Source organism: Nonomuraea sp. NPDC049152 (assembly GCF_040648355.1).
Taxonomy (GTDB): Bacteria; Actinomycetota; Actinomycetes; order Streptosporangiales; family Streptosporangiaceae; genus Nonomuraea.
In genome coordinates, this window is sequence record NZ_JBEZDO010000005.1 from 335008 (window position 1) to 427064 (window position 92057).

Consider the following 92057-nt stretch of genomic DNA (forward strand, 5'->3'; position numbering starts at 1 on the left):
CACCAGCCGCCGCTGACCTACCGCGAGGGTTCGGCGGTGGCCGTGGTGGTCGCGGCGGAGAACTATCCGGCCGACCCGGTGAAGGGCGACGTGATCACCGGCCTGGAGCCGACCGAGCACGCCTACGTCCTGCACGCCGGCACGGCGGCGAAGGAGGGGCGGACGGTCTCCGCGGGCGGCAGGGTGCTGGCCGTGGTGGGCACGGGGCCTGACCAGGAGAGCGCCAGGAACAACGCCTACGAGCTGGTCGGCAGGGTCCGGCTGCGCGGCTCCCACCACAGGACGGACATCGCCCGATGAAGCACCTCCATTCCGGCAAGGTTCGCGACCTCTACGAGACCGACGAGGGTCTGCTGCTGATGGTCGCCTCCGACCGGCTCTCGGCCTTCGACTACGTGCTCCAGCCCGACATCCCCGACAAGGGGGCGATCCTCACGCAGCTGTCGCTGTGGTGGTTCGAGCAGCTGAAGGACATCGTCCCCAACCACCTGGCGGGCTCCGCGCCCGACGCGCGCAGCATGGTGTGCAGGCCGCTGCGGATGGTGCCCGTGGAGTGCGTGGCGCGCGGGTACCTGGCGGGAGGGGGGCTGGCCGAGTACCGCCGCGACGGTGCGGTCTCCGGCGTACGGCTGCCGCAGGGCCTCGAGGACGGCTCGCGGCTCCCCGAGCCGGCCTTCACACCGTCCACGAAGGCCCCGCTCGGCGAGCACGACGAGCCGATCTCCTTCGACGAGGTGGTCGCGCAGGTGGGCGAGGAGACCGCCGGCGAGCTCCGCAGGATCACGCTCGCCGTCTACGCCAGGGGCGCGGAGATCGCCCGCGAGCGCGGCATCATCCTCGCCGACACCAAGATCGAGCTCGGTTGGGATTCCAACGGAGTTCTGACGCTGGGCGACGAGGTCCTCACTCCCGACTCCTCGCGCTTCTGGCCGCTCGACGAGTGGGAGCCAGGTCACGCGCAACCCTCTTTCGATAAGCAATATGTCCGCGATTGGCTGACATCGCCGGAATCGGGATGGGACAAATCCTCAGGAGAAGCACCGCCTCCTCTTCCTGACGAAGTGGTCGAACGGACCCGCCAGCGCTATGTCGAGGCGTACGAACGCCTCACAGGACACTCCTTTACCGGGTAGTCACGGGGCGAATCGGCCGGGTCAGCCGTCCGCAACGGCTACTGTGGGCGCGTCCGAATCACTTTTAGCGAGATCTTTTACCGAGGGAGAGCGGAAGCGAATGGTCCGTTACCGCGTGCGCGGTGGCAACGCACTGCGTGGAACCGCGTTCATCCAGGGCGCGAAGAACGCCGTGCTGCCCATGATCGGGGCCGCTCTGCTCGCGGCCAAGGGCCGTACGGTCCTGCGCAACGTCCCGATCATCGAGGACGTGCGGCGCGCGGTCGAACTGGCCCAGTCCATCGGCGCGCACGTGGAGCTCCACGAGTCCGAGCGCACGCTGGTCATCGACGCCTCCAGGCTGACCAGCCCGATACTGCCGGCCGAGATCGCCAGGCGCTTCCGCGGTTCGGTGCTGTTCACCCCCGCGCTGCTCCACCGCCTGGGCGAGGCCGTGGTCGAGGGCGTCGGCGGCTGCAATCTGGGCAGCCGCAACCTCGACTTCCACTACCTCGGCTACAAGCGCCTGGGCGCGATCGTCGACGAGAGCGAGACCGTCATCCACGTCAAGTCCTCAGGACTGACGGGCGCGACCCTCTACCTCGACACCCCCTCCCACACCGGCACCGAGAACCTCATCATGGCCGCCGCCCTGGCCAGCGGCACGACCGTGATCGAGAACGCCGCGCTCGAGCCCGAGGTGCTCGACGTCATCGACATGCTCACGAAGATGGGCGCGAAGATCAGCGGTGGCGGCACGGGGTTCATCACCGTCGAGGGCGTCACCGAGCTGCACGCGGTCGAGCACACCGTGATGCCCGACCGGCTCGACGCGGGCGTGTTCGCCATGGCCGCGGCCATCACCGGCGGCGAGCTGAACCTCGTCGGCACCGGCCTCGACCTGGGCGTGGTCCGCTACAAGCTGGAGCAGATGGGCGGGGAGTTCGCCACGCAGGGGGCGGTGCTCAACGTCCGCTGCCACAGCAGCCCGCTGAAGCCGATCAACGTCATCACCGACACCTACCCCGGCTTCGCCACCGACCTGCAGTCGCCGATGATGACCGTGGCGTGCTTCGCCGACGGCATCAGCTACATCCACGAGCGGATCTTCGACGGCAGGTTCGCGCTGGCCGGAGAGCTCAACAAGATGGGCGCCGACGTCAGGGTCAAGGACAACGCGGCCACCGTCCACGGTCACACCCCGCTCAAAGGCACCGAGGTGACGGCCCACGATCTCCGTTCGGGAATCGCACTCGTTCTGGCCGGGCTGGCGGCCGAAGGAGAGACCGTCATCGAGTCGGGCTATCTGATCGATCGCGGTCATGCCCATCTCGCCGAGCGAATGCGGGCGTTGGGCGCGGATATTATCCGCGAAGTTCCTTAGGGCTGAGCTGGTGAAACGCTTTCCAGGGTGACTTTCTGGAAAATTTGGGCGTGACATTATGGCCCTCGCGAGCGATCGTTCCAAAAGAGAGCACTGCAATGGACGGCAGGATGGGACGAACATTGGTCGAGCGGACCGAAGAGCCTCCCCGAGTATCACGCCCGGGCGCCATGACACCGGATCTCACGATCGGTGTGGTCGGACCTCACGATTTGGTCGAGCGTGTGATGCTGATGGGCCATGCCGCGGCGCCCCTGCCCTGTCGCCTCGTGGCCGCCGCATACCGCGACGAGCAGGAGGCGGCGGACAAGGTCACCAGGCTCGGGCCGGGAGTGGACGCGTGTCTTTTCGCCAGCCCGGTCCCCTATGACCTGGCAAGGCGGTCAGGGGTGCTGACGATGCCGGCGACGTATGTCCAGCTCGGCGGCGCCGCGCTGGTCGCGGCGCTGGCGAAGGCGGCCATAGACCCGCGGCTCGACCCGCAACGGGTGAGCATCGACGTGGTGTCACGTGCCGACGTCGAGGAGGCCTACACCGATCTGGGCATCCCGGCGACGGACGTGCACAGCCGCGACGAGCCGGGCGCGACAGGCACGATCGCGGCCTACCACGAGAGGCTGGCAAGGCAGGGCGCGACCACGGGGGCGCTGACGTGTCTCCCCGCGGTCGCGGACAGGCTGCACACCGCGGGCGTGCCCGTGATAAGGATCAGACCCACGTCGGCGGCCGTGCGAACGGCGCTGCATACCGCGGCGCTGCTCGGCGCCCACCACAGATTGGAGGAGTCACAACTCACAGTTGTCCTGGTCGAGGTGCCGACGCTGCGGGAGCCCGTGCGCAGGGCCGCACCCCGCTACTGGCGCGACGAGCTGCGCCTGTCGCTGCACCGGCTGCTGGTCCAGGAGGCCAACAGGATCAATGCCACCGTCTGGCCCATCGACGACCACAGCTACCTGGTCACCGCCACTCGCGGATCGATCGCGTCCGCGACCGACGGCTTCAGGGTGCTGCCGTTCGCCGCCAGGGTCCGCGACGAGCTCGGCCTGGCGGTCGAGGTGGGCGTGGGCATGGGCCGTACGACACATGACGCCGAATCCCATGCGCGTGCCGCGCTGGCCCGCTCGCAGGCGGGCAAGCAGGCGCAGGGGTTCGCGGTCGATCGCGAGGGGAGGGCGCTGATCCCGGCGCCGAGGATGCCTCCTCAGGGGTCGACGCCGCTCAAGCCGAAGGGCATCGAGGTGCTCGCCAGGCTGGCGGCGAAGCTGGAGGGCGGCGACACGGTTGTGGACGCCGAGGGGGCGGGAAAGATGCTCGGGGTCACCCCGCGCACCGCTCGGCGGTTGCTGCGCACGCTGGTTGACGAGGGACTCGCGTGGCCGCTTCCGCCGAACCGCACGCCTCAGCCTGGCCGCCCGCGCCAGCTGTATCGGTTGATCGTGGAGAAGCTCGGCCCACGCTGATCGACTCCACCAGTCCGGTCCGTCGCCCCACCTTCCCCCTTCCCAGGGGCGGCGGACCCCGCGCTTCTCTGAATGCTGTACGGCAAGCCCCGCCCCGCGCCATCCTCGGCGCGGGGCGGGCGTCTGTCCAGGGATACGCGTCACCGGGAGCGCGGGGCCGGGGTGTCCGACGGAAGGCCACCACGGCCCGCTCCGGCAGCGCGTCCACTATCGGGGGGCTGGCCGTACCAGATCACATGTCAGGTGGTTATTGTCAGTAGCTATGGGACAGAACACCACTGACAATCGGCTACTCGTCTGGGTGGCGCTGGGCATCGTCTACGTGGTGTGGGGGTCGACCTATCTCGGCATCGCGATCGCCGTGGAGACCATCCCTCCCATGCTGAGCGGGGCCATGCGGTTCGTCACCGCCGGCATCCTGCTGGGCGGGTTCCTGCTGGCCAAGAACGGGACCGCGGCGTTCAGGATGACCCGCAGGGAGTTCGTCGGCGCGGCCGTCGCGGGGTTGTTGCTGCTGACGCTGGGCAACGGCCTGCTGGCGGTCGCCGAGCAGCACATCTCCACCGGCTTGGCGGCGCTGCTGGTCGCCTCCGTGCCGCTGTGGCTGGTGATGTTCAGGTTCGTGGTCAGGGATCGGCCCAAGACGCTCACCCTGGCGGGCGTGCTGGTCGGGCTCGCCGGCGTGGCGGCGCTGTCGCTGACCGGCGGCCAGGGGGCGAACTCGACGACGGGCATCATCGTGGTGCTGATCGGCTCGCTGTCGTGGGCGGTGGGGTCCTTCCTGTCGAGCAGGATCTCGATGCCGTCGAACCCGTTCGCCGCCAGCACGATCGAGATGCTCGTCGGCGGCGTGGGGCTCGTGGTGCTCGGCGCCGGTCTCGGCGAGCGGTTCGACCTGGCGGCGGTCTCCGGACGGTCGTGGGCGGGGCTCGCGTACCTGATCCTGGTGGGGTCGCTGGTCGGGTTCACCTCGTTCGTCTGGCTGCTGGGGAACGCGCCGATCTCCCTGGTGTCGACCTACGCGTACGTCAACCCCGCGGTGGCGGTCGCCCTTGGCGCGCTCGTGCTGAGCGAGCCCGTGACCCTGCGGATCCTGGGCGGCGGGCTCGTCATCCTCATCGGGGTCGCGCTGGTGATCTCAACCGAGCGGAAGCGTCCGCAGAGCGTCGGCGAAAGCCTCGACAGTGGCGGCGATGTCCGCCTCGGTGTGGGCGGTGGACAGGAACCATAGCCCTCTCGGCACCATGTTGACGCCCCGCTCCAGCAGCGCGGCGTGCAGCAGCGCCATCCTCGCGCGGTCGGTACGGGCGAAGTCGCGGTAGTCCCGCACGGACTCCGCCTCGGTGAAGTACGTCTGGAAGACCGGCCCTGGGCCGTCCACGAGCATCGGGACGCCCGCCTTGGCCGCGGCCTCGCGCAGGCCCTCCATGAGCGCCCTGCCGCGGGCGTAGAGGGTGCCGTAGACCTCCTCCCTGCGCTCGTCCAGGACGCGCAGCGTGGCCTCGGCGGCGGCGATGCCGACGGGCTGGGAGTTGAACGTCCCCGCGTGCGCGACCTTGCCCGCGGAGATCGTGTCCATCACCTCGGCGCGGCCGGCGAGCGCGGAGACCTGCATCCCGCCCGCCATGGCCTTACCGAAGATCGACAGGTCGGGCGTGACGCCGAGGTGCTCCTGCGCGCCGCCGGGGGCCAGGCGGAACCCGGTGATGATCTCGTCGAAGATCAGCAGGCTGCCGTGGCTGTCGCACAGCTCGCGTACGGCCCGCAGGTAGCCGGGGTCGGGCTCGATGGCGCCCGTGTTGCACAGGACGGGTTCGGCGACGACGCCCGCGATCTCCCCCCGATGCCACTCCATGAGGCGGGCCAGGGCGTCCAGGTCGTTCCACGGGGCGATGACGAGGTCGGCGGCGGGCGGCTGGCCTGCCGTACCGGGGACGGCGAAGGGGGCGTCGGCGGGGCCCGCGGCGTCCACGGACGGGTGGACGCTGTAGAGGACGGGGTCGAGCCAGCCGTGGTAGTGGCCCTCGAACTTGAGGATCTTGGGGCGGCCCGTGTGGCCGCGCGCCAGCCGCCAGGCGGCGTGCGCCGCCTCCGAGCCGACGGTGTTGAAGCGGACCCGCTCGGCCGACGGCACCATCGCGCACAGCCGTTCGGCCACGCGCGCCTCCGCGGCGTGCTGGGCGGAGTAGACGATGCCGCGCGCCACCTGCGCGGTGACCGCCTCGACCACCTCGGGTGGGCAGTGGCCGAGGAGGGCGGGCCCCTGGCCGAGGACGTAGTCGAGGTAGACGTTGCCGTCCACGTCCCACAGACGCGCGCCCTGCGCCCTGTCGACGTAGAGGGGCACGCCTGCCGTAGACGAAGTTGAGGAGCCTGCGACGATACGGCGGGCGTCGCTGGAGACGCCGCCCGCGATGAAGCGCTTGGCGTGGGCGTAGAGGTCGCGGCTGACGTCCAGGGAGCGGGTCATGGCGACCATCAAAAGGCGGCCCTTCCCTCGGCGACAAGCAGGAGGGCAAGAAGTGGGTCGTGAGCGCAAATTTCGGTGCTTGTGAGCCTTCGGGAGCGCTGATGGGCTTGCTGCCATGTTCCTTGGACGCATCAGGCGGAGCGCCTCCGCCCCGGTCGAGCTGGTGGCCCTGCGCGGCGGCGCGCTGGTCAGCCTGGCCGACCTCGGCACCGACGACCCCGTGGCCCTGCTGAACTCCCACGGCCTCGAGCGCCTCACCGAGGAGGTGTCCAGGCGCAGACCCGTTCTGGACGAGGCCGAGGTGCTGTTCGAGCCGCCGGTGGCCACCTGCACGAAGATCTGCTGCCTGGCGTTGAACTATGTCGCGCACGCCGAGGAGAGCGGCATGGAGGTGCCGCCCGAGCCCGTGCTGTTCTTCAAGCCGCCGTCCGCGCTGACCGGGCACAACCGGCCGGTGGTCGCCCCTGCGCGGACCGGGCACCTGGAGCACGAGGTGGAGCTGGCCGTGGTGATCGGCAAGGTCACCAGGGACCTGCCCGCCGAGCGCTGGAGCGAGGCGGTGGCCGGGTACACGGTCCTCAACGACATGACCGCGCGTGACCTGCAGCTGGCCTACATCTCGCGGAACGTGCCGTGGGACCAGTCGAAGGGCTTCGACACGTTCGCGCCCGCCGGGCCTTACCTCGCCACGGTGGACGAGGTGCCGGACCCCCAGTCGCTGGAGCTCACGCTGGAGGTGGACGGCGAGGTCAGGCAGCGGGCCAACACCAAGCAAATGGTGTTCGGCATCCCCCGGCTGATCGCCGACCTGTCGGACGGCATGACGCTGATGCCCGGCGACCTCATCGCGACCGGCACCATCGCGGGGATCGCCCCGCTCAAGGACGGCGACACGATGCGGGCCACGGTGGCAGGCGTGGGCACGCTCGTGAATACGGTCAAATTTCGGTCCGCCTAAAGTGGAGGCATGAGCTATGCCGTCGCCGCGCTGGTGGACATCGATGACTTCGTCGCCTCCTCGCAGGTGCAGGGGCAGGTGTGGGCGCGCCGTCAGCTCCAGCGCGCCGACCGGGCCGTGCACGCCGCCACCGCGGGACGTCCGGGCGTGACCTGCCGTCCGCAGCCGCCCGAGGAGTGGCTGGTGCTGCTGACGGGCGCCGACCCCGACGCGCTGATGTCGGAGGCGGCGGCGCTGGCGGAGGAGGTGCGGGCGCGGATCGTCCGCGAGACGGCGTGGACGGCCACGGTCAGCCTCGGCGTCCCCAGCCTCGCCCACGGGGAGGCCGAGCGGGAGGCTCGAAGGGCCAACGACTACAAGCTCGTGCTCGGCGGGGACCGGGTGATCGCGGTCCGGATCGACCCTCCTGCGCGGGTCGAGCCTCCTGTGCGGATCGAGGAGGAGCTGATCAGGCGGGTGAGGGCGGGCGACCGCAATGGCGCGGCGGGTCTGCTGGCCGGATGGGTGGACAGGTGCGCGGCCGAGCGGGACGCCGACCCGAGGACGCTGCGCAACTGGCTCATCGGCCAGCTGCTGTTCGTCGTCGACACGGTCAACAGCTCACGCCTGGCCGACGGGTCGACCGACTGGGTGGAGGCGTGCGCCCGGCTGCCGATCGAGGACATCGTCACGGTCGGCGACATCCACGAGCGCTCCTACCTGCACATCTGGCTGCGGGACACGCTCGCCAGGCTGATGCCGCCGCCACCGCGCACCGACATCCTGGCGATGGCCGAGACGTACCTGGCCGAGCACTACGCCGACCCGGGGCTGCGGCTCGCGACCGTCGCCGAGGCGGTGTGCGCGAGCCCGTTCTACATCTCGCACCTGTTCGCCGAGGAGCGGCGCACGACGTTCCTGCGCCACCTGACGGGGCTGCGACTGCGGCACGCCAGGAGGCTGCTCACCACCTCGACACTGCCCATCGACGTGATCGCGGAGCGGTCCGGATATCCGAGCGCGAAGGCGCTGCGCGGCGCCTTCCGCAGGCACGTCGGCTGTTCACCCACCGAGTACCGGCGCGCCGGTATCCGCCACTGAGGAGGGCCCATGGATCTGGCGATCGACGGCGGGCAGACGGGCCTACGGCTCGGACTGTCGTCGTCGGGGCGGGTGCTGGAGGCGCGCGAGGTGGCGGGCCTGTCGTACGCCGAGGGCTCACCGACCGCCGCCATCATCGAACGGATCGGAACAGGGTGGGGTGACCTGGACACCATCTGCCTCGGCCTGACCACGCTCGTGGACTCCCCTTCGACGGTGGTCGACTCGCTGCTCGGGATGGCCAGGCGCGTGCTCCTCACGACCGACGTCGTCACCTCGCACGCGGGCGCGTTCGCGGGCGGCGACGGCGTCGTCCTGGCGGCGGGCACGGGCGCGATCGCCCTCGGGGTGCGCACCCCGAGCCCCACCGTGCAGGTGGACGGCTGGGGCTTCCTCTACGGCGACGCGGGCGGCGGTTTCTGGATCGGTTCCAGGGGCGTGGACGCCGCCTTCAGAGGCCACGACGGCCGCGCCGAGCCGGGCCCGCTCACCGACAGGGCCCGCGAGGTCTTCGGCGACCTGAACGGCCTGCCCCAGCGGCTCTACCTGTCCTCCGACGCGGTGGCGCGGATCGCCCGCTTCGCCGTCCACGTCTTCGAGCTCGCCGCCCACGACGCCACCGCCCGCTCCATCGTCACGTCCGCAGGGGCCGAGCTGGCCGCGACCGTCACCGCGGCCGCCAGGAACTTCCCCGACGGCACGGCGGTGCCCGTCGCCTGGACGGGCCGCCTGTTACGCGACCGGACGCTCAGGGACGCGTTCGAGGCCGAGCTCGCCTTGCGGCTCCCCCATGCGCACGTCACGCCCGCCGTGGGTGACAGCCTCACGGGCGCCGCGTTCCTGACCGCCGCCGACGACCTCGGCCCCTACCGCTCCCTCGTCACGGAGGCACACCGATGAGACCCGACCGACCTGTGAGCAACGCGGACCCCGTCATGACGCGCCCTCGCCCTGGACGTCCGGCGGAGCCGTCGTCGAGCGTGGAGGCGCGGCGATGAGGGGCGGGCTGGCCGTGGGCTACGGGGCGGCGGCGCTCGTCGTGCCCGAGGGGACGCCGATGGGCGGGTACGTCGACCGGCCAGGGCCGTCCACGGGGGTGCTCGACCCGCTCCAGGTCAGCGCCGTGACCTGGAGGGCGGGCGAGCGCAGGTTCGCGCTGGTCACCGCCGACGTCATCTGCGTCAACGAGGACCTCGCCCAGCGGGTCAGGCGGGAGGCGGCGGATGAGGTGTGGCTGGCCGCCAGCCACACCCACGCCGGTCCCGAGACGGGCTGCGTGCCGGGCGGAGGGCCCACGCCGGAACCGTGGCAGGACGCGATCGCCGCCGCGTGCCGCTCCGCCGTACAGGCGGCCATGGAGGGGGAGCGGCCGTGCGAGGGGGCCGCGCATCGTGGTGAGTTGCGGGGCGTCGGCGCGGACAGGAGCAGGCCTGACGCCGACGCGGTGGTGCCGCTCGACGTGGTCGCGGTGCGGGACGGCGGGCTGCTGGTCGGGGTCGTGGTGGTGCTGCCGGTGCATCCGACGGTGCTGCCCGCGGCCAACAGGATGGTCAGCGCGGACCTGGTGGGCGCGGTGCGCAGGCGGCTGAGGGTACGGCTCGGGGACGGGGTGTGGGTCGTGGTGGCCACGGGCGCGGCGGGCGACATGAGCACCCGCCACACCCGGCGCGGGCAGGACGCGGCCGAGTTGGACAGGCTGGGCGACGTCGTGGCGGCCCGCTGCGTCGAACTGCTGGCCGGGCCCGCGACCCCGGCCTGGCCGTCGTCGGCGGAGAGCGCGATCGCGTGGGCGCGACGGCGGTTGACGCTCGAACGGGCCACCGTGGCGGCGGACGTCGAGGCGCTGGAGGCGGACGTCGAGCGGGCGGCGGGAGACCCGGTGGCGTCCAGGCTGGCCATGAGCAGGCTGGAGGGCGTGCGGGCGCGGACCGCCGCGACAGGGCCGATCAGCGCCGAGGTGAGCGTGGTCAGGCTGGGCGACCTGGCGCTCGTCGGCCTGCCGGGCGAGCCGTTCCTCGCCGTCGCCGACGGCATCGTCGGCGCCTCGCGTGGGCGGGCGACGGTCGTGCTCGGGTACGTCAACGGGTATCCCGGCTACCTGCCGACCGCCGACGCCTACCTGCGGGCCGAGTACGAGGCCCTGGCGAGCCAGGTCGCGCCTGGGAGCGCCGAGCTGCTCGCAGGGACCGCTCGCGACCTGCTGGCCGAGCTCAGTTCTTGACCAGCCGGTACGGCTGCCGCGGCCGTCCCGCCTGGGTGCCCTTGGCGGGCGGCATCGGCCAGGCGAGACCCTCCTCCGCCAGGCTCTGCAGCACCCGCCGGGCGCTGCGCGGCGCGATGGCCAGCACGTCGGCCACGATCTCCGCGTCGACCACGAGCGCCTCCGGCCCGTCGCCGAGCCCTTCGACCAGCCGTTCGAGGAGCTTGGCCGCCTTGGTGGTGACGGCGGGCTCGCTCTCGGCCCTCCTGCGCTGGCGCAGCGGCAGCGACAGCACGACCCCGTCGCCGCCGACCAGGTAGGCGGCCGCGGCCCCCACCCCGCGCGCCTTGTCGACGGCGACCATCGCGTTGGCGTCGGCGTCGCGAGCCGTGGTGCCGAGCCCGATGCCGACCTCGACGGCCACGCCCGCGTCCGTGCGGATCCTGTCCATGAAGGGCGCGACGCGGAAGCCGTCGGTGGCCTGCGCGAGCGCGCCGACCGTGGCGGTGACGACGTAGCTGTTCTCGTCGCGCGGGACCACGGTCGCGCCCATGAGCCTGGCGTCGGCCAGCAGCGACTGGTGCAGTGACAGCTTGAGCTCCTGCTGCCAGTAGTTGCCTGGCCCTGAGTAGCTGGGCCTGGCGGAGGCTGCCAGCTCGACCACGACGATGGCGATCTGCGACTCCTCCAGCCTGCTGCCGGTGCCGAGCAGCGCGGCGGTGTTGAGGGCGAGGCGCAGCGTGTGGGAGGTCGGCAGCATGCGCAGCACCGGCACGCCCGCCGCCGTCAGCTTCGTGGCCACGCTCCTGATCGTGGTCAGCGCGGCGGTGGTGGCGCCCTGCCGGTAGAGCTGCTCGTGGAAGGCGGCGAAGCCGCGCGCCGACTCGGGCTGGTCGTACTCCGACAGGTGGACGCCCTCGGTGCCGACGCCGATCTCGCCGTAGGCCTCGTCGACGTCGGCGGCGGGCAGCGAGTCGATGCTGACCCGCGCGGGGTCGATGCCGTGGGTGATGACGCCGCGCAGCAGGCTGGCGTAGAGGCTGGCCCCGCTCATCGGCACGAACGTGGCGGGGACGGGCAGCGCGCCCGCCTGCCTGGCCAGGTCGTGCTGGAGCGGCCCGGTGAACAGCGCCACGTCGATGCTGTCGGCGATCCTGGAGAACTTCTCGTAGGTCTCGTGCTCGCCCGCGTGGGGGGCGCCGACGAGTCGCCAGTCGGCGGCGCCGGGCAGGTCGGCGCCGATCATCATGATCTGCTCGACCAGGTCGTGGGGACCCACGACTCCGATCGCCACCCTGGAGCGTGCCTCCGCACGCAACCGATCCATGATGATCACCCCAGTCCGGATCGCCACTGAAGCAGGCGGGTCATCGTTCCGCCGAGCACCGCCGCCCGATCCTCCTCAGCGAGGCCACTGAAGATTACCCGTCCCAGCGACATCCGCAGATCGATGAAGGGGAAGTCGGAGCCGTAGACGACGCGGTCAGGGCCCACCTCCCTCACCATTGTGGCGATGTCGGCGCCGGTGTTGAAGGAACCGCACACTTCCAGCACCACGCCGGGCCGCCGCCGCGCCACCTCGATCGCGGCGTCGAACCCGGTGGGCGTGGCGCCCGCGTGCCCGGCCAGGATCACCACGTCCGGGTAGCGCGCGGCCACCTCGTCCACCATCGGCAGGTCGTTGTACGGCGAGCCCTCGTAGGTGTGCGTCAGCACGGGACAGCCGGTCCGCTGCGCGAACTCCCACACGGGCGCGTAGCGCGTGCCGGTGAGCGGGTAGTCGTGCAGGTCGGGGTGGAGTTTGACACCGCCGAAGCGCGGGTCGTCGCCCCACTTGGCCAGCTCGCCGACTGGGTCCTGCCACGGGTTGACGGTCAAGTAGCCGGTGAACCTGTCGGCCGCCATCGCCACGATCTCCGCGGTCTGGGCGTTGCCCTCGGCGGCGTCGAGCTGGATGGCCAGGTGGCTGGAGATGACCGCGTGGGACACCCCGCACCTGTCCATGACCCGCGCCATCCCTTCGGGCCCCGCGTCGGGGATGAAGAACAGGCTGTACGGCCCGGCGTGCGCGTGCGCGTCAACGATCCGGAGCGCGCTCTGCGGCTCGCGCTTCCAGAGCGCGGAGGTGAGGAGGTTCACGCGACGCTCGCTTCGTCGTGGAGCAGGCCGCGCAGGTTGCCCGACCCGATGGCGGCGACGGCGTCGTCGTCGAGCTCCGACCACAGCAGCCTGGTCACGGCCTCCGCGGGGTCCCTGGCGGGCGCTCCTGTGCCGAAGACGACGCGGTGCGTGCCGTACCGCTCGACGAGCCATTCGAGGCCGCGGTGGGAGGAGAGGTTGGCCAGCCCCACGTGGACGTTGGCGGTGCGGGCGAGGACGCCCGCGGCCTGCCTGAGCACGCGGTAGCCGAGGCCGCCGACGACGACGGGCAGACCGGGGTGGGCGCCCGCGATCGCCTCGATCGAGGACCAGCCGAGCTGCGCGGCGTCGAGCAGCAGCGGGAGCGCGGCCTCCTCCAGCGCGTGGAGCATCGGGGCCGCGTCGCGGCCCGCCAGGTCGTAGCCGTGGTCGGCGGGGTAGGCGCGGACGGCGGCGACGCCCGCGCCGGTGGCGGCGGCGACGAACGCGCCGGGCGAGCCCGTCTCCCCGCAGGTGTCGGGGAGCAGCACCCAGCACGGCCGCAGCCTGGGCTCGCCCTCGACCAGGTCGAGCAGCCTGCGGTTGCCGGTGCCCGGGTCGTGCAGCCATGACAGCGTGTGGCTCACGACGGCCTCGGCGATGCCGAAGCGGTCCATCCTGGCCAGCGCCTCGGCGACCGTCCCCTCCCCGACGTCCCTGCGCGGGTGCCGGCCGAGCATCGCGTCAGCGTCGATCAGCATGGACCGTCCATCCGTCGGGGATCGTGGGGGGCTCGTCGAGGAACGGGAAGATCCCGACGGTGAACCGGCCGCGGCCGCGCAGGCCGAGGGAATGGATCCGCCCGTACTCGGCCGTCCTGGTGGCGGGGTCGGGGATCCGCGCGGGACCGTTCCCGAACAGGACCTCGTCGGGTTCCTCCAGGGGGACGACGAGGAGGCCTGGGGCCCGCTCGGTGCGGTAGCCCGCGCCGTGCCGTACCCACGGGGAAAGGCCGTGCACCTGCCAGATCGCCTCCGCCTCGATCCGGTCGGTGACCACCCAGTAGCCCTCGTCGCGGACGAAGACGATCGTGCGGTCGTGGCGAGCGCCGTAGCCGTGGTGGTGTCCCACGAAGACGTCCACGTCGTCACCCGTCTCCTCGCCCGCCGAGAACAGGTCGCAGGCGGCCCTGCGGTCCTCGGTGTACTCCTCGCCCGGAACGAGCACCGTGTTGTGCGCCCTGGTCGCCTGGTACCAGTCGTAGTAGCCGGGGTCGTCGTAGGACGGCGGCCCTCCCGCCTCCCACGCCAGCGGGACGCCCCATCCGGCGATCACGAAGTCGAGCGCGGCGTGGTGGCTGTGCGGCTCGAGCTCGTGGCCCACGTAGGGACCGTAGTTGATCACCGTGTGGAAGTGTTCCGCGCGGAACACGGCGTAGCCGCTGGCCTCCAGGTTGATCGAGCCCTTCGCGGGCACGATGCCCGACGGCCAGACGACGCCGCTGTCCTGCAGGTGCGGCACCCAACCTCCCGAGGTCATGAGCGCGGCGAGCCAGTCGTGCATGGCCAGGTAGCGCGGGTGCGTGGCCAGGTCGGGCTCGACGGCGGCGGCCCGCTTGAGCGCGTCGAGGCACATGCCGTGGTAGCCGGGCGAGCGCTCGTGGTGGCCGCCGTCGGCGCGCACGTCGCGTTCGAGGTGCTCGGCGATGCGCGCCGTGGCGATCTCGGCCCATCGCGCGGCCTCGGGCAGGTCGGCGAACACCCTGGCGGTGTGCAGCAGCTCGCAGACGGTGGCGAACTGCCAGTTGCCGTGCTTGAACTCGTCGTGCTCCTCGGCGGCCCACCTGGCCCCGCCGAGGACGGTCTTCATCATCTCCTTCCAGCACTCCTCGCCGACGGCCTCTCCGAGTACGGCCAGCGCCTGCGTGACGTACATCGTGCGGGCGCAGACGCCGAGGGAGTACCAGACCACGTCGAGGCCGGGCCAGTCGCCCTCGACCAGGTCGCGGCCGGCGTACCACTGGCGGAACAGGCGCTCCCACTCGGCGGCGTAGCGCGGGTCGCCGCTCTCGGCGTAGGCGGCGATCAGCGGGGTCATCCAGCGCAGGTAGTGGAAGCCGTACAGGCGGGAGCGGCCGTGCCCCTTGTCGAGGAAGTCGACCTCGGTCCCGCACAGCGCGTCGGCCCCGTCGGCGGGCAGGCCCGCGGGCACGGGCGCGCGCCAGCGCCATGCCCTGCTGTCGCTGTCCAGCGCGGCGAAGAGGTCCTCGTCGGGGATGTGCCGCATCCGCGTGGGATGCACGTGAGGCGCCTTCTCCACATACATCACAGCTTCACCGGCGCTCCCGTGCGGGCCGACTCGTGGGCGGCGGCGAGGACGGCGGTCACGTGCTGCGAGCTCTCCACGGTGATCAGCGGCTGCGCGCCGGTGCGCGCGCAGTCGACGAAGTGGTGGATGGCGTCGCGGTAGGCGCCTGCGGGGACGCCGTGGACGACGCGCTGCAGCATGTTGCGCGGGTAGCTGTAGGCCTGGTCCGTCGCGAGCTGGATGTTCTCCTTCTGCCTGTCGAGCTGGATGACGCCCGACTCGCCGACCACGGTGACGTAGCTGTCGACCATGGTCGGGAAGGTGTTCGGGTAGATCCACGCCGACTCGAAGGTGGCCACCGCTCCCCTGCCGAAGCGGGCCTGGATCTGCATGGCGTCGGGCGTCTCGATGCCCATGCCGCGCAGCTTGCCGTACCGCGCCGTGGCGAAGACCTCGTCCACGTGGTCGTCGTAGAGCCAGGTGACCAGGTCGATGTCGTGGCTGGACAGGAACCACGCGCAGGTGGTCCTGTCGGCCCAGCCGATCATCTCGGTGGGCACGTGGATGGTGTCGTCCTTGCGGGCGTAGCCGACGACGGGTTCGCCCACCAGCGGCATCCGCTCCTTGGCCTGGGCGTAGGCGGGCACCCACCGGTGGTTGAACAGGCACATCGCGGTCACGCCCGCCTGCCTGATCGCGGCGACCGCGCGGTCCGCGTCCTCGACGGTGGTCGTGAACGGCTTCTCGACCAGGATGTGGACGCCCGCCCGCGCCGCGGCCACCATGACGTCGGCGTGCAGGTGGTCGGGCGTGGTGATCGAGACGGCGTCGACCGTGCCCGAGGAGAGCAGGTCGGTGTAGTCGGCGAACACGGCCGCGTCCGGGGCGTCGTCGAGCCTCCTGCGGGACACCGCGGTGATCTCGACGTCGGGGTGGGCGGAGAGGACCTCGGCGTGGCCGCGGCCCATGATCCCCGCGCCGACGATCCCCATTCTGAGCTTAGGCAAGTGCGTCATTCCATCGCTTCTCTGCTGTGTCGAGCGCCTCCTTGGCGCTCTTGGTCCCCGTCAGGAACGCCCTGACCTCCTCGGAGAGGAGCTCGCCCAGCTCGGCGTCCTTGGCGGTGCCGATCGGGGTGTACTCCAGCTCGGGCAGGCCCTTCACGATCACGCTCCGGGCCACGGCCATCGGGTCCTCGCCCGCGCTTCCCGCGAAGAACGGGTCCTTGGTCGAGGAGACCGTCGACGGGTAGATCGGGACGATCTTGCAGAAGGCCAGCTGGTTGGTGCCGTTGGTGAAGAACTTGATGAACTCGGCGGCGGCCTTCTTGTGCTTGGAGGCGTTCGGGACGGCGAAGGCCTGCTGGGCAAGCAGCAGGAAGCCGCCCGTGCTCATCCTGACCGGCTCGGTGACGACCAGGTCCTGGTAGACCTCGGGCGCGTTCTTCTGGATGTTGAGCAGCTCGGCGGCGTTGGCCGTGGCCTTGAAGGCGATCTGGCCGTTATCCAGCGTCTGCGGCAGGTTGCGGATGTCCTTGGATACCGCGCCCGGCGCGATGCCGTGCGCGTCGTAGCTCTTCTTGAACTTCTCCAGGATCGCGACGGCCTCGGGGGTGTTGAACGTCGCCGTCTTCTTGTCGTCGGACAGCAGCTCGATCCCGTAGTAGCGCAGCGCGTTGTGGTCGGGGATCGCGTTCATGCCGTTGACCTTGGTCGCGCCGTAGACCTTGTCGGCCAACGCGAGGGCCTCGTCGTAGCTCTTCGGCGGCGCCGTCTCGTCGAAGTCCGCCTTGGCGACCACCGACTTGCGGTACATGGCGACGGGCGCGCCGCCGTTGTACCAGGGCACCGCGTAGAGCTTGCCGTCCACGCGCAGCGGTTCGACCAGGTTGGGCTGGAAGTCGGCCAGGTCGGCGGGCGTGAAGTGCTCGTCGAGCGGGGCGAGCGAAGGGGCGAACCTGCCGAGGTCGAGGGAGGAGATGTTGACCGCGTCGGGCACGTCGCCGCTGGCCACGGCGGCCAGCAGCTTGGTGGCGCTCTCCTGGCCCGGCACGTCGACCCACTTGACGGTGACCTTCGGGTGCTGCTTCTGGTATTCGCCGATCAGGCCGGTGATGTAGTCGCTGTAGTTCTTCTTCAGATTGATGGTCCAGAACTCGACCTCGCCCTCGAAGGGCTGGTCGTCGGCGACCGCGACGCCCTGGGACGAGGTTCCGGCCACGCAGCCTGAGACGAGCAGGGACAGCGCGAGCGCGCCTGCCGTCAAGACGCCTCTGGTCATCACGGCGCACCTCCCGGAGATTATGGCCGTCCTCAACGGCTACTTTCGGCAGAATGACACTGGGGAGAGAAGTCGTCAATCCCCCACTTCGTGGCCTTTGAGGAGGAAGGGATTGACGGCTTTCCGGAAGTCCGCTTACGCTGCACGAAATTCTGGCCGCCGTTATACGGACTTTAGGACTCACATGGCAGTCGGCAGGATCCCAGGGCAGCGGTGGTATACGCCGTACCTGTTCGCGCTGCCCGCCCTGGCGCTGTTCGGGGTGTTCTTCGTCTGGCCCGCCCTCACCGCCGTCCAGCTCTCCTTCATGGAGTACGACGTGGTGTCCCCGCCCGAGTTTGTGGGCCTGGACAACTTCGCCAGGCTGGTCGGCGACCCGAAGTTCTGGACCGCGACGCTCAACTCAGTGCTGTTCCTGGTCGGCCTGTTCCCCCTGCTGGTCGTGGCGCCGCTGCTGCTGGCCGTACTGGTGAACCAGAAGCTGCCGGGGATCAGGACGTTCAGGATGCTGTACTACCTGCCGGTGGTGACCTCGATGGTCGCCGTCGCGGTGGCCTGGGAGTACGTCTTCCACCAGCAGGGCGTCCTCAACTGGATCCTCACCGGGGCGGGGCTGCTCGACCAGCCGATCCAGTACCTGCTCGACCCGTTCTGGGCGCTGCCCGCCCTCATCCTGGTCGAGGGCTGGAAGAGCATGGGCTTCTACATGATGATCTACCTGGCGGGCCTGCAGACGATCGACGGCTCGCTCTACGAGGCGGCCAGGGTCGACGGCGCCAACGCGTGGGACCGGTTACGCCGCATCACGGTGCCGCTGATGGTGCCCTACATCGCGGTCGCGATCACCATGGAGATGCTCGACGCGATGCAGGCCTTCACCTCGGTCTACGTGATGACCAGGGGCGGCCCGCAGGACGCGACCCTGACCCTCGGCTACTACATCTGGTCGGCCGGCTTCGAGCACTACGACATGGGCTACGCCAGCGCGATCGGGCTCGTGCTCTGGGTCGTGATGATCGCGATGGCCATGCTCAACTACCGCATCACCAGGGGGCGAGCATGAGACGCGCAGGCATGTACGTGCTGCTCACGGCGATCGCGCTCGCCTTCGTCGGCCCGTTCCTCGTCCTGCTGTCCGCGGGACTGAAGCCTTCGGGCCAGGCGGTCTTCTCCTTTCCTCCCGACATCATTCCCAGGCCACCGGTGCTGGACTGGGTGAAGGAGGCGTGGACGGCGATCCCGTACCCGCGCTACCTGATCAACTCGGTCATCTACGTCGGCTTCATGGTGCCGCTCTACATCCTGATCTCGGCCCTGTGTGCCTACCCGCTGGCGCGGATGCGCTTCCGCGGCAGCAACCTCATCTTCCTGGCGATCCTGTCGACGATGTTCCTGCCCGGCGAGGTCATGCTGATCCCCAGGTTCCTCGTGGTCTCCCAGCTCGGGATGGCCGACACGTTCGCGGGCGTGATCCTGCCGGGACTGCTGTCGGCCTTCGGGATCTTCCTGGTCAGACAGACGTTCGCGGGCGTGCCACGCGAGATCGTCGACGCCGCCCGCACCGACGGCTGTCACGAGCTGCGCATCTTCTGGCACGTCATGCTCCCCGCCGCCAGGCCCACGCTGGCGATCCTCGGCATCTTCGGCTTCATCTCGGTCTGGAACAGCTTCATCTGGCCGCTGGTCGTGCTGAAGGACTCCGCGAAGTACCCCATCGCGCTCGGGATCGCCTACCTCGCCGGGATCACCGGCACCGACGTCCGCACGCTCGCCGCGGGAACGATCATCTCGATCATCCCGGTGGTGATCGTCTTCATGCTCATGCAACGCCACATCCTCGAAGGCATGCGCGGCGCGGTCAAGGGCTGACGCCGTACCCTCACCCCCCGGAGGTCCTCACATGCACCCTTCCCGCAGGCAGTTCACCCTCGGCGCCCTGGCGCTCGGCGCCCTCGGCGGCCTTCCCTGCACCGCACACGCCGCCGCGGCGGCCGGATACGACTACACCGCCAGGGAGACCTTCGACCTGTTCGACAAGGTCTTCCACGAGAGCGGCAACGGCGGCCAGCCCACCGACACCAACGAGCACGGCGGTCTGGCGTGGGGCCAGTCGTACGTCCTGGCCGGATTCATCAGGATGTACGAGGCCTACAAGGACACCCACTACCTCGACCGGCTCACCACCAACATCGACCTGGTGCTGGCCAACCGCGACTCGGTGCGCGGCGTCAAGGACTACCGAGGGCTCTCCCTGCCCGCGTGGCGGGCCATGGCGCCCTACACCGCGGGCCGCGTCACGCTCGAGGCCGCGGACGGCACGCCGCTGCTGGAGGTGCGGACGGCGCTGACCTACGCCGACAACGCGGTGGCGACCGTACGGGCGGGCACCGGCGAGGGCCGCTTCACCCTGGAGGTGAAGAACAACAAGACCAACCTGGTCGCCACCTTCCCCGACCTGTCGCTCGACCCGTCCGCCCCCGACTACGCGGTGCGAAGGATCTTCGACGCGTTCCCGACGCCGACGCTGGTGACGGCCCGCGAGCTCAGGCCCTCCCCCTCGGGCAACGCGACGCCCGTGCTCGGCCCGACCCCGTTCACCTCGCAGCCGGTGGTGTTCACCGTGCACACCGGGATGATCACCTATCCGATGGCGTCGTTCGCGAAGACCGTCTTCAGGAGCCCGCGGCTGCTGGCCGTACCGGCGTATCGGCGCAAGGCCGTGGAGTACCTCAAGGCCGCGAGGGAGGCGGCGGCCGTCCACGACGACGAGTGGCGCCAGACCGACGACGGCCACGGGTACTTCGTGTGGAACAAGGGCACGCCGCTCGGCAACGACGGCACCGAGCAGCCCACCAACCAGAGCCTCGCGCTCGGCCAGACCTACGCCGAACTGGCCGCCGCCACCGGCGACCCGTTCTACAGGGACCGCGCCACGCGGATGGCGCGCACGTTCGCCCGCGAGCTCAAGGTGGACGCCGACGACGCCTATGTCTGGACGTACTGGCCGACGTTCGGCAAGGTCTACAGCGGGTTCGCCAAGACCGACGACGTCTCCGAGTACACGCCGTCGAGCAACCCGGGGCAGGGGATCGAGGACCTCAGCCACGGCGCCATCGACGTGGAGTTCGCCGCGGCCGCCTTCCGCAACCACCTCTTCTACAAGGGCCAGGACATGGCCCGCTTCGCGCGCACCTACAGCAAGAACCTGGCGACCACGGGCGGCGACGGCCTCCCCACCGCCTTCCAGCGCGTGAACGGCACGGGCAGCACCACCAGCGCGGGGCAGTACCTGCAGGCGCCCCGCTGGATGGCGGTGGCACAGTGGGACGACGCGGTGTTCAGCCACTCCCGCTCGATCTACGACGCCCGCGCCGTCGAGCCGCAGCTCGGCTCCTACCTGGGCTGCGTCGCCTACCTCAACTGGCACGCGCGCAGGGGGGCATGATGTTACTGAAGCTGATCGCCGCCGCCTCCCTTCTGCTGACCGCCACCCCCGCCCCCGCTTCGGCCGCCGAGAGTGTGTGGCTCACCAAGTACAAGGCGCTGGAGGCGACGATCGGCCACCTCGTCTACACCGACCCGAACAGCGCGAACCTGGCGTGGGGCGAGAGCTACATCCTGCGCAGCTACCTCGACGTCTACGCCGCCACCCAGGACACCACCTGGCTCGACAAGATCGTCACGCACGCCGACACGATCATCGCGAACGCCGACGACATCGACAACGACGGCTTCAGCGGCTGGAGCACCAGCCAGTACTCACCACCCGAGCTGGCCAACCCGAGCTTCGAGACGGCCACGAGCGGCGACGCCACACTGCCCGCGAACTGGACCAGGTTCCAGGACACGGGCAGCCACGTCTACCGCACCACGGACGTGCCGGGCGGCGGCACGGGCACCCAGTCCGTGCGGGTCGTCTCCGACCAGACGAAGTGGAAGAAGCTCCGGCAGAAGATCGGCGCGAGCTACGCGGGCGGGACCAGGCACGTCCTGCGGGCGTGGGGCAAGCGGACCGGCTCGGTCGTCGGGCGGGTCGTGCTGCGCGACGGGTCCACGACGCTGTGCATGCTGGAGTACGCGTCGACCGCGTGGCAGCTCAAGCAGACGAGCTGCGACATCCCGGCGGGCCGGGCGCCCGAGGTGTGGCTGGAGCACGCGTCGTACACGGTGAGCGGGTCGGCGTACTTCGACGACGTACGGTTGAACGGGATCTTCCCCTACATCGTGCACGACGCCATGATCGGACTCCCGATGGCGGAGTTCATCCGGCTGGTGGCCCAGACCCCCGCCCTGTCCGGATACAGCGCGAAAACCGCGACCTATCGGGCGTTCCTCGAGAACGAGATCGTGCCCCGGTGGGAGCAGAGCGGCTACCTCGGCAACACCTGGAACGGCACGTCCTACCAGCAGCCGCCGAACGTCGACACGTTCAGCCACGTCAGGAGCTACGACGACCTGCCGTTCAACATGCCGCTCGGCTTCGCGAACCTGCTGACCGTGCTGCACGAGGTCAACGGCAACCCCACCTACCTGGACAGGGCCACCAGGGTCGCGCAGTGGGCGAAGGCGCATCTGACCAACTCGGCAGGGGCCTACGTCTGGAACTACGGGACGTACACCACCACCAAGGAGGACCTCTCGCACGGGAACGTGGACCTGTCGGCCTTCGTGGAGTTCTACCGTCGGGCGCAGGTGTTCACGGCGGCCGACATGACGGCGTTCAAGAACACGCTCAAGAGCAAGATGTGGAACGGGTCGACGAGCGCGCCGGCGTTCAGCCTGTACGTGGACGGGACGGGGGCGGCCAACGGGGTCGACTACTACCTGCACTCGTGGCTGGAGCTCTCGGAGTTCGACCGGCAGGTGTGGACGCTGGCGGCCACGAAGTACACGAACCACACGGCGACGAACGCCTCGCACCTGATCACGCTGTCGCGCCTGTTACGCCTGGAATGACCTGGCCAGAGGGCCGTCCATCCCCCGGGAGGACGGCCCTCTTTCCTTTTCCACAGGGTGTGTACGGCGGCGCTCCGTGAGTCGCGGAGAGAGCGAGACTCTAATGGGGCTTGTTATTAAACGAGACTGAGTGCCATTATGTTCTAGGTGTCAGCGACCGACACCCCGGCTCTCAAGGAGTGACCATGCCCACCACCCTCAACCCGCAGATCGTCGGCCAGGCCGAGAACGCCCACAAGCCGCTCCTGGACCGCGTCCTCAGCCGCACCGGCACCACCAAGCACCAGTGGGTGGCACTCAAGCTCACCGCGCTCAGCGGCGGCACCATCGACCGCGCCCAGCTCATCGGCCGGATCACCGGCGCGCTGAAGATCCCCGACGCGGCGGCGCTGGCAGCCCTCACCGAGCTGACCGCCGCGCACCTGCTCCAGGTCCAGCCCGGCGAGGCGCCCACCATCGAACTCACCCCCGCGGGGCAGGAGCGCCACCGCGAGATCGGCAGCGCGATCGACGAGATCATCGCCCGGGTCTACGGCGACATCCCGCCCGGCGACCTGGAGACCGCGGGCCGCGTGCTGACCCTCATCACCGCCCGGCTCAACGCCGAGAACTGACGACCCCCGCTCATCGGAAAGGGACCCACGATCATGCCTACCGTCGAGATCCTCGACTCCCACATCGCCTACGTCGAGACCGGCCGGCCCGACCGGCCCGTGGTGGTGTTCCTGCACGGCAGCCCCACCTCGTCCTACATCTGGCGCAACGTCACCCCGCACGTCGCCGACCGGGCCCGCGTCCTGGCCCCCGACCTGATCGGGATGGGCGAGTCCGGCAAGCCCGATATCGACTACCGTTTCGTCGACCACGCCCGCTACCTGGACGCCTGGTTCGAGGCGCTCGACCTGCGCGAGGTCGTCATCGTGGGCCACGACTGGGGCGGCGCGCTCGGCATGGACTGGGCCGCCCGCCACCCCGGGCGCGTCAAGGGCATCGCGCTGATGGAGACCTTCCTGCGGGCGCAGAGCTGGGACGAGTTCCCGCCCAACGTGGTGGAGCACATGCGGACGCTGCGCACCCCCGGCATCGGGGAGACCATGCTCCTGCGGGAGAACTTCGCGATCGAGGGCGCCCTGCCGCATCCGTTCAGCATCCAGAAGGGGCTCGCGGAGAAGGACCACGACGTCTACCGGGCGCCCTTCACCGACCCCGCCTCCCGGCGGCCACTCCTGCAGTGGCCCCGCCAGATCCCCATCGAAGGCGAGCCCGCCGACGTCGCGGACCGTGTCGACGCTTACGGCCAGTGGCTCGCCGACACCCCCGACGTGCCCAAGCTGCTGCTCACCGTCGAGGACGGGGTGGGCATCGGCTCACCCGAGATCGCGGCCTGGGCCAAGGAACACGCCGCGAGCCTCGAAGTCGAAAGCATCGGCCCGGCCGGCCACCAGGCGCCAGAGGACCAGCCGGACGCGATCGGCCAGGCGATCGCCCGCTGGCTCAAGCGCCACGACCTCACCTGAACCGATGACGTACAGGACCGGCCCGAGTCGACCCGCGCCAGGCGAAGGCCCGTGCGGTTACGGGAGGGACTTCAGGAAGCCGGCCGCCGCCTGGAGGAAGGCGTCGTTGGCCTCGGGGGTGCCGATCGACACGCGTGCCCCCTCACCGGCGAACGGCCGCACCGCCACGCCCTCGACCGCGCAGGCCGCCGCGAAGTCGAGCGTCCGCTCGCCCACCCGCAGCCACACGAAGTTCGCTTCCGACGGCGGCACCGTCCAGCCCTGCGCGATGAGCGCTTCGCGGACCCTCGTGCGCTCCTTGACCACCGAGTCCACCCGCTCCAGCAGTTCCTTCTCCGCCGGAGCCTCCAGCGAGGCGATGGCGGCCAGCTGCGCGAGGTGGTTGACCGCGAAGGGGATGATCGTCTTGCGGACCGCGGCGGCCACGGGCTCGTGCGCGATCAGGTAACCCACGCGCAACCCCGCCAGGCCGTACGCCTTGGAGAAGGTGCGCAGGACGCAGACGTTCGGCCGGTCCCTGTAGAGGGTGAGCCCGTCGGGCACGTCGGCGTCGCGGACGTACTCGCGGTAGGCCTCGTCCAGCACCACCAGCACGTCGGAGGGCACCTTGTCGAGGAACGCCTCGAGCTCCGCCCGCCTGATCGAGGTGCCCGTCGGGTTGTTCGGGTTGCAGACGAAGATCATGCCGGTGCGGTCGGTGACGGCCGCCGCCATCGCGTCGAGATCGTGGTCCTCGCCGTCCAGCGGCACCTTCACGGAGGTGACCCCCGCGAGGTCCGCCAGCAGCGGGTACGCCTCGAAGGAGCGCCACGCGTAGATCACCTCGACGCCCGGCTCGCCGAACGTCTCGAACAGCTCCTGGGCCACGGTGACCGAGCCGGCGCCCAGCGCCACGTGCTCGGGCGGCACCCCGTGCTTGGCGGCGATCGTCTCGGTGAGCCTGACCGCGCCGGGGTCGGGGTAGCGGTTGATCTGCCTCGCGCCCTCGGCGATCGCCTCGACGACCGAAGGCAGCGGGTCGTAGGGCGACTCGTTGGAGGAGAGCTTGAACGACCGCCCGTCGGCGCTCACCACGGCCTTGCCCGCCTTGTATGGGGGCATCGAGTCAAGAATCGCACGGTAACGAGGCATGGCCCCATGGTAGTCCGCGGCCGGAATGGCAGGATTCCGCCCGACGGTCCCGCCGCCTGCCCGACCGCTCACGCACCGGATGAGGCGTGTGCAGGGCGTACGTTGGGGCACAGAGAACGTCACGATGCGATGCTTGGAGGCGAGCCGTGCCCGATCGGGAGGATGACATGAGTGCTCTGCTGCCCACCGAGCAGACGGAGTCGCCGCCTGGGTGGATTTTTCCGCCTCCGGGTGGGTTCACGGCCGATGACCTGGACAGACTCCCGCAGATCCCGCCGCACAGCGAGCTGATCGATGGCACTCTTGTGCTCGTGGGCCCCCAGTTCAAGGTGAGCGTGCCGTACGAGATCGACATCGACCTCACCGAGATCGAGCGGCTCTGATCACTCCTTGAGCGACCTGAGCATCGGAGGGTGGAGGAGTTCGGCGGGCCCGCGGCGGTAGAGCTTGGCGGGGCGGCCTCCGTCGCGGGTGGTCGTCGAGCCCGTCTCCACCAGGAAGCCCTCTGCCTTGGTCACCTTGCGGTGGAAGTTGCGCGGGTCGAGGGGCCGCCCCCAGACGATCTCGTAGACGCGCCGCAGGTCCGCCACCGTGAACTCGGGCGGGCAGAACGCCGCGCCCAGTGAGGTGTACTCCAGCTTGGCCCTGGCCCGTTCGATGCCGTCGAGCATGATGCGCCGGTGGTCGAAGGCCATGACGTTCAGCTCGTAGACGGGCACCCACGCCATGTGCGCCTTCTCCGAGGCGGGCAGGTCGGGGGCGAGCCCCAGGTAGGCGACCGACAGGACCCGCTGGCGCGGGTCGCGGTCGGGGTAGCCGTAGGTCTGCAGCTGCTCCAGGTGGACGGGCGCGCCCGGCAGTCCCGCGCGTTCGGCGAGGATCCGGCGGGCGGCGTCGGGCAGGTCCTCGTCGAGCTGGATGAACCCGCCTGACAGCGACCACCTGCGCAGGAACGGCGGGTTGTCGCGGCGCCACACCAGAGCCGAGAGCGCCTGGCAACGGACAGTGAGCACGACAAGGTCCACGCTCACCGGGACGCTGGGGACCATGCCAGGCACGTTACACGCTGACGCGCACGTGCAGCGGCTCCGTGGCTTCCAGGCCCGAGGGCGAGACGACCCCGACCGAGACCCAGACGCCCAGCGGGACCTGCGACCAGTCGAAGGGCACCCAGGCGACCACGATGCGGTCGGCCATGGCCTCGTTGGGGGCGTCGGTGGCGCTGATCAGCAGTTCGGCCGAACCGCCGGGCCAGGTGAGGCGGATGGTGCCGCCGGGCTCCAGGTTGTAGCCGCGGACCTCGACGCCGTCCTCCTCGTTCGGCGACGTCCTGACCGCGTCGACCGCGATGGGCCGCAGGTGGTCGGCCATGACCTGGTCCTTGAGCGGGGTGTCGCCGCAGGTGAAGAAGTCGCTCCACATGTAGGAGACGACCTTCTGCACGTACCGGCCCGTCATGGCGACGGCGGCGTCCAGGCGCTTCTTGTCGGTGGCGCCACGGGTGCCCTGGGGCTGGCACGGCGTGACGGCCGACGGCTCGAACGACTCGACGTTCGCCCACAGCTCCACCTCGAAGCCGTCCTCGACCAGCTGCTCGCGGGCGGCGGCCATCTCGCGGTAGTAGTCGCGGGTGGAGCCGTAGTAGGCGGTGTCATAGGTGGTCTCGCCGACGACGGGCCGCAGGCGCGGGTCGACCTCGTTGTCGCGCTGGTCCGGCCAGAACAGGCCGACCTTGCCCGTGCCCCTGCTGTCCTGCGGGGCGATGATGCCGACACCTGACTTGGCCAGCGCCTTGAAGCCCTCGGCCACCTGCTTGGGCGTCTGGCCGAACGGCACCCGCTTGCGCGCGTCCATGTAGGGGCTGACCAGGATCGGCTTGCCCGGCAGCTCCTGCTCGATGATGGTGTGCTGCTCGGAGTAGACCTGCAGGGTCGGGTTGGTGGCCATGGTGGCGCCCAGTTGCAGCTCGAAGGGCTGGTAGAAGCCGCCGAGCGAGGCCCTGTCCCTGAAGCGGTCGCCGTAGTCCTGCAGGATCCTGCGCGTCAGCGTGACGAGCACGGGCAGGTGCTTCGAGCTGGCCTTGGTGGCGACGTTCGAGTCGCGCGGCGCCATGGGCAGCGAGGGGAAGACCTGCACGCCGAACTTGTCGCCGAGGTCGAGCAGCTGCTCGAGACTGTCGTCCTTCGCGGCGGCGATCAGGATCAGGTCGTAGGTCCGTCCGGTCTTGGTGAAATCGCAGGTGGCGTCGTCGGAGCCGTCGGGCGGGGCGATGAGCCGGTAGTAGACGCGCTTGCCCGCCTCGATGGCGCGTTCCATCTGCGGGCAGCGGAACAGGCCGGGGCCGAACGCCTCGTCGGTCCGGTACACGAAGGTGCGGCCGATCCTGTTGCCCGGGTTGGCCTGCTTGAGGTCGTCGTCCGCCTGGGTCCAGCAGCCCTCGCAGTCGGTGTAGCGGGGGTCGACCTCGCCGTCCCTGGTCAGGATCCGGCCGTCCTTGACCGTGCGGTACTGCAGGCCGTAGCCGATCCTGATGACGGTGTCGCCGCCGGCGGCGTGGATCTCCTCCATCTGGTGGCGCCACGTGCACGGGTTGCTCGACGGCGTGATCCAGTAGCCGGTGACCGCGTACGGCTTGACGTCCTGCAGGTCGAAGGTTCCGCACCTGTCGACGAGCTCCTTGGCGGTCGGCTGCGGCAGCGCCTTCTTCGAGGTGGAGGGAACGGCGGAGGCCCGGGTGTCGCTCGAGATCGGCTTCTTGTCGGGAAGGACGACGACCACCGCCGCGATGGCGGCAAGGATCGCCGCACCCAGGAGCACAATGAGCCAGCGCACGTTCAGGAACCTACCGCCCTCGTGATCTGCAGGAGATGAACCGCTACTTCTTGACGCCCGCCCAGGACTCGAGCTGGGAGACGAACCTGCGTGCCGAGGTCGGCCAGTGGTGGTTGGCGCGGGCGGCGGCGTAGCCGCGCGCGCCCATCGCGTGCCGTCCGCGCTGGTCGTCCCTCAGCGACAGGACGGCCTGGGCCACGGCTTTCGGGTCCTCCCACGGCACGACGATCCCGCTCTCGTACCGCTCGACCAGCTCCACCGCGCGCGGCGAAGGCGTCGTTATCACCGGGATGCCGTGGGCCATGTACTCCACGATCTTCGTGGGCATGGAGTGCCGGTAGTTGGGCTCGTCGTGCAGCAGCGACAGGCCGGCCAGCGCGCCGTCGAGCCGCTTGAGCGCCTCGTCGTTCGGCATGAAGTCGCGCCACTCCAGCACGCCATCGGCCACCGCCTGGTTGAGCGCGGGGCGCGACTGCGGGTCGGCGTAGCCGATCAGTTCCACCGCCACCCTGTACGGCTGCAGCAGCCTGCCGACCTCGATCGCCTCCTGGACGCCGCGCGCCCTGGACAGCCAGCCGAGGTAGACCACCCTGTCGTCGCCCGGCGGGGTGACCGCGTCCGGCACCCACGTCTCGTTGGGGACGATGAGGTGCGCGTGCTTGAACCTGCCCGCGTAGGCGGTCTCCGCCAGCAGCAGGTGCAGCCGGCGCTCGGCCGTGCTCTCCAGCAGACGGGCCAGGAAGCGCACGGGCGGGCGCAGGAACGACGGCAGCCACGGCTTGAGCGACAGCGTCGCGGGGGTGTCCTCGTGCACGTCCCAGACCACGGGCGGCCTGCGGCGGACGCCCCAGACGGAGAAGAGCAGCTCGGGGTCGTGGATGAGGACCAGGTCGACCTTGTCGCGCAGGCGTTTGAACACCCTGCGCGCGGCCCACACCGCCCGCAGGCGCTTGCGCTGGGCCGCTCTGGGCAGGTCGATGCCGTTGACCCACGGCCTAGCGACCACGCCGTGGGCGGAGAAGGACGCCGCGTACGTGACCTCATGACCGGCATCCACGAGGGCGCGGATCTGCCGGTGCAGGATCCGGGCGTCCTCGGGGTTATGCACCACCGTCATGACGAGCACGTGCACTGCGCGCAGCCCCCTGTCGCTACAGCCGCTCGACGCGTTCACCCTCGGCGAGCACGCCTCGGGTGTCCAGCACGAGCCTGGCCTTGTCCTCGACCATGTCGAGGTCGAAGGCGGCGTGCTGCTGCAGCAGCAGCGTCACGTCCGCGTTCACTACGGCCTCGGCCAGGTCCTCCTCACGCGGCACCTCTGTGCCGTCCACCGACCACTTCTTGACGTGCGGGTCCACGAACGTGAGCTCCGCGCCCAGCTCCAGGAGCGCCCGCGCGACGGGCAGGGCGGGGGTCTCGCGCTCGTCGGCGATGTCCGGCTTGTAGGTGACGCCGAGCAGCACCACCTTCGAGCCGTTCACGGCCTTCTTGTGCCGGTTGAGCAGTCGCTGTACGCGGTTGACCACGTACGACGGCATCCGCTCGTTGATCTCTTGCGCCAGCTCGACGAACCTGAACGGGTAGCCGAGCTTGCGAACGGTGTAGGACAGGTAGCCGGGGTCCACGGGGATGCAGTGCCCGCCGACACCGGGACCCGGAAGGAACTTCTGGAAGCCGAACGGCTTGGTCGCCGCGGCCTCGATCGCCTCCCACAGGTCGACGCCCAGCTCGTCGCAGAAGATCGCCATCTCGTTGACGAGGGCGATGTTGACGTGCCGGTAGGTGTTCTCGAGCAGCTTGGCCATCTCGGCCTCGCGGGTGCCGCTGACGGGCACGATCTGCTCGATGAACTGGCCGTAGAAGGCGGCGGCCCGGTCGCGGCAGGTGTCGGTGAAGCCGCCGACGACCTTGGGCGTGTTGCGCAGGCCGTACTTGGGGTTGCCCGGGTCGATGCGCTCGGGCGAGAAGGCGAGCTGGAAGTCGACGCCCGCCACGAGGCCCGAGGTCTCCAGAAGCGGCCTGGCCACCCCGTCGGTGGTGCCCGGGTACGTGGTGGACTCCAGGACGACGAGCGTGCCCCGCTGCAGGTTGCGCGCGACCGACGCGGTCGCACCCTCGACCGCCGACAGGTCGGGACGGTGGTCCTCGTCCAGCGGCGTGGGAACGCAGATGACGATCGTGTCGCTGGTGGCCAGCACCGAATCGTCGAGCGTGGCGCTGAAGCCGTTGGCAAGCATGTGCTCGAGGTCAGCGTCGGTCAGGTCGTCGATGTAGGACTGACCGGCGTTGAGCGCGTCGATCTTGCGGGAGTCGACGTCCACGCCGACGACCCGCAGACCTGCCGCGACGGCCTCCTTGGCCAGCGGCATGCCGACGTAACCCAGGCCGATTACCGCCAGGTCGAAATCCGTCACGACATCGCCTTAGAACACTTCATGGTCGCAAAGGTTATCTCAAGTCCACCTAGCTCACGCCTAATGCGACTGAACCCGTCAGAACAGACAGCGAACTTGTAGGTCATCGGTCTGCAAGAGATCGGTAAAGGTCACGATAGGTCTCGGCAACGCGGCTCCACGTACGCTTGGCCGCCACTTCCGCCTTTCCAGCCTCACCCATCTCAGCCCTCCTGGCGGGGTCCTGCCGCAGCTCGGACAGCGCCTTGGCGAGCGCTTCCGGGTCGCCGGGCGAGACGAGCAGGCCCGCTCCCTCGGAGCCGACGAGCTCGGACAGCGCGGGCAGATCGCTGAGCACGACGGGCTTGCCGAGCGCCATCGCCTCGACGGGTTTCAATGGCGTAACGAGTCGGCAGACGCGCAGATCCTCCCGCGGACAGCAGAAGATGTCGATCGCCGCCTGCGCCTGGAGCGCCTCCTCGGGACCGACCCTGCCCGGCAGGATCGCGGACCTGAGCCCGAGCTCCTCCACCAGCTCCAGCAGGTTGTCCCGCTCGGTGCCGTCGCCGACGATGAGGACCCTGATGTCGTCCCTGAGCAGCGCGCCGGCTCTCAGCAGGGTCGCGAAGCCCTCGTATGCCACGATGCTGGAGACCGAGCCGACGACGATCTCGTCCTCGCCGATGCCCATCGACCTGCGGAAGGCCGCGCCGTCGTAGTCGGCCGTCAGCAGCGAGTCGTCCACCGCGTTGGGCGCCAGGCGGATCTTCTCGCGCGGGACACCGCGCTCCACGATCTCCTGCGCCATCGTCTCGGCCAGCGTGACCACCGCGTCCGCCTCGCGCATCAGGAACGCCTCGCGGTCGCGCTGGAGCACGTGGCGCTGGCTGCCGATGCGGATCGGGTCGCGGGAGGCCCAGGTCTCCTCCAGGAAGCCGCGCACCTCGTAGACGAACGGCGTGCCGGTGCGCTCGCGCACGGCGTGCGCCATCGAACCGTTGCGGTGGTCGGTGGCCGCGTGCAGCACCTGCGGCTTCAGCTTGGCGACGAGTTCGGTGATGCGCTCGGCGCCCAGGATGATCCGCCCGCGCGTCTCGAACGGCATCTCCTGCCTGCCGTCCGGCAGCAGCCGGTGGTACGGGATGCCGTCCAGCTCCTCGAAGGGCGCGGCGTCCGCGTGGCCCTGCAGCATCGGCCAGCCCCAGCTGGTCACGACGTGCGGGTCGAGGCCCTTCTCCTTCTGCGCGGACACGATCCTGTGCGTGCGCACCGTGTAACCCGCCTGCGTGTACGGCAGGGCGTTGGTCACCACGTGGAGCACCCTGCCCGCCACGCGCTCGCCGACGGCCACCTTGGGACGCGGCGGGATCGGGTCAGAGCTGATCGCGGCCAGCTCGCCCCGGTAGTAGGCGGCTCTGCGGCTCACGAAGGGGTACTTGGCGTGCGGCTCCAGGACCTCGGCGGCCTCGGCGACCCGTCCGGCGTCCCAGTGCGCCTTCGCCTCGTTCCACGGCGCCTTGACCACGCGCATGCCGACCTTGCGGACGGCGCGCCGTACCTTGCGGGCGGCGGGCCAGGCGACCTTGCCCACGACGGGGCGCAGCTTCGGGGGAAGCGCGTCAGCGGCCGCCTGCGCGACCCGGACGGGGTCGGATTTCACCTTCGCGAGGACGACGCGGGAAACGATGACGGGGTGCTGGATGAACCCTTTGAGAAGTCCACCGACTCCGGCCCTGGCCGACTTGGCGGAAACCTTTGGTCTGGCGTCGGATACCACGCGGTGACCGTACCATAGGCAACGTTTTTCCCCTTCCGCTATGAAAGGCGAGGTAGATGAGGGAGAACCCCCTGGTCCTCCATGTCCTCGGCGCCCGTCCCAACTTCGTGAAGGCCGCCCCCGTGGTCCGCGGGCTCGACGAGTTGGGCGTGCGGCAGGGCATCATCCACACCGGTCAGCACTACGACGCGCTGATGTCCGACGTCTTCTTCGCCGACCTCGGACTCCCCTCTCCGGTGGCCAACCTCGGAGTCGGATCGGGGACGCACGCCAAGCAGACCGCGGCTCTCCTCGTCGGCCTCGAAGAGGTCTTCATGGCGCAGGAGCCCGACCTCGTGATCGTCTACGGGGACGTCAACTCCACGCTTGCCGCCATCCTCGTCTGCGCCAAGCTCGGCGTCCCCACCGCCCACGTCGAGGCGGGGCTGCGCTCCTTCGACCGCGCGATGCCGGAGGAGGTCAACAGGATCGTCACCGACTCGCTGTCGGACCTGCTGTTCGCCACCTCGCCCGAGGCGCTGTCCTACCTGGCCGCCGAGGGCGTGCCCGCCGCCAAGACGCACCTGGTCGGCAACCCGATGATCGACAGCCTCTTCGCCGCGCTCCCCTCGCTCGACCCGGCCCCCGTCGTCGAGCGGCTCGGCATACCTTCTCGTTATGCCGTGGCCACGCTGCACCGCCCGGCGAACGTCGACAGCCCCGAGGCGGCTCTCGAACTCGTCTCCGCCGTGCTCGACGTCGCCGCGCAGATCCCGCTCGTGGTGCCGATGCACCCGCGCGGGCGTGCCCAGCTGGCCGCGGTCGGGCTGGTCGACGGGCCGGACGTCAAGGTCGTCGACCCGCTCGGCTACGTCGACTTCCTCTCGCTCGTGCGGGGCGCGGCGCTGGTCGTGACCGACTCGGGCGGAGTGCAGGAGGAGACGACGATGCTCGGCGTGCCGTGCCTCACCGTCAGGCCCAACACCGAGCGGCCGATCACGGTCACCCACGGCACCAACAAGCTCGTCACGCCCGCGGGGCTGCCCGCCGCCGCGTCCAAGGCGCTGTCCGACGGAGCCACGACCCCCGCGGGCGAGCTGCCCGTGCTGTGGGACGGCGCCGCCGGGCCGAGAATCGCACGGGTCGTCGCATCGTGGCTGAAAGGGGAAAACCTTTCGCCTGCCTCACGAAACGGGCGGCTGTAGCCGTACCATGACAGACCTCCTTTGACACGTTAGGGCGAGCGGATGTCTTCAGAAGAGCCGACCTTCCAGCGACTCGGGCCGATCAACTGGCTCCCTGAGGAGCGCAAGCTCGTCGAGAGGTACGAGGCGGAGATCAGGGAGCTGCGGCGGCGGCTGGAGATCGCCGAGGCTCGCGCCGAGTACTCCACGTGGAAGCTCCAGGCCACCCAGGCGAAGCGCTCGTTCAAGCTGGGCGAGGCGCTGACGTCGAAGAGCCCTGGCAAGGTCGTGGCGGCGGTGCGCTCGCACGAGAAGGCGCCCGCCGCTCCGACGCCGGTCTCGGAGGTGACCGAGGCGGCGGGCAAGCGCCGTCCGCTGGTCGAGGTGCCCACGGTGAAGTGGCCGACGGGGCCCGTCAACAGGCCCGACCTGAAGGTCGCGGTCATCCTGGACGACTTCTCCAGGATGGCGTTCCGCTACGAGTGGGACCAGATCGAGTTCGGGCTGCGCGACTGGCCGGCGATCTTCGAGGACAAGCGGCCCGACCTGCTCTTCTGCGAGTCGGCCTGGCACGGCAACCAGGGCCGCTGGCGCTACCAGATGACCGGGACCAACGCCCCCAAGCAGGAGCTGAGGGACCTGATCGAATGGTGTCGCGCCGAGGGCGTCCCCACGGTCTTCTGGAACAAGGAGGACCCGCCCAACTTCGACTTCTTCATCGACACGGCCAGGCTGTTCGACTACGTGTTCACGTGCGACGGCGACATGGTCCCGAAATATCGTGAAGTTCTGGGACATGACCGGGTGGACGTCCTGCAGTTCGCCGCCCAGCCCCGCGTGCACAACCCCATCCAGCAGAAGCAGGGCCGCCTGCACGACGTGGTCTTCGCGGGCATGTACTTCCGCGACAAGCACCCCGAGCGACGCGAGCAGATGGAGACCGTGATCGACCCGATCAGGGAGCTCGGCCTGCACATCTTCGCCCGCAACGGCTCCGTCGACGACAAGTACGCGTGGCCGGAGAAGTACGAGCCGCACATCGTCGGCGAGCTGCCCTACGACCAGATGCTCGCGGCCTACCGCATGTACAAGGTCTTCCTCAACGTCAACTCGGTGCTCGACTCGCCCACCATGTGCGCGCGCCGCGTCTTCGAGCTGTCGGCGTGCGCCACCCCCGTCGTCTCCGGCTGGTCACGCGCCATCGAGGAGACCTTCGGCCCGCTCGTGCCCATCGCCCGCGAGCCCATCGAATCCTTCAATCAGGTGCTCCACCTGATCAACAGCCCCGAGCTGCGCGCCCGCATGGGCCACCTCGCCATGCGCGAGGTCTTCGACAAGCACCTGTTCTCCCACCGCGTCGACCAGATCCTCGGCTTCATGGGCCGCCCCACCCAGTCGCGCTCGCGCTCCATCTCCGTCGTCCTGCCCACCAACCGCGCCGCGCAGATCGAGCACGCCATCAGCTCGGTCGCCAAGCAACGCCACCGGCCGCTCCAGCTCGTCATGGTCCTGCACGGCCTCGACATCGACCCCGTCGTCGTCGCCGACAAGGCCCGCATGGCAGGCATCTCCGACGTCGTCGTCCTGCCCGCCTCGGCCGAGATGTCACTGGGCGCGTGCATGAACCTGGGCATCGCGGCCGCCGACGGCGAGCTCGTCGCCAAGATGGACGACGACAACCTGTACGGCGAGCACTACCTGTCCGACCTGGTGCGGGCGTTCGACTACTCCGAGGCCGAGCTGGTCGGCAAGGGCGCCCACTACACCTACTTCGAGGGCACCAACACGACCATGCTGCGGCTGCCCGGGCTCGAGCACCGGTACACGTGGCTGGTGCAGGGCGGCACGTTCCTCGGCACGGCGGACATGTTCCGCTCGTACGGCTTCGCGGACATCACCCGCGGCGAGGACACCCACCTGGTGCGACGCCTGAAGGAGGACAAGGTCAAGATCTACTCGGCCGACCGGTTCAACTTCGTGTACTGGCGGAGCGCGGACTCGGCCATGCACACCTGGCAGGCCGACGACATCAAGCTGAACAGGGTCGCGCAGTTCTCCTTCGTCGGACACCCTGAATCCCACGTCATGCTCTGACGGCACGGACGGTCGCAACGGCTTCCCTGGACGAGGTGGTGGAGGGACCGGGCCCTCCACCACGGTTGTCGGCTCAGCGTTCGTCCGGGGGCCTGAAGATCACTCTGTCGTCTACGTAGCAATCGCAGTTGCCGCAGCCTGGGACCACGTCGGTCCTCCCCTCACCTGTCTCCCTCGACCGTACGACAGGCGATCGGCTCCTTGGCTGACCGGGAAGGTCAGAGTAGCGTTCTCGCCCTCGCACGGGCTGGACGCGGAGCCGACCATCGATGACAGGGGACAGGGAGCCGGCCGGTCCTGCGCGCATGACGCTCTGCGGTACCGTCCGGCTCACCACGGGATCTGCTCCTCCGCCTCCTGGCGGATGGCCGTGGAGATGGGGGAGTAGCGCGCGTAGAACTCCTTGCCGCACTCGAGGTCGTCGAGCGCGTCCTTGACCTCCTTGGCGAAGTGCGGCCTGGCCTGTTCGGCGGTGAGCTCCGGGAAGCCATGGGAGTCGTCGCCCAGCTTGTCGAGTTCCGCGAACATGGCCTTCTCGCCCCGCTTGGCCAGGTCACTCGGCTTGAGCGAGGTGACCGCGTAGCCCTTCGCCTTGAGGCAGTCGCCGAACGTCACGGCTAGCCGCACCAGTTCGGAGTCGCCGTCGAGCCGCCGGGCGGTGAGCCGATCAGAGAGGTCGCGTTGTAGGTTCGCCACGTCCATGATGCTGCTCACGTCCTTGTTCAGCACCACCTTGAAGGCCTTCGTGCTACAGGCCTGCTTCGCGGTCTCGAACGCTCTGAACTGCGCCTCGTTCATCCTGACCTTCGCGTTGGGATCCTCCCCGAAGTCTTCAGGGACCAGCGCGCCGGAGGCGGAGTCATGGGGATAGATGTACCGCGCGAAAGCCTGGTAGCCGTACTTGGTCCTGAACTCCTTGGCCGCGGCGTAGTCACCGTGCGCCATCTTCTTCTGTGCCTCGGTCTCCTTGGGCTCGCTCATGATGAACGGGATGTACTTGAAGCCCTTCTGCTTCATGCAGTCGGCCTTCGCTCTCTCCAGCTTCCACTTCGTCTCCTTGGCGTCCTTCCCCGCGCCGGTGGCGCTGGAGGCGACGGGCTCGGGCGCCTGGGTGGCGCATCCGGTCAGTACGGCAAGCGCCAGGGCCGCCGCGACGAAAGCTCTCATGGGATCTCCAAACAGGACATGGCAGAGTCAGCGCAGGACGGGTCCGCGATGGTCGCGTGACACGAGGACTGCGGCGACGGAGGGAAGGGCGAGCACGGCCCAGTAGGCCAGATGCCGCACGGTCAGGTACGAGCTGTTCTCCGCGATCATGGCCGTGGCCGAGAGAAGGTAGACCAGCGCCGCCATGCCCCACCGCGGGTCGCGCGCCATGCGGGCCGCGCAGACTGCCAACACCAGCAGGCCCAGTTCGAGGGCCAGTCGGGGCAGGCTGATCGGGAAGTTCGAGTCGTTCATCAGGACGGGTCCCGTCCAGATGGCGGGCACGATCGCGAGCCACCACCACCCCCAGGAGCGGGCCTTCAGCGGCCGGCCGCGCGCGGCCAACGCGAGCGACCCGGCGAAGGCGAGCGCGTAGGAGGTGGCCACGGCAGCCGGGCCGGTTGTGGCGAACAGGCCGCTCGGCGACTGGGCGTCGGACGTGATCGGCATGAGGACGTGATCGAACAACTGCGCCCCCGCCGCGACCGCCGTGGCCTTCGCCCCGGTGAGGAGGAGGAGGGGCAGCGCCAGCCGTACCCTTCCCAGCAGGACGGCCAGCACGGTGAGCGCGGACAGGGCCGTCCACAGCGGGATCGCGGCGACGAATGGCAGCAGCGCGGCGAGGTTGGCGACGGCCAGCGCGGTTACGCCCAGGTGCAGGCCGTCGGGCCAGGCGAGGCCGGGCGCCGCGTGCTCGACGCGGGTGCGCAGCCCGCCCAGCAGCAGCCCCGCTGCCTCCCTGACGTCGGGAGACCGCTGCCCTGGTTCGGCGGTGTCGAGCAGGATGTCGACGAGTTCGTCGCCGTGCGCCCTGCGATAGCCCACCGGGTAGGCCAGTAACAGCCTGCGGTAGCGCCGCTCGAGCCGCGTCACGCGAGAGCCTCACGGTCGAGGACCAGGGCCGCCGCCTCGTTCATACGTCTGGCCTCGATCCGCACGATGGCCGCCCCTTCGTCGGTGATGCGGAAATAGCGGCGGACGCGACCGTTGACCGTCTCCTCGCGATCGACGGCGAGCACGCCGCGAGCGGTGAGGCGTTCGAGGATGGCGTAGAGGGTGCCGACCGTCGGGCGGACCCGACCTGTCGACAGCTCGCCGATCCGCTTGAGGATCGCGTGACCGTGAAGCGGACCGTCGAGCAGCACGGTGAGCACGAAGTACATCGGCTCGCTGACTTCTGATGATCGTCTCGGCACGGCGGCGAACATACTCTGTTGAACAGAGCATTGCAAGGTGAAGCGCGCCGAACCGCGGCGCCACGGCCGGTCAGCTCCGCCCGGAATCCGCGACTCGCGGGCGACACCTCGTCACCGGGCACGGCCTGATAACGGCAGGCCCGTCCCCATGCGGCTGCCCGTCATCGCGGGCGGGCCGGTCGCGCTGCGCCGCAGATCGAGTACGGCGTAGCGAATCCCGGGTTACAGCGCTGCCGCGCGGAGGCGGGCTCGGGCCTGTGTCATGACCGCCAGCCGCTCGTCGCGGTCGTGGTCGTTGGGCGGCACGTTGTCGCGTTCGGCCCGCTGGTGCAGGATGACCAGCTCGGTCGCGGCCCGCTGGTAGTCGGCCATCGCGCGGCGGGCCGACGGCGTCCGTGCCTGGTGAAGGGTCTGCCAGCGGGCGCGTCCCGAGGAGAGCATGGCGATGTCATCGGGCGTGACCAGGCCTGTGGCTCGGTATAGGAGCAGGTGGCGGCCGATCGTGGCGACCAGCAGCCGGTGTTCGAGGACGATGACGGCGGTCAGGACGAGGACGACCGCCGCGCACACGACGTAGGCCTGCTTCTGCCCGGCCGGCAGGTGGGAGGCGGAGAAGACCGTGTCGTTCCACAGGATGTGGAGGAGTACGGCGCCCGCGCAGGACGCGAGGGCGATCGGGAACCGTGTCCCACCTCGCGCGATGACCGCGTAGGCGATGCCGAGCCCGGCCAGCGAGGCGCAGAGGGGGTGGGCGATCCCCATCCCCAGTCCGTGATGGACGACCATGGTGAGCACGTCGCCGTGGCCTCCCCTGGCGAACGCGGTGAGGTAGAGGGTGACGTTCTCGACGGTCGCGAACCCCAGGCCCGCCATAGCGGCGTAGACGATGCCGACGGTCAGGGAGGTGATCGCGTGCCTGCGCCACCACAGCAGCCACAGGAGCGCGGCCCCCTTGGCCATCTCCTCGAACAGCGGCGTCGTCGCGGTGCCGCCGCCGGAGGCCTTCGTCAGGACGGCGGCGGCGAGCAGCGCGATTCCTCCGCCCCAGGCGAAGGCGAAGACGAGGTTCAGCCGCGGTTTCGGAGTCAGCTGATCGATCGCGAGCACGACGACGAGCAGGACGGGCAGGGGTGCCAGTCCGACGGCGATCGACAGGACGAGGTCGGCGACGCTCCCGCCGAGCCTCGGCATGAGGGAGGCCAGGTAGCCCAAGGCGCACAGCCCGGAGATCACGATGGCGACGATCAGGCCGCCGTCCTGCCTGGACGGCCGAAGGCGCAGGCCGAGCAGAGGCGCTCGCAGTCCGTGGATGCAGGTCATCGCGGTCTCCTCTCTGTGGCGCAGAACCTGAGACCGTTTCTACCTATTTGTGGTTGCACGTCCCTTTTAGATGGCTTGCTGGAGCTTCGATGGCTTGCCGGATCGAGAAACCAGAAAGCAGCACCGCCCAACGGAGAGGGCGGTGCTGCTTTCTCTTCAGGCCGGAAGAAGCCGGGGCGACAAACGCTTCCCCGTGCCACGGCTGATCCCGACGATCCGGTGCGCCGCATGGCCGTCTGCCGACGTCTTGCCGCGATCGAGCGAGCCGCTCAGAGGCGGGTGGCCGCCATGATCTTTTTGCGCACGGGTCGTCAGCCTAGGTGATCAACTTCCATGCCACTACCAAAACACCCAAATCCGCCGGTCAATCGCAACCAGCTGCAAGTCGGACGTGGCCGAAAGGCCGGTGATCGATGACGCGGTCAGGGTGACGGGGGTCGGGGCCGCCGCCTGGGCGGTCAGCCCCAGGCGCCCGCCACCTGCTTGGTGGAGGCGTTGAGCCTGTTCCAGAGGTTGACGGTGGCGATCCCGAGGATCAGCGCGGCGAGCTGCTGCTCGTCGTAGTGCTTGGCGGCCTCCTCGTAGATCTCATCGGACACCGGCTCGGGCCGGTCGCTCAGCCGCGTGGCGGCCTCGGCGAGGGCGAGGGCCGCGCGCTCGGCGTCGGTGAAGTAGGGGGCGTCCCTCCAGCCGGCCACGGACCAGAGGCGCTCGTCGCTCTCGCCGCCCTTCTTCAGCGCACGGGCGTGCATGTCGACGCAGACGCTGCAGCCGTTGATCTGGCTCGCGCGCAGGTTGACGAGCTCGATCAGCTGCTTCGGCACGCCCGCCTGCTCCACGGTGGCGCCGACGGCCAGCAGGGCCTTCATCGCGCCGGGGACCACCACGGCCGGGTTGCCCATACGTGCTTCCATGATCATTCTCCTGTGCGTCCGCTCGTTCTGTCGATGACGGTCCTGCCCAGCGGGGCTGCGCTTCGGCCGTCACTGATATGACGACCCCGGACGGAGGAGTGTGACAGCGAGAGGAGAAAACTTTCGGGCCCGGGAGGAAAGGGCGGACACCCGCGGTCGGACCTGGCCGCCCGGATCAAGCCCGACGTCCCCCACGCGGCGCGCATCTGGAACTACTGGATGGGCGGCAAGGACAACTCCGTAACCCCGCGGCACGGGAAGGCGTCAGGAGGTGCGTGAGTCGGTCCATTCCGCGCGCACGACGGTGGCGGTGTTCCACACGGTGCCGGGCGCCAGACCGGCCTGGTGGCCGCCAGCCTTCACCACGACGCTCTCGCGCCCGAGCGCCACCCCGGTCTGCTCATCGATGATCAACCGGTCCTGCAGCAGCCCCTTGTCGCCGTCCGCTCCGTTGGCGCTCGACTCGGTCTCCATGGCGATCGCCGTACCCGATCGTCCTCGCGCGTCGGTGACCTCGCCGACGGCGGTCACGGACGGCAGCGCGGCCAGCATCCGGAAGGCGGCCCCACGCACCTTGGCGCTGACCGGCATGTCGGTGATGAGCCCGGCCGTCACCTGGAACAGCCACGCGTCCTCGGCCATGGGCGCGTCGGACTCGGTGCCCTTGCCCTCGTAGTACTTCAGCAGCCAGGCCTTCAGCCCCGCCTCGTCGTCCGGCAGCGCGGCCAGGTCGGCGAGGGTGACGTTGCGGCCGAGCCAGAACACCTCCTTGCCCGTGTGGTGGCTGGTGTACGGCTTGTTGGCGGCGACGGGGACCAGTCTTCCCACGCCCTTGCCCGGCACGGCGACCTTGATCTCCGCGGGAGATCCCGCGGCCGCCCACTTGGCCCTGTCCTCGTCGGTGGCGGGCTTGGCGCCGAGGTACTGGGAGCGGGACCACTGCCCGCGCTTGCTGACCCACATCTCGTCGCGCTGCTCCGTCACCATCACGTAGCCGCCCGGCGCCGTGAAGAGGTTCCTGCCGAGCGTCTCGGTGTGCCAGAACTCGCCCGACGTGGCCGGCTGCCGCTCGGCGCGAGTGGCGGCGACGAGGAGCACCTGCTGGGCGGTGAGCTTGACCGGAGAGCTGGACGCGGGGGCGGCCGACGGCGCGCGCGGAGCCGTACCCCCTCCGGTGCCTGCGGTGAGGACGGCGACGGCCGTGACGGCGACGGCGGCGCCTGCCAGGCTGAGCCCCCACACCAGGCGGGACTTACCCCTGCGCCTGGCGATCGGGCCTTGGGACATGGCGTAGGCGAGCTCGGACCGCCTGGTCCGCTCGTCGGTCGGGGTGTCGCCGAGGTGGGCGGGGCGGGCGGCGCGAAGCTCGTCGATCGGGTTCATGACCACTCCTCCTTGAGGCCGAGCCTGGACATGGCGGGGGCGGTGGGCTGTTCCATCTCGCGTTGCAGGCGCTTGCGCGCGCGGTGGAGTCGCACCTTGAAGGCGGGCACGGAGCAGCCGACGACCTTGGCGGCGTCGCGGGTCGAGAGTCCCTGCCAGGCGACGAGGACGAGCAGCTCGCGCTCGTCCTGGGTGAGCCTGGCCATGGCCTTGAGGACTCCGAGGCGCTCGGCCACCTGGTCGGCGACGTCGCCCGATACCCATTCGCGCAGCTCGTGGTTGAGCCCTTCGCGCTTGATCTCGTCCCTGATGTTGTCGCGCAGGACGTTCCTCGCGATCCCCAGCAGGTACGGCAGCGCGTTGCCCGGTAGCTGGTCGAGCTTGCGCCACGCGATGGCGAATGTCTCGCTCACCACCTCGTCGGCGACCTGCCTGCCCGCCCGTGCGACCACATAGGCCCACACGCGCTGGCGGCATTCGTCGTAGATGGTGGTGAACCGTTCTCGCTCATCCGTCACCGCCCAACTCCCTCATGTCTCGGGTGTGCTGACACAGAGAAGTGGTTCGAGAGCTTCGATGGTTACAGGGACATTCCTCGCGCGCAGAAAGTGCCGGCCTGCACCGGGGCATTACAGCGCGTATTCCTTCAGCTTGATGGAGTTGGCCGCCTTGGTGGTCATCTTCTCGAGGAAGCCGATGAGGAAGTTCGAGGTCAGGACCTTGTAGATGCGGTTGCGCCGGCGGACGTTCTTCGGGGCGAAGAAGCCGCCCGCGCCGTCGGCGACCCGCTGGCAGGCCTTGGCGTAGCCGCGGATCTGCTCCTCGTAGCGCGCGAAGGCGACCCTGTGGTCGCCGCCCGCCGCCGCGAGCTCACCCGCCAGCACATAGGAGGCGATGAGGGACATGCCCGCGCCCATGCCGCCCATGGTGGCGCCGTAGCCGGCGTCGCCGATGAGCGCGATCCGGCCCTTGGTGTAGTGGTCCATGTGGATCTGGCTGATGGAGTCGAAGTAGAAGCCGTCCGACTCCTCCAGGTGCGAGAGCAGCTCAGGCAGCTCCCAGCCCGCCCCTCGGTATGCCTCGGCCAGCAGCCGCTTCTGGGTGGCGATGTCGCGGTGGTGGTAGTCGAGCGAGTCCGAGGCGAAGACGCACACGACGGTGACGGAGTCCTGGTCCCCCTCGGAGGCGTAGACGAGCGAGCCGCGGCCGGGCTCGCTGTACATGAGCGACTTGCCGCTGACGCCGAGGTGGTTGGGCGCGTCGAACAGGGCGGCGTAGTACCCGGAGCTCTTCAGGAACTGCGACTCGTCGCCGAAGGTGAGCCTGCGCACGTTGGAGTGGAGCCCGTCGGCGCCGATGACCAGGTCGAACCTGCGCGTCCAGCCGCTTTCGAAGACGACGTCGACGCCGTCGGCGGTCTCGGTCATGGCCGCGATGGAGTCGTTGAACAGGTACTCCGCCCTGTCCTTTGTCAGGTCGTGGAGCAGGTGCGACAGGTCGCCGCGGGTGATCTCCACGTTGCCGCCGGTGAAGGAGGCCGGCAGGCTCAGCTGCGGCCTGCCCTCGGCGTCGATCATGACGAGCGGGCCTCCTTCGGTCTGGCGGCGGCGGACCTCGTCGAGGATGCCCATGCGCTCCAGCATCGTCATGTGCGCCTCGCCGCGGAAGTCGACCGCCTGGCCGCCCTTCCGCAGGGCGGGGGCCCGCTCGACGACGGTGACGGCGTAGCCGTACCTGAGGAGCCAGTGGGCCATGGCGGGCCCCGCGAGGCTGGCGCCGGAGATCAGGACGTGCTTCGTGGTGTTCGTCATGGGTGCAGAGTGGCGGGGCCCGCTGACCGGCCGCGCACCGTCCACGCACCGCCCGCCGCGACCAGGCGGGCGAGCGGTCAGCGGGGGCCGAACCAGCTGGTGAGCGCCTCGGTGAGCGAGCCGTCGCCCGCCGTCCACGCCACGTGCCCGTCAGGCCTGACGAGCAGGGCGTCGGCGGGCGCCGCGTCGCAGGTGCCCCTGACGATCTCCACCCGCCCCGCCCATGCCTCGGGTACGGCCCTGCCGTCGAGGACGAGCAGCAGTCCCCTGCCCGACCGCATCAGCTCGGCCACCCTGAACGTCCCTTCGGCGGTCTTGACCGTCAGGTCGGGGACGAAGCGGCCCACGAGATCGTCGGCCGAGCCGAGGTCGTAGCGCAGGCCCGCGCCGGAGACCAGGTCCGTCAGCCGCCTGTTGGCGTCGTCCGACTCCAGCAGCATCGCGAAGATCTCCCGCACCGCGTCGACGTACGGCCCCGGCCCCATCATGGCCACCTGCGCCCTGGTGTTCTCCAGCACCTTGGCCGCGACCGGTCCACGCTCGGCCGTGTAGGTGTCGAGCAGCTCCCGCCCCGCCTCGCCCCTGATGACCGCGGCCAGCTTCCACCCGAGGTTGAACGCGTCGCCGAGGCCGAGGTTGAGCCCCTGTCCTCCGAAGGGGGAGTGGACGTGGGCGGCGTCGCCCGCCAGCAGGACCCTGCCGATCACGAACGACTCGGCCAGGCGGGCGTTGTCGGTGAAGCGGGTCAGGGACCTGGCTTCGAGGACGGTGACCTCGGTGCCGCTGACCCTTCGCAGGGCGGCCTGGAGCTCTTCGACGGTGATGGCGGCGTCGCGGTCGGCGGGCGGCCCGTCGAACTCGACCACCAGCACCCTGCCGGGGACGGGCCCGTTGACGACCAGGCCGCCCGGCAGCCTGTTCCAGCCCATGGGGACGAAGTCGGCGTCGTCGAGCTCGACCAGCGCCTGGTAGCCGGTGATGACGCCGTCGGTGCCCGGGAAGGGCACGCCGGAGGCCTTGCGGACAGGGCTGCGGCCGCCGTCCGCGCCGACGAGCCACCCCGTCCGCAGCTCGTAGGGCCCTTCGGGGCCTTCGACCTGGACGGTGACGCCTTCGTCGTCCTGGGTGTAGCCGGTGAGGGTGTGGCCGCGCCTGATCTCGGCGCCTTCGGCCGCGGCGTGGTCGCCGAGGAGCTGTTCGAGGGCCTGCTGAGGGACGAGCGTCGCGGCCTTCGAGGAGTAGGCGCTCTCCCTGAGCACCCACATGCCCGCGAAGTGCCCCCGGGGCGCCGACCCGCGCCGACCGCCCGTCGACGGGAGGGCGGACGAGGGGATGCGGTCGGCCAGGCCGCGCAGATCGAGAGCGTCGACCGCGCGGGGCGCCAGCGATCCCGCCTTGACTCGCGGGTCGATCGACAGCAGCGGTTCGAGGACGACCACCTCGACCCCGCGCAACCTCAGCTCGGCGGCGACGGCCAGCCCGACGGGCCCGGCGCCCGCGACGACAGCGTTCTTCATGACGACGTTCTCCATGACGACCTCCAGAGAGTGGATCGGGTGAGAGCCACCTTCTGAGGCCGCGCTGGCAACCGCCTGTCAGCTCTCTGTCATGCTCCGTCGCCATTCATGGCAAGCGTCAACTTTTCATAAGCTTCGCGGCTTTGGTCGGCTAGACCGTCATATTTCACTTTTCGTGCGACTACTAGCAGGCTCATCACAACTGTCCCCGCTCTGATCACCACCGATCCCACCTCCAGGCGCTGACCGCCGCCGGTGACGGCCGTGACATGGGCGCGCGACTGGTCGCCGAGCGGCGGCAGGTCGACCGTCCTGGTGACGTAGCTGACCGTCTCCCCCTCCACGACCGCCTGGTAGGAGGCGCACGCCGCGGGCAGCTCGCCGGGAAAGGCCGAAGGCAGGTCCACCAGCGCCTGGGTGACGGAGCCTTCGTCAGAGCTGTAGGCCACGACGGCGGCGGGCGCGGTGCGCACCTCGGGGCGATCCAGGTCCAGCCGTGGCGCGCACGAGGAGCTCTGCCGCATGGCGGCCACTCCCTCCCTTGTCGCGCGAAGCGTGCCGTAAGGACCCGATTCGGGACCGTACGCGACGCGCATGCCCGGCGGGGCGGGAAGGAGAGCCGCACCGAGATCGCGGACGGGGGCCGGGGTCCCGGCGGCGCTCGGCGCGGGCTCTCGCGGGACCGATCCAAGGCCGCATCCGGAGATCGACACAAGTGCCGCACATATCCCGGAAAATGCTTTCAACATGCTTTCCCCATTTCCCTGACTCCCCTCCTTTCTAAGGCATCGGAAAACCTCTCCGAGGAGATCGGCGAATACGCGTAAAATGTTCATAGAAACGCCGCGCGCCATGGGAATGCGTTTCTGACCCTCGTGATGATCATGGCATGGAGATCGATCCGCGCCGGGCGCGCGAACTCGGCATGAGCCGGCCCATCTCGCGCCGCGACTTCTTCGACGGCGTGGCCATGGCGGCGGGGGCCGCCGCCCTGGGATCCCTGGCGAGCTGCGGGAGGGACGTCGCCGCGCCCGGCAGGATCGGCACCGACGGCCTGGAGGTCCCCCAGGAGGTCAAGTTCCCCCCGGGCATGACAGGACTGCAGGGCAACACCCCGGCGGCGCTGAGCGTCCCGCACGCGCTCCGCGACGACAGGTTCTGGCAGTACGCGGGCGCGGCGCGGCCCACGGGCGAGAGCTACGACCTGGTGGTGGTCGGTGGCGGCATCAGCGGCGTCAGCGCGGCCTTCGAGTGGCTGCGCAACGATCCGAGCGCCCGTGTCCTCATCCTCGACAACCACGACGAGATCGGGGGGCACGCGCGCCGTAACGAGTTCGCGCCCAAGGGCCGCATGGGCCCGCTCATCGGGTACGGCGGCTCGCAGTCGATCGAGGCGCCCTCGGCCTGGACGGCCGAGGGCAAGGCCCTGCTCGACCGGCTCGGCGTCGAGCTCGAGAAGTTCAAGACGTACTTCGACCGGAAGCTCTACAGCGACCTCGACATGACCGACAGCGTCATGTGCGACAGGGAGAGCTTCACCGCCGAGAGGCTCGTCAAGCTCACCCCTTGGCTCACCCCCGAGCAACTGGCCGCCCAGCTGCCGATCGCGGAACAGGCCAAGAAGGACCTGGTCAGGCTCTACCGGCGGCCCCCCGACTACCTGCGAGGCCTGTCGCACGAGCAGAAGGAGGAGCGGCTGGCCGCGCTGACCTACTCCCGCTACCTCCTCGAGGTCGCCAAGGTCCACCCTGACGTGGAGCGGTTCTGCAGGACCATGTCGAGCGACGAATGGGCCTACGACACCACCTCGTTCGGCGCCATCGACGCGTGGGGCAGCGCCGGCGGCTGGGACTACCCCGGCCTCCATGGCCTCGGGCTCGACAGCGGCAAGCCGTCCAGGTTCAACTCGCCGACCATGATCAAGCAGTGGGGCGCCGACGACCCGTACGTCTACCACTTCCCCGAGGGCAACCAGGCGCTCGTGCGGATGATGGTCGGCAGGATGATCCCCGGCTTCGCCGACGCGACCGAGATGGACGAGATCACCACCGCCGCCTTCGACTACAGCGCGCTCGACCTGTCGGGCAACCAGGTGCGGTTCAGGCTGTCCAGCCCGGTGGTCTCCGTCGCCAACGGCGGCGGCGCCGACGCCGCCACCAGCGCGACCGTCGGCTACTTCGACGGCAACTCGATCAGGACCGTCCGCGCGGGCGCGGTCATCATGGCCTGCTGGAACATGATGATCCCCTACCTCGTCCCCGAGCTGCCCGCGGAGCAGCGCGAGGCGCTGCGCCAGGCGGTCAAGATGCCGCTGCTGTACGCCATGGTCCAGCTGCGCGACTGGACGGCCTGGCAGCGAGTGGGCGTCCACCACACGCGCTGGACCGGCGCCTACTGGTGCGTCTCCGAGCTCGACCACCCGGTCAGCATGCCGGGCTACGCGTGCCCGAGGGATCCCAGCGAGCCGATCGGCGTCCACATGATCGCGACTCCCGCGCAGTCGGGCATGGCGCCCTCCCACGGCGCGGTCGCGGGCAGGCATGTGCTGATCAAGACGCCGTTCAGCTTCATGGAGTACACCATCCGCGACCAGCTCACCCGGCTGCTCGGCGCGGGCGGCTTCGACCCCGAGCGGGACATCGAGGCGATCACCGTCAACAGATGGGGTCACGGTTACGCGCCGGAGTACTGTCGGCCGTGGAACGCCTTCTATCCCGACGGGCCGCTTCCCGCGGAGACCGCGCGCAGGCGGTTCGGCAGGATCGCCATCGCCAACTCCGACTCCGTTCCCGCCGCCTACGCGGACGCGGCGATCACCGCGGCCCACCGAGCGGTGACGGAGCTGCAGCGATGAGACAATGGCTGAAGATCTTCCTGGCCGGGTTCGTTCTGTGGGTGGCCACGGTCGCCGTCACCGCGTGGACGGCCAACTCCAACCTCATTCCCGCCCTCGTGCTGCTGGGCAGCTTCCTGGTGCCGGTGACGTTCGTGGTGTGGGCCTACGGGCGCGGCAGGACCGCCGACGTCACGGTCGAGCTGCTGTTCAGGGCCTTCGTCGTGGGCGGCCTGCTGGGCGTGCTCGGCGCCTCCCTGCTGGAGAGCTGGCTGCTCAGGCCCTCTGTCTGGGCCTACCTCGGGGTCGGGCTCATCGAGGAGGGCGTGAAGCTGGCCGCGCTGATCATCGTGACCAGGAGGATGGTCCGCCGTACGGCCAGGGACGGCCTGGTGCTCGGCGCGACGGTCGGCTTCGGGTTCGCGGCCTTCGAGAGCGCGGGCTACGCCTTCAACGCGCTGTTCACTCCGGTCGGTCTGTCGCTTTCGCAGCTGGTGGAGACCGAGGTGCTGCGCGGCCTTCTCGCGCCGGTCGGTCACGGCCTGTGGACGGCGATCATCGGCGGCGTGCTGTTCGGCGCGGGCAACCGCTTCACCCCCCGGGTGATCCTCACCTACCTGGGCGTCTCCGCCCTGCACGGGCTGTGGGACTCGATGAACGCCATCGCCATCGCGCTCACGCTGCTCTTCACCGGGAAGAAGTGGCAGTTCGACCAGCTTCGGATCGGCCAGGTCCCTGAGGTCACCGAGGCCCAGGTGCACATCTACACCGTCTTGGACCTGGGGGGCCTGGTGGTCATCTCGGTGATAGGGCTGCTCTGGCTGCGCGCTATCGCACGGGCCGCCGCAAAGCGGTGAACGCCCAGGACATCCTGGGCTCGACCGCCCATCCGAAGGCCGCGCGGACCGGCGGCGTGCACAGCACGGTCGCCACGACCACGCCGAGCGCGATCGACAGCGGCACGCCCAGGTGGAGGCGCTCGGCCGCCTTCACCACGAACCCGTGCAGCAGGTAGGCGTACATCGTCGCCGAGCCCAGGCCGGAGAACCAGGTGCGCTGCCGCGGTGTCACCGCCATGAACGCCGCCACCAGCACCGCTCCGGCCGCCAGCATCCCGAGCCTGATGAGGCTGCCCGTCAGGTCGTCCACGCCGATCGCGGTGTTCGCGTGCCGCCACCTGATCCACTCCGTGGGCACGAGGTCGTGCAGGGCGAGCGCGGCCACCAGCCCGGCCGCGAGCGTCGCCCCTCCGACGACCTTCATGTACGGCCTGCGCAGCAGCTCGAAGTGCTCGGGCCTGAGCATGAGCCCGAGCACGTAGAACGGCAGCAGGCCGAGGGTGCGGTTCATCGACAGCTCGTCGGGCAGCGCGCTCGTCCCCGACAGCAACGACAGCCCCACCGCGACGGCCAGCGGCCAGCGCAGCTGCTGCCAGACCGGCGTGGACAGCCGCCAGAGGAACAGCGACATCAGGAACCAGGTGAGGTAGTACGGGTCGAGCAGGCTCAGCTCCAGCTTGCCGTACAGCAGGAGCCTGGGCACCGAGTAGGCCAGCTCGAACAGCACGTACGGCACCGCGAGCGTGGCGATCAGCTTCCTCGCCTTGCCCGACGAGAAGGTGAAATTTCGTGACAGGTAGCCGCTCAGGGTGATGAAGAGCGGCATGTGGAAGATGTAGACGTAGAAGTAGAGCGCGTGCGCGATCGGCTCCTCACGCAGATCCTCGATCATGTGCCCGCAGACGACGAGCACGATGGCCAGGTACTTGGCGTTGTCGAAGTAAGGATCCCTGTCGCTCACAGCCCACGGACCCTAGCCATGCCACGGCGAACTCCGGGTGTCCTGCGGCCGAACCCTTGTCGGCGGACCGCCGTCTCCGAAGACCTGTCAGCGACCGGATCCGGAGCGTGACGCGAAAGCACAGGTCAGGACACTCCCGCGAGATCACGGTAGCGCGGCGTCCCCCGCGAGTCCCGATATTCCCGCTAATCTCCAGGTTCCTCCACTGCGCCACGGACATAATCGGTGCTAGTCTCCTGTGCGATCTTCCGAGGTGTATTTACACAAAGCGTGGAAATCGCCTCGGTACTCCGAGGTTGGGACATGAGCTCGAGAAACCGGTCGATTCGGTTCAAGATCTTTCTGTTGCTGCTCCTGCCGCTCCTGTCCCTGAGCGCGCTCTGGGGCTTCGTCCTCAACCTGACCGTGAGCGACGGCCAGGCTCTGTTCCGCGCCAACAGGCTGTACGAGACCATCGGTGTGACCTCCACCGACCTCGGGCTCCAGCTTCAGTCGGAACGGGCCGCCTCCGCCACCTCGGCGGGCAAGCGCGGCCGCGAGCTCACCGCCCAGCGAGAGCGCACCGACACCTCTCTCGCGGCCTTCGCCGCGGCCGTCGCCGCCACCGACGACGACCGGCTGCGGCAGACGCTGCGCGACACCACCGAGGAGCTCGACAGGCTCGACTCCATCCGCGCCTCGCTCGATGCCGGCCTGGAGACCCGCCTCCACACCATCAACGACTACAACCACCTGCTCGACACGCTGTTCCGCCTCTACGAGCAGCTGACCGCGGTCCCCGACCTGCCGATCTTCCAGCAGGCCAGCGCGCTGCAGGCGATGAGCAACGCCCGCGAGGTCATCTCCAGGGAGAGCGCCCTCGTCGGCGCCGTGCTCACCAACGGCAAGATGGCCGAGGCCGAGGCCGCCGCCTTCACCGAGTACGTCGCCACCCGCAAGTTCCTGCACACCCGCGCGCTGTCGACGCTCGACACCGAGCTCCGCGTGCCGTACGAGCGGTTCTTCGCTTCCCAGGCCTTCTCGCGGTTCTCGCAGGCCGAGGCGCGGATCGCGATCGCGGGCGGACCGCCGCCCAACGCCGAGGAATGGACCGAGCCAGTGGCCGAGGTGACGGCGCGGCTCGACCGGCTCGGCGCCACGTCCGCCCGCGTGCTGGCCGAGCGTTCGGCGGGCGTGTCCACCACGGTGATGGTGCGCATCGCGGTGGCCGGCGGCGTCGGCCTGCTGGCCGTCATCGCCTCGATCATCATCTCCGTCAGGTTCGGCCGCCGCCTGTCCGCCGAACTGGCGGGGCTCAGGACGGCGGCTCTCGACCTGGCCGAGGTACGGCTCCCGCGGCTGGTCGCCAGGCTGCGCGCGGGCGAGGACGTCAACGTCAGGAAGGAGGCGCCCCCGCTCAAGGTCAGCGGCGCCGCCGAGATCCTCGACGTGGCCAAGGCGTTCGCCTCCGTGCAGCGCACCGCGGTCGAGGCCGCGGTCGGCCAGGCGAACCTGCGGCGCGGCATCAGCCTGGTCTTCCTCAACCTCGCCAGGCGCAAGCAGGGCCTGCTGCACCGCCAGCTCGGCCTGCTCGACGGCATGCAGCGCCGTACGCACGACCCTGACGAGCTGGAGGATCTCTTCCGCCTCGACCACCTGACCACGCGCATGCGGCGGCACGCCGAGGGCCTGATCATCCTGTCGGGCTCGGCGCCTGGACGGGTGTGGCGCAAGCCTGTGCCCACGATCGACGTGGTCAGGGCCGCCGTCGCCGAGGTCGAGGACTACACCAGGATCGCCGTCCAGCAGCTGCCGGAGGCCGCCCTCGACGGCGCCGCCGCGGCCGACGTCGTCCACCTGGTGGCCGAGCTGCTGGAGAACGCCACCATCTACTCCCCGCCCAACACCACGGTGCAGGTGCGCGGCGACTCGGTGAGCAACGGATACGCGATCGAGATCGAGGACAGGGGACTCGGCCTCGCTCCCGAGGAGTACGCCAGGCTGAACGGCCTGCTCGTGAACCCGCCCGAGTTCGACCTGGCCGACAGCGACAGGCTCGGTCTGTTCGTGGTGGCCAAGCTCGCGGCCAGGCACGGCGTGAGCGTATTGATCCGGGCCTCGCCGTTCGGCGGAACCACCGCTATCGTGCTGATCCCGCGCGGTCTGCTGGTGGAGCGGCCCGCACTGCCGTCCGCCGAGCCGTCCAAGCGCGACAGGAAACCCCTTGCGCTGGTCGGCGGCACGACCACGACCCACAAGGGTCTGCCGAGGCGGGTAAGGCAGGCCAACATCGCACAGCAACTGAAGGCCCCCGAGCCAGAGCCAGAGTCACGCCCAGAAAGATCGCCAGACGAGGTACGCGACCTGTTCTCCGCCTTCCAGCGGGGCACCGAGCGCGGCCGAGAAGAAGAAGCCCAGGAGGGGGACCTATGACGACACCCACTGCGAACACCGGCGAGCTGAACTGGCTCCTCGACGATCTCACGACCAGGGTGGGCGCCGTCAGACAGGCGGTGATCCTGTCCACTGACGGCCTGGCCGTCGGCTACTCGCGGGGTCTTGCCCGTGAGGACGCCGAGCACCTGTCGGCCGTCGCCGCCGGGTTCCAGAGCCTGGCCCGCGGTGCGGGGCGGCATTTCGGCGGTGGCGACGTGCGCCAGACCATCGTGGAGATGGAGGCGGCGTTCCTGTTCGTCACGGCCGCGGGGCAGGGCACCTGCCTTGCCGTACTGGCCAACTCCGACGCCGACGTCGGCCATATCGCCTACGAGATGGCGATGCTGGTCAAGCGCGTCGGGCAGCACATCTCGACTAATCCCCGCGTGTCATGAACCAGTGGATGGACGAGGAAGCCGGACCCTTCGTCCGGCCCTATGCTCTGATCCGGGGTAGAACCCGCTCGTCAGGGGAGAACCTCGACCTGATCGCGATGGTGACCGCGACGGATCCCGCCTCAGTGGAGGGCTCCGCCGCGGGGCTCGGGCCCGAGCAGAACGCGATCCTGCGCGTGGCCCGCACCCCCATCTCGGTGGCCGACGTGGCCGCCGAGCTCGACCTGCCGGTCGGCGTCGTCCGGGTCTTGCTGGGCGACCTGCGCGACAACGGCCTCATCTCGGTGGCCTCCTCGGCAGGGCCACGTCCGAGTGAGCGCATTCTCAAGGAAGTGATCAATGGACTCCGGGCTCTCTGAGGATCCCGTAGCGCTGAAGATCCTCATCGCCGGCGGATTCGGCGTGGGGAAGACCACCCTGGTCGGCGCTATCAGCGAGATCAAGCCGCTGCGCACGGAAGAGGTGCTGTCCGACATCGGCGCCGGTGTCGACGACCTCGACGGCGTGGAGGGCAAGACCACCACCACGGTCGCCATGGACTTCGGCCGGATCACCATCCGCGAGGGCCTGGTCGTCTACCTGTTCGGCACCCCCGGGCAGGAACGCTTCTGGTTCATGTGGGACGAGCTGTCCTACGGCGCGCTCGGCGCGGTCGTGATCGCCGACACTCGGCGGCTGACGGACTGCTTCCCCTCCATCGACTACTTCGAGCAGCGCGGCACACCGTTCGTGGTGGCCGTCAACTGCTTCGACGGCGCGGCCACCCACAGCGTCGAGGACGTGCGGATCGCCCTCGACCTGGACGACGACGTGCCCGTGCTGCTGTGCGACGTGCGCAGGCGCGCCTCCGCCAAGGAGGTCATGATCTCGCTCGTCGAGCACTCGCTCAGGACCCTCACAGCGCCCGGAGCCCGTTGATCACCTCACGCAGCAGGCTCTCGGTCGGAGAAGCGGCCGCCGGCACCGGCGGCCGCACCAGAATCAGCCCGTGATCGAGCAGGTCGCCCAGCAGCACCCGCACCACGCCCACCGGCAGCCCCGTCTCGGACGCGACCTCCACCACAGGTCCCGTACGGCCCAGCGTCACGTACTCCAGCAGCCGCCGATGCTGCGAGCCCAGATCGGACTGGGAGGGCACGGGCGCGCCGGTCGAGGTGATCACGGAGAGCAGGTCGAACGACGACGATGACGACGACCTCGTGCGCCCCCTGGTCATCGCGTAGGGCCTGACGACAGGCCCGGCCTCCTCGTCCACCCACTCCATCTCGGCCCCCGTGCCGCGATCGTTTCCCTCGCTCCGCTCGGTCATGACCCATCCTGTTCGCTGTCCTGACGGCCACGCTGCCACCCCGACTGCAGGGACGACAGCAACGCCCTGGTCTCTTCGGGGGAGCGCTCGTCGGCGGGCTGTTCTTGGGGCGGGGGGCTGGGTTGTGCCAGGCGGGGCGGCAGGTTGGCCTGCCGCACCCTGCGGGGAAGCGACGCAGGGGCCTCTTCGACCGGTTCGGCGAGCGTGGGAGCGGCCAGCGGCCGCACCTTGACGGCCTCGAAGGGCCCTCGAGGCTTGGCGTCCTCGAACGGTCCCCTGACGGCGGGCTCGGGCACGTCGATCCGTTCGACCCTGACGTCCACCCGGCGGGAGGTACGGGTCCTGCGTGGCAGGTCGGCCGCGCCCTCCTTCTTGATCGGGCGCACCCTGTCCTGGATCGGGGGCCCTTCGATGGACGCCAGCGCCTCGGTGAGGGCGTTCGGGATGAGCACGATCGCGGTCGTCCCGCCGTACGGCGACTGCTTGAGCGTCACGCTCACGCCGTGCCTGGCGGCGAGCATGCCGACGACGGAGAAGCCGAGCCGCTCGGTCTGGGAGGCGTCGAACTCCTGCGGGCCCGCGAGCCGCGCGTTGATCGCCTGCCGGTCCTGGAGGGACAGGCCGAGCCCTCGGTCCTCGATCTCGACCGCGAAGCCCCTGGCGACCGCCTCGCCCCTGATCGAGACCTCGTTCTCCGGCGAGGAGAAGACGGTCGCGTTCTCGATGAGCTCGGCGAACAGGTGCATGAGGTCGGCCACGGCGCCGCCCGAGACGCCGCATTCGGGCATCGGGTAGACGCGGACCCTGGTGTAGTCCTCGACCTGCGCGGCCGCGCCGTTCAGCACGTCCTCGACGGGGATGGTGCCGCGCCACTTGCGGCCCGCCGTACCGCCTGACAGCAGCACCAAGCCCTCGGCGTGGCGGCGCATGCGGGTGGTGAGGTGGTCGAGCCTGAACAGGTTCTCCAGGGCCTCGGGGTCCTCGGCGTCGCGCTGCATGCCGTCCAGCAGCTTGAGCTGGCGCTGGAGCAGCCCCTGGCTGCGGCGGGCGAGGTTGCGCAGCGCCAGCGCCACGCCCTCGCGCATCCTGGCCTGCTCGACCGCGGCCTCCACCGCGGTGCTCTGCACGCTGTCGAAGGCCGTGGCCAGGTCCTTGATCTCGCTGGTCGCCAGGGGCGCGACGACGATCGGCGGCGCCTCGGCCGCCACGTCGACGGTCTCGCCGCCGCGCAGCCGCGCGACCACCCGCGGCAGCCTGACCTCCGCCAGGTCCAGCGCCGTACGGCGGAGCGCGGCCAGCTCGGTGGTGACGACGCGGCCGACCCTGATGGAGATGAAGATCGAGAACGCGACCGCGATGAGGCCGAGCACGCCCGCGATGACCGCGCGCACCAGGATGGCCATGCCCGCGGGCTCCATCCTGGCCAGCAGCACGTCTCCCGCGTCCCATGTGCCCTGGGTGTAGGTCTTCAGCACGGGGTCGGCCGTCGAGCGCCAGTCGGAGACGTCATGCCTGACGCCCGACAGTATGGAGGTGATCGAGCCCTGCATGACGAGGTACTGGGGCGAGCCCGCCAGCGTGTCGAACGGCTGGCGCAGCTCGCCGTCCAGCTCGCTCCGCGCCTTGTCGAACTGCAGCGTGCGGGCGCCTTCCAGCCTGGCCATGAGCTCGCGGTCGGGCGCGGTGAGGGCGCCGCTCGTGGCGACGACCAGCGTGTGCTGGCGGTGCAGCAGCTCGCGTGCCTGCTCGACCGCGATCAGCGCGTTGGACTGCTGGTAGAGGGTGATGTCGGTGCTGAGCGCGAACGTGCCGTAGAGGCGGTAGATCGCGTCGGAGATCGCGGCGTAGTCCGTCACGAGCCGCGAGGGGGCCAGCAGGCCCTCGTCGGCCAGCCTTCTGATGTCGTCCAGCCGGTCGATCTGCGCGAAGACCACCCTGAGCTGGGCCTTCATGTCATTCGAGAGGGCCGACTGCGTGTCGTCGGCGTTCGCGCTCGCGACGAGCCTCCTGCGCGCCTTGTCGGTCTCGGTGCGGGCCTTGGCCAGCGCGGCAGGACCCGACGCGGTGCGCGCCAGCCGCTCCGCGGTTACCAGCCGTTCCTGCTGGAGGTTATACACCACGCTGTCCGCGCCGTTGATCACGCCGGTCCAGATGGTGTCGACCTTCAGCAGGTTGAGCGCCTCACCGGTGGTGGTGCTGGCTGCGAACCCCCAGAGCGCGACGAGAGACACCAAGGGGACGACGAGCAGGGCAGCGATCTTGAATCGTATGGATCTGCTCGATGCCATGACACCCGCTCCCGTATAGAGATCGCGGGAGAGAATAGCACCGAGCTAGGCGAATATCTTGGCTCATTCGTGAGAAAGTTGTGACATGTCAGGAAATCGGGGCTAGTGAGGTAGCCCTCATCCGGACCCACTGGAGACGGACCAACCGCGCCGCCAGCACCGCGAGCAACGCCACCTCGGCCGCCAGCAGCCCCCGCTCGACCAGACCGATCATGACCCTGTCGCCGGGCAGCGCCACGTAGGTGATCGCCAGCAGGCCGAGACCGCCTGCCAGCGCCAGCCACTCCACCGGCCTGGCCACGGCCTTCCACCGCTCGTCCGCGGCGAGCCTCGGCACCAGCAGCGCCGCCGCCGCGGGCAGGCTGACGAACGCGGCCACCGACACGTAGCGGTGGATCTGCGCGGTCAGCGTCATGTCCATGCCGAGCGGTGTGGTGGGGATGATCGCCGCCACGATCAGAGCCCCGCTCCACACCATCATGAGCCGTTCGGGCATGCCCCTGACGGGCGCCCCCGCGGCCCGCAGTCCTGCCAGCAGCGCGAACGAACCCAGGCCCATCGCCGCCATCGCCATCTCCGTGACGCCCCCGCGGTCGGCCACGGCGTACTCGCTGATCGTCACGTTCATCGGGTCGAGGTAGGGGTCAGGGTCGAACTGCCCGACCACGATCGCGATGACCGAGAAGAGGATCAGGGAGCAGGCGAGGAGCGGATACAACCTCTTCAGCGGGGCCATAGGTCGAGAATGGCCCTGCGCGTCCCTCGCGCCATCCGGCGTCACCCCTGAGACACCCCCGACCCGACCCCGACCCCGCCCCCGAACGACCCCTGCCCGCATCGCGCCTCAGGCGGGCGAGCGCGCGCCCCGCCTCGCCGTAGTGGAAGATGGAAGGGATGATCAGCCGACCGGAGCAACCGAACCCCGCCGCGATCGCCGAGCTGTACCGGCGGTGCTACGCGGGCCCGCCGTGGTCCGAGTCCCCCGCGCAGCTCGACGCCTACCCCGACCGGCTCCAGGCGGCCACCGCCAAGCCCGGCTTCACCGTATGGACCGCGACCGACGACGACGGCCGCCTGATCGGCGTCTGCTACGGCTGGCCCTCCCCCGCCGACCTGCCGGACGAGCGCGTCTACGGCCTCCTCACCACCGCCTTCGGCCCCGCGGGGGCGGCCGAGCTGACCGGCGGCGCCTTCGAGATCGTCGAGTTGTTCGTGGACCCCGACGCCCAGGGCAAGGGGATCGGCAAGGCCCTGCTCACCGCCGCCGTCGATGGCCGGCCGAGCGCATGGCTCATCACCCTGCCCGACTCCCCCGCCGCCGCGCTCTACCGTGCCATGGGCTGGCGACAGGCGGGCAGGTTGCCGACCGATCCCGCTCTGACCGTCTTCACCCTCGATCGCCGAGGGGAGCGCGCGTCAGAGGGCCTCACGGCAGGCGGCGCAGACCCGAAGGCCTGAGGCGGCCGTGCCGGTGCAGATGTCGCGCTGCGCGGGGTGCCTGAAGCACAGGCACTGGCAGGCGGTCTCCTGCTCCTCGACGTCCCAGATCCCTTCGGCCTGCTCGCCGATGAAGCCGGCGTTGTCGAAGAAGTCGGCCAAGGGCCGCAGCACCGCCTCCCCCAGCGGCCTGAGGGCCTGCATGAACGTGGCGGCGAGGGGGCCGAAGGTGTCCGACATCTCCCGCAGGAGCTCCGGCGTGCTGTCCGGTTTCTCCTCCGGAGGAGCCCAGCGCATCGAGTCCGCGCTCAGGCTCTCCCAGTCCTCCACCACGCCGTCGATGGCGTCGAGTACGTGATCAGGGTCGCTTCGCATGGTCGTGCTCCAAACAGATTGTTCGGATAGCACCAGGTTACGCGAAGGACACGCCCACGCCCCCGCGCGTCCGGCCCCCGTAGCGCTCGATCTCGGCGGCCAGGTCCAGCGGCTTGATGGTGGAGCGACCCGCGAGCACCTCCTCGGTGATGAGCTCGGCGGGCAGCAGCCACGAGACCTCGAACTCCAGCCCGTCGGGGTCCTTGGCGTACAGGGCCTTGGTCGTGGAGTGGTCGGACGCGCCCGCCAGCGAACCGAGCTCGCTCAGCTTGCCCGCGATGCGCCGCAGCTCCTCCAGCGTGTCCACCTCCCAAGCCAGGTGGTAGAGGCCGACGGTCGAGCGCCCGGCGGACGAGGGGCCCGCCTGCGCGCCGATCTGGAACAGGCCGAGATCGTGATCGTTGCTGGAGCCCCCCGCCTGCAGGAAGGCCGCCCCCGGCATGCTCATGACCACCTCGAAGCCGAGGGCCTCGCGGTAGAAGGCGACGCTTCGCTCGACGTCGCGAACGTAAAGCACCGCATGGTTCAGGCGTTGTACCGGCATGACAACCAATATAGATGAGAGTTCAAGTAAACTCGAGAGCATGACCCGATGGCTGGATGACGACGAGCAACGCACCTGGCGCAACTACATGGCGGTGACCCAGCTCGTCCAGGAGGCGCTCGACCGGCAGCTCCAGCGCGAGGCGGGCATGCCGCACACCTACTACATGATCCTCGTGGCGCTCTCCGAGGCGCCCGACCGCTCGATGCGCATGCACGAGCTGGCCCGCAGGGCGCAGTCCTCCCAGAGCCGTCTCTCCCACGCCGTCGCCCGGCTGGAGGAGCGCGGCTGGGTGCGCCGCGACCCGTGCGCGGCCGACCGGCGCGGCAACGTCGCCCAGCTCACCGACGCGGGGTTCGCGGCCCTCTCCGCCGCCGCGCCCGGCCACGTCGAGGAGGTACGGCGCAGCCTGTTCGACGCCCTCACCCCTGAGCAGGTCGCCCAGCTCGACGACATCTGCACGGCGGTGCGGAAAACCCTGGAGTCGTAGCGCGAAACTGTCGGTGGCACGCCGTACCGTACCCCGGGGGAATTCTCGAGAAGGGGCGAGGCATGCACGACGACAAGCAGCTCTTCCAGGCGGTCCACCTGATCGCGGCCAGGTTCGCGGGCCAGCCCGTGCCGGTGGTGATGGCCGCGCTGACCAGCCATCTTCCTCACGCGCCCGGCATCTCGGCGCCCGAGATCCGCAGGATCGCCGAGGAGATCAGCGTGGGACGCGACCCGTCAGGGCTGTGACGCCTTGACCTCCACGGACATCCGACACAGGATTAGGCGGTAATCCAAACTAATTGGGAGACGCCATGTACGAGCCCACCCCTGAAGACCGGTTCACCTTCGGCCTGTGGACGGTCGGCTGGCAGGCGCGCGACCCGTTCGGCGACGCCACCAGGGCGCCGCTCGACCCGGTGGAGAGCGTGCACAGGCTGGCCGAGCTGGGTGCCTACGGCGTCACCTTCCACGACGACGACCTGCTGGCCACCGAGCCCGACAGGGACAGGGCGGTGGCGGCGTTCAAGAAGGCGCTGGGCGAGACGGGGTTGAAGGTGCCGATGGCGACCACCAACCTGTTCACCCATCCGGTGTTCAAGGACGGCGCCTTCACCAGCAACGACCGCGATGTGCGCCGCCACGCCATCCGCAAGGTCATCCGCAACCTCGACCTGGCCGCCGAGCTGGGCGCGACCACCTACGTGTGCTGGGGAGGGCGCGAGGGAGCCGAGTCCGACGCGGCCAAGGACATCAGGTCCGCGCTGGCCCGCTACAAGGAGGCCATGGACGTCCTGGCCTCCTACGTGATCGACAAGGGCTACGACATCAGGTTCGCAATCGAGCCCAAGCCCAACGAGCCGCGCGGCGACATCCTGCTGCCGACGATCGGCCACGCGCTGGCGTTCATCAACTCCCTCGAGCACCCCGAGATGGTCGGGCTCAACCCCGAGGTCGGCCACGAGCAGATGGCGGGCCTCAACTTCGTCCACGGCATCGCGCAGGCGCTGTGGCACGGCAAGCTCTTCCACATCGACCTCAACGGCCAGCACGGGCCCCGCTACGACCAGGACCTGGTCTTCGGCCACGGCGACGTGAAGAGCGCCTTCTTCCTGGTCGACCTGCTGGAGCATGGCGGCTACGACGGTCCTCGCCACTTCGACTACAAGCCGCCGCGCACCGAGGACGCCGAGGACGTGTGGGTGTCCGCGGCCGCCAACATGCGCACCTACCTGATCCTGAAGGAGAAGGCCGCCGCGTTCAGGGCCGACCCCGAGGTGCGGGAGGCGATGACCGCCAGCAGGGTGTCCGAGCTGGCCGTCCCCACGCTCGCGCCCGGCGAGACCTACGACGACCTGCTGCGGGAGGAGGCGCCCGACGCCTCGCGCGGCTACCACTTCAGCCGGCTCAACCAGCTCGCGCTCGAACACCTGCTGGGTGTTCGGGGGTGACGCTCGTCGCGGGGGTCGACTCCTCCACCCAGAGCTGCAAGATCGTCATCAGGGACGCCGCCACCGGCGACCTCGTACGGCAGGGCCGCGCCGCCCACCCCGACGGCACCTCTGTGGACCCCGAGCACTGGTGGACCGCGCTCCAGACGGCCATCACGCAGGCGGGCGGCCTCGACGACGTGGCCGCCATCAGCGTCGCGGGCCAGCAGCACGGCATGGTCTGCCTCGACGAGACCGGCCGGGTCGTGCGCGACGCGCTGCTCTGGAACGACATCCGCTCCGCCGCCTCCGCCGCCGACCTGGTGGCCTCGCTGGGCGCGCGGGCCTGGGCCGACGCGGTGGGCAGCGTGCCCGTGGCCTCGTTCACGATCGCCAAGCTGCGGTGGCTGGCCACCCACGAGCCCGACCACGCCGCCCACACCGCGGCCGTGTGTCTGCCGCACGACTGGCTCACCTGGCGGCTCACGGGCGCCCACGGGCTGGAGACCCTGACCACCGACAGGGGCGACGCGTCCGGCACCGGCTACTGGTCGCCCGTCACCGGCGCCTACCGCGACGACCTGCTCAAGGCGGCCTTCGGCGCGGTCCCCCTGCTCCCCCGTGTCCTCGGCCCCCTCGACTCCCCCGGAACGACCGGCGCTCTCAAGATCTCCTCAGGAACCCAGGGTGCCTGGATCACCGAGGGGATCCCTCTTGCGGCGGGCACGGGCGACAACATGGCGGCCGCCCTGGGCGTGGGCGCGCGGCCCGGAGACGTCGTCGTGTCCGTCGGCACGTCCGGCACCGCGTTCGCGGTCGCCGACGCACCCAGCCGTGACGCCAGTGGCGCGGTGGCCGGGTTCGCCGACGCCACGGGGCGCTTCCTGCCGCTGGTGTGCACGCTCAACGCGGCCAGGGTCCTCGACGCGGCCGCCGCGATGCTCGGCGTCTCGCTGGACGAACTGGGCTCCCTGGCCCTGCAGGCGCCTCCTGGCGCCGAGGGGCTGACGCTGGTGCCGTACCTGGAGGGGGAGCGCACCCCCAACCTGCCCGACGCCACGGGCGCGGTCCACGGTTTGCGTCTGTCCACGTCCACGCCCGCCCACCTGGCTCGCGCGGCGATCGAGGGCATGCTGTGCGGGCTCGCCGACGCCCTCGACGCGCTCGGCCTGTCACCCCAGCGGGTCCTGCTGATCGGCGGCGGCGCGCGGTCCGAGGCGGTCAGGCGCATCGCCCCCACCGTCTTCGGCCGTCCCGTGGTCGTTCCCCCACCGGGCGAGTACGTCGCCGACGGGGCGGCGAGACAGGCGGCATGGCTGCTGTCGGGCGGCCCGGAACCTCCCGCCTGGTCGACGGGCTCTCCCGCCACCCACGAGGCCGACCCCACCCCAGGGCTGCGCGAACGCTACGCGGCGGCCAGGGCGATGACGTTCGGCAACCGCTAGCGCACGGTGTGGTGAACGGCGTGGACCGAGCCGTCCGGTGCGACGCGCTCACTCCAGGCGGGTGAAGCCCCACGGCGTCGCCCACGTTCGGGCCCAGATCTGACGCCATCGGCCGTCCATCCGCGCGCGCTCTTCGGGATCGGGCGAACTGACGTATCCGCGTGGCGCGACCACCCGGGTGGATACGCCTCGTCGTCCCTTCGCGGGATCCGGTGCCCTCTCGCCTTCGCCATCCGCCTGCGTCGCGCGACCTCGTCCATGTGGAGCAGCCACAGCCGGCGGGCGGTCTCACGTTCGTCCAGGGCTCGTTCGAGGGAGTCGGGGTCGCGCTCCGGCCGTTTCGGGATCCGGGCGCTGACCGTGAGGTGATACCACGTGGCGCGAAAGCCGTAAGGGGAGAAATGGCGCGCGCACTCTTTCAGCGCGTGCAGCCCATGGCCGATCGGGAGGCTGTGGTCGCGGACCTTGCCGGCCAGCGAGGGGAAACCGGGCACGTCAGCGAGTCTTACGGTCGGCGCGTTCCTCTGCCACGGCGAAACGGGTGGGGCAGGCCCGTCAGGCCGACGCGGACAGGTCGCTGGACTCCTCGACGGAGTCGGAGAACGCGCGGTACGTCGGGCAGGGCCAGCGCCACATGCAGCTGCGGCACCGCAGGATCGGGTGGGCCGCGTCGCTGGTGATGCCTCCCGCGTCGCGTGGCTGGTGAAGGTCGAGCAGCCGCAGCCCGAGCTGGGCGAACATCAGCAGGTCGTCGCGGGCGTCGGCGAGGAAGTCGAGATCTTCTGAGGACAAACGGGTGCGGACGGGGACATAGCCATCCAAGTTGACCAGGCTGCGCAGGCGTCTGGTCTCCTCGCGCCACGAGGCGGACTTCTCGGCGCGGAGCATCAGCACCTCCAGATGCTCGCGTAGTCGACGGCGGTGCGGGTCCTCTAGGTGATCATCGTTCATCGACTTCCTCCCCCGACGGGCCCGGCGCACCGGCTTCGTAGTGTCAAGCTTCGCGTACTCTGCGTTTTCATGAGGCCGAAACGGGGGACAAAAACCCGACCGCTCCCTATCGGCGTGAGAACGTGACCCAGAGCCTCAGCGCCGCTAGCCTGCCCATGTGGAGCTCAAGGTCTCGACTCGATCACATGCCGGCCACGCCCTCGTGGCGATCGCCGGTGAAATCGACCTGTACACGGCGCCCCGCCTGCAGTCGGAGTTCACCCGGCTACTGCAGGAAGGGCCCACCCGTGTGGTCATTGACATGTCCCTCGTGGATTTCTGCGATTCCACAGGGATGAACGTGCTGCTCTCGGCGCTCAAGCGGGTGAGGGAGCGTGGCGGCCAGTTCGAGGTCGCTGCGCCGCGGCCTGCCGTACGGAAGATTCTGCAGGTCACGGGCCTCGACTCGGTCTTCACCGTGCACGAGGAAGTGCCTGAGGAGCTGTTGATCTCCGAGGGCTCGTGACGGACACAGCGGTCGTCATCCCTGCCAAGGACGAGGCCGAACGCATCGGCGCGACCGTGGCCGCGGCCATGGACCTGCCGGGCGTCGATCTCGTCGTGGTCGTCGACGACGGCTCGGCAGACCAGACGGGCCGGGTCGCGCGCGCGGCGGGCGCCAGGGTCGTACGGCACAGCCGCAACCGTGGCAAGGCCGGCGCCATGGAGAGCGGCGCCGAGGCGGTGCGGCTGCTCGACGGGCCGACGCCCAGGCACCTGCTGTTCCTGGACGCGGACCTCGGCGACACCGCCCACGCCGCCTCCGCCCTGGTGGAGCCGGTACGCGCAGGGGAGGCGGACATGACCATCGCGGTCTTCGCCACCCGGGTCAAGCTGGGCGGCCACGGCATGGTGGTCCGCCTGGCGCGCGACGGGATCAAACGGGCATCCGGTTTCACCGCCGCCCAGCCGCTCAACGGCCAGCGCTGCCTGACCAGGGACGCCTTCGAGGCGGCTCGCCCGCTGGCGCACGGGTTCGGCGTGGAGACGGCGCTGACCATCGACCTGGTGCGCAAGGGGTTCAGGGTGGTGGAGGTCGAGGTGGACATGGCCCATCGCGCTACCGGGACCGACTGGCGTGCGCAGGTGCACAGGGCCAGGCAGCTTCGGGACGTGGCGCGGGCGCTGGCCACCCGGGAGCCGATGATCAGGGACAACTTGGCGAAGATCCGCCTCTGACCCTCTTCGGCCGGACGGGCTCCCGCGTGCCTGACTCTCGACGCCAGGCCTCCGCCGGCCGAGGTCTCCTGGGGGGCGACCGTTGCTCCCTGCGCCGGTGGGGACGGTGGTTCCGCCCGGTCGGCACGGTCCGGGCGTGAGTGCTGCTGATGATGTGCTGGAATTTCCGGGTGACATCGCAGGCGGGAACCGAGCCCAGGCCGACGTCGGCCGCGTTCGGCGCCTCCGTGCTCATAGCCGTGTCCGTCCTGCTGACGGTCACGATCGGGCTGCTCGGCCCCTCGGCGATGGTTCCCCCGCTGGCGGGTCCCGGATGGCAGCCGCCGTACTCGCTGGACGTCCACCCCGCGTCCCACCTCGTCGTCGCGCTCGGGGCGCTGGCCGTCGTCGTCGGCGGGCTCGGGCTGTTCGCCGCGCTCAGAAGCCGCAGGATCCCCACCGCGCGATACGTGCGCGGCCTGGTCATGGCGGGGTGTGCCGCCGCCGTGGTGCTCGCCTTCCTCCCGCCGTCGGGCTCGGCCGACCATCTCAACTACGCCGCCTACGGGCGCATGGTCACACTCGGCCTCGACCCCTACGCGCACGGCGCGGTCGACCTGCCCGGCGATCCCGTCGCCGCGGCGGTGGAGCAGCCGTGGCGGGAGGAGCCCAGCGTCTACGGCCCCGTCGCCACGGCGGTGCAGGCGCTGGCGAGCTGGATCGGCGGCGACTCCGTCCGGCTGACGATCTTCGTGCTCGCGCTGGTCAACTCGGCCGCGTTCATCGCGACGGGGCTGCTCCTCGACCGCTTCACCCGCGACGATCCCGCCCTGCGGTGGCGGGCGGCGCTGCTGTGGACGGCCAACCCGCTGCTGCTGTACCAGCTCGTCGCGGGCCTGCACGTGGACACGCTGGCGATCGCGTTCATGGTGGCCGCGCTGGTGCTGAACGGCACAGCAGGGGCGGGAGCGATGCTCGGGCTCGGCGTGGCGGTGAAGCTCAACGCGGGCCTCGTCGCGCTGGGCCCCGCGTGGGAGCTGCGCCGCCGTCCCAAGCGGCTCGCGCTGGTCGCCGGGACGGCGCTGGCCGTGGCGGGCGCGGGCTATGTGTGGGCCGGCGGCCACGCCTTCGACCAGGTGAGCAGGGCGGGCAAGTCGATCTCGCTGGCCTCGTTCTGGAGGCTCGTCCAGGGCTGGCTGCAGGCCGTCGTCGGCACCGGCAGCGCCTACAGGGGCGAGATCCAGGTCGGCGCGTTGGTCGTGATGGCGCTGCTGGCGTGGGCGCTGTTCAGGCTCCACCGGCCACCCGCCGACGGGGTCGGGGTGGCCGCGGTGCTGATCGTGGCGTACGTGTTCGCCACGCCGTACATCCTGCCCTGGTACGACGGGCTGGCGTTCGCGCTGGTGGCGATGCTGGCGGCCACGGGAGTGGAGCTCTTCCTCGTCGCCCACCTGACGCTGCTGTCGCTGGCCTACCTGCCCGCCAGGGTCGAGGGCCAGCCCGCCGATCTGGCGTGGCTGACGACCGTCGTCAGGTCGCAGGTGGTGCCGTGGACGCTGCTGGCGTTGACGGCGGGTCTTGGGTGGTGGGCGTGGCGAGCTGGAGCGCGCGCACGCAGGCGGCCAGAGTCAGCGGCACCGCGACCGTGAGCGCCATGGCGGGGATCGCGATGCCGGAGTCGTTGATGAGGAACCCGACGAAAGCGCACGTCAGCGCCCCGAACAGGCCGGCGCGCAGGGTGGGCGCGAAGCCGTAGGCGCGGCCGAGGGCCGAGGCGCCCCACCGCGAAGGCCGGTCCAGCACGAAGAACAGGAACGCCAGCGCCACCAGCGACAGCAGGGTCAGCTGCCAGTTCCCGACGGTGATGCCGATCATGGAGCTGAACTTCCGCCACACCACGGTCAGCGCCTGCCCGTCGATGATCTGCTGGATGAACGTGCCGAGGTGGGTGCGCTGGTCGGCGGGCCGCAGCCAGTCGGCGAACGCGATGGTCCCGATGAGGACCGCGCCCGCGAGGCCGACGAGCAGCAGCTTCAGCAGCGACACCTTGCGGCCCGACAGCAGGATGAGGAAGACCGCCAGCCCGATCACGAACGCGGGAACCCCGCCGAAGTCGGCGCCCCACGCCGGCCAGCCGTCCGCGAACACGGCGAGCGCCCCGTAGGCGGCGCACAGCAGCACCACCAGGGGTCTGCCGAGACGGCCGAGCAACCATTGGGCCACGCCCGCCAGCGCCAGGATCGTGCCGGTCGCGCACACGGCGAAGGCGATGTTGCTGAAGCCGTAGAAGCGGCCTCCGGTCACGGGCTCGTAGCCGGTGACGGCGTTGACCTGCAGCTTGGAGCCGGTCATCACGTCGAGGACCAGCGCAAGCGAGCTGATGGCGGCCACGACGGTGAGCGGTCCGAGCACGTGCGCACGCCACGGGCCCGCGAAGGCCAGCCCGGTGATGAGCCCCGCGAAGCCGAGGATGGTGACGATCAGGGCCAGCATGGCGCCGGGCAGACTCCACCACGGCACGAGCTGGGCGAGGAAGGTGGACACCGCGATGGCCCCGCTGACGACGGCGACCACCTGGACGGCGACGAGCACCCGCGAGGTCGCCGCGTCGGCGTTCTCCGACCCCGCTGATGACCTGCGGCGGCGCAGGACGATCGCGGCGATGGCGTAGAAGAGCACCTGCACCGCCACGAAGACGGCGAAGAACGGCCCTCTCACTTCGCGGAGCACCTTGCTGGCGAGGTTCTGGTCGGCGAGTGTGGCGACGGTCTCCGCGACGGAGGACGGCGCGGCGCCGTCGTGCTCCCAGGTCCTGCCGACCACTCCGTCGGGGCGCTCGACCCCGAGCAGGCGCAGCGCGGTGGCGGTCAGGTCGGTGATCGTGACCAGCGAGTCCTGGCGGGTGGAGGCGGCGGTCAGCAGCCCGTGAGGGAAGGGACCTCCCTTGGCGACGGCGACGTGGAGCTGGGCGGTCCCGGAGGTGTCGGACACGCCGGCGACCAGGACGGTGGTGTCGGCCGGCAGCCGGTCGAGGAGGGCGCCGATGGTGCGGTCGACACCGACCATGGCCGCCACCACCTGGGTCGGGTCGGGATCGGCGGGGATGCCGTCGGCGTCGCGCGGCCCCAGGTTCCATGCGGCGGCGAGCGAGTCGGCCTCCATCACCACGAGGTCGAAGGAGGCCGGGTCGGCCAGCGCCTCGGGCGTCTCCGCGTAGTGGGGCACCCTGCCCGTCCTGTCGGCCGCGCCGAGCGCCGCGCCAGGGCCGATGGCGGCCACCTTGCCGCCCGCGTCGGCCACGGCCTGGCCGAGCGTGCCGAGCATCGCGTTGTAGCCGGTCGTCCGCTGGAAGGCGGTCAGCGCCGCCCAGTCAGGGACGGCTCCGCCGACGGGAGGGCGGGGCATGACGCAACCGGGGGCTCCCGCGCGCTGGCCGGCCGAGACCGTCAGCCATCCGGCCATGGGGCACGAGGTGCCTCGGTTCGGCGGTGGCACCACCCTCGTGGACAGCGAACCCGACGCTCCCTCGCCGACCAGCCGCCACAGCCGGGGGGTGATCGCCTGGTGGACCTCGCCCCACACCAGCCCGGGCACCCCGATGATCGCCACCCGCCCCCGCTCGGGGGCGTCGGCCGCCAGCGAAGGGCTCGCCCCCATGACGGCGGCGAGCACGGCGAGCAGGCCCAGGCACAGGCGTGCCAGGGTGCGGTGCGGCATGGCGGGACCCCCGGTGGTCAGCACAGTCAGCGCCCTCGATCGGTTGGAGCCACGGTAACGTGCCACATCGTGACAGGTGGTGGAGTGCCCTCGTTCGGGCGATGGTGGTGGCTGTGGCCGTTGGCCGCGGTCCTCGTCGCGCTGGCCGTGTGGCCGTTGGTCGAGACGTGGCTGACCAACGCCGGTGACCAGCGACTGGTCGACCTCGACGTCTACCGCACGGGCGGGCAGATGGTGCTGGAGGGGCGGCCCGTCTACGACTTCATCACCCCCGCGCCGCAGCTGCTGCCGTTCACCTACCCGCCGGTGGCGGCGCTGCTGGCCGTACCGCTGGCGTGGATGTCGTGGGAGTCCGCGCAGTGGGTGTGGACGGCCGGCGTCTTCGCCGCGCTGGCCGTGACCGTCGGCTTCGCGTTCCGGCAGGTCAACAGGAATCCGCTGGTGTTCGCGTTCCTGATGGTGGCGTGCGCCTACCTGATGCCGATCCGCGACCAGGTGCGCTTCGGGCAGGTCGACATCATGCTCGTGGCGCTGTGCCTGGCCGACTGCGTGGCGAAGCGACCGTGGTGGCCGCGCGGGCTCCTGATCGGCCTGGCCACGGCCGTGAAGCTCACCCCCGGCGTCTTCCTGATCTACCTGCTCGTCACCAGGCAGTGGAAGACGTTCTGGATGGCGGCGTTCAGCACGGCCCTGTTCACGCTCATGCCGTTCGCGGTCATCCCCCGCGACGCGGCCGACTTCTGGTTCAGGGCGCTGCTCGACCCCGAGCGTCTCGGCGCCAACGCCGCCACCACCAACCAGTCGATGCGCGGCATGCTGATCAGGCTCTACCTGAACGACTGGCTGACCTCGGCGCTCTGGCTCGCGCTCGTGGCGGTCGTCGCGTGGTACGGCTTCCGCTTCGCCCGCCAGGCGCTCGACAGGGGCGACCTCATGACCTCCGTCGCGCTGGTCGGCCTGATGGCCGTGCTGCTGTCGCCTGTCGCGTGGATCCACCACCTGGCGTGGGTGGTCGTCGTCCTGGGCGCGCTGGTGGGCAACGGAAGCGATGTCGTACGGCTCCGCGTCGCGGTCGGCGTGTGGCTCTTCTACGTGGTGCCGATCCCCTGGTGGGGTGTGGCGATCAAGGCGGCGGACATCCCAGTCGTGAGCCCCGTCGTCGGGAAGATCGTGCAGAACGGTTTCGGACTCGGCGCGATCGCCCTCGTCTGGCTGCTGGGTGTCTGGTTGCCCAAACGACGCCAGATCTTGTGACACTCTTGGTGATGTGTTGATTACTCTCTGGATCGTCGTGGGCGTCCTCGCCGGGATCAGCGGCGTCGTCATCGGCTACCTCGCGCTCAGGCGGGCGCGCGCCGCCGTCGACGACTGCCAGCAGATGATCACCAGGCAGGCCAGCGAGAGCAGAGGGGACCTCAAGGCCATCCGCGACGTGGCGGTCTACCGCTACGACGCGCTCCAGGAGATGACGGGCCGTCTCTCGTTCTCCATCGCCATGATCAACGGCCTGGGCGACGGCATCGTGCTCACCTCCATCAACGGGCGCTCCGAGACCCGCACCTACGTGCGTCCCGTGATCGGCGGCAAGGGCGCGCAGCCGCTGTCACCCGAGGAGGAGGAGGCCGTGCGCGCGGCCAGGCTCGGTCTCGGCCCTGAGTTCGAACCACAGATGGCGAGGCGTTGACTACTCTGTAGTCATGTCTCCTCGTCTCGCCTATCTCGGGCCCGAGGGCACCTTCACCGAAGAGGCCCTGCGGCTCATGGAGCCCGACGCCGAGCGCCTGCCCTGCGCCACCGTCAGCGCGGCGCTCAACGCGTGCCGTGCGGGCGAGGCCGACGGAGCGGTCGTTCCCCTGGAGAACTCGCTCGAGGGCGCGATCACCACGACGCTCGACGAGTTCGCGTGGGGCGAGCCCCTGCTCATCTCGGCCGAGCTGCTGCTGCCCGTGCAGTTCTCCCTGCTGGCCAGGCCCGACACCGAGCTCAGGCACATCAAGCGCGTCTTCACCCACCCCGCCGCGATCACGCAGTGCAGGGGGTACATCGCCCGCGAGCTGCCCGACGCGGTCGTTGTCGCCGCGCCCTCCACGGCCGCCGCCGCGCAGGAGGTGTCGCTGCCGGGCTCGCCGTACGACGCAGCGATCGCGGCCCGCATCGCGGGCGAGCACTACGGCCTGGTCGAGATCGCCGCCAACATCGGCGACAGGTCCGACACGGTGACCCGCTTCGTCAGGGTGTCCCGCCCTGGGCCGCTGCCCGAGCCGACCGGCTCCGACCGCACCACGCTCGTGGTCTTCCTCGCCGACGACCACCCTGGCGCGCTGCTGGAGATGCTGACCGAGTTCTCGGTGCGCGGCGTCAACCTGACCCGCATCGAGTCGCGGCCCACCGGCGAGGGCATCGGGCGCTACTTCTTCCATTTCGACTTCGAGGGCCACGTGTCCGACGCGCGCGTCGGCGAGGCGCTCTCCGGGCTGCACAGGATCTGCGGCGAGGTCCGCTTCCTCGGCAGCTATCCACGAGCCGACGGGGTGGCTCCCCAGGTCAAGCGGGGTACGGCCGACGCCGACTTCGCCGAGGCCGGCGACTGGCTGACCCGGATCCGCTCGGGCCAGGTCTGACCTCGGCCACCGCGAGTCCCGAGGGGCCTGGATCGGTGACCACGCGCACGGGCTCGGCCGGTTCGAGAGGGCGCCGTTGACACGCCCGGCCACGTGCGCGGCAGGAGCGCCTCCCCGGACGGACGACCGCGGTGACCTGGGTGGGCTTCACGCGCTCGCCGTACCTGAGGAGAAAGCAGGCGCGGGCGGACACGACGGGTCGGTAGCCTTGGTCTGTGATTGACCTGCGTACCCTTCGTGAGGACCCCGACCGGCTACGGGCTTCGCAGCGTGCCCGCGGTGAGGACGACGCCGTCGTCGACACGCTGCTCGACCTGGATGAGCGCCGACGCGCCGCGCTGACCTCGTTCGAGTCTCTGCGCGCCGAGCAGAAGTCCATGGGCAAGTCGGTCTCCAAGGCCTCCGGCGAGGAGAAGCAGGCGCTGCTGCAGCGGGCCAAGGATCTCGCCGCGCAGGTCAAGTCGGCCGAGGCCGAGGCCGAGAAGCTCGCCGTCGAGCTGCAGGAGCTCGTCGCCACCATCCCCAACATCGTCTCGACCGAGGCGCCCCACGGCGGCGAGGACGACTACGTCGTGCTGGAGACCGTCGGTGAGCCGCGCCAGTTCGACTTCGAGCCGCGTGACCACCTGGAGCTGGGCGAGCTGCTCGGCGCCATCGACATGGAGCGCGGCGCCAAGGTCTCGGGTTCGCGCTTCTTCTTCCTGCGCGGCGTCGGCGCGCGGCTGCAGCTCGGGCTGCTCAACATGGCCATGCAGCAGGCGATCGAAGCGGGCTTCATCCCGATGATCACGCCGGTGCTGGTCAAGCCCGAGACCATGGCGGGTACCGGTTTCCACGTCGCCCACGACAAGGAGATCTACCGCCTGCCCGAGGACGACCTCTACCTGGTCGGCACGTCCGAGGTGTCGCTGGCGGGCTACCACGGCGACGAGATCCTCGACGGCTCGCAGCTGCCGCTCCGCTACGCGGGCTGGTCGTCGTGCTTCCGCCGCGAGGCGGGCTCCTACGGCAAGGACACCCGCGGCATCATCCGCGTCCACCAGTTCGACAAGGTCGAGATGTTCTCCTACTGCAGGCCCGAGGAGGCCGACGACGAGCACCAGCGGCTGCTCGGGTGGGAGAAGGAGATGCTGGCCAAGATCGAGGTGCCCTACCGCATCATCGACACCGCGGCCGGCGACCTGGGCATGTCGGCGGCGCGCAAGTTCGACTGCGAGGCGTGGATCCCGACCCAGGGGCGTTACCGCGAGCTGTCCTCGACGTCCAACTGCACCGAGTTCCAGGCGCGCAGGCTGGGCTCCAGGTTCCGCGACAAGGACGGCAAGCCGCAGTTCCTCGCCACCCTCAACGGCACGCTGGCCACCACGCGGTGGATCGTCGCCATCCTGGAGACCCACCAGCAGGCCGACGGCTCGGTCGTGGTGCCGAAGGCGCTGCGCCCTTATGTCGGCCTCGACGTGCTCGAGCCCGTCAAGTAGCGGCGCCCTTCCGCGGCCCGGCTTTCACGAGCGGGGCCGCGGAAGCTCTTCACGCGCGAAGCCCCGCGGATCGCCGTGTCAGCCCCTATCAGCGCCGTGAGAGTGCCGCGTCAGCGGGTGGCGCGATCGTCTCTCCCATGGAAATCACCAAGAGCCGTCCCCGCACCGTCACCCTCGCAGGCGTCCTGCAGCTGCTGTTCGCCCTGGCCTTCCTGATCTCACCCGTCGCCGGGCTCGTCTACGGCGCCGACGTCCAGGCCGCGGCCGAGGCCGAACTCGTCAGGCAGGGCCTGTCGCCCTCCATCCTCGCCGCGAACGACCTCCACTTCGACGAGGGCGGCTACGCGCTGGTGGTGCCCGTCACCACCGCCCTGATCGGCGCGATCCTGGCGTGGCTCAATCTGGCCGGCAGACGCACGGGCCGGAACCTGACCCTGATCGTCCAGCCGCTCTTTCTCGCCCTCGACGTCTTCATCCTCATCAGCCAGTCGTCCAAGGCGCAGTACCTCCAGTCCGTCCTCGGCGACGGCGCGAACGCGCAGGCGGTCCTCGACGCGAGCGAGCGCGTCTACCCCGCTTGGCTGTTCGCCGTGTCAGAGGGCCGGCTCTTCTTCACACCCCTGGTCTCGCTGGCCGTCGTCATCCTCCTCGTGCTCCCGTCGGCTCGTGCCTACTTCCGCAAGTGAACCGGCGGGCGCGGGCCGGGATGCCCAGGAGGCCCGTGGGATCGACCAGGACGAGCGAGGGCTCGTCGCTGGAGTCCAGGCCTGGGATGCCGCCTCTGCCCCGTTTCAGGGCATGTGAGGACCGCGAACGGGCTCCGGCGAGGACGACGCCGGCCGGACCGGCCCGGCGGGGCGCTCCGGTGAGGACGAAGGCCGCCGGACCGGCCCGGCGGGGCGACAGGGCGGTTCGCCGGGCCGTCAATCGATCAGGTAGCGGTGGATGGTCGGGCCGAGCCAGGCGACGATCTCGTCGTGGGTCATGGCGACCACCGGTGGCAGCCGCAGGATGTAGCGGGTCAGTGCCATGCCGAGGATCTGGGAGGCCGCCAGGCCCGCCCTGACGGGCGCGGAGGACGGGTCGGGGCACAGGCGGGCGGCCACGGGCCCGAGTTGGGTGGCGAAGATCTCCCGCATGCGCTCGGCGGCCGCCTCGTTGGTGACGCCGGTGCGCAGCAGCACCTGGAGCGCCTCGTTCGTCTCCCACAGCGCGAGGAAGTGCCTGACCATCGCGTGCCCCACCTCCTCGGGCGCCAACGAGGGCAGGTCGGGGAAGTGTAGGTCGAAGTGGGCGGCGGCGGCGAACAGCTTCTCCTTGTTGCCGAAGTACCGCATCACCATGGCCGGGTCGATGCCCACGTCCGCGGCGATGGCCCTGATCGTCGCCTTCTCGTAGCCGTCGGCCGCGAAGCGCTCGCGGGCGGCGGCCAGGATCGCCGCCTTGGTGTCCTCGGACGTTCTCCTCATGCCAACAACTGTAGGCCAACAAGTGTTGACATGGCCAGCCGAGCCGGGTCATAGTGATGCCAACAAGCGTTGACCTGAAGGAGTGCGAGATGAACAGCACCACGGACGTCCTGGTCATCCCCGCTGCGGAACGCCCTGTTGAGGACGCTGGCCGTGCTGCCGGTCTTCAGGAAGAAGCTGGCGTGGCGGCTGTCGGGGCTGGTGTACCGCTGAACGCCCGGCCTCCCCTTGAGACGAGAAAGAGCGGGGACCGGATGGTCCCCGCTCTCACCTCGTAGCTATCAGGTCAGATGGCACGGACCTGGGAGGCCTGCGGCCCCTTCTGGCCCTGCGTGATCTCGAACTCGACCCGCGCCCCGTCTTCAAGGCTGCGGTAGCCGTTGCCGACGATCTCGGAGAAGTGCACGAACACGTCCGGCGCACCGCCGTCCGGGGCGATGAAGCCGAAGCCCTTCTCGGCGTTGAACCACTTGACGGTTCCCTGAGCCATAAAAGCTCTCCCTCAGGATGTGAATCTATGGGACCCGCACCTCGCGAATCCCGGTTGGTCGTACAGCAAGCACCCGGGGTGGCTCAGACAATCACATGCCGTTTTTCACTACGGGATCAGCTAATACAACGCCATCACATCTAACACCATTCGGCCGCGTTGGTGTTCCCCTCCCTAGGAAGATTTCTGGAGAGCGGCATCACAGTGCAAACTGGAACCTGTTATGCCGAGCCACTCTTCGACCCCTCGACTGGTCGCCACGGACCTCGACGGGACCGCCCTGCGCGCCGACGGAACCGTGTCCTCACGCACCGCCGCCGCCTTCGCCGAGGTCGAGCGGGCAGGCTCGACGCTGGTCTTCGTCACCGGCCGTCCGCCCAGGTGGATGAGCGTGGTCGCCGACGCCGTACGGCATCGCGGACTGGCCATCTGCGCCAACGGAGCCCTCCTCTACGACCTCCACACCGAACGGATAGTGGAGTCCCACCTCATAGAAGCCGAGGTCCTCGAAGAGGTCGTCGCTCAGCTTCGAGCGAACGTGCCCGATCTGGCATTTTCGGTCGAGTACGAAGGCGGATTTGCGCATGAGTCGGATTTCAGACTCGGCGGCATCGACAGCAAGGCGGTGGCGGGCCTCAGGGTCGGCGCCTCGACGCTCACCTCGCGCCCCTGCGCCAAGCTTCTCGCCCTCCACCCTGGAATGGACCCTGACAGCCTCCACGCGGCCGTTCACGAGCTCGTGGGCCACCTGGTGACCACCACCCACTCCAGCGGCAGAGCGCTGGTCGAGATGAGCGCGCACGGCGTCACGAAGGCCTCCGCTCTCGCGGCGCTGTCGTCGGCCCACGGGATCAAGCCGAGCGAGGTGATCGCGTTCGGGGACATGCCGAACGACCTGCCCATGCTCGCCTGGGCAGGCACCTCCTACGCGGTCGCCAACGCCCACCCCGCCGTGCTCGCCGCGGTCGACCATGTGACCGCGGCGAACGACGACGACGGCGTGGCGCTCGTGCTCGAAAAGATCTACAGGTAGGGACCAGAGCCGCTGGCCCGATGCTGGTCCTGCGTCATCCCGCCAGGCAGCGCCTTGCGCATCTGCTCCAGCTGGGCGCGGGCCGCCATCTGCTGCGCGAACAGCGTGGTCTGGATCCCGTGGAACAACCCCTCAAGCCATCCGACCAGCTGGGCGTGCGCGATGCGCAACTCCGCGTCGCTGGGCGGCGTGCCGTTGTCATCGGTGAACGGCAGCGACAGCCGCTCCAGCTCGTCGACCAACTCGGGCGCGAGACCGTCCTCGAGCTCCTTGATGGAGCTCTCGTGGATCTCCTTCAACCGCTTGCGGCTGGCCTCGTCGAGAGGCGCCGCCCTGACCTCCTCGAGCAGCGTGCGGATCATGCTGCCGATGCGCATCACCTTCGCGGGCTGCTCCACCAGGTTGGTGACCGACCGCTCTTCCTGCTCACCGCTATCGCCCTGGGCGCTGAAGCCCTCGGGTCCCACCACCACGATGTGGGGGGTGTTCTCCTCAGCGTTCATGTTCTCAACCTACCTGTAACTCGCGTAGTGCCTTGAGGTGTTGTGAGCCGGGACGCGACTGCCCTCCGCCGCATCCTGATCTTTCCGTGCCGTCGCCCGAGCGGTCGCGGCACCGGCTGCTACGGCTCGGGGCGCGCCAGCAGCAGGATCTTCCCGACATGTTCCCCGGAGTCGAGCATCTCGTGAGCGCGGGCGGCTTCGGCCATGGGGACCACGGCGTACACGACCGGCTTGATCGCGCCCGCCGACACCAGCGGCCACACGTTGTCGACGACCCCACGCACGATCACGCCCTTCTCGTCCGTCGGCCTGGATCGCAGCGTGGTGCCGTGGACGGCGGCGCGCTTCCTGGTCAGCGCGTGCAGGTCGAGCTCACCCTTCGTGCCGCCCTGCAGCCCGATCACGACGAGGCGTCCGCCCGTCTTGAGGGCTCTGATGTTCCCTGGGAGGTATTTGGCGCCCATGATGTCGAGGATCACGTCCGCCTGGACCTTCTCCGCGAAGTCCTCGGTCCGGTAGTTGATCGCCTCGTCGGCGCCCAGCTCCAGGCACCGCTCCGCCTTCTCCTGCGATCCGACCGTCACCGCGACGCGCGAGCCGAACGCCTTGGCGAGCTGGATCGCGGTCGTGCCGATGCCGCTGGCACCGCCGTGCGCCAGCAGCGTCTCGCCGCGCCTGAGCCTGGCGGTCATGAAGACGTTCGACCAGACCGTGCAGACCGTCTCCGGCAGCCCCGCGGCCTCGGTCAGCGACAGCCCTTCCGGCGCGGGCATCACCTGCTGCCACGGTACGGCCACGCGCTCGGCGTAGCCCCCGCCGCCGAGCAGAGCGCAGACGCGGTCGCCGACCTCGAACCCGACGACGTCCGGGCCAACCTCGGAGATCACTCCCGAGCATTCGAGCCCCGGGTAGGGGGAGGCGCCGGGCGGAGGGTCATAGAAACCTAGCCGTTGGATCACATCGGCTCTGTTGACCGCGGAGGCGGTGACATCGATCACGACTTCGCCCCGCTCAGGACGTGGATCCGGCACCTCCCGCCACTCCAGAACCTCTGGTCCACCGGGCTTGGTGATGACAATCGCTCGCATGCGACCCACCGTAGCCGGGCAGTGAAGTTGCGGGTTGCCTGCATTCAATGGAACACAGGGCGTTAATCTGCAATGTGTTTGCTGCACCTTTACACCCGTCCCGAGGGGGAACACGGTGGCAAGGCACGATCGTGAAGAATCTCTCGAGGAACAGCTCGCCTGGCTCGACGCCATCAAGGAGAACGACGAGGAACCCGTCAAGGTCAGCGCCAAGACCGGCGCCGTCTCCGTGACAACGGACGACACCGTCGTTTCGCCGTACCCGAAGGACCCATGGCTGTCGGTGCCCACGGAGCAGGACACCCCGACCCCGCCGCTGTTCCGCGCCGCGGTCGACTCGGTGTACGGCCCGGAGGCGGCGGAGGAGTTGCCGGCCGAGGAGGCCGAGGCCGCCGAGTGGTTCGAGGCGGCGGTGGAGGTGGACAGGCCTCCCGCGTTCGGCAGGGACGACGACGACGCCTTCATGGCCCCGTTGAAGCCGCTTCCGCGACCTGACGACACCGACTCCTACCGGATGACGGCCTTCGACAAGCCCCGCGAGACGGCGTCCGAGGGCAGCATGTTCGACCCGCTGCCGCCCGAGGAGCGCACGGACCCCTCGTGGCCGCAGCCGCCGTGGCCGCAGCCGTCCGCCGAGAGCTTCGAGGGCATCGCGGACGTGGAGACGGTCCAGGGCGAGGTCGTCGACACCAAGCCGTCGCTCGAGCCGCCGCGCCAGGAGGAGCCGACCTTCGAGCGGTTCACCTTCGGCGTGCGCCCCGAGGCCGAAGGTCCCGAAGCCGAGCATCGCGAGGCCTCGAGTCACGACTCCGAGGACCACGACTCCGAGAGCCATCAGTCCGAGGGCCGCGACTCCGAGGGCCATCAGTCCGAGCGGTCCGACTCCGTGCGGCACCGGTCCGAGCGCCGCGAAGACGAGCGCCTCGAGGTGGAGCGCCACGAGGTGGAGCGCACCGCCTTCGAGCGCCACGAGCCCCGGCGCCACGACGCCCAGCGTCGCGAAGTCGAGCGGCAGTCCTTCGAACACCACTTCCAGCGCCGCGACGAGCGGCCCTGGGCCGAGGAGCCTTCGGTGGAGGTGGTCGTGCAGGAAGAGCCCTTCCCCGTACGGCGCCACTCCCAGCCCCCGGTACCGGTGTTCACCGCGCCGCCCCGCCCGTCCGCGGGCGACCGGCCGACCGCCGAGAGCCTCGACCCCGACTCGCTGCTGCGCGGCAGGAGGAACGCCCCTTCCAAGGGCTGGCGCCGCCTGGTCTACAAGGCGTCGGCAGGCTGGATCAAGCCGGGCGAGCCGGCCGACGTTCGCCGCCGCAGGGCGCTGGTGACCAGGGCGCGCACGCCCGTCTCGACCGGGCACCACCGCGTAGCCGTGCTCAGCCTGAAGGGCGGCGTCGGCAAGACCACCACCACGGTCGGCCTGGGCGCCACGCTGGCGCAGGTCCGCGGCGACAGGGTGATCGCGGTCGACGCCAACCCCGACCGCGGCACGCTGTCGGACAAGCTGGAGCTGGAGACCTCGGCGACCGTGCGCGACCTGCTCAACGAGCGTGCGCAGGTCAAGCGGTATGTCGACATCAGGGCCTTCACCTCGCAGGCCACCTCCAGGCTCGAGGTGCTCGCCTCCGACCGCGACCCCTCGGTGTCGGAGGCGTTCAGCGCCGCCGACTACCAGCAGGTCGCCCAGGTGTTGGAGAACTTCTACTCCATCTGCATCACCGACTGCGGCACAGGACTGCTGCACTCGGCGATGTCGGGCGTGCTCGGCCTGGCCGACCAGATCGTGCTGGTCAGCTCGCCTTCGGTGGACGGCGCGCGGGCGGCCTCGGCGACGCTCGACTGGCTGGAGGCCCACCACTACGGCGACCTGGTCAGGGACGCGACGGTGGTGCTGTGCAGCGTGCGGCCGAGGTCGAAGTCGGCCGTGGACATCGCCAAGCTGGAGGCGCACTTCGCGGCGCGCTGCCGTACGGTGATCCGCGTGCCGTACGACCCGCATCTGGAGGAGGGCGCGGAGATCGACCTCGACCGGCTGCAGGAGCCGACGAGGGACGCCTATCTGCAGCTCGCCGCCGCCGTCGGGGACGGCCTGGCGGGAGCGTGAGCGGAGGGTAAGGGATTCGAACCCTTGAGGCCATCGCTGACCTGGCCGCTTTCAAGGCGGCTGCACTCGTCCACTATGCGAACCCTCCAGTGCGCACACCACCTTAGCGGCTAACGCTCGTCGCGGCAGGGGTGTACCTTCGGGAGAAGGCTCCTACGCGGGAGGCAACCCCGTTGGCAGAACTCAATGTCGAGGTGGAGCGCTCCTCAGGGGCTGCGGTGGTGCGACTGGAGGGTGACCTCGACAAGCTCACCGCATCGATCCTTGACGAGCGCCTCTCGCAGCTACTCGCAGAGGGCGTCCTCACGTTCGTGGTGGACGCCTCAGCGCTGGCGTTCTGCGATTCCAGCGGCCTGTGGGTGCTGATCGAGCACCTGCGCCACGTGCGGGAGCGCGGCGGCAGCCTGCGCCTCACGGGGGTTCACGGCGTACTACGGCGGGTACTCGAGGTGACCGGGCTCAACGCCGCCTTCCCCTGAGCATTCCGTGCCGTTGTGGTCGGCCGTCAAGAAGGAGAAGCACCAGCTGACGGAGTACACCGCGCCCGGCGCCACCAGGCCGCTGTACGCCGACTTCCTCGACGAGGCGGGCAGCCACCCCGCCGCGCCCCTCTACCGGGTCGCGGGCGAGCTCTGGTCGCAGGTGGCCCGCGACCCCTCCCCCGAGCTGGTACGGCAGGCGGCGCAGGTCGAGGAGGAGGCCGCCGAGCTACTCGTACGGTTCTGAGGGCGCCTCCACCGGCTCGACGTCGGAGGCGGCGAGCTCGGCGTAGATGACGCCGGTGGCGTTCTCGTCGATCTCGACCGGCACCCACGTCCCCGTGACCTGGACCCAGGTGTCCGGCTCGGGCGGCGGGGCGTCACGCACGATCACCTTCAGCGCGTAGGCGTCGGCGGCGCAGCAGGCCAGCTGCATCCTCGTGACGTACCACTGGCCTTTCTTCTTGGCGGGCGTGACGAACCCGGTCAGCTTGACCGGCTTGTCCTTGAGGGTCCGGCTGGAGTCGCTGAAGACCCTGCCGATGAACTCGCTCATCGGCATCTCGGCGGGGCGGTCGCCCTCCAGCGGCGCGTAGGCGTCGAGCGCCTGGGGCGCGGGCGGTGGAGGGGCGTCCGACCTGGCGGCGGCGAAGGAGCCGAGCGCGGGCGGCGCGATCAGGAAGACGGCGAACACCGGCAGGCACAGCAGCCAGGCCACCTTGGGCCCGTGATGGTGGTGTCCGGTGGAGGCGGCCCTGCGGATCAGGCCGAGCAGCCCGATCACGAAGATCACCAAGCCTGCCGCGACGAGGAAGGGTCTGAACCCCGGCTTGACGTAGTTGACGTAGGTCGTGGAGAACGCCGAGATCCGCAGCAGCGCGCCGCCGAGCAGCATCAGGACCAGGTTCTGCGACATCCGGCTCACAGCAGGATCCATCCGACGAGGACGCTGGCGGCGATCGCGAGCACCAGCGTGACGGGCACGAACCTGACCGCGAACGCCTTACCGAACGTGCCGGCCTGCAGCGCGATCAGCTTGAGGTCGACCATCGGCCCGACCACCATGAAGGCCAGCTTGGCGGTGGGCGAGAAGGCCGACAGCGAGGCGGCCACGAACGCGTCGGCCTCCGAGCAGATCGACAGCAGCACGGCGAGGCCCGCCAGCACCAGCACCGACAGCCACGGCACGTCCGCCACCGCGGTCAGCCACTCGCGTGGCACGGCGACGTTCAGCGTGGCGGCGGCCAGGCCGCCGACGATGAGGAATCCGCCCGCGTGCAGCAGGTCGTGGCGCATGGCCTCCAGGAACGAGCCGTGGTGGTGACTCCTGTTGCGCAGCCACTCGGTCCTGCCGAACCGCAGCCACAGCCAGCCCACGCACACCGCCGCCACCAGGGACGCGGCGAAGCGGGCCAGCACCATCAGCGGCTGGCCGGGGAAGGCGACCGCGGTGGCGACCAGCACGACCGGGTTGATCGCGGGCGAGGACAGCAGGAACGCCAGCGCCGCGGCGGGCGTGACCCCTCTCTTGATCAGCCCGGACGCCACGGGCACCGAGGCGCACTCGCAGCCGGGCAGCACCGCCCCCGCCAGGCCCGCCACCGGCACCGCGACCGCGGGCCGCTCGGGCAGCGCCCTGGTCCAGAAGCCCTCGGGCACGAAGGCCGCGATCGCCGCCGACAGCGCCACCCCGAACACCAGGAACGGCAGCGCCTGCACGCAGATCGCCACGAAGATCGTGGCCCAGGTCTGCAGCCCTGGATCGGTCAGGCGGGGCGCGAGCAGGAACCTGCCGGCGAGCAGGACGGCGATGACGCCGAGGAAGAGCCACGGCACCTGACTGCCGGAGCGTGGTCTGCCCCATTCGTCAGGCGGGATCTCGAGCGTCCTGGGGACGGACATGGACACATGGTGTCAGCTCAGAGCCGGTCCAGAAGCCACTTCGGCCCTCTCACCAGCGCGCCGAGCCGGGTGACCCGCTCTTTCAACTCCTTGTCCGCCGTGACGACGAGCGCGCGTTCCCAGGGCTTCGCCTGCCGTACGAGGTCGACGATCGCGTCGTCGCCGTTGCCGTCCGCCTCGACGACCGCGATGCCCTCGACGGGCGGCACGCCGCGGGCGGCGCCCTCCACGACCGCGACCACGTCGGGGGACCACTCGATGAGCACCGGGTGCGGCAGGCGCGCCCCCGCCGCCTCGGCCAGCAGCCTGGCCGCCGCCCCCTTGCGGTCCTTCCACCAGCCGTGCTCGGCCCGCGCGCCCACGATGTTGGCGATGTCGAGGATCACCAGACCGGGCCGCAGGAGGTCCTGGATCTCCGGCCACGTCTCGGCGAACCCCGGGTGCAGCTTCTTCTCGGCGATCTCCGGGATCGTGAGCCAGCGCAGCCGCTTGCTCTCCGCGTTCCCCGGTACGGCGGGCAGCAGCCTCGCGGCCTCGGCGATCACCGTGTCGTACGTCCAGCCGCCGTGGTCGTCGCGATAGACGTCGCGCACGCGCAGCCCGTCCCCCGACAGCGCCGCCTCCTCATGGGCCTCGCGCAGCGCGGCGTGGACCGGGCCCTCATGGCTGTCGCGCGCTCCGCCCGGCAGGCCCCAGGTGCCGCCGTGGTGGCTCCACACGCTCCGTTCCTGCATCAGCACTCGCGCGACGCCGTCGTCGTCCCGGTGGACGGCGAGCAGGCCCGCCGCGCCGTACAGACCCCAGTGCCTGTGTCCCCGCTCGCACAGCACCCACCCGTCGCCGTCCTTGACCGCCACCCTGGCCTCCGTTCGCCGTCCTCCAGTCTTACCGGCCCGGTCATGATCGGGCATACTGGCCCGCACCCAGCCCTGGCGAAGGAAGGTCATGACCTCGAGCGTGTCAGCGGTGCCCGTTCGCCCCCTGCGCCCGATCCGGGCCTACGCGACCGCGGCCGTCGTCCTCATCGGGGTGGCCACGATCACGTCCGTCACGGCGCCCTTCGTCGGCGGCGTGGACCGGTCCGAGGCCCTGCTGTGGTCGTCCGGGATCTACGCCATGGCCGGTATCGGCTTCCTGACCTGACTGTTCCGCGCTCGCGCCAACGCCTACGCCTACGCGATCTCCCCTGGCGTCCTCCACACTTACGCCGCCGTGTTCATGGTGTTCGGCTGGATCCTCCCCGTCATCAACCTGTTCGTCCCTAAAGGGATCATCGACGACATCTGGGCCACTTCCCAGCCCGGAGGCCAGCCTCGCGGGAGGGACCTGTTCAGGGTCCGCCGCTCGGGACTGATCTGGGCGTGGTGGCTGACCCTGCTGCTCTCGGGCGGGCTGGTCCTGTGCGCGCGAGGACGTCGCCGAGGGCGAGGAGCGGCGGGCGACCGTACGGCCGCCTGGCGCCGACGAGACCGCGATCCTGCTGGTCCGCGCCGACGCTCCCGTCGGGAGGATGGTCCTGCGCACCGACGACGTCGACCGCGAGCGGCTGCGGGCCGCGGACGTGACGCTCGACGGCTCCGTCTTCCATGATCCTTACGGCAATCGCTGGGAACTTCGCTAGGGGGCACGATGCGGTACGTACGGCTGGGCTCGTCAGGGCTGAAGGTGTCGGCATCGCGCTGACAGGCTGGAGGCGTTCCACCGCCCCCGAGAGCCGTACGGCTACGACTAGAGGTCGGTGATCTCGCCCAGCACGTCGGGCTTGTTGGTGATGATGCCGTCCACCCGATAGGAGATCATCCGGCGCATCACGTCAGGGTCGTCCACGGTCCACGTGAAGACCTCCATGCCGTGGCTGTGGACGCGCCTGACGTAGTCGGCCGTGAGATCGCCGTAGGGCGGGTTGATCTGGCCGGCGAACGTGGCCAGATCGGCCAGGTCCCCCGTCGACGGCGTGCCGAGCAGGCCCACCCGGATCTGCGGCATCGCCCGGTGGAACGTGCGCATCGCGCCCCAGTCGAACGACTGCACGACCAGCCGGCTCGACCACGAGCTGTTACGGCGCAGCTCGTCGGCGACGCGGGACTCGATGCCCGGGTAGAGGCGCGGTGCCTTGACCTCCAGCAGCAGGCCCAGCCCGCTCCCGGTCATCTCCCGCAGTACCTCACCCAGCGTGGGCACCCTTTCGCCCCTGAACCTCCCCGCGAACCACGACCCCGCGTCCAGTCTGCGGATCTCGGCGAGCGTGAAGTCACCGACCCTCCAGGGCGCGCGGCCGGGGAAGAGCCTTTCGACGTTGGTGGTACGGGTCAGAGTGGTGTCGTGCATCAGGACCAGCTCGTGGTCCTTGGTCTCCTGAACGTCGAGCTCGAACAGGTCGGCGTCCTGGTCGTCGGCCAGCTCGAAGGCCGCGATGGTGTTCTCCGGCGCGTAGGCGGACGCACCACGGTGGGCGACGTTGATCGTCGCCGAGTCGGCGGCGGCTGTGGCGGTGGCGACGGGGGCGGTGAGGGTGGCGAGAAAGGTCGCGATGATGAGGCCGAGTCGTCGAAACATGGGTCTCCTCGGGGCCGGGGAGGGGGCCTATGATTCCGAACTTGGCTGACGTTCATGACCATCAGTTGATGGCAGAGTAGCCCCACGATGGCAGCCGGATGAGCAAGCGACACGGCCTCGGACGAGGTTGCCCGCCGAACTCCCGCTGCTCATGTGTCAGGCGGTCAGTGTCGTAGAAGCCGATGTTGTGCGGGTCGGACGATCCCAATCAAGATCGTCGGAAACCAGACGACGATCGCGACAGCCGTGATCTGGAAGCCGTACCACTCGGGAACGCTGGCCAGCCACAAGGTCACCAGCGCGGTGGCCGTGATCACAGCCATGAAGATCCACCCGGGTGGCCTGCCTGACACCTGATCACCATAGCCGTGCAACAGCGCGCTCTGCGGGCTTCGCGTTCAACGGCGACTGAATTGACTCCGCTCGATAACAAATGCGAAGCGGGCCTTTCAAGATCGCATTCGTGCAACTATGTTCCGTTTATCGCGAATACGGGGGTTGTCCGGCTCTACTGCTGATACAGGAGTCTCGCATGCGCAAACGCGCGTATCGGAGCGTACTGGCCGCCGTCACCGCGGCATCGGCCATGGCTCTCCCCCTCGTCTGGGCCGCCCCGGCCAGCGCGGACCCCGACCCCACGGCGTTCAGGAAGAGCATCACCGCACCCATGGTGAAGCGGCACCTGGAGAAGCTGCAGGAGATCGCCAACGCCAACGGCGGCACCCGCGCCTCGGGCACCCCGGGCTTCGACCAGTCGGTGGACTACGTCGCCGGCAAGCTCCGCAAGGCCGGTTACCAGGTCACGCTCCAGGAGTTCGAGTTCCCGTTCTTCCGCGAGCTGGAGAAGCCGGCCCTGGCCAGGACCGCTCCCACGCCCAAGACCTACGTCCCCGCGACGGACTTCGCGACCATGACGTACTCCGGCTCGGGCGACGTCACCGGCACCGTGCAGAGCGTCGACCTGGTCCTCCCGCCGACTCCCGCGCCGAGCTCCACCTCCGGCTGCGAGGCGAGCGACTTCGCCGGGTTCACCGCGGGCAACATAGCCCTTCTCCAGCGCGGCACCTGCACCTTCCAGGTCAAGGCGGAGAACGCGCAGGCGGCGGGCGCCAGCGCCGTCATCATCTTCAACGAGGGCCAGCCCGGCCGCGACGGGTTGCTGACCGGCACCGCCGGCGCCCCCTTCACCATCCCGGTCGTGGGGACGACCTTCGCCGCGGGCAACGAGCTCGCCGCGGCGGGAACCGCTGTCCAGGTCAAGACCAGGACCGAGAGCGACCTGCACCGTAAGACCCGCAACATCATCGCCGAGCACCGCTCCGGCGACGCCAACAAGGTCGTCGCCCTCGGCGCGCATCTCGACAGCGTGGTCGCAGGCCCCGGCATCAACGACAACGGCTCCGGCAGCGCGGCGATCCTGGAGACCGCGCTGAGGCTGGCGCCCCTGCCCACCAAGAACAAGCTCCGCTTCCACTTCTGGGGCGCCGAGGAGCTCGGCCTTCTCGGTTCCGAGCACTACGTGGCCGGCCTCTCCGCCGAGGAGAAGGCCAAGATCAAGCTGTACCTCAACTTCGACATGATCGCCTCGCCGAACTACACCTTCGGCATCTACGACGGTGACAACTCCGACGGTGTCGGCGCCCCGGCAGGCCCGGCCGGCTCCGACAAGATCGAGAAGCTCTTCGAGAAGTACTACACCACCATCGGCAAGCCGTTCGTCGGCACCGACTTCACCGGCCGCTCCGACTACGGCCCCTTCATCGAGGTCGGCATCCCGGCCGGCGGCCTGTTCACCGGCGCCGAGGGCATCAAGACCGAGGCCGAGGCGGCGAAGTTCGGCGGCCAGGCGGGGGTGGCCTACGACAAGTGCTACCACCAGGAGTGCGACTCCATCGCCAACATCAACGATGAGGCCCTGGCGATCAACTCCGGCGCCGTCGCCACCGCCGCGGTGGTCTACGCCTACAGCAAGGAACTGCCCGGCGGCGGAACCCCCGGCTCCACCACCCCCGGCGCCGGTGGCGGCGGTGACGACCACGACCACGACCAGGCGGTGAGCGAGTAACACTTCCTCCGAGCGCAGGCGGCGTTACTGTACTGCCGTTGACCAGGGAGTCCCTTGATCTCAAGGGGCTCCCTGAGTCGTTTCTCGCCTGGGTCACCCGGGGTGTCACGGCGGCAGGACCGCCGTCACTCCGGGCGGACGAGGCGGGTCTCGTAGGCGTAGATCACCGCCTGGACCCGGTCGCGTAGCTCCAGCTTCAGCAGGATCCGGCTGACGTGCGTCTTCACGGTGGCCTCGGCGAGGTGCAGCGCCGCGGCGATCTCGGTGTTGGACAGGCCTCGGGCCAGGTGCACGAGCACCTGCTGCTCGCGCGGGCTGAGCAGGCGCAGCCGCTCGTCGCCCGCCCGGGTCTCCCCGGCGGTGGGGAGTTGGTGCGCGAAGCTTTCCAGCAGGCGGCGGGTGATCCGCGGGGAGACCACCGCATCGCCGGCGGCGACGTTCCTGATCGCCGTGAGCAGTTCCTCGGGGCGGGTGTTCTTGAGCAGGAAGCCGGACGCCCCGGCCTTCAGCCCTGCGAAGGCGTACTCGTCGAGGTCGAAGGTGGTCAGGATGAGCACCTTCGACTGCGGGGACTCCCTGATGATCCGGCGGGTCGCCTCGATTCCGTCGGTGCCGGGCATGCGCACGTCCATCAGGACGACGTCGGGACACAGCTGCCGTGCCAGCCGTACGGCCTCGGCACCGTCTCCCGCTTCGCCGACCAGCTCCATGTCCGACTGGGTTTCGAGGAGCATGCCGAACGCCATGCGCAGCAGCGATTCGTCGTCGACGACCAGGACGCGGCTCGTCACGAGGCGCCGTCCGCGGTCGTGTCGAGATCGAGGCGGGCCGAGACGCGCCAGCCGCCGCCCGGACGCGGACCGGCATGAAGTTTCCCGCCATATGCGGCCGCTCGTGCGCGCATGCCGGGTATGCCGTGTCCAGACGACGGACCGGCGGTCTGTGCGGTACGGCCGTCGTCGGTGACGTCAATGGTGACGGCCTCCGGAGACACGCGCACCCGCACCTCGGCGTGGGTGCCAGGTGGCGCGTGCTTGAGCGTGTTGGTCAAGGCTTCCTGCACCAGCCGGTAGACGGTGAGCTGCGCCGCGGCGGGGACGGGGGCGCAATCGCCTTCCAGGGTGAGGCGGGTCGGCAGCCCGGTGGCGCGTATCTGGTCGGCGAGGGATTCCAGCTGTGCGATGCCGGGCATCGGATGGCGCAGCGCGTCCGGCTCATCGGCCCGCAGAACGCCCAGGCAGCGCCGCATGTCGGTGAGAGCCTGCCGCCCGGTGCCGGAGATCTGCTGGATGGCGGCGCTCGTCTTGTCAGGTGAGCGGTTCTGGGTGTAGACCGCGACGTCGGCGAGCGCCACCATGACCGACAGGTTGTGCGTGACGATGTCGTGCACGTCGCGGGCGATGCGGGTTCTCTCCTCGGCGACCGCGAGCTGCGCCTGCTGCGAGCGCTCGCGCTCCAGATGTAGCGCACGCTCCTGCAACGACGCCAGGTAGGCACGTCTGGTCCGCAGATTCGTACCGGTGGCGGCCGCGGCGGCGGCCATCGCGGTCAGCGCGATGGCCGAGAGGACGAACTGACCGTGGGGTGCCCAGCGCGCGGACGCCAGCAGAATGCCGATTTCGAGGACGGCTCCGGTCAGGAGCGTGCGACGCCAGTCGCAGTGCGCGGCGACCGTGTAGAGGGCGATCAGCAATGCCACGTCGGCGGGCAGTTGGACGCCGACGAGCCACTGGACAAAGGCCACGGCGGCCACCGCGCCGAACACCGCCAGCGGTGCCCTGCGTCGCCATATCAGGGGCAGCAGCAGGCCCACCTGAAGGATCAGCAGCCGCGGCTGGCCCTGAAGGACCTGACCGGGGCCAAGGGTCGCCACGAAGAGCGCGGCCGCCGGCAGCGCGTCGAGCGTCAGGGACGGGAGTCGCACGCCGAACCGCAGCAATGCCTGCACCCGCAACGGCGTGGAGGCGAAGACGGCAGGCCTCACCAGCAGGCCGTCCCGCATCGATCCGCGAGCGAGGAGACGGTGCCGTGCCTGAGGGCGGCACCCAGGTACTCCATGAGGCCAAAATAGTGGACGTACGGCACCCAGCGGAGCTCGCCTGCCCAGGGCCCCGACGCCGAGCCGGCGCGTGGATCCACACCAGATGTGATCACCATGTCGTGCCTGTTCTGATAGGCCGTTTCAACGAGCCCCACGCTAGGCGCCGAACTCGGGCGAGCGCATGAGCCCACCGGCTGAGACCCTCGAGGCGGAACTGCACCTCAGGACGGAACACCGCTACCTCGCGAGTCGCACAGAGGCCCGTGGCGGCGCGGGCTCCTCCTCCGTCCATGCGGGGCGGGCCGCCTCATCCTCCCGGATGATGATCACCTCTTGTCCGTCTGACGTCGCAAAGTCGGATCATCCCCTGGCCGCTAGCGCAGGCGAGCAGCCCGCTGGAAGTCTCCTCAGGCACACACCGACAACCCGTGAGGAGATTGACCGCATGTCGGCTTCCACTCCCGAACCCGGCTCCCGCCGTCGCGGACGGACCATCGCCGGGCTGGGGATCGCCACCGCTCTCGTCACCGCCGCAACGGCACTCACCCCGGCCACCGCGGAATCCGCGACACGCGCCGACACGACGGCCGTGACGGCCACCCCTGTCACGCACGCGGCGAAGATCGGACTGACCCTGCCTGCGCCCACCGGCGGGCAGCCCATCGGCACGGTCGCTCTGCACCTGGTGGACCGGTCACGCCCCGACCCGCTGATGCCTGTCAAGCCCTACCGCGAGCTCATGGTCAGTATCTGGTACCCGGCGACAGGAGCGGCGGGTCTGCCCCCGGCCCCGCACATGTCACGGCTCGCCGCGGCCGACTGGGACAGGAACTCCGCGCCCCAGATGAGTATCAAGCCGGGCGCGGTCGATTGGGCCGCGACGCTGACGCATGCCCGGATCGGCGCCCCGGTGGACAGGAAAGCGGGAGCGTACCCGATCATCTTGTTCGCCTCTGGAGACGGGGGCCCGCGCACGCTCGGCACCGCGCTGGTCGAGGAGCTGGCGAGCCGCGGCTACATCGTGGTCAGCGTCGACCACACCTATGAGGCCGACCAGGTGGAGTTCCCCGGTGGACGGGTCGAACGAGCCCTCCCCCTGCCGGACAAGCTGACCGAGGAGGTCATCGCGGAGTTGCTCAGGAAACATTCCCGGGCTCGTCTCACGGACATGTCGTTCGTCCTCGACCGCCTCGGGGGCCTCTCCCAAGGGCGCAACCCCGACGCGCACGGCACGCCGCTGCCGGCCGGGCTACGGGAATCCCTCAACCTGTCCCGAATCGGGATGCTCGGCCAATCCCTGGCCGGGTCCGTCGCGGCACAACTCGCGCATGACGACCGGCGCGTCGACGCGGGAGTGAACCTCGACGGCGAATACGTCGGACCGATCGCCAGGACCGGGCTCGCCAAGCCCTTCCTGCAGATGGCGTCGGGGTCGAAGACCCGGCAGAGCGAGCCCACGTGGAAGTCCTTCTGGAGCAGGTCGACCGGCTGGAAACGGGAACTGCGCTTCACCGGATCGCAACACGGCTCGTTCACCGACCTGCAGGCGGTTCTCCCCCAACTCGCCGGGAAACTCAAGGACCTTCCGATCACAGAGCTCATCGGAACGATCGATCCGCGGCGTTCCATCGCAGCCCAGCGCGCATACGTCACCGCCTTCTTCGATCAGCACCTGAAGGGACGGCCCACCCACCTGTTCGACGGACCCACCCCGCGCTATCCCGAGGTGAAGCTGGTCCCGTGACCATGGAGGTCGTTCCCGGGCCGCCGACCCGAGCCCCTGCCCAACCGTGCGCCCGCCTTGACGCAGGCCTCCTTCCGCACCCACAGCCATCGTGCCGTCGAAGCTCGTGTCCTACGGCTCGCGCTGCTCTTCGCGTTTGCCGGGTTCGCGAAGAGCAGCGCGGTCGTGCGGCCGCCGTCAGTTGGGAAGAGACTCAGCCTGTGTAGTCGGCGGTATGGCTGTCAGCACCGGTCGGCCATAGATACTTGCCGTTGTCGGCCGTCGAATAGGCTCGGTTGCCGTCCCCCGCACGGGCTTGGATGAGATTGCCGCGCCAGGTGGAGCCGCGGGCCGATCCGCCCCAGATGTTGCCGTACAGGAAGCCGTACAACTGCTCGAGTTCGGCCGAGAAGACGTTACCGGTGACGGTGATGTTGGTGGCATTGTCGTCGACGCCGATGCTCAGGGCGTAACCCCAGCCGGAGACATAGTTGTCCGTGAACGAGATGCGATCGTAGACACCGCTGCCCTGCAGGGCCAGGGCATTGGTGTTGCCCAAAGAGGCCAGAGTGTTGTGGCGAATGATCATGGGGCCGCCATTGCCTTCACTCTGCGGGCCTATGCCGTCGTGGTGATAGACGTCATGTGACGTATCGGCCATGTCATGGATGTAGTTGTTCGTCCAGGTCGACGGGCGTCCGGGGAAGCCCGTCACCATCTGCATACCCGCGTTGCCCCAGATGTCGTTGTGGTCCATGACGACGACGGCTTCCTTCATCGTCGTCGCATACTGCCAGGACTTGTCGAAAGGCGTGCCTGGCTTGGAATGGGATGACGAGACGGTGCCGTCGTTGCCGGGAGGCATCGAGTAGGAGTCGGGCTTGAACGTCGAGTACAGGAACTTGATGTTGTTGTCCGAGTAGATCTGGACGAGATTGTCGTCGGGGTTGGTGCCCTCGAACGAGCAGCCGACGAACGTGAGATTGTCGCCGAAGATATATACCTTCAGAGCCAGGAAGCGCTTGAAGGAGATGACGCTGTTATCCGGGTACCTGAGTGTCAATGGTTTGCCGGCACTCATATTCGACGCATAGTCGGTGAGGTGGCCCGGGTATGCGCCCAAGCCCAGACCGCCGGCATTGGCCGGAGTGTTGGCATAGCCGGTGTTCGAGAAGTCCGGCCAATATCCGGAGCCGTCGTTGGGCCGTGCCTCGACAGCCGAGACGCTAGCGGCCGACGCGCGCGCATGGGACTCGGCGTTGGCGGCGACACCTGCGGTGAGGACGGACGCGACGAACGCCAGCGCGGCAGCGGCGGAGACGCAACTCCGGATGATCGTGCGGTTGACTGGAAAACGGCGGCGCTTGTACAGGGCTCTGCGAAGTAATGTCTTGATGTTATTCTCCAGTGCCGTCGATATATAATTTCATGACGTCAGGCCGACGAAATCGTCTGGTTATTATTTCAACCAAATTTTCGCGCGATTCGAGAGAGGGCCACATGTGGAACGGGACGTTATCAATCTTCACCAGGGCCGTCAATATTCATGTTTGGCGATTAGTCAATCACGCATGGTAATGAAAGGAGTGGCAAGGACTTTCCATGATGAATTCCGGATGACCCGCCGGATCGTGTGCTACCCTCGCGATCTTCTCGGTCGCCTGGACAGCCACCACTCCGGCGCCGGGTAGCAGCGGCGTACGCTCGGTAAGGCGAGCCGGCAGCGATTCCGGGCGGCACCCGCGCCTTGGACGGGCTGAATCTCGATCGGGGTACATGACGCCAGCGCGAAGCCGCCCGGGATGACGAAGCGATCTGGAACAGCGCCCATGGTCCAGAAACGTTCGGCTCCGAAGACTGGTGAGCGGATGCCCGTACCCCAGAAAAGCAGGGCACAACGAGGGCACGTCAGAGCGCGAAACCGCCGGAGAAGCCGAGAGACAGCGAGGTGCCGAACCGCAGGTCAGCGGCTGTCCGGCGACATCGTCGCAGGTATCAGCGGCCGTTCTTGCTGAAGTGCTGGTAGTCCTTGGTGCCGGACCAGTCGCCGCCCCATCCCCAGCCCACGGCCGCGAAGGCGCGCACCACCCGGTCGCCGGAGTTGATCACGCCGCGCCCCTTCAGCGGCCGCTCGGCGAACTTGCGGGCGTTCGGGTGGGCCGTGGAGCCGGACGCGGTGACGTAAGGGTTCTCGCGGGGATTCAGGTCGACGGCCTCACCGAAGGCGTGGTTGGACCAGTTGCTCGACCCCGTGGCGCGGCGGCAGTTGAACGCCGAGGTGTTGTCGGCGTCGATCGAGTCATAGTCGCTGCCCTTGAAGACGTCGATCGGTTCCATGCGCTTGATCGGGTACCGCATGCCGTACAGCTTCTTGAAGACGGTGACGATGTCGTCGGTGACGGTGGAGCGGACCACGAGTTCGCCGGTGTGGGCGCGGTTGTCGAAGCCCCAGTAGGTCATGGTGACCAGGCGCAGGTCCTTGTAGTGGACGGGGCAGCCGGGCTTCCACGAGTGGGGGAGCCGGCCGGGGTCCAGTTTGCTCACCTTGGACTGGAAGGCGGGCGGGTCGGTCGGAGACGGCGACGGAGTGGGCGTGGCGGCGGGGGTGGAGGCCGGTGAGGGGGTGGAGGCGGGCGCCCGGTCTGACGTGTCGGCGGCCGACGCGACGGGAGCGGGGTTACCGCCGCATGCGGTGACCAGCAACGATACGGCTACGAGGACGCATTTCACCTTTTCCAAGGTAGCGCCTTCACGGTACGACCAGAACGGTGCGCTGGGCGTGCCGTACGAGGCCTCGGGACACCGAGGTGTGCCAGGGCGAGCGGGAGCGGCCCACGACGATGGCGTCCGCCATGTGGGTGGAGGCGAGCGACTCCAGCTCCCTGGCCGCGTCGCCGCGCACGCTCACGAAGCGCCATGGCACGCCGAGGTGGCTCATCTCCTCACGGAGGTCCTCGATGAGGTCCTCGGCGGGGTCGGGAATGATCGGCGACCCCGCGAAGAACCACAGCGTGGCACTGTTGAGGCATTCGACGAAGGCGACCAGCAGGCTGGCCCCGTCGCGTCTGGCGAGCCCCGCGGCGTACGCCAGGGCGTTGCGGCTCGGGTCGGTGCCGTCGTAGCCGACGACCAGCAGGCCCGCGCCGTCTTTTCCTATCTCGAAGCGGCCTCGGGGAGCCGGTTCGACAGCGGTTCCACGGCACGCTCTTAGCTTGTTCTTTATCGTCCAGATTGTTGTGCTGAGCGGCGGGTTGATCGTTTCGCGGACAGCAAGACGGCCTTGAGTGATCATGTGCGGTGTCGA

General features: G+C 69.8%; 87 protein-coding genes, 1 tRNA gene and 2 pseudogenes (1 of these 90 running past the window's edge). 45 read left to right on the forward strand and 45 right to left on the reverse strand.

What is annotated here, in order from left to right:
- The 5 genes from purD to AB0B45_RS12825 all read left to right on the forward strand — a co-directional run.
- Nucleotides 1-300, forward strand: the end of a protein-coding gene (gene purD / locus AB0B45_RS12805; RefSeq protein WP_358129186.1) for a phosphoribosylamine--glycine ligase. The gene continues 921 nt to the left of window position 1, outside the view; 300 of the gene's 1221 nt are visible here — the last part of the coding sequence; its start codon lies beyond the left edge, outside the window; the stop codon is at nucleotides 298-300.
- A complete protein-coding gene (locus AB0B45_RS12810) occupies nucleotides 297-1133 on the forward strand; it encodes a phosphoribosylaminoimidazolesuccinocarboxamide synthase (protein ID WP_358129189.1) in 837 nt (278 codons plus the stop codon). The genes purD and AB0B45_RS12810 overlap by 4 nt, the downstream gene beginning before the upstream one ends.
- 100 nt (nucleotides 1134-1233) lie before the next feature.
- Nucleotides 1234-2496, forward strand: coding sequence for a UDP-N-acetylglucosamine 1-carboxyvinyltransferase (murA, locus tag AB0B45_RS12815; RefSeq protein WP_358129192.1), 1263 nt, complete (start codon nucleotides 1234-1236; stop codon nucleotides 2494-2496).
- 170 nt (nucleotides 2497-2666) lie between these two features.
- Nucleotides 2667-3956: a transcriptional regulator gene (locus AB0B45_RS12820; RefSeq protein WP_358129195.1), complete on the forward strand. Its 1290-nt coding sequence runs from the start codon at nucleotides 2667-2669 to the stop codon at nucleotides 3954-3956.
- Nucleotides 3957-4218: 262 nt separating this feature from the next.
- Complete coding sequence (locus tag AB0B45_RS12825; protein WP_358129198.1) at nucleotides 4219-5187, forward strand: EamA family transporter; 969 nt, start codon at nucleotides 4219-4221, stop codon at nucleotides 5185-5187.
- On the opposite strand, the gene AB0B45_RS12830 is transcribed toward AB0B45_RS12825, so the two are convergent.
- Nucleotides 5095-6426 carry a glutamate-1-semialdehyde 2,1-aminomutase gene (locus AB0B45_RS12830; RefSeq protein ID WP_358129201.1) on the reverse strand — a complete coding sequence of 444 codons (1332 nt, stop codon included), beginning with the start codon at nucleotides 6424-6426 and terminating at the stop codon, nucleotides 5095-5097. The genes AB0B45_RS12825 and AB0B45_RS12830 overlap by 93 nt on opposite strands.
- A gap of 115 nt (nucleotides 6427-6541) precedes the next feature.
- Here AB0B45_RS12830 and AB0B45_RS12835 point away from each other — a divergent pair, with 115 nt between their 5' ends.
- From AB0B45_RS12835 to AB0B45_RS12850, 4 genes are all read left to right on the forward strand, one after another.
- Complete coding sequence (locus AB0B45_RS12835) at nucleotides 6542-7384, forward strand: fumarylacetoacetate hydrolase family protein (RefSeq protein WP_358129204.1); 843 nt, start codon at nucleotides 6542-6544, stop codon at nucleotides 7382-7384.
- 9 nt (nucleotides 7385-7393) lie between these two features.
- Entirely contained in the window at nucleotides 7394-8464 is a 1071-nt protein-coding gene (locus AB0B45_RS12840; protein WP_358129206.1) for an AraC family transcriptional regulator, read from the forward strand.
- 9 nt (nucleotides 8465-8473) lie between these two features.
- The gene (locus AB0B45_RS12845) at nucleotides 8474-9364 is read left to right on the forward strand and encodes a BadF/BadG/BcrA/BcrD ATPase family protein (RefSeq protein ID WP_358129209.1); all 891 of its coding nucleotides are present in this window, start codon (nucleotides 8474-8476) and stop codon (nucleotides 9362-9364) included.
- A 94-nt stretch (nucleotides 9365-9458) separates the two neighbouring features.
- Nucleotides 9459-10685, forward strand: a complete 1227-nt coding sequence (locus AB0B45_RS12850; RefSeq protein WP_358129212.1) for a hypothetical protein — start codon at nucleotides 9459-9461, stop codon at nucleotides 10683-10685.
- On the opposite strand, the gene AB0B45_RS12855 is transcribed toward AB0B45_RS12850, so the two are convergent.
- From AB0B45_RS12855 to AB0B45_RS12880, 6 genes are read right to left on the reverse strand one after another with little or no spacing between them, the layout of a single operon-like run.
- Nucleotides 10675-11991 (reverse strand): GTP cyclohydrolase IIa, encoded by a 1317-nt coding sequence (locus tag AB0B45_RS12855; RefSeq protein ID WP_358129215.1) that lies wholly within the window; start codon nucleotides 11989-11991, stop codon nucleotides 10675-10677. The genes AB0B45_RS12850 and AB0B45_RS12855 overlap by 11 nt on opposite strands.
- A 5-nt stretch (nucleotides 11992-11996) precedes the next feature.
- Complete coding sequence (locus AB0B45_RS12860; RefSeq protein ID WP_358129218.1) at nucleotides 11997-12803, reverse strand: amidohydrolase family protein; 807 nt, start codon at nucleotides 12801-12803, stop codon at nucleotides 11997-11999.
- Nucleotides 12800-13543: an amidohydrolase family protein gene (locus tag AB0B45_RS12865; protein WP_358129220.1), complete on the reverse strand. Its 744-nt coding sequence runs from the start codon at nucleotides 13541-13543 to the stop codon at nucleotides 12800-12802. The genes AB0B45_RS12860 and AB0B45_RS12865 overlap by 4 nt, the downstream gene beginning before the upstream one ends.
- Nucleotides 13527-15083, reverse strand: coding sequence for a heparinase II/III family protein (locus AB0B45_RS12870; protein ID WP_358129223.1), 1557 nt, complete (start codon nucleotides 15081-15083; stop codon nucleotides 13527-13529). Before AB0B45_RS12870 ends, AB0B45_RS12865 begins: the two co-directional genes overlap by 17 nt.
- A 23-nt stretch (nucleotides 15084-15106) precedes the next feature.
- Nucleotides 15107-16105: a Gfo/Idh/MocA family oxidoreductase gene (locus AB0B45_RS12875; RefSeq protein ID WP_358129226.1), complete on the reverse strand. Its 999-nt coding sequence runs from the start codon at nucleotides 16103-16105 to the stop codon at nucleotides 15107-15109.
- Complete coding sequence (locus AB0B45_RS12880; RefSeq protein ID WP_358129229.1) at nucleotides 16089-17369, reverse strand: extracellular solute-binding protein; 1281 nt, start codon at nucleotides 17367-17369, stop codon at nucleotides 16089-16091. Before AB0B45_RS12880 ends, AB0B45_RS12875 begins: the two co-directional genes overlap by 17 nt.
- A gap of 184 nt (nucleotides 17370-17553) precedes the next feature.
- Here AB0B45_RS12880 and AB0B45_RS12885 point away from each other — a divergent pair, with 184 nt between their 5' ends.
- The 6 genes from AB0B45_RS12885 to AB0B45_RS12910 all read left to right on the forward strand — a co-directional run bounded on the left by AB0B45_RS12885 (nucleotide 17554) and on the right by AB0B45_RS12910 (nucleotide 23842).
- Nucleotides 17554-18432, forward strand: coding sequence for a sugar ABC transporter permease (locus tag AB0B45_RS12885; protein ID WP_358129232.1), 879 nt, complete (start codon nucleotides 17554-17556; stop codon nucleotides 18430-18432).
- Entirely contained in the window at nucleotides 18429-19238 is an 810-nt protein-coding gene (locus tag AB0B45_RS12890) for a carbohydrate ABC transporter permease (protein ID WP_358129235.1), read from the forward strand. The genes AB0B45_RS12885 and AB0B45_RS12890 overlap by 4 nt, the downstream gene beginning before the upstream one ends.
- A gap of 31 nt (nucleotides 19239-19269) precedes the next feature.
- Nucleotides 19270-20814: a hypothetical protein gene (locus tag AB0B45_RS12895; RefSeq protein ID WP_358129237.1), complete on the forward strand. Its 1545-nt coding sequence runs from the start codon at nucleotides 19270-19272 to the stop codon at nucleotides 20812-20814.
- Nucleotides 20811-22325 carry a hypothetical protein gene (locus tag AB0B45_RS12900; RefSeq protein WP_358129240.1) on the forward strand — a complete coding sequence of 505 codons (1515 nt, stop codon included), beginning with the start codon at nucleotides 20811-20813 and terminating at the stop codon, nucleotides 22323-22325. The genes AB0B45_RS12895 and AB0B45_RS12900 overlap by 4 nt, the downstream gene beginning before the upstream one ends.
- A gap of 185 nt (nucleotides 22326-22510) precedes the next feature.
- Nucleotides 22511-22939, forward strand: coding sequence for a hypothetical protein (locus AB0B45_RS12905; RefSeq protein ID WP_358129243.1), 429 nt, complete (start codon nucleotides 22511-22513; stop codon nucleotides 22937-22939).
- 33 nt (nucleotides 22940-22972) lie between these two features.
- Complete coding sequence (locus AB0B45_RS12910; RefSeq protein ID WP_358129246.1) at nucleotides 22973-23842, forward strand: haloalkane dehalogenase; 870 nt, start codon at nucleotides 22973-22975, stop codon at nucleotides 23840-23842.
- Between the two features lie 57 nt (nucleotides 23843-23899).
- On the opposite strand, the gene hisC is transcribed toward AB0B45_RS12910, so the two are convergent.
- Complete coding sequence (gene hisC / locus AB0B45_RS12915; RefSeq protein WP_358129249.1) at nucleotides 23900-24973, reverse strand: histidinol-phosphate transaminase; 1074 nt, start codon at nucleotides 24971-24973, stop codon at nucleotides 23900-23902.
- Between the two features lie 167 nt (nucleotides 24974-25140).
- On the opposite strand from hisC, the pseudogene AB0B45_RS12920 reads away from it, so the two are divergent.
- Nucleotides 25141-25296 (forward strand): annotated as a pseudogene (locus tag AB0B45_RS12920) (Uma2 family endonuclease); the annotation flags it as partial.
- Between the two features lie 60 nt (nucleotides 25297-25356).
- Here the strand turns inward: AB0B45_RS12920 and AB0B45_RS12925 are convergent.
- From AB0B45_RS12925 to AB0B45_RS12945, 5 genes are all read right to left on the reverse strand, one after another.
- The gene (locus AB0B45_RS12925; RefSeq protein WP_358129251.1) at nucleotides 25357-26022 is read right to left on the reverse strand and encodes an NUDIX domain-containing protein; all 666 of its coding nucleotides are present in this window, start codon (nucleotides 26020-26022) and stop codon (nucleotides 25357-25359) included.
- Nucleotides 26023-26032: 10 nt separating this feature from the next.
- A complete protein-coding gene (locus AB0B45_RS12930; RefSeq protein ID WP_358129254.1) occupies nucleotides 26033-27805 on the reverse strand; it encodes a DUF4434 domain-containing protein in 1773 nt (590 codons plus the stop codon).
- A gap of 43 nt (nucleotides 27806-27848) precedes the next feature.
- Nucleotides 27849-28937: a glycosyltransferase gene (locus tag AB0B45_RS12935; protein WP_358129257.1), complete on the reverse strand. Its 1089-nt coding sequence runs from the start codon at nucleotides 28935-28937 to the stop codon at nucleotides 27849-27851.
- 19 nt (nucleotides 28938-28956) lie between these two features.
- Nucleotides 28957-30219, reverse strand: coding sequence for a nucleotide sugar dehydrogenase (locus AB0B45_RS12940; RefSeq protein WP_358129261.1), 1263 nt, complete (start codon nucleotides 30217-30219; stop codon nucleotides 28957-28959).
- 103 nt (nucleotides 30220-30322) lie between these two features.
- Nucleotides 30323-31858 carry a glycosyltransferase family 4 protein gene (locus AB0B45_RS12945; protein WP_358129263.1) on the reverse strand — a complete coding sequence of 512 codons (1536 nt, stop codon included), beginning with the start codon at nucleotides 31856-31858 and terminating at the stop codon, nucleotides 30323-30325.
- Between the two features lie 173 nt (nucleotides 31859-32031).
- On the opposite strand from AB0B45_RS12945, the gene wecB reads away from it, so the two are divergent.
- Both wecB and AB0B45_RS12955 read left to right on the forward strand, forming a co-directional pair.
- A complete protein-coding gene (gene wecB / locus AB0B45_RS12950) occupies nucleotides 32032-33159 on the forward strand; it encodes a UDP-N-acetylglucosamine 2-epimerase (non-hydrolyzing) (protein WP_358129266.1) in 1128 nt (375 codons plus the stop codon).
- 42 nt (nucleotides 33160-33201) lie between these two features.
- Nucleotides 33202-35232 carry a glycosyltransferase gene (locus AB0B45_RS12955; protein WP_358129267.1) on the forward strand — a complete coding sequence of 677 codons (2031 nt, stop codon included), beginning with the start codon at nucleotides 33202-33204 and terminating at the stop codon, nucleotides 35230-35232.
- Between the two features lie 330 nt (nucleotides 35233-35562).
- On the opposite strand, the gene AB0B45_RS12960 is transcribed toward AB0B45_RS12955, so the two are convergent.
- The 10 genes from AB0B45_RS12960 to AB0B45_RS13005 form a co-directional block, all read right to left on the reverse strand.
- Nucleotides 35563-36399 (reverse strand): hypothetical protein, encoded by an 837-nt coding sequence (locus AB0B45_RS12960; RefSeq protein ID WP_358129268.1) that lies wholly within the window; start codon nucleotides 36397-36399, stop codon nucleotides 35563-35565.
- Between the two features lie 27 nt (nucleotides 36400-36426).
- Complete coding sequence (locus AB0B45_RS12965) at nucleotides 36427-37311, reverse strand: hypothetical protein (RefSeq protein WP_358129271.1); 885 nt, start codon at nucleotides 37309-37311, stop codon at nucleotides 36427-36429.
- Nucleotides 37308-37634 (reverse strand): PadR family transcriptional regulator, encoded by a 327-nt coding sequence (locus tag AB0B45_RS12970; protein WP_358129274.1) that lies wholly within the window; start codon nucleotides 37632-37634, stop codon nucleotides 37308-37310. Before AB0B45_RS12970 ends, AB0B45_RS12965 begins: the two co-directional genes overlap by 4 nt.
- A 222-nt stretch (nucleotides 37635-37856) precedes the next feature.
- Complete coding sequence (locus tag AB0B45_RS12975; protein WP_358129277.1) at nucleotides 37857-38954, reverse strand: PrsW family intramembrane metalloprotease; 1098 nt, start codon at nucleotides 38952-38954, stop codon at nucleotides 37857-37859.
- Between the two features lie 458 nt (nucleotides 38955-39412).
- Nucleotides 39413-39868 (reverse strand): carboxymuconolactone decarboxylase family protein, encoded by a 456-nt coding sequence (locus AB0B45_RS12980; RefSeq protein ID WP_358129280.1) that lies wholly within the window; start codon nucleotides 39866-39868, stop codon nucleotides 39413-39415.
- Between the two features lie 264 nt (nucleotides 39869-40132).
- Entirely contained in the window at nucleotides 40133-41251 is a 1119-nt protein-coding gene (locus AB0B45_RS12985; RefSeq protein WP_358129283.1) for a CU044_5270 family protein, read from the reverse strand.
- Nucleotides 41248-41769, reverse strand: a complete 522-nt coding sequence (locus AB0B45_RS12990; protein ID WP_358129286.1) for an RNA polymerase sigma factor — start codon at nucleotides 41767-41769, stop codon at nucleotides 41248-41250. The genes AB0B45_RS12985 and AB0B45_RS12990 overlap by 4 nt, the downstream gene beginning before the upstream one ends.
- A gap of 111 nt (nucleotides 41770-41880) precedes the next feature.
- A complete protein-coding gene (locus AB0B45_RS12995; protein ID WP_358129288.1) occupies nucleotides 41881-43062 on the reverse strand; it encodes an FAD-dependent monooxygenase in 1182 nt (393 codons plus the stop codon).
- A 77-nt stretch (nucleotides 43063-43139) separates the two neighbouring features.
- On the reverse strand, nucleotides 43140-44594 hold the full coding sequence (locus AB0B45_RS13000; RefSeq protein ID WP_358129291.1) for an FAD-dependent monooxygenase: 1455 nt from the start codon (nucleotides 44592-44594) through the stop codon (nucleotides 43140-43142).
- Nucleotides 44595-44668: 74 nt separating this feature from the next.
- Entirely contained in the window at nucleotides 44669-45103 is a 435-nt protein-coding gene (locus AB0B45_RS13005) for a hypothetical protein (RefSeq protein ID WP_358129294.1), read from the reverse strand.
- Nucleotides 45104-45468: 365 nt separating this feature from the next.
- Between AB0B45_RS13005 and AB0B45_RS13010 the strand changes: the two genes are divergently transcribed.
- Both AB0B45_RS13010 and AB0B45_RS13015 read left to right on the forward strand, forming a co-directional pair.
- Complete coding sequence (locus AB0B45_RS13010) at nucleotides 45469-47433, forward strand: NAD(P)-binding protein (RefSeq protein ID WP_358129297.1); 1965 nt, start codon at nucleotides 45469-45471, stop codon at nucleotides 47431-47433.
- Nucleotides 47430-48269, forward strand: a complete 840-nt coding sequence (locus AB0B45_RS13015; RefSeq protein WP_358129300.1) for a PrsW family glutamic-type intramembrane protease — start codon at nucleotides 47430-47432, stop codon at nucleotides 48267-48269. Before AB0B45_RS13010 ends, AB0B45_RS13015 begins: the two co-directional genes overlap by 4 nt.
- Here the strand turns inward: AB0B45_RS13015 and AB0B45_RS13020 are convergent.
- Nucleotides 48241-49212 (reverse strand): acyltransferase family protein, encoded by a 972-nt coding sequence (locus tag AB0B45_RS13020; RefSeq protein WP_358129301.1) that lies wholly within the window; start codon nucleotides 49210-49212, stop codon nucleotides 48241-48243. The two genes, AB0B45_RS13015 and AB0B45_RS13020, sit on opposite strands and share 29 nt — an antisense overlap.
- A gap of 303 nt (nucleotides 49213-49515) precedes the next feature.
- Here AB0B45_RS13020 and AB0B45_RS13025 point away from each other — a divergent pair, with 303 nt between their 5' ends.
- Genes AB0B45_RS13025 through AB0B45_RS13040 form a run of 4 tightly spaced genes read left to right on the forward strand, consistent with a single transcriptional unit; the run spans nucleotide 49516 to nucleotide 52940 of the window.
- Entirely contained in the window at nucleotides 49516-51624 is a 2109-nt protein-coding gene (locus tag AB0B45_RS13025; RefSeq protein WP_358129304.1) for an ATP-binding protein, read from the forward strand.
- A complete protein-coding gene (locus tag AB0B45_RS13030; RefSeq protein ID WP_358129306.1) occupies nucleotides 51621-52022 on the forward strand; it encodes a roadblock/LC7 domain-containing protein in 402 nt (133 codons plus the stop codon). The genes AB0B45_RS13025 and AB0B45_RS13030 overlap by 4 nt, the downstream gene beginning before the upstream one ends.
- Before the next feature lie 8 nt (nucleotides 52023-52030).
- A complete protein-coding gene (locus AB0B45_RS13035) occupies nucleotides 52031-52381 on the forward strand; it encodes a DUF742 domain-containing protein (protein ID WP_358129309.1) in 351 nt (116 codons plus the stop codon).
- Nucleotides 52362-52940, forward strand: a complete 579-nt coding sequence (locus AB0B45_RS13040; RefSeq protein ID WP_358129312.1) for an ATP/GTP-binding protein — start codon at nucleotides 52362-52364, stop codon at nucleotides 52938-52940. Before AB0B45_RS13035 ends, AB0B45_RS13040 begins: the two co-directional genes overlap by 20 nt.
- Here the strand turns inward: AB0B45_RS13040 and AB0B45_RS13045 are convergent.
- The 3 genes from AB0B45_RS13045 to AB0B45_RS13055 form a co-directional block, all read right to left on the reverse strand.
- Nucleotides 52918-53331 carry a DUF742 domain-containing protein gene (locus tag AB0B45_RS13045; RefSeq protein WP_358129315.1) on the reverse strand — a complete coding sequence of 138 codons (414 nt, stop codon included), beginning with the start codon at nucleotides 53329-53331 and terminating at the stop codon, nucleotides 52918-52920. The genes AB0B45_RS13040 and AB0B45_RS13045 overlap by 23 nt on opposite strands.
- A complete protein-coding gene (locus AB0B45_RS13050; protein WP_358129318.1) occupies nucleotides 53328-55619 on the reverse strand; it encodes a nitrate- and nitrite sensing domain-containing protein in 2292 nt (763 codons plus the stop codon). Before AB0B45_RS13050 ends, AB0B45_RS13045 begins: the two co-directional genes overlap by 4 nt.
- 88 nt (nucleotides 55620-55707) lie before the next feature.
- Entirely contained in the window at nucleotides 55708-56355 is a 648-nt protein-coding gene (locus tag AB0B45_RS13055) for a DUF998 domain-containing protein (RefSeq protein WP_358129321.1), read from the reverse strand.
- 158 nt (nucleotides 56356-56513) lie between these two features.
- Between AB0B45_RS13055 and AB0B45_RS13060 the strand changes: the two genes are divergently transcribed.
- Nucleotides 56514-57077 (forward strand): GNAT family N-acetyltransferase, encoded by a 564-nt coding sequence (locus tag AB0B45_RS13060; RefSeq protein ID WP_358129324.1) that lies wholly within the window; start codon nucleotides 56514-56516, stop codon nucleotides 57075-57077.
- Here AB0B45_RS13060 and AB0B45_RS13065 read toward each other — a convergent pair.
- Complete coding sequence (locus AB0B45_RS13065; RefSeq protein WP_358129326.1) at nucleotides 57036-57431, reverse strand: hypothetical protein; 396 nt, start codon at nucleotides 57429-57431, stop codon at nucleotides 57036-57038. The genes AB0B45_RS13060 and AB0B45_RS13065 overlap by 42 nt on opposite strands.
- Before the next feature lie 37 nt (nucleotides 57432-57468).
- Nucleotides 57469-57975 carry a VOC family protein gene (locus AB0B45_RS13070; protein ID WP_358129329.1) on the reverse strand — a complete coding sequence of 169 codons (507 nt, stop codon included), beginning with the start codon at nucleotides 57973-57975 and terminating at the stop codon, nucleotides 57469-57471.
- Between the two features lie 40 nt (nucleotides 57976-58015).
- Here AB0B45_RS13070 and AB0B45_RS13075 point away from each other — a divergent pair, with 40 nt between their 5' ends.
- The 4 genes from AB0B45_RS13075 to xylB all read left to right on the forward strand — a co-directional run bounded on the left by AB0B45_RS13075 (nucleotide 58016) and on the right by xylB (nucleotide 61339).
- Nucleotides 58016-58465 carry a MarR family transcriptional regulator gene (locus tag AB0B45_RS13075; RefSeq protein WP_358129331.1) on the forward strand — a complete coding sequence of 150 codons (450 nt, stop codon included), beginning with the start codon at nucleotides 58016-58018 and terminating at the stop codon, nucleotides 58463-58465.
- Nucleotides 58466-58527: 62 nt separating this feature from the next.
- Nucleotides 58528-58713 carry a hypothetical protein gene (locus tag AB0B45_RS13080; protein WP_358129333.1) on the forward strand — a complete coding sequence of 62 codons (186 nt, stop codon included), beginning with the start codon at nucleotides 58528-58530 and terminating at the stop codon, nucleotides 58711-58713.
- Between the two features lie 65 nt (nucleotides 58714-58778).
- A complete protein-coding gene (gene xylA, locus AB0B45_RS13085; RefSeq protein WP_358129336.1) occupies nucleotides 58779-59915 on the forward strand; it encodes a xylose isomerase in 1137 nt (378 codons plus the stop codon).
- Nucleotides 59912-61339, forward strand: a complete 1428-nt coding sequence (xylB, locus tag AB0B45_RS13090; RefSeq protein WP_358129339.1) for a xylulokinase — start codon at nucleotides 59912-59914, stop codon at nucleotides 61337-61339. The genes xylA and xylB overlap by 4 nt, the downstream gene beginning before the upstream one ends.
- Before the next feature lie 555 nt (nucleotides 61340-61894).
- On the opposite strand, the gene AB0B45_RS13095 is transcribed toward xylB, so the two are convergent.
- Entirely contained in the window at nucleotides 61895-62290 is a 396-nt protein-coding gene (locus AB0B45_RS13095; protein WP_358129342.1) for a hypothetical protein, read from the reverse strand.
- 157 nt (nucleotides 62291-62447) lie between these two features.
- Between AB0B45_RS13095 and AB0B45_RS13100 the strand changes: the two genes are divergently transcribed.
- The 3 genes from AB0B45_RS13100 (at nucleotide 62448) to mptB (ending at nucleotide 65136) form a co-directional block, all read left to right on the forward strand.
- Entirely contained in the window at nucleotides 62448-62795 is a 348-nt protein-coding gene (locus AB0B45_RS13100; RefSeq protein WP_358129344.1) for an STAS domain-containing protein, read from the forward strand.
- On the forward strand, nucleotides 62792-63508 hold the full coding sequence (locus tag AB0B45_RS13105) for a glycosyltransferase (RefSeq protein WP_358129347.1): 717 nt from the start codon (nucleotides 62792-62794) through the stop codon (nucleotides 63506-63508). Before AB0B45_RS13100 ends, AB0B45_RS13105 begins: the two co-directional genes overlap by 4 nt.
- A gap of 170 nt (nucleotides 63509-63678) precedes the next feature.
- Entirely contained in the window at nucleotides 63679-65136 is a 1458-nt protein-coding gene (gene mptB, locus AB0B45_RS13110; RefSeq protein ID WP_358129349.1) for a polyprenol phosphomannose-dependent alpha 1,6 mannosyltransferase MptB, read from the forward strand.
- On the opposite strand, the gene AB0B45_RS13115 is transcribed toward mptB, so the two are convergent.
- On the reverse strand, nucleotides 65018-67204 hold the full coding sequence (locus tag AB0B45_RS13115; protein ID WP_358129352.1) for a hypothetical protein: 2187 nt from the start codon (nucleotides 67202-67204) through the stop codon (nucleotides 65018-65020). The genes mptB and AB0B45_RS13115 overlap by 119 nt on opposite strands.
- A 69-nt stretch (nucleotides 67205-67273) precedes the next feature.
- Between AB0B45_RS13115 and AB0B45_RS13120 the strand changes: the two genes are divergently transcribed.
- The 5 genes from AB0B45_RS13120 to AB0B45_RS13140 all read left to right on the forward strand — a co-directional run bounded on the left by AB0B45_RS13120 (nucleotide 67274) and on the right by AB0B45_RS13140 (nucleotide 71989).
- Entirely contained in the window at nucleotides 67274-68458 is a 1185-nt protein-coding gene (locus AB0B45_RS13120; RefSeq protein WP_358129355.1) for a glycosyltransferase 87 family protein, read from the forward strand.
- 13 nt (nucleotides 68459-68471) lie between these two features.
- Nucleotides 68472-68888, forward strand: coding sequence for a DUF4446 family protein (locus AB0B45_RS13125; protein ID WP_358129358.1), 417 nt, complete (start codon nucleotides 68472-68474; stop codon nucleotides 68886-68888).
- A 13-nt stretch (nucleotides 68889-68901) separates the two neighbouring features.
- Complete coding sequence (pheA, locus tag AB0B45_RS13130) at nucleotides 68902-69825, forward strand: prephenate dehydratase (RefSeq protein WP_358129360.1); 924 nt, start codon at nucleotides 68902-68904, stop codon at nucleotides 69823-69825.
- 215 nt (nucleotides 69826-70040) lie between these two features.
- Nucleotides 70041-71303, forward strand: a complete 1263-nt coding sequence (gene serS / locus AB0B45_RS13135; RefSeq protein ID WP_358129363.1) for a serine--tRNA ligase — start codon at nucleotides 70041-70043, stop codon at nucleotides 71301-71303.
- Nucleotides 71304-71440: 137 nt separating this feature from the next.
- Entirely contained in the window at nucleotides 71441-71989 is a 549-nt protein-coding gene (locus tag AB0B45_RS13140) for a hypothetical protein (protein WP_358129366.1), read from the forward strand.
- A 237-nt stretch (nucleotides 71990-72226) separates the two neighbouring features.
- Here AB0B45_RS13140 and AB0B45_RS13145 read toward each other — a convergent pair whose 3' ends face one another.
- Both AB0B45_RS13145 and AB0B45_RS13150 read right to left on the reverse strand, forming a co-directional pair.
- Nucleotides 72227-72772, reverse strand: coding sequence for a TetR family transcriptional regulator (locus AB0B45_RS13145; RefSeq protein ID WP_358129368.1), 546 nt, complete (start codon nucleotides 72770-72772; stop codon nucleotides 72227-72229).
- A gap of 286 nt (nucleotides 72773-73058) precedes the next feature.
- Nucleotides 73059-73262, reverse strand: a complete 204-nt coding sequence (locus AB0B45_RS13150) for a cold-shock protein (RefSeq protein ID WP_183652851.1) — start codon at nucleotides 73260-73262, stop codon at nucleotides 73059-73061.
- A gap of 223 nt (nucleotides 73263-73485) precedes the next feature.
- Between AB0B45_RS13150 and AB0B45_RS13155 the strand changes: the two genes are divergently transcribed.
- Entirely contained in the window at nucleotides 73486-74295 is an 810-nt protein-coding gene (locus tag AB0B45_RS13155; RefSeq protein WP_358129371.1) for a Cof-type HAD-IIB family hydrolase, read from the forward strand.
- Here AB0B45_RS13155 and AB0B45_RS13160 read toward each other — a convergent pair.
- Entirely contained in the window at nucleotides 74286-74798 is a 513-nt protein-coding gene (locus tag AB0B45_RS13160) for a bacterial proteasome activator family protein (RefSeq protein WP_358129374.1), read from the reverse strand. The genes AB0B45_RS13155 and AB0B45_RS13160 overlap by 10 nt on opposite strands.
- Nucleotides 74799-74917: 119 nt before the next feature.
- Nucleotides 74918-75886, reverse strand: a complete 969-nt coding sequence (locus AB0B45_RS13165) for an NAD(P)H-quinone oxidoreductase (RefSeq protein WP_358129375.1) — start codon at nucleotides 75884-75886, stop codon at nucleotides 74918-74920.
- A gap of 115 nt (nucleotides 75887-76001) precedes the next feature.
- Between AB0B45_RS13165 and AB0B45_RS13170 the strand changes: the two genes are divergently transcribed.
- Nucleotides 76002-77987 (forward strand): AAA family ATPase, encoded by a 1986-nt coding sequence (locus AB0B45_RS13170; RefSeq protein WP_358129378.1) that lies wholly within the window; start codon nucleotides 76002-76004, stop codon nucleotides 77985-77987.
- Nucleotide 77988: 1 nt separating this feature from the next.
- Here AB0B45_RS13170 and AB0B45_RS13175 read toward each other — a convergent pair.
- A tRNA-Ser gene (locus AB0B45_RS13175) sits at nucleotides 77989-78075 on the reverse strand.
- Nucleotides 78076-78160: 85 nt separating this feature from the next.
- Between AB0B45_RS13175 and AB0B45_RS13180 the strand changes: the two genes are divergently transcribed.
- Both AB0B45_RS13180 and AB0B45_RS13185 read left to right on the forward strand, forming a co-directional pair.
- Nucleotides 78161-78466, forward strand: a complete 306-nt coding sequence (locus AB0B45_RS13180; protein WP_358129381.1) for an STAS domain-containing protein — start codon at nucleotides 78161-78163, stop codon at nucleotides 78464-78466.
- Nucleotides 78467-78473: 7 nt separating this feature from the next.
- On the forward strand, nucleotides 78474-78713 hold the full coding sequence (locus tag AB0B45_RS13185) for a hypothetical protein (protein ID WP_358129382.1): 240 nt from the start codon (nucleotides 78474-78476) through the stop codon (nucleotides 78711-78713).
- On the opposite strand, the gene AB0B45_RS13190 is transcribed toward AB0B45_RS13185, so the two are convergent.
- From AB0B45_RS13190 to AB0B45_RS13200, 3 genes are read right to left on the reverse strand one after another with little or no spacing between them, the layout of a single operon-like run.
- Complete coding sequence (locus AB0B45_RS13190; protein WP_358129433.1) at nucleotides 78696-79382, reverse strand: TIGR03943 family protein; 687 nt, start codon at nucleotides 79380-79382, stop codon at nucleotides 78696-78698. The two genes, AB0B45_RS13185 and AB0B45_RS13190, sit on opposite strands and share 18 nt — an antisense overlap.
- Nucleotides 79383-79387: 5 nt before the next feature.
- Nucleotides 79388-80368: a permease gene (locus tag AB0B45_RS13195; protein WP_358129384.1), complete on the reverse strand. Its 981-nt coding sequence runs from the start codon at nucleotides 80366-80368 to the stop codon at nucleotides 79388-79390.
- Between the two features lie 17 nt (nucleotides 80369-80385).
- Entirely contained in the window at nucleotides 80386-81315 is a 930-nt protein-coding gene (locus tag AB0B45_RS13200; RefSeq protein WP_358129387.1) for an NUDIX domain-containing protein, read from the reverse strand.
- A gap of 19 nt (nucleotides 81316-81334) precedes the next feature.
- Here AB0B45_RS13200 and AB0B45_RS13205 point away from each other — a divergent pair, with 19 nt between their 5' ends.
- Nucleotides 81335-81511, forward strand: coding sequence for a hypothetical protein (locus tag AB0B45_RS13205; protein WP_358129390.1), 177 nt, complete (start codon nucleotides 81335-81337; stop codon nucleotides 81509-81511).
- Nucleotides 81512-81772: pseudogene (locus tag AB0B45_RS13210) on the forward strand (DUF4328 domain-containing protein); the annotation flags it as partial.
- Between the two features lie 324 nt (nucleotides 81773-82096).
- Here AB0B45_RS13210 and AB0B45_RS13215 read toward each other — a convergent pair.
- The gene (locus tag AB0B45_RS13215; RefSeq protein WP_358129392.1) at nucleotides 82097-82924 is read right to left on the reverse strand and encodes a glycerophosphodiester phosphodiesterase family protein; all 828 of its coding nucleotides are present in this window, start codon (nucleotides 82922-82924) and stop codon (nucleotides 82097-82099) included.
- A gap of 532 nt (nucleotides 82925-83456) precedes the next feature.
- On the opposite strand from AB0B45_RS13215, the gene AB0B45_RS13220 reads away from it, so the two are divergent.
- Nucleotides 83457-84989 carry a M28 family metallopeptidase gene (locus tag AB0B45_RS13220; RefSeq protein WP_358129395.1) on the forward strand — a complete coding sequence of 511 codons (1533 nt, stop codon included), beginning with the start codon at nucleotides 83457-83459 and terminating at the stop codon, nucleotides 84987-84989.
- 125 nt (nucleotides 84990-85114) lie between these two features.
- On the opposite strand, the gene AB0B45_RS13225 is transcribed toward AB0B45_RS13220, so the two are convergent.
- Nucleotides 85115-85780 carry a response regulator transcription factor gene (locus AB0B45_RS13225; protein ID WP_358129396.1) on the reverse strand — a complete coding sequence of 222 codons (666 nt, stop codon included), beginning with the start codon at nucleotides 85778-85780 and terminating at the stop codon, nucleotides 85115-85117.
- Entirely contained in the window at nucleotides 85777-86937 is a 1161-nt protein-coding gene (locus AB0B45_RS13230; RefSeq protein WP_358129435.1) for a sensor histidine kinase, read from the reverse strand. Before AB0B45_RS13230 ends, AB0B45_RS13225 begins: the two co-directional genes overlap by 4 nt.
- 538 nt (nucleotides 86938-87475) lie before the next feature.
- Between AB0B45_RS13230 and AB0B45_RS13235 the strand changes: the two genes are divergently transcribed.
- Nucleotides 87476-88774, forward strand: a complete 1299-nt coding sequence (locus AB0B45_RS13235; RefSeq protein ID WP_358129398.1) for a lipase — start codon at nucleotides 87476-87478, stop codon at nucleotides 88772-88774.
- 193 nt (nucleotides 88775-88967) lie between these two features.
- Here the strand turns inward: AB0B45_RS13235 and AB0B45_RS13240 are convergent, their stop codons facing one another.
- The 3 genes from AB0B45_RS13240 to AB0B45_RS13250 form a co-directional block, all read right to left on the reverse strand.
- Complete coding sequence (locus AB0B45_RS13240) at nucleotides 88968-89834, reverse strand: hypothetical protein (RefSeq protein ID WP_358129399.1); 867 nt, start codon at nucleotides 89832-89834, stop codon at nucleotides 88968-88970.
- A 914-nt stretch (nucleotides 89835-90748) separates the two neighbouring features.
- On the reverse strand, nucleotides 90749-91483 hold the full coding sequence (locus AB0B45_RS13245) for a M15 family metallopeptidase (protein ID WP_358129401.1): 735 nt from the start codon (nucleotides 91481-91483) through the stop codon (nucleotides 90749-90751).
- A 19-nt stretch (nucleotides 91484-91502) separates the two neighbouring features.
- On the reverse strand, nucleotides 91503-92057 hold a 555-nt coding region (locus AB0B45_RS13250), incomplete at its 5' end, for a universal stress protein (protein ID WP_358129403.1).

What these genes read in the sequence shown, in the direction of transcription:
- AB0B45_RS12810 (WP_358129189.1), top strand. Translation starts at nt 297, where the DNA reads ATGAAGCACCTCCATTCCGGCAAGGTTCGCGACCTCTACGAGACCGAC.
- murA (WP_358129192.1), top strand. Translation starts at nt 1,234, where the DNA reads ATGGTCCGTTACCGCGTGCGCGGTGGCAACGCACTGCGTGGAACCGCG.
- AB0B45_RS12820 (WP_358129195.1), top strand. Translation starts at nt 2,667, where the DNA reads ATGACACCGGATCTCACGATCGGTGTGGTCGGACCTCACGATTTGGTC.
- AB0B45_RS12825 (WP_358129198.1), top strand. Translation starts at nt 4,219, where the DNA reads ATGGGACAGAACACCACTGACAATCGGCTACTCGTCTGGGTGGCGCTG.
- AB0B45_RS12830 (WP_358129201.1), bottom strand. Translation starts at nt 6,426, where the DNA reads ATGACCCGCTCCCTGGACGTCAGCCGCGACCTCTACGCCCACGCCAAG.
- AB0B45_RS12835 (WP_358129204.1), top strand. Translation starts at nt 6,542, where the DNA reads ATGTTCCTTGGACGCATCAGGCGGAGCGCCTCCGCCCCGGTCGAGCTG.
- AB0B45_RS12840 (WP_358129206.1), top strand. Translation starts at nt 7,394, where the DNA reads ATGAGCTATGCCGTCGCCGCGCTGGTGGACATCGATGACTTCGTCGCC.
- AB0B45_RS12845 (WP_358129209.1), top strand. Translation starts at nt 8,474, where the DNA reads ATGGATCTGGCGATCGACGGCGGGCAGACGGGCCTACGGCTCGGACTG.
- AB0B45_RS12850 (WP_358129212.1), top strand. Translation starts at nt 9,459, where the DNA reads ATGAGGGGCGGGCTGGCCGTGGGCTACGGGGCGGCGGCGCTCGTCGTG.
- AB0B45_RS12855 (WP_358129215.1), bottom strand. Translation starts at nt 11,991, where the DNA reads ATGGATCGGTTGCGTGCGGAGGCACGCTCCAGGGTGGCGATCGGAGTC.
- AB0B45_RS12865 (WP_358129220.1), bottom strand. Translation starts at nt 13,543, where the DNA reads ATGCTGATCGACGCTGACGCGATGCTCGGCCGGCACCCGCGCAGGGAC.
- AB0B45_RS12875 (WP_358129226.1), bottom strand. Translation starts at nt 16,105, where the DNA reads ATGACGCACTTGCCTAAGCTCAGAATGGGGATCGTCGGCGCGGGGATC.
- AB0B45_RS12880 (WP_358129229.1), bottom strand. Translation starts at nt 17,369, where the DNA reads ATGACCAGAGGCGTCTTGACGGCAGGCGCGCTCGCGCTGTCCCTGCTC.
- AB0B45_RS12885 (WP_358129232.1), top strand. Translation starts at nt 17,554, where the DNA reads ATGGCAGTCGGCAGGATCCCAGGGCAGCGGTGGTATACGCCGTACCTG.
- AB0B45_RS12890 (WP_358129235.1), top strand. Translation starts at nt 18,429, where the DNA reads ATGAGACGCGCAGGCATGTACGTGCTGCTCACGGCGATCGCGCTCGCC.
- AB0B45_RS12895 (WP_358129237.1), top strand. Translation starts at nt 19,270, where the DNA reads ATGCACCCTTCCCGCAGGCAGTTCACCCTCGGCGCCCTGGCGCTCGGC.
- AB0B45_RS12900 (WP_358129240.1), top strand. Translation starts at nt 20,811, where the DNA reads ATGATGTTACTGAAGCTGATCGCCGCCGCCTCCCTTCTGCTGACCGCC.
- AB0B45_RS12905 (WP_358129243.1), top strand. Translation starts at nt 22,511, where the DNA reads ATGCCCACCACCCTCAACCCGCAGATCGTCGGCCAGGCCGAGAACGCC.
- AB0B45_RS12910 (WP_358129246.1), top strand. Translation starts at nt 22,973, where the DNA reads ATGCCTACCGTCGAGATCCTCGACTCCCACATCGCCTACGTCGAGACC.
- hisC (WP_358129249.1), bottom strand. Translation starts at nt 24,973, where the DNA reads ATGCCTCGTTACCGTGCGATTCTTGACTCGATGCCCCCATACAAGGCG.
- AB0B45_RS12925 (WP_358129251.1), bottom strand. Translation starts at nt 26,022, where the DNA reads ATGGTCCCCAGCGTCCCGGTGAGCGTGGACCTTGTCGTGCTCACTGTC.
- wecB (WP_358129266.1), top strand. Translation starts at nt 32,032, where the DNA reads ATGAGGGAGAACCCCCTGGTCCTCCATGTCCTCGGCGCCCGTCCCAAC.
- AB0B45_RS12955 (WP_358129267.1), top strand. Translation starts at nt 33,202, where the DNA reads ATGTCTTCAGAAGAGCCGACCTTCCAGCGACTCGGGCCGATCAACTGG.
- AB0B45_RS12960 (WP_358129268.1), bottom strand. Translation starts at nt 36,399, where the DNA reads ATGAGAGCTTTCGTCGCGGCGGCCCTGGCGCTTGCCGTACTGACCGGA.
- AB0B45_RS12975 (WP_358129277.1), bottom strand. Translation starts at nt 38,954, where the DNA reads ATGACCTGCATCCACGGACTGCGAGCGCCTCTGCTCGGCCTGCGCCTT.
- AB0B45_RS12980 (WP_358129280.1), bottom strand. Translation starts at nt 39,868, where the DNA reads ATGGAAGCACGTATGGGCAACCCGGCCGTGGTGGTCCCCGGCGCGATG.
- AB0B45_RS12985 (WP_358129283.1), bottom strand. Translation starts at nt 41,251, where the DNA reads ATGAACCCGATCGACGAGCTTCGCGCCGCCCGCCCCGCCCACCTCGGC.
- AB0B45_RS12995 (WP_358129288.1), bottom strand. Translation starts at nt 43,062, where the DNA reads ATGACGAACACCACGAAGCACGTCCTGATCTCCGGCGCCAGCCTCGCG.
- AB0B45_RS13000 (WP_358129291.1), bottom strand. Translation starts at nt 44,594, where the DNA reads ATGGAGAACGTCGTCATGAAGAACGCTGTCGTCGCGGGCGCCGGGCCC.
- AB0B45_RS13005 (WP_358129294.1), bottom strand. Translation starts at nt 45,103, where the DNA reads ATGCGGCAGAGCTCCTCGTGCGCGCCACGGCTGGACCTGGATCGCCCC.
- AB0B45_RS13010 (WP_358129297.1), top strand. Translation starts at nt 45,469, where the DNA reads ATGGAGATCGATCCGCGCCGGGCGCGCGAACTCGGCATGAGCCGGCCC.
- AB0B45_RS13015 (WP_358129300.1), top strand. Translation starts at nt 47,430, where the DNA reads ATGAGACAATGGCTGAAGATCTTCCTGGCCGGGTTCGTTCTGTGGGTG.
- AB0B45_RS13025 (WP_358129304.1), top strand. Translation starts at nt 49,516, where the DNA reads ATGAGCTCGAGAAACCGGTCGATTCGGTTCAAGATCTTTCTGTTGCTG.
- AB0B45_RS13030 (WP_358129306.1), top strand. Translation starts at nt 51,621, where the DNA reads ATGACGACACCCACTGCGAACACCGGCGAGCTGAACTGGCTCCTCGAC.
- AB0B45_RS13035 (WP_358129309.1), top strand. Translation starts at nt 52,031, where the DNA reads ATGGACGAGGAAGCCGGACCCTTCGTCCGGCCCTATGCTCTGATCCGG.
- AB0B45_RS13040 (WP_358129312.1), top strand. Translation starts at nt 52,362, where the DNA reads ATGGACTCCGGGCTCTCTGAGGATCCCGTAGCGCTGAAGATCCTCATC.
- AB0B45_RS13045 (WP_358129315.1), bottom strand. Translation starts at nt 53,331, where the DNA reads ATGACCGAGCGGAGCGAGGGAAACGATCGCGGCACGGGGGCCGAGATG.
- AB0B45_RS13050 (WP_358129318.1), bottom strand. Translation starts at nt 55,619, where the DNA reads ATGGCATCGAGCAGATCCATACGATTCAAGATCGCTGCCCTGCTCGTC.
- AB0B45_RS13055 (WP_358129321.1), bottom strand. Translation starts at nt 56,355, where the DNA reads ATGGCCCCGCTGAAGAGGTTGTATCCGCTCCTCGCCTGCTCCCTGATC.
- AB0B45_RS13060 (WP_358129324.1), top strand. Translation starts at nt 56,514, where the DNA reads ATGATCAGCCGACCGGAGCAACCGAACCCCGCCGCGATCGCCGAGCTG.
- AB0B45_RS13065 (WP_358129326.1), bottom strand. Translation starts at nt 57,431, where the DNA reads ATGCGAAGCGACCCTGATCACGTACTCGACGCCATCGACGGCGTGGTG.
- AB0B45_RS13070 (WP_358129329.1), bottom strand. Translation starts at nt 57,975, where the DNA reads ATGCCGGTACAACGCCTGAACCATGCGGTGCTTTACGTTCGCGACGTC.
- AB0B45_RS13075 (WP_358129331.1), top strand. Translation starts at nt 58,016, where the DNA reads ATGACCCGATGGCTGGATGACGACGAGCAACGCACCTGGCGCAACTAC.
- AB0B45_RS13080 (WP_358129333.1), top strand. Translation starts at nt 58,528, where the DNA reads ATGCACGACGACAAGCAGCTCTTCCAGGCGGTCCACCTGATCGCGGCC.
- xylA (WP_358129336.1), top strand. Translation starts at nt 58,779, where the DNA reads ATGTACGAGCCCACCCCTGAAGACCGGTTCACCTTCGGCCTGTGGACG.
- AB0B45_RS13095 (WP_358129342.1), bottom strand. Translation starts at nt 62,290, where the DNA reads ATGAACGATGATCACCTAGAGGACCCGCACCGCCGTCGACTACGCGAG.
- AB0B45_RS13115 (WP_358129352.1), bottom strand. Translation starts at nt 67,204, where the DNA reads ATGCCGCACCGCACCCTGGCACGCCTGTGCCTGGGCCTGCTCGCCGTG.
- pheA (WP_358129360.1), top strand. Translation starts at nt 68,902, where the DNA reads ATGTCTCCTCGTCTCGCCTATCTCGGGCCCGAGGGCACCTTCACCGAA.
- AB0B45_RS13140 (WP_358129366.1), top strand. Translation starts at nt 71,441, where the DNA reads ATGGAAATCACCAAGAGCCGTCCCCGCACCGTCACCCTCGCAGGCGTC.
- AB0B45_RS13145 (WP_358129368.1), bottom strand. Translation starts at nt 72,772, where the DNA reads ATGAGGAGAACGTCCGAGGACACCAAGGCGGCGATCCTGGCCGCCGCC.
- AB0B45_RS13150 (WP_183652851.1), bottom strand. Translation starts at nt 73,262, where the DNA reads ATGGCTCAGGGAACCGTCAAGTGGTTCAACGCCGAGAAGGGCTTCGGC.
- AB0B45_RS13155 (WP_358129371.1), top strand. Translation starts at nt 73,486, where the DNA reads ATGCCGAGCCACTCTTCGACCCCTCGACTGGTCGCCACGGACCTCGAC.
- AB0B45_RS13160 (WP_358129374.1), bottom strand. Translation starts at nt 74,798, where the DNA reads ATGAACGCTGAGGAGAACACCCCCCACATCGTGGTGGTGGGACCCGAG.
- AB0B45_RS13165 (WP_358129375.1), bottom strand. Translation starts at nt 75,886, where the DNA reads ATGCGAGCGATTGTCATCACCAAGCCCGGTGGACCAGAGGTTCTGGAG.
- AB0B45_RS13190 (WP_358129433.1), bottom strand. Translation starts at nt 79,382, where the DNA reads ATGTCGCAGAACCTGGTCCTGATGCTGCTCGGCGGCGCGCTGCTGCGG.
- AB0B45_RS13195 (WP_358129384.1), bottom strand. Translation starts at nt 80,368, where the DNA reads ATGTCCGTCCCCAGGACGCTCGAGATCCCGCCTGACGAATGGGGCAGA.
- AB0B45_RS13200 (WP_358129387.1), bottom strand. Translation starts at nt 81,315, where the DNA reads ATGACCTTCCTTCGCCAGGGCTGGGTGCGGGCCAGTATGCCCGATCAT.
- AB0B45_RS13215 (WP_358129392.1), bottom strand. Translation starts at nt 82,924, where the DNA reads ATGTTTCGACGACTCGGCCTCATCATCGCGACCTTTCTCGCCACCCTC.
- AB0B45_RS13220 (WP_358129395.1), top strand. Translation starts at nt 83,457, where the DNA reads ATGCGCAAACGCGCGTATCGGAGCGTACTGGCCGCCGTCACCGCGGCA.
- AB0B45_RS13235 (WP_358129398.1), top strand. Translation starts at nt 87,476, where the DNA reads ATGTCGGCTTCCACTCCCGAACCCGGCTCCCGCCGTCGCGGACGGACC.
- AB0B45_RS13240 (WP_358129399.1), bottom strand. Translation starts at nt 89,834, where the DNA reads ATGAGTGCCGGCAAACCATTGACACTCAGGTACCCGGATAACAGCGTC.